The sequence below is a fragment of the Paenibacillus sp. FSL H7-0943 genome (assembly GCF_037963265.1).
In the GTDB taxonomy this organism is placed as follows: domain Bacteria; phylum Bacillota; class Bacilli; order Paenibacillales; family Paenibacillaceae; genus Paenibacillus_AQ; species Paenibacillus_AQ odorifer.
In genome coordinates this window covers 2,018,499-2,133,841 of sequence record NZ_CP150148.1, presented here as the reverse complement: position 1 = coordinate 2,133,841, position 115,343 = coordinate 2,018,499, and the positions used below count along the sequence as shown (strand labels likewise).

General features: G+C 45.0%; 99 protein-coding genes (2 of these 99 cut by a window edge). 34 read left to right on the top strand and 65 right to left on the bottom strand.

Annotated features, from left to right (window positions below; all coding sequences use genetic code 11):
* The 3 genes in view from NSQ55_RS09140 to NSQ55_RS09130 are tightly spaced (at most 26 nt apart) and all read left to right on the top strand, a layout consistent with a single transcriptional unit that may run on beyond the window.
* Window positions 1-709 carry the 3' portion of a YheC/YheD family protein gene (locus tag NSQ55_RS09140; protein WP_339172735.1) on the top strand. Its footprint begins 404 nt before the window's first position, so only the last 709 of its 1,113 coding nucleotides appear in the window; the start codon falls outside the window, past its left edge; its stop codon occupies window positions 707-709.
* A gap of 26 nt (window positions 710-735) precedes the next feature.
* On the top strand, window positions 736-1,254 hold the full coding sequence (locus tag NSQ55_RS09135) for a GNAT family N-acetyltransferase (RefSeq protein ID WP_076124882.1): 519 nt from the start codon (window positions 736-738) through the stop codon (window positions 1,252-1,254).
* On the top strand, window positions 1,236-2,366 hold the full coding sequence (locus NSQ55_RS09130) for a YheC/YheD family protein (RefSeq protein WP_076184268.1): 1,131 nt from the start codon (window positions 1,236-1,238) through the stop codon (window positions 2,364-2,366). Before NSQ55_RS09135 ends, NSQ55_RS09130 begins: the two co-directional genes overlap by 19 nt.
* A gap of 77 nt (window positions 2,367-2,443) precedes the next feature.
* Here the strand turns inward: NSQ55_RS09130 and NSQ55_RS09125 are convergent, their stop codons facing one another.
* The 5 genes from NSQ55_RS09125 to NSQ55_RS09105 all read right to left on the bottom strand — a co-directional run bounded on the left by NSQ55_RS09125 (window position 2,444) and on the right by NSQ55_RS09105 (window position 9,167).
* Window positions 2,444-3,829, bottom strand: a complete 1,386-nt coding sequence (locus tag NSQ55_RS09125) for a sugar ABC transporter substrate-binding protein (protein WP_076124878.1) — start codon at window positions 3,827-3,829, stop codon at window positions 2,444-2,446.
* Between the two features lie 93 nt (window positions 3,830-3,922).
* A complete protein-coding gene (locus tag NSQ55_RS09120; RefSeq protein WP_339174458.1) occupies window positions 3,923-5,539 on the bottom strand; it encodes a response regulator in 1,617 nt (538 codons plus the stop codon).
* 7 nt (window positions 5,540-5,546) lie between these two features.
* Window positions 5,547-7,316, bottom strand: a complete 1,770-nt coding sequence (locus tag NSQ55_RS09115) for a sensor histidine kinase (protein WP_339172730.1) — start codon at window positions 7,314-7,316, stop codon at window positions 5,547-5,549.
* 45 nt (window positions 7,317-7,361) lie between these two features.
* Window positions 7,362-8,183 carry a carbohydrate ABC transporter permease gene (locus NSQ55_RS09110; protein ID WP_254847647.1) on the bottom strand — a complete coding sequence of 274 codons (822 nt, stop codon included), beginning with the start codon at window positions 8,181-8,183 and terminating at the stop codon, window positions 7,362-7,364.
* 87 nt (window positions 8,184-8,270) lie between these two features.
* Window positions 8,271-9,167, bottom strand: coding sequence for a sugar ABC transporter permease (locus NSQ55_RS09105; RefSeq protein WP_036683990.1), 897 nt, complete (start codon window positions 9,165-9,167; stop codon window positions 8,271-8,273).
* Window positions 9,168-9,403: 236 nt separating this feature from the next.
* On the opposite strand from NSQ55_RS09105, the gene NSQ55_RS09100 reads away from it, so the two are divergent.
* On the top strand, window positions 9,404-11,944 hold the full coding sequence (locus tag NSQ55_RS09100) for a heparinase II/III family protein (protein ID WP_339172727.1): 2,541 nt from the start codon (window positions 9,404-9,406) through the stop codon (window positions 11,942-11,944).
* Between the two features lie 26 nt (window positions 11,945-11,970).
* A complete protein-coding gene (locus NSQ55_RS09095; protein ID WP_036683993.1) occupies window positions 11,971-12,291 on the top strand; it encodes a cupin domain-containing protein in 321 nt (106 codons plus the stop codon).
* A gap of 67 nt (window positions 12,292-12,358) precedes the next feature.
* Here NSQ55_RS09095 and NSQ55_RS09090 read toward each other — a convergent pair whose 3' ends face one another.
* The 3 genes from NSQ55_RS09090 to NSQ55_RS09080 are packed head-to-tail and all read right to left on the bottom strand — an operon-like array spanning window position 12,359 to window position 15,463.
* The gene (locus tag NSQ55_RS09090) at window positions 12,359-13,486 is read right to left on the bottom strand and encodes a glycoside hydrolase family 88 protein (protein ID WP_076278570.1); all 1,128 of its coding nucleotides are present in this window, start codon (window positions 13,484-13,486) and stop codon (window positions 12,359-12,361) included.
* Between the two features lie 47 nt (window positions 13,487-13,533).
* Window positions 13,534-14,556: an alpha/beta hydrolase family protein gene (locus NSQ55_RS09085; protein WP_076191420.1), complete on the bottom strand. Its 1,023-nt coding sequence runs from the start codon at window positions 14,554-14,556 to the stop codon at window positions 13,534-13,536.
* A gap of 16 nt (window positions 14,557-14,572) precedes the next feature.
* Window positions 14,573-15,463: a pectinesterase family protein gene (locus NSQ55_RS09080; RefSeq protein ID WP_076191130.1), complete on the bottom strand. Its 891-nt coding sequence runs from the start codon at window positions 15,461-15,463 to the stop codon at window positions 14,573-14,575.
* Window positions 15,464-15,536: 73 nt separating this feature from the next.
* Here NSQ55_RS09080 and NSQ55_RS09075 point away from each other — a divergent pair, with 73 nt between their 5' ends.
* Window positions 15,537-16,418 carry an AraC family transcriptional regulator gene (locus tag NSQ55_RS09075; RefSeq protein ID WP_076179655.1) on the top strand — a complete coding sequence of 294 codons (882 nt, stop codon included), beginning with the start codon at window positions 15,537-15,539 and terminating at the stop codon, window positions 16,416-16,418.
* Between the two features lie 6 nt (window positions 16,419-16,424).
* On the opposite strand, the gene NSQ55_RS09070 is transcribed toward NSQ55_RS09075, so the two are convergent.
* Window positions 16,425-17,879 carry a glycoside hydrolase family 28 protein gene (locus tag NSQ55_RS09070; RefSeq protein ID WP_339172724.1) on the bottom strand — a complete coding sequence of 485 codons (1,455 nt, stop codon included), beginning with the start codon at window positions 17,877-17,879 and terminating at the stop codon, window positions 16,425-16,427.
* 19 nt (window positions 17,880-17,898) lie between these two features.
* Window positions 17,899-19,464 (bottom strand): glycoside hydrolase family 43 protein, encoded by a 1,566-nt coding sequence (locus NSQ55_RS09065; RefSeq protein WP_339172722.1) that lies wholly within the window; start codon window positions 19,462-19,464, stop codon window positions 17,899-17,901.
* Window positions 19,465-19,666: 202 nt separating this feature from the next.
* Between NSQ55_RS09065 and NSQ55_RS09060 the strand changes: the two genes are divergently transcribed.
* From NSQ55_RS09060 to NSQ55_RS09040, 5 genes are all read left to right on the top strand, one after another.
* Window positions 19,667-21,910, top strand: coding sequence for a helix-turn-helix domain-containing protein (locus NSQ55_RS09060; RefSeq protein WP_339172720.1), 2,244 nt, complete (start codon window positions 19,667-19,669; stop codon window positions 21,908-21,910).
* 321 nt (window positions 21,911-22,231) lie between these two features.
* Window positions 22,232-23,212: an ABC transporter permease subunit gene (locus tag NSQ55_RS09055; protein ID WP_339172717.1), complete on the top strand. Its 981-nt coding sequence runs from the start codon at window positions 22,232-22,234 to the stop codon at window positions 23,210-23,212.
* 12 nt (window positions 23,213-23,224) lie between these two features.
* Complete coding sequence (locus NSQ55_RS09050) at window positions 23,225-24,109, top strand: carbohydrate ABC transporter permease (RefSeq protein ID WP_248547635.1); 885 nt, start codon at window positions 23,225-23,227, stop codon at window positions 24,107-24,109.
* Window positions 24,110-24,250: 141 nt separating this feature from the next.
* Window positions 24,251-25,783, top strand: coding sequence for a DUF3502 domain-containing protein (locus NSQ55_RS09045; RefSeq protein WP_339172713.1), 1,533 nt, complete (start codon window positions 24,251-24,253; stop codon window positions 25,781-25,783).
* Window positions 25,784-26,170: 387 nt separating this feature from the next.
* Complete coding sequence (locus tag NSQ55_RS09040; protein WP_076308246.1) at window positions 26,171-26,722, top strand: glutathione peroxidase; 552 nt, start codon at window positions 26,171-26,173, stop codon at window positions 26,720-26,722.
* Between the two features lie 427 nt (window positions 26,723-27,149).
* On the opposite strand, the gene NSQ55_RS09035 is transcribed toward NSQ55_RS09040, so the two are convergent.
* Window positions 27,150-27,875, bottom strand: coding sequence for an HAD hydrolase-like protein (locus NSQ55_RS09035; RefSeq protein ID WP_076184256.1), 726 nt, complete (start codon window positions 27,873-27,875; stop codon window positions 27,150-27,152).
* 193 nt (window positions 27,876-28,068) lie between these two features.
* Between NSQ55_RS09035 and NSQ55_RS09030 the strand changes: the two genes are divergently transcribed.
* Together NSQ55_RS09030 and NSQ55_RS09025 are read left to right on the top strand one after the other, a co-directional pair.
* Window positions 28,069-29,232, top strand: a complete 1,164-nt coding sequence (locus tag NSQ55_RS09030; protein WP_076124849.1) for an ABC transporter permease — start codon at window positions 28,069-28,071, stop codon at window positions 29,230-29,232.
* Between the two features lie 96 nt (window positions 29,233-29,328).
* A complete protein-coding gene (locus tag NSQ55_RS09025) occupies window positions 29,329-29,838 on the top strand; it encodes a PadR family transcriptional regulator (protein ID WP_036684013.1) in 510 nt (169 codons plus the stop codon).
* 104 nt (window positions 29,839-29,942) lie between these two features.
* Here the strand turns inward: NSQ55_RS09025 and NSQ55_RS09020 are convergent, their stop codons facing one another.
* The 6 genes from NSQ55_RS09020 to NSQ55_RS08995 form a co-directional block, all read right to left on the bottom strand.
* Window positions 29,943-30,200, bottom strand: coding sequence for an AbrB/MazE/SpoVT family DNA-binding domain-containing protein (locus NSQ55_RS09020; protein WP_036684015.1), 258 nt, complete (start codon window positions 30,198-30,200; stop codon window positions 29,943-29,945).
* A 510-nt stretch (window positions 30,201-30,710) separates the two neighbouring features.
* Window positions 30,711-31,346: a DUF6033 family protein gene (locus NSQ55_RS09015; RefSeq protein ID WP_339172706.1), complete on the bottom strand. Its 636-nt coding sequence runs from the start codon at window positions 31,344-31,346 to the stop codon at window positions 30,711-30,713.
* Between the two features lie 190 nt (window positions 31,347-31,536).
* Window positions 31,537-33,618, bottom strand: coding sequence for a glycoside hydrolase family 36 protein (locus NSQ55_RS09010; protein WP_339174455.1), 2,082 nt, complete (start codon window positions 33,616-33,618; stop codon window positions 31,537-31,539).
* 131 nt (window positions 33,619-33,749) lie between these two features.
* The gene (locus NSQ55_RS09005; RefSeq protein WP_076179646.1) at window positions 33,750-35,060 is read right to left on the bottom strand and encodes an extracellular solute-binding protein; all 1,311 of its coding nucleotides are present in this window, start codon (window positions 35,058-35,060) and stop codon (window positions 33,750-33,752) included.
* A 125-nt stretch (window positions 35,061-35,185) separates the two neighbouring features.
* Entirely contained in the window at window positions 35,186-36,829 is a 1,644-nt protein-coding gene (locus NSQ55_RS09000; RefSeq protein ID WP_076179645.1) for a response regulator, read from the bottom strand.
* Window positions 36,822-38,684 carry a histidine kinase gene (locus NSQ55_RS08995; protein WP_339174453.1) on the bottom strand — a complete coding sequence of 621 codons (1,863 nt, stop codon included), beginning with the start codon at window positions 38,682-38,684 and terminating at the stop codon, window positions 36,822-36,824. Before NSQ55_RS08995 ends, NSQ55_RS09000 begins: the two co-directional genes overlap by 8 nt.
* Window positions 38,685-38,881: 197 nt before the next feature.
* On the opposite strand from NSQ55_RS08995, the gene NSQ55_RS08990 reads away from it, so the two are divergent.
* Both NSQ55_RS08990 and NSQ55_RS08985 read left to right on the top strand, forming a co-directional pair.
* On the top strand, window positions 38,882-39,772 hold the full coding sequence (locus tag NSQ55_RS08990) for a sugar ABC transporter permease (protein WP_036684044.1): 891 nt from the start codon (window positions 38,882-38,884) through the stop codon (window positions 39,770-39,772).
* Window positions 39,772-40,605 (top strand): carbohydrate ABC transporter permease, encoded by an 834-nt coding sequence (locus tag NSQ55_RS08985; protein ID WP_036684045.1) that lies wholly within the window; start codon window positions 39,772-39,774, stop codon window positions 40,603-40,605. The genes NSQ55_RS08990 and NSQ55_RS08985 overlap by 1 nt, the downstream gene beginning before the upstream one ends.
* A 1,091-nt stretch (window positions 40,606-41,696) precedes the next feature.
* On the opposite strand, the gene NSQ55_RS08980 is transcribed toward NSQ55_RS08985, so the two are convergent.
* From NSQ55_RS08980 to NSQ55_RS08960, 5 genes are all read right to left on the bottom strand, one after another.
* The gene (locus NSQ55_RS08980; protein ID WP_339172703.1) at window positions 41,697-42,749 is read right to left on the bottom strand and encodes a CapA family protein; all 1,053 of its coding nucleotides are present in this window, start codon (window positions 42,747-42,749) and stop codon (window positions 41,697-41,699) included.
* 84 nt (window positions 42,750-42,833) lie between these two features.
* Window positions 42,834-43,493, bottom strand: coding sequence for a class I SAM-dependent methyltransferase (locus NSQ55_RS08975; protein WP_076187130.1), 660 nt, complete (start codon window positions 43,491-43,493; stop codon window positions 42,834-42,836).
* A 152-nt stretch (window positions 43,494-43,645) separates the two neighbouring features.
* The gene (locus NSQ55_RS08970; protein WP_339172700.1) at window positions 43,646-44,668 is read right to left on the bottom strand and encodes an SDR family oxidoreductase; all 1,023 of its coding nucleotides are present in this window, start codon (window positions 44,666-44,668) and stop codon (window positions 43,646-43,648) included.
* Window positions 44,669-44,702: 34 nt separating this feature from the next.
* Window positions 44,703-45,551: an NAD(P)-dependent oxidoreductase gene (locus tag NSQ55_RS08965; RefSeq protein ID WP_339172697.1), complete on the bottom strand. Its 849-nt coding sequence runs from the start codon at window positions 45,549-45,551 to the stop codon at window positions 44,703-44,705.
* Between the two features lie 31 nt (window positions 45,552-45,582).
* Window positions 45,583-46,515: an aldo/keto reductase family protein gene (locus NSQ55_RS08960; protein WP_038569620.1), complete on the bottom strand. Its 933-nt coding sequence runs from the start codon at window positions 46,513-46,515 to the stop codon at window positions 45,583-45,585.
* Between the two features lie 174 nt (window positions 46,516-46,689).
* Here NSQ55_RS08960 and NSQ55_RS08955 point away from each other — a divergent pair, with 174 nt between their 5' ends.
* Window positions 46,690-47,034, top strand: a complete 345-nt coding sequence (locus NSQ55_RS08955) for a helix-turn-helix domain-containing protein (protein WP_036684053.1) — start codon at window positions 46,690-46,692, stop codon at window positions 47,032-47,034.
* Between the two features lie 693 nt (window positions 47,035-47,727).
* On the opposite strand, the gene NSQ55_RS08950 is transcribed toward NSQ55_RS08955, so the two are convergent.
* The 9 genes from NSQ55_RS08950 to NSQ55_RS08910 form a co-directional block, all read right to left on the bottom strand.
* The gene (locus NSQ55_RS08950; protein ID WP_076309816.1) at window positions 47,728-48,729 is read right to left on the bottom strand and encodes an anti sigma factor C-terminal domain-containing protein; all 1,002 of its coding nucleotides are present in this window, start codon (window positions 48,727-48,729) and stop codon (window positions 47,728-47,730) included.
* Window positions 48,726-49,217, bottom strand: coding sequence for an RNA polymerase sigma factor (locus NSQ55_RS08945; protein WP_036684055.1), 492 nt, complete (start codon window positions 49,215-49,217; stop codon window positions 48,726-48,728). Before NSQ55_RS08945 ends, NSQ55_RS08950 begins: the two co-directional genes overlap by 4 nt.
* A 143-nt stretch (window positions 49,218-49,360) precedes the next feature.
* Window positions 49,361-50,575 carry an S-layer homology domain-containing protein gene (locus tag NSQ55_RS08940; RefSeq protein ID WP_339174450.1) on the bottom strand — a complete coding sequence of 405 codons (1,215 nt, stop codon included), beginning with the start codon at window positions 50,573-50,575 and terminating at the stop codon, window positions 49,361-49,363.
* A gap of 200 nt (window positions 50,576-50,775) precedes the next feature.
* Window positions 50,776-51,912, bottom strand: coding sequence for an ABC transporter permease subunit (locus NSQ55_RS08935; protein WP_076187120.1), 1,137 nt, complete (start codon window positions 51,910-51,912; stop codon window positions 50,776-50,778).
* A 5-nt stretch (window positions 51,913-51,917) separates the two neighbouring features.
* The gene (locus tag NSQ55_RS08930) at window positions 51,918-52,781 is read right to left on the bottom strand and encodes an ABC transporter ATP-binding protein (protein ID WP_076187118.1); all 864 of its coding nucleotides are present in this window, start codon (window positions 52,779-52,781) and stop codon (window positions 51,918-51,920) included.
* On the bottom strand, window positions 52,771-53,595 hold the full coding sequence (locus NSQ55_RS08925) for a hypothetical protein (protein WP_076187116.1): 825 nt from the start codon (window positions 53,593-53,595) through the stop codon (window positions 52,771-52,773). The genes NSQ55_RS08930 and NSQ55_RS08925 overlap by 11 nt, the downstream gene beginning before the upstream one ends.
* Window positions 53,592-54,122, bottom strand: a complete 531-nt coding sequence (locus NSQ55_RS08920) for an RNA polymerase sigma factor (RefSeq protein ID WP_076187114.1) — start codon at window positions 54,120-54,122, stop codon at window positions 53,592-53,594. The genes NSQ55_RS08925 and NSQ55_RS08920 overlap by 4 nt, the downstream gene beginning before the upstream one ends.
* A 441-nt stretch (window positions 54,123-54,563) precedes the next feature.
* Window positions 54,564-55,199 carry a sigma factor-like helix-turn-helix DNA-binding protein gene (locus NSQ55_RS08915; RefSeq protein WP_076187112.1) on the bottom strand — a complete coding sequence of 212 codons (636 nt, stop codon included), beginning with the start codon at window positions 55,197-55,199 and terminating at the stop codon, window positions 54,564-54,566.
* An 83-nt stretch (window positions 55,200-55,282) separates the two neighbouring features.
* Window positions 55,283-55,444, bottom strand: a complete 162-nt coding sequence (locus NSQ55_RS08910; protein ID WP_254857120.1) for a hypothetical protein — start codon at window positions 55,442-55,444, stop codon at window positions 55,283-55,285.
* Window positions 55,445-55,699: 255 nt separating this feature from the next.
* Between NSQ55_RS08910 and NSQ55_RS08905 the strand changes: the two genes are divergently transcribed.
* The 3 genes from NSQ55_RS08905 to NSQ55_RS08895 all read left to right on the top strand — a co-directional run bounded on the left by NSQ55_RS08905 (window position 55,700) and on the right by NSQ55_RS08895 (window position 58,577).
* Window positions 55,700-56,656, top strand: coding sequence for an ROK family protein (locus tag NSQ55_RS08905; protein ID WP_081390522.1), 957 nt, complete (start codon window positions 55,700-55,702; stop codon window positions 56,654-56,656).
* Window positions 56,657-56,693: 37 nt separating this feature from the next.
* Window positions 56,694-57,311, top strand: a complete 618-nt coding sequence (locus NSQ55_RS08900; protein WP_076187110.1) for a sugar O-acetyltransferase — start codon at window positions 56,694-56,696, stop codon at window positions 57,309-57,311.
* 66 nt (window positions 57,312-57,377) lie between these two features.
* Window positions 57,378-58,577, top strand: coding sequence for an MFS transporter (locus tag NSQ55_RS08895; protein WP_339174448.1), 1,200 nt, complete (start codon window positions 57,378-57,380; stop codon window positions 58,575-58,577).
* Between the two features lie 311 nt (window positions 58,578-58,888).
* On the opposite strand, the gene NSQ55_RS08890 is transcribed toward NSQ55_RS08895, so the two are convergent.
* On the bottom strand, window positions 58,889-59,641 hold the full coding sequence (locus tag NSQ55_RS08890) for an HAD-IIB family hydrolase (RefSeq protein ID WP_339172688.1): 753 nt from the start codon (window positions 59,639-59,641) through the stop codon (window positions 58,889-58,891).
* A gap of 80 nt (window positions 59,642-59,721) precedes the next feature.
* Between NSQ55_RS08890 and NSQ55_RS08885 the strand changes: the two genes are divergently transcribed.
* A complete protein-coding gene (locus NSQ55_RS08885; RefSeq protein ID WP_076301331.1) occupies window positions 59,722-60,411 on the top strand; it encodes a Crp/Fnr family transcriptional regulator in 690 nt (229 codons plus the stop codon).
* Window positions 60,412-60,427: 16 nt separating this feature from the next.
* On the opposite strand, the gene NSQ55_RS08880 is transcribed toward NSQ55_RS08885, so the two are convergent.
* The gene (locus NSQ55_RS08880) at window positions 60,428-60,766 is read right to left on the bottom strand and encodes a hypothetical protein (RefSeq protein ID WP_339172686.1); all 339 of its coding nucleotides are present in this window, start codon (window positions 60,764-60,766) and stop codon (window positions 60,428-60,430) included.
* A 218-nt stretch (window positions 60,767-60,984) separates the two neighbouring features.
* On the opposite strand from NSQ55_RS08880, the gene NSQ55_RS08875 reads away from it, so the two are divergent.
* Window positions 60,985-61,320 carry a potassium channel family protein gene (locus NSQ55_RS08875; protein WP_076124810.1) on the top strand — a complete coding sequence of 112 codons (336 nt, stop codon included), beginning with the start codon at window positions 60,985-60,987 and terminating at the stop codon, window positions 61,318-61,320.
* A gap of 352 nt (window positions 61,321-61,672) precedes the next feature.
* A complete protein-coding gene (locus tag NSQ55_RS08870; protein ID WP_076124808.1) occupies window positions 61,673-62,302 on the top strand; it encodes a LysE family transporter in 630 nt (209 codons plus the stop codon).
* A gap of 61 nt (window positions 62,303-62,363) precedes the next feature.
* Here NSQ55_RS08870 and NSQ55_RS08865 read toward each other — a convergent pair whose 3' ends face one another.
* From NSQ55_RS08865 to NSQ55_RS08805, 13 genes are all read right to left on the bottom strand, one after another.
* On the bottom strand, window positions 62,364-62,933 hold the full coding sequence (locus NSQ55_RS08865; RefSeq protein ID WP_036684067.1) for a manganese catalase family protein: 570 nt from the start codon (window positions 62,931-62,933) through the stop codon (window positions 62,364-62,366).
* A 50-nt stretch (window positions 62,934-62,983) separates the two neighbouring features.
* Entirely contained in the window at window positions 62,984-63,250 is a 267-nt protein-coding gene (locus NSQ55_RS08860) for a spore coat protein CotJB (protein WP_036684069.1), read from the bottom strand.
* A gap of 3 nt (window positions 63,251-63,253) precedes the next feature.
* Window positions 63,254-63,472, bottom strand: coding sequence for a spore coat associated protein CotJA (locus tag NSQ55_RS08855; protein WP_036684070.1), 219 nt, complete (start codon window positions 63,470-63,472; stop codon window positions 63,254-63,256).
* A gap of 208 nt (window positions 63,473-63,680) precedes the next feature.
* On the bottom strand, window positions 63,681-64,706 hold the full coding sequence (locus NSQ55_RS08850) for an AI-2E family transporter (protein WP_339172681.1): 1,026 nt from the start codon (window positions 64,704-64,706) through the stop codon (window positions 63,681-63,683).
* Between the two features lie 47 nt (window positions 64,707-64,753).
* Window positions 64,754-65,248 carry a DedA family protein gene (locus tag NSQ55_RS08845; RefSeq protein WP_076100017.1) on the bottom strand — a complete coding sequence of 165 codons (495 nt, stop codon included), beginning with the start codon at window positions 65,246-65,248 and terminating at the stop codon, window positions 64,754-64,756.
* 7 nt (window positions 65,249-65,255) lie between these two features.
* The gene (gene pssA / locus NSQ55_RS08840; protein WP_076301334.1) at window positions 65,256-65,780 is read right to left on the bottom strand and encodes a CDP-diacylglycerol--serine O-phosphatidyltransferase; all 525 of its coding nucleotides are present in this window, start codon (window positions 65,778-65,780) and stop codon (window positions 65,256-65,258) included.
* Between the two features lie 42 nt (window positions 65,781-65,822).
* Window positions 65,823-67,577, bottom strand: a complete 1,755-nt coding sequence (locus tag NSQ55_RS08835; RefSeq protein WP_076124801.1) for a HAMP domain-containing sensor histidine kinase — start codon at window positions 67,575-67,577, stop codon at window positions 65,823-65,825.
* Window positions 67,574-68,254 carry a response regulator transcription factor gene (locus NSQ55_RS08830; protein ID WP_339172677.1) on the bottom strand — a complete coding sequence of 227 codons (681 nt, stop codon included), beginning with the start codon at window positions 68,252-68,254 and terminating at the stop codon, window positions 67,574-67,576. Before NSQ55_RS08830 ends, NSQ55_RS08835 begins: the two co-directional genes overlap by 4 nt.
* Window positions 68,255-68,418: 164 nt before the next feature.
* Window positions 68,419-69,777, bottom strand: a complete 1,359-nt coding sequence (locus tag NSQ55_RS08825) for a hemolysin family protein (RefSeq protein ID WP_076125129.1) — start codon at window positions 69,775-69,777, stop codon at window positions 68,419-68,421.
* Window positions 69,778-69,797: 20 nt separating this feature from the next.
* Window positions 69,798-70,934, bottom strand: coding sequence for a radical SAM/CxCxxxxC motif protein YfkAB (gene yfkAB, locus NSQ55_RS08820; RefSeq protein WP_076124796.1), 1,137 nt, complete (start codon window positions 70,932-70,934; stop codon window positions 69,798-69,800).
* Window positions 70,935-71,155: 221 nt separating this feature from the next.
* The gene (locus tag NSQ55_RS08815; protein WP_076187093.1) at window positions 71,156-72,268 is read right to left on the bottom strand and encodes an HD-GYP domain-containing protein; all 1,113 of its coding nucleotides are present in this window, start codon (window positions 72,266-72,268) and stop codon (window positions 71,156-71,158) included.
* A 144-nt stretch (window positions 72,269-72,412) separates the two neighbouring features.
* Complete coding sequence (locus tag NSQ55_RS08810; protein ID WP_339172674.1) at window positions 72,413-73,240, bottom strand: undecaprenyl-diphosphate phosphatase; 828 nt, start codon at window positions 73,238-73,240, stop codon at window positions 72,413-72,415.
* 73 nt (window positions 73,241-73,313) lie between these two features.
* The gene (locus tag NSQ55_RS08805) at window positions 73,314-74,753 is read right to left on the bottom strand and encodes a bifunctional UDP-sugar hydrolase/5'-nucleotidase (RefSeq protein ID WP_339172671.1); all 1,440 of its coding nucleotides are present in this window, start codon (window positions 74,751-74,753) and stop codon (window positions 73,314-73,316) included.
* Window positions 74,754-74,890: 137 nt separating this feature from the next.
* Here NSQ55_RS08805 and NSQ55_RS08800 point away from each other — a divergent pair, with 137 nt between their 5' ends.
* Complete coding sequence (locus NSQ55_RS08800) at window positions 74,891-75,604, top strand: molybdenum cofactor biosynthesis protein MoaE (RefSeq protein WP_076124787.1); 714 nt, start codon at window positions 74,891-74,893, stop codon at window positions 75,602-75,604.
* Between the two features lie 77 nt (window positions 75,605-75,681).
* Window positions 75,682-76,722: an HD-GYP domain-containing protein gene (locus NSQ55_RS08795; protein ID WP_339172668.1), complete on the top strand. Its 1,041-nt coding sequence runs from the start codon at window positions 75,682-75,684 to the stop codon at window positions 76,720-76,722.
* A gap of 37 nt (window positions 76,723-76,759) precedes the next feature.
* Here the strand turns inward: NSQ55_RS08795 and NSQ55_RS08790 are convergent, their stop codons facing one another.
* Window positions 76,760-77,146, bottom strand: coding sequence for a hypothetical protein (locus NSQ55_RS08790; protein ID WP_339172665.1), 387 nt, complete (start codon window positions 77,144-77,146; stop codon window positions 76,760-76,762).
* Window positions 77,147-77,533: 387 nt separating this feature from the next.
* Here NSQ55_RS08790 and NSQ55_RS08785 point away from each other — a divergent pair, with 387 nt between their 5' ends.
* Window positions 77,534-77,782, top strand: coding sequence for a hypothetical protein (locus tag NSQ55_RS08785; protein ID WP_339172663.1), 249 nt, complete (start codon window positions 77,534-77,536; stop codon window positions 77,780-77,782).
* Between the two features lie 26 nt (window positions 77,783-77,808).
* On the opposite strand, the gene NSQ55_RS08780 is transcribed toward NSQ55_RS08785, so the two are convergent.
* The 3 genes from NSQ55_RS08780 to NSQ55_RS08770 all read right to left on the bottom strand — a co-directional run bounded on the left by NSQ55_RS08780 (window position 77,809) and on the right by NSQ55_RS08770 (window position 81,756).
* Window positions 77,809-77,985: a hypothetical protein gene (locus NSQ55_RS08780; protein ID WP_339172660.1), complete on the bottom strand. Its 177-nt coding sequence runs from the start codon at window positions 77,983-77,985 to the stop codon at window positions 77,809-77,811.
* A 145-nt stretch (window positions 77,986-78,130) separates the two neighbouring features.
* Complete coding sequence (locus NSQ55_RS08775) at window positions 78,131-79,969, bottom strand: ABC transporter ATP-binding protein (protein WP_172628886.1); 1,839 nt, start codon at window positions 79,967-79,969, stop codon at window positions 78,131-78,133.
* A gap of 26 nt (window positions 79,970-79,995) precedes the next feature.
* Entirely contained in the window at window positions 79,996-81,756 is a 1,761-nt protein-coding gene (locus NSQ55_RS08770) for an ABC transporter ATP-binding protein (RefSeq protein WP_036684103.1), read from the bottom strand.
* A gap of 452 nt (window positions 81,757-82,208) precedes the next feature.
* Here NSQ55_RS08770 and NSQ55_RS08765 point away from each other — a divergent pair, with 452 nt between their 5' ends.
* A complete protein-coding gene (locus tag NSQ55_RS08765) occupies window positions 82,209-82,754 on the top strand; it encodes a hypothetical protein (RefSeq protein WP_339172657.1) in 546 nt (181 codons plus the stop codon).
* Window positions 82,755-82,853: 99 nt separating this feature from the next.
* Window positions 82,854-83,294 (top strand): hypothetical protein, encoded by a 441-nt coding sequence (locus NSQ55_RS08760; protein ID WP_076187081.1) that lies wholly within the window; start codon window positions 82,854-82,856, stop codon window positions 83,292-83,294.
* A 147-nt stretch (window positions 83,295-83,441) separates the two neighbouring features.
* Here NSQ55_RS08760 and sufB read toward each other — a convergent pair whose 3' ends face one another.
* The 7 genes from sufB to NSQ55_RS08725 all read right to left on the bottom strand — a co-directional run bounded on the left by sufB (window position 83,442) and on the right by NSQ55_RS08725 (window position 89,897).
* Window positions 83,442-84,839, bottom strand: a complete 1,398-nt coding sequence (gene sufB / locus NSQ55_RS08755) for a Fe-S cluster assembly protein SufB (protein ID WP_036684335.1) — start codon at window positions 84,837-84,839, stop codon at window positions 83,442-83,444.
* A gap of 24 nt (window positions 84,840-84,863) precedes the next feature.
* Window positions 84,864-85,295: a Fe-S cluster assembly sulfur transfer protein SufU gene (gene sufU, locus NSQ55_RS08750; RefSeq protein WP_036684339.1), complete on the bottom strand. Its 432-nt coding sequence runs from the start codon at window positions 85,293-85,295 to the stop codon at window positions 84,864-84,866.
* A complete protein-coding gene (locus tag NSQ55_RS08745; RefSeq protein WP_076219340.1) occupies window positions 85,282-86,508 on the bottom strand; it encodes a cysteine desulfurase in 1,227 nt (408 codons plus the stop codon). The genes sufU and NSQ55_RS08745 overlap by 14 nt, the downstream gene beginning before the upstream one ends.
* The gene (gene sufD / locus NSQ55_RS08740) at window positions 86,505-87,806 is read right to left on the bottom strand and encodes a Fe-S cluster assembly protein SufD (protein WP_036684344.1); all 1,302 of its coding nucleotides are present in this window, start codon (window positions 87,804-87,806) and stop codon (window positions 86,505-86,507) included. The genes NSQ55_RS08745 and sufD overlap by 4 nt, the downstream gene beginning before the upstream one ends.
* Window positions 87,807-87,832: 26 nt before the next feature.
* Window positions 87,833-88,615, bottom strand: coding sequence for a Fe-S cluster assembly ATPase SufC (gene sufC / locus NSQ55_RS08735; RefSeq protein WP_036684347.1), 783 nt, complete (start codon window positions 88,613-88,615; stop codon window positions 87,833-87,835).
* 279 nt (window positions 88,616-88,894) lie between these two features.
* Entirely contained in the window at window positions 88,895-89,356 is a 462-nt protein-coding gene (locus NSQ55_RS08730) for a Dps family protein (RefSeq protein ID WP_036684350.1), read from the bottom strand.
* Window positions 89,357-89,594: 238 nt separating this feature from the next.
* Window positions 89,595-89,897, bottom strand: a complete 303-nt coding sequence (locus tag NSQ55_RS08725) for a DUF1805 domain-containing protein (RefSeq protein WP_036684352.1) — start codon at window positions 89,895-89,897, stop codon at window positions 89,595-89,597.
* 214 nt (window positions 89,898-90,111) lie between these two features.
* Between NSQ55_RS08725 and NSQ55_RS08720 the strand changes: the two genes are divergently transcribed.
* A complete protein-coding gene (locus NSQ55_RS08720) occupies window positions 90,112-90,639 on the top strand; it encodes a hypothetical protein (RefSeq protein ID WP_036684355.1) in 528 nt (175 codons plus the stop codon).
* A 77-nt stretch (window positions 90,640-90,716) separates the two neighbouring features.
* On the opposite strand, the gene NSQ55_RS08715 is transcribed toward NSQ55_RS08720, so the two are convergent.
* Entirely contained in the window at window positions 90,717-91,100 is a 384-nt protein-coding gene (locus NSQ55_RS08715; RefSeq protein WP_076124773.1) for a DUF423 domain-containing protein, read from the bottom strand.
* Window positions 91,101-91,270: 170 nt separating this feature from the next.
* Between NSQ55_RS08715 and NSQ55_RS08710 the strand changes: the two genes are divergently transcribed.
* Entirely contained in the window at window positions 91,271-91,732 is a 462-nt protein-coding gene (locus NSQ55_RS08710) for a hypothetical protein (RefSeq protein WP_076124771.1), read from the top strand.
* Window positions 91,733-92,829: 1,097 nt separating this feature from the next.
* Here NSQ55_RS08710 and NSQ55_RS08705 read toward each other — a convergent pair.
* Window positions 92,830-93,318 carry a hypothetical protein gene (locus NSQ55_RS08705; RefSeq protein WP_036684361.1) on the bottom strand — a complete coding sequence of 163 codons (489 nt, stop codon included), beginning with the start codon at window positions 93,316-93,318 and terminating at the stop codon, window positions 92,830-92,832.
* Window positions 93,319-93,518: 200 nt separating this feature from the next.
* Here NSQ55_RS08705 and NSQ55_RS08700 point away from each other — a divergent pair, with 200 nt between their 5' ends.
* The 4 genes from NSQ55_RS08700 to yhbH all read left to right on the top strand — a co-directional run bounded on the left by NSQ55_RS08700 (window position 93,519) and on the right by yhbH (window position 104,039).
* Window positions 93,519-94,163, top strand: a complete 645-nt coding sequence (locus tag NSQ55_RS08700; protein WP_076126477.1) for a methyltransferase domain-containing protein — start codon at window positions 93,519-93,521, stop codon at window positions 94,161-94,163.
* 118 nt (window positions 94,164-94,281) lie between these two features.
* Window positions 94,282-101,019, top strand: coding sequence for a hypothetical protein (locus NSQ55_RS08695; RefSeq protein WP_339172644.1), 6,738 nt, complete (start codon window positions 94,282-94,284; stop codon window positions 101,017-101,019).
* A complete protein-coding gene (locus tag NSQ55_RS08690; protein ID WP_339172642.1) occupies window positions 101,016-102,701 on the top strand; it encodes a hypothetical protein in 1,686 nt (561 codons plus the stop codon). The genes NSQ55_RS08695 and NSQ55_RS08690 overlap by 4 nt, the downstream gene beginning before the upstream one ends.
* Window positions 102,702-102,875: 174 nt before the next feature.
* Window positions 102,876-104,039, top strand: coding sequence for a sporulation protein YhbH (gene yhbH / locus NSQ55_RS08685; protein ID WP_036684553.1), 1,164 nt, complete (start codon window positions 102,876-102,878; stop codon window positions 104,037-104,039).
* Window positions 104,040-105,617: 1,578 nt separating this feature from the next.
* Here yhbH and NSQ55_RS08680 read toward each other — a convergent pair.
* The 6 genes from NSQ55_RS08680 to NSQ55_RS08655 all read right to left on the bottom strand — a co-directional run bounded on the left by NSQ55_RS08680 (window position 105,618) and on the right by NSQ55_RS08655 (window position 114,070).
* Complete coding sequence (locus NSQ55_RS08680) at window positions 105,618-107,123, bottom strand: alpha-glucosidase/alpha-galactosidase (protein WP_076184661.1); 1,506 nt, start codon at window positions 107,121-107,123, stop codon at window positions 105,618-105,620.
* Window positions 107,124-107,241: 118 nt separating this feature from the next.
* Window positions 107,242-108,159, bottom strand: coding sequence for an AraC family transcriptional regulator (locus NSQ55_RS08675; RefSeq protein ID WP_076184739.1), 918 nt, complete (start codon window positions 108,157-108,159; stop codon window positions 107,242-107,244).
* A gap of 167 nt (window positions 108,160-108,326) precedes the next feature.
* The gene (locus NSQ55_RS08670) at window positions 108,327-110,381 is read right to left on the bottom strand and encodes a methyl-accepting chemotaxis protein (RefSeq protein WP_339172639.1); all 2,055 of its coding nucleotides are present in this window, start codon (window positions 110,379-110,381) and stop codon (window positions 108,327-108,329) included.
* A gap of 97 nt (window positions 110,382-110,478) precedes the next feature.
* On the bottom strand, window positions 110,479-111,321 hold the full coding sequence (locus tag NSQ55_RS08665) for a sugar ABC transporter permease (RefSeq protein WP_036684372.1): 843 nt from the start codon (window positions 111,319-111,321) through the stop codon (window positions 110,479-110,481).
* Complete coding sequence (locus NSQ55_RS08660) at window positions 111,318-112,631, bottom strand: sugar ABC transporter permease (protein ID WP_036684375.1); 1,314 nt, start codon at window positions 112,629-112,631, stop codon at window positions 111,318-111,320. The genes NSQ55_RS08665 and NSQ55_RS08660 overlap by 4 nt, the downstream gene beginning before the upstream one ends.
* A gap of 107 nt (window positions 112,632-112,738) precedes the next feature.
* Window positions 112,739-114,070 (bottom strand): maltose ABC transporter substrate-binding protein, encoded by a 1,332-nt coding sequence (locus NSQ55_RS08655; protein ID WP_076126469.1) that lies wholly within the window; start codon window positions 114,068-114,070, stop codon window positions 112,739-112,741.
* Between the two features lie 819 nt (window positions 114,071-114,889).
* On the opposite strand from NSQ55_RS08655, the gene NSQ55_RS08650 reads away from it, so the two are divergent.
* Window positions 114,890-115,343: the 5' end (the start) of an alpha-glycosidase gene (locus NSQ55_RS08650; protein WP_076126468.1), read on the top strand. Its footprint extends 1,292 nt past the window's final position; 454 of the gene's 1,746 nt are visible here — the first part of the coding sequence; the start codon lies at window positions 114,890-114,892; its stop codon lies off the right edge, out of view.

Genomic DNA, 115,343 nt, shown 5'->3' with positions numbered 1-115,343 from the left:
CTCAAAGCATGTTCCAAAAACGAGGCGTTTACGCAGTGCAAACACCCTTACTGCCATGCTGAACCAGCATACCAGCCTCTACCTTAAACCAGAGAATGGCAAAGCAGGAAAAGGAATTATGCGCCTAAAATATCGTGCAGATACCGCTTTGCCTTACCGGCTCCAAATTCAAAGCGGCAAAAAAAATGTGACGTACAAAGCAGCTTCCATGGACCGGCTCTGGGCAAGAATCGGAAAAGAAAAAGGAATCTCTCGTTATATTGTGCAGCAGGCTATTGAACTGGCGACTCATCGGGGAAGACCGTTTGATCTGCGGGTGCTGCTGCAAAAAAACAGCAGAGGCGGCTGGGGAGTCACCGGAATAGGTGCACGCCTCGCCGGTGCCCGAAGTATAACGACACATGTACCACGCGGCGGTAGTATTGAAGAGCCTGCCAGCATGCTGGAAAGTACATTTGGAACCGAAAGAGCAGCCATGATCCTGAAGAGTGTGCCTACAACCGCCCTTCTTATCGCTAGACAAATTGAAAGAGCTTCTGATTCTATGCTCGGAGAGATGTCGATGGATCTGGGTGTAGATGAGAAAGGGGGACTCTGGTTCTTTGAGGCCAACTCCCGGCCGATGAAATTTGATGAACCCGCGATCCGCAAGCTGTCCCTAGAGCGAATCTTTCACTACGGCCAGCATTTAGCGCGCCAGTTTAAATAGAAATCATTAAAAGGATGTGACACAGCATGCAGATATCCTCCATCTATGACACAAATGCCAAACAGTGGAAATCACGGCTGGCTGGACTGCTTGAGTTTATAAGAGCGCATGGGGAGAAGCGAATCACAAACCAAGCTTGCAAAGTACTGGCCCGATTAACACCGGATCAGTTGTCAGAGCCGGGTATCTCGCTGCTTGTCGCCACCGTACGCGGTCAGAATGGGCGCCAGCTCGCAGGAGTCAGCTTCGTATCCGGTTTCGGTGCAGAAGCCTGTCTTGTCGCTGTGCACCCCTTCTACCGGAATAGACATACCGGCACTGCCTTAATGGCTGCCCAGCTGAAACGCCTCGGGCATCTGCAATGCAGTGTTGCCTGCGACAATACTGCTAGCCTAAAGATGTGCTTCAATATCGGCCTTGCTGCCGACACACTTACCACTGGTCCTACCGGCAAGCCAACATTACTGCTCCGGTCACCCCATCATACCGGCAGCACTACTATTTCTCCACAAGAAGGTGAACTCCTGTGCCAGAGCCCGTCTTAGGCATTCTTACTTTATATATTAACGAAGCCAAGCAGCTTGAAGAAAAGGCCGTGTACCGGAGAATGATCGTCGAGGGCAAACGAATTGGCTTGGATGTCTTTGTGTTTACCCCCATGGATGTTCATCCCAGCAAAGAGCAGATCCATGCCCTTGTCTTTGATCCCAAGAGCGGAAAATGGTCACGCAAATGGCGTTCTTTTCCGAATATGATTTATGACCGTTGCCGTATTCAGCGCAGCTCACGCTTTCAGCAACTGCTTCGTTTCCGAGAACGCTACAATCATCTGTTATTTCTGAATCGTCCACTGCGCAACAAATGGACCATTCACCAAACATTTTCACAAAAAAGCCGTTTCCGGCAGCATATGCCAGAAACATTACTCTATCAGTCCTCTGCCGACCTGCGCCGGATGCTGAAAACCAATTCAGTAGTCTATATCAAGCCGGCAAACGGCACAGGCGGACGTGGCATCCTCAGAATTGAGAGAATGAAGGATGGGCGAGGGGTATATGATATTCAAGGCCGTCGTCAGGATCGCCGAATCATTCCCACCCGTAAAGTCTCTTCTACTCGGCTGGATTCCATCGTACGGCAATGGTGCATCGGCGGGCGTTTCCTTATCCAACAGGGGATTCCATTACGTCTGCCGGGCGGACGTTTCCATGATTACCGGATGCTCGTTCAAAAGAACGGGCAAGGTGTCTGGGAACTGACAGGTATGGCTGCACGTGTCGGTGCAGCGCGGAGTGTAACCTCCAATCTTCATGGCGGTGGTCATGCCGTTCGAGCGGAAACGCTGCTGAAGGAATGGCTGGGCAGTCAGGATAAAACCGATAAGGTCATGAAGACTGCCGAGAGGTTGGGCCTTGATGCCGCAGCCTTCTTGGAAGAAAGTTACGGAGCCTTATGTGAGCTTGCATTGGACCTCGCCATTGATCGCGAAGGTAAAATTTACGTGCTGGAGGTTAATCCCAAGCCCGCCCGTGAAGTGTTCGCAAGATCAGGTGACGGAACCACATACCGCAAAGCCCTGATTCGCCCTCTGGAATACGCGCTGTGGCTCTACAATAACAAAGGAACCCCGAGCACAGCTAAAACGACTGAGGAATAAAAATTATCATAGTAGTCATCAAAAAAAGACGCCACTAGCTCGTATTAATACGGAGCCTAAGAGGCGTCTTTTTCGATTTATTTGGCCAATGATCCCTGCAGGGAACCTGCATCGAAGTCCGGCTGTGCTTCGATATCGGTGTCACCTGCGGCTTTGGCTTTTTCAAGTGCCGCATTATAGCGAGTATTCAAGTCCTGAAGCTCTTTATCTAAATCTCCACCACCAAAAATGTATCTATTGAAGACATCAACCTTCTTTAGTCCTTCCAGACGTCCCTCACTGATAACCATCGGAGTCGCTGGATAAATCCCGTCTAACTTCGTAGGCAGAAAATCTTCAATTCCTGCAATGTCTGGTGCCTTGGCAACAGTAGCAACCGATGGGATAACCGAAACCCCATACCCTGCTTCCTGGTAAGCAATCTGCACATCATCACTGTACATCCATTCAATAAACTTCCAAGCTTCTTCCTTATGCTTCGAATCCTTGCTCATAGCCAAATAACTTCCTGCAATAACTTGGCTGACACCCTTCTGCTCCCCGTCAATGGTTGGAGGAATCGCAGCTGCCCAGCGAATTTCAGTTGGGAATTGGGTTTTGTAGACCGTCGGCTCAACGGAATGGTTGAAATACATACCGATCTTGCCTTGAGCAAATTGCGCACGCAGCGGGTCGATATCAAGCGATTCCGATCCTGGCATCATGCTTCCATCCACCTTAATCTGCCGCAGCGCCTCAGCAACCTCTTTATATACGCTAAAATCAAATTGCCCGGTCTGGAAGTCGAAGCCCTCTGTGCCCTTAGTCTTGCTAAGTGTTGTTATTGGATAAGCGATACGCTCAAATCCGCTGGTACTTTTGAAATTACCCGCGAAGCCGTAAGCGCCTATATCTTTTCCCGCTGCCGTAATTTTCTTGGCATCCTCGACCATCTCTGCGAGTGTGGTAGGCGGCTCTGTAATGCCAGCCTTCTCGAACAAATCTACGTTATAGATGAGGCGCCAGAACTGACCGATATTGGGAAGGCTATATATTTTGCCGTCAACGGTATTTTTCTCGTTGATAAGTACGTTCTCGAACCGGCTCTTCATCTCTGGTGAAATGTAGCTATCAAAAGATTCCAGATACCCTCTTTTGACCCATGTTGGCACGTTATAAGTATCCACCCGGAGAATATCAGGCGCCTGCATGCTGGAGAAGGCAATATCCACCGACTGCGTATAGTTCTCTGCCATAACCTTCATTTCAATCTCGATATTGGGATTAAGACCTTCATACTCGCTGATCTTTTGCTCAATAAAATCAGAATCATGACGATCAATGGTCCAGTAGACCAATTTTGTTTTGTCGGAGTTTGTATTGCTGCTGCTTACCTCCGTATTAGATTCGGATGATGAACAGGCGGCCAACGAGCCAGCCAGCATCAGCGAAACCCCAGCTAATATCCATTTATTTCTTTTCATCTAAAATGCCTCCCTTTTCTTTTGAAATCGCATTCATTTCTTAAGAAAATTATAATTCCACTGCCCTTTTATCAGTGAAGGAGAAAACAACTGTCAATGGGAGACGAAATCACTGTTTCCCTCCACTTTAGGCAAGCTATATTTTGCACGAAAGTCAGTCGGCGTCATTCCGGTGTATTTTTTGAACTGCTCTGTAAAATAGGGTCGATCCTCATAGCCCAAAGAGATGGCAATATCCTGAACCTGTATGCCTTCCAACACTAGCTCCTTGGCTTTGTCCATTCGTCTTCCGATAATATATTGGGCGAGTGTCATCCCCGTCTCCTTTTTAAAAAGATTGGAGAAGTAGCTAGGACTAAGATGCACCTCCCGTGCACAGTCGGCGACGGATAGATTTCGATGCAGATTTCCATTGATATGAGTGATGGCCCGATCCACAAGCATACGCGCGTCACTGCATTGGCGTTGTTGCAAATACGTACAGCCCAAACGGCAAAATTCCCGAATCTGGCGGCTAAGATCTTCAAAAGAGACTGCACTGCTCATGTCTGCAAGCTTATTTTCCAGAGTTTTAACTTCCGAATCCGTTGCTTTTTCCGAAAAAATCCGATGGATAGAATGAGCCAGTTCAAGACATAACGTCTTAACGATGGACGGGTTAGGCGTTGCCGGTGCAGTAATCCAATCATGCCAAATATGATCCAGCTGCTCCTCTGCTTTGGACAAATTCGCCGAACGCAGACAATAAAGCAATTCTTTCTCCTTGTCATATGAGTATCTGGGTAGCACGGCATTCACGACTGCATCTTCAACATAGGTGTACACGCTGTTCCCACCATTTAGAAAGGTGTTCGCAAGTGCAGACAGCGCCTGCGCATAGGAAGCAGAAAGCTGCCCTACCTCCTCCACCTCTCCACCCAGTCCAATGGATACCGTCTGGTACGTATACCGATGTACATTTTCCCGGCATTTCTCTGCAAGTTGCTCCATATTCGGTTCCGCCAGAGGGTTCATCACAATAACGAACTGATTCACATTTTCCCGGAACACAATGCCCCGAGTGTATTCGGATATTGTATTTTCCAAAATATTCTGTACGGCAAAGCGGATTAATTCCACCTCGGAAACCGTAAGTTCTGATGTACGTTCCACAAAAAAATCCACTTCCGCTACCATCACGCAAAAGTTATGGTTATTCATCTCGATATTGTAAAAATCCCACTGCTGGCTCAAGTGCTGCTGCCTAGTTCCGTAACGGATGAGCAGACGCATATATTCCTGACGCAAATAAGGTAAGCTCTCGCGCAGCTTTTGTTCCATGCCCATCATCTGCTCAGCTTGACTGCGTTCCCGCTCCAACACTTCTTTGGCCTTCAACACGGATTCAAGCACTTGAACCTTGGTATACGGTTTTACAATCAGATCAAAGGCACCCAGCTTAACTGCTTCCTGGGCATAGGTGAAATCAGAATAACCCGTCAAAAAAATCAGTTTGATGCCTGGCTGCTCGGCTTGGATGCTCCGCATCATCTCTAAACCATCCTTAAAAGGCATTCGGATATCCGTCAATACGATGTCAGGACGATGCTTGCGGATCTGCTCCAGACCTTCTTCCCCGTCTGCCGCGGTGGCCGCGATCACAATCCCATGTTCCTCCCAAGGAATCCGCTGCGACAATCCGCGGACCACTGCAGGAATATCATCAACAATACATATTTTAATTGAATGGGCGTTCAGGATTTATTCCCCCTTCCACAGGAATGGATAGAACAGCTTCGGTTTCAACACGCGGACTGCTTCGAAAGACCAATCCGGCTTCTTTGCCGTAGTACAGCTGCAGTCGGCTACATATATTAGACAGAGCATAACCTCCACTGCCGTTCGGCTCCTTCAGCCAGGCATTGAGTTTCTCCGCATTCATGCCGGTTCCGTTATCGGTAACCCGGATGAGCAGTGTGTTTTTGGCTACTTCTACAGAGATCCGGATCACTCCCCCTCCCCTTAATTCCTTAAGGCCGTGCAGGATTGAGTTCTCCACCAAGGGCTGAATAATAATTTTCAATACAGGAAGCTCCAGCAGTTCCACTCCGACATCAATTGTATAGTCAAACAACCCTTCATAACATTGCTGCTGAAGGTTTAGATACTGGCGGACATGTTCCAGTTCCTTGCCTAAGGTCGTAATTTCCTGCCCGTTGTTCAGTCCCAGCTGAAACAGTGCAGACAGCGAAATGACCATCTGTTTCACATCTTCATATTCATCCATCTCACATTTCCAGAAAATCGTGTTTAATGTGTTATATAAAAAATGAGGCTCGATCTGCGCCTGAAGCGCCTTGATCTCCGCTTTTCTCTTTTCTTTTTCTGTATCCTTGACTTCAGCAATCAACTCACCAATCCGGTCCAACATCTGGTTAAATTTGCGTCCCGCCTCCCCAATCTCATCCTGGAAAGGACTCTGGAAGCGTGCACTGAGATCCTCTTGCTCAACACGAGACATCGTCCGTTGCAGTTTCAGCAGCGGTCCCAGTAGCAAAGCGGACAGATACCTTGCAAGGAAAAGCGCGATGACGATACATGCCGCCATGATCATCAACACCAGCCATTGAATACTCCGAACAGGTTGCAGCAGTTCCTTTTTGGACAGGTAGCTGACCAACACCCAGTCTTTTGCGTACCCTGAACTGGCATAGCTGAGCAGCATTGGCCCATCCCCAGCAGAATATTCAAAATTACCCCGGTCTGCTTCCCTCAGTTTGTCCAAAAACACAGAGTCCCGAGACCATTCCGGACGTCTCCCATCTCCGAAGACGCTTGTTCCCTCTTTATTGATCAGTAAAAAACGTGCGGAGCCAAGACTCCCGCCTCCACTTACAGTATCTTCAAGAATGTCCTCTTTTACATTAACGATCAAAAATAGATCAGGGACATAATTGTCTGTAAGCGGCTGCAAGACTAGGGAAATAACATGGTGTTTCCCGGCAAATAGCTCGTCCCGATGACTCTCCACCCAATTGGTTTCAGGTTTCTCCTTAATCCGTTGATACAGCGAAGATTCTAGAAATGGGGTCAAGGTTCTGCGCTGATTGCTGGTAGAGTAGAAATCCCCGTCCGGCGTACTGATCAAGATAGATTCAATGGAGTTTTCCGTCAACTCTACCTGCGTGAAGGGCGCTTGCAGCATAGAAAAATTGGCAAAAAAACGTTCCATATTATGAGCTTTAATATCCCGGATGGTCTGCTGATAAGCTTCGCTCAACATCATCGTGGAGGAAGCCACAATGATTTGCTTTAACTTCTGGTCCAGGACATTGATTGACTGAGTCAGCACATTTTGATTTAACTCGACAGAGTTACGCTCCATCGCCCGAGAAGCGATGGAGTAAGCCAATAAACCGGTGACAGAAATACAGAATACCGTCAGTGCGGTAAAAGATAACCATATTCTTTTCTTCAAAGAGGTACGATAAACCCAGGCCTTCAGCATGTATTCACATCCTTCTTGAATAGCTGTCCGAAGCCCGCCCCGAATTTAGCCCTTTACAGAGCCAGCTGTCATCTGCATGAACGATTTATTAGCGAAAATATAGACAACAATCATTGGCAACATGGACAGACATGCACCCGCGAGCATCAATTGAGGTTGCGCCGCATCGCCGATACCATATTTTAGCCCCGCCAATCCTACGGTGAGTGTCTGTAATTTTGGCTGTGTCATGGTAAAAACCAGCGGCAGAATATATTCGTTCCATGCTCCGCGGAAGGTCCAGAGCGCCGTGACTCCAAGGGCGGGTGTCAGAAGCGGTAAGATAACTCGAAAGTATACGCTATAGAAATTACAGCCGTCAATAAAAGCAGCCTCATCCAGATCCTTCGGAATCGCTCGTACAAAACCAATCAACATAAAAAATGCCGTGGCATGCGCACTAATCAGAATAATAATGACACCCCATAACGATTTCTGTAGATTAAGCGCTACCATAAGGTCAAATTGCGGCCGAAGCACCACAGCACCGATCGAGATGAACAGCGTGCAGGACTGAATTACAACATATATACGTTTCCCGTAAAAATCGACTCTCGCTACCGCATATGCGGCCATCGTTCCAATGAATAGAGTGCCTAAGGTGGTAAAGATACTGATAAACACACTGTTCCATGTAAAGCGGGCAAAGTTAGCCGAATTCCAAGCCTGCGCGTAGTTTCCAATCTGCCATGACTTAGGCAGCAAGGTGGTTCCTGTCGTCAACTCCAGATTGGTCTTAAGGGATCCGAAAAAAGCCAGAATAATCGGAAACAACGCAAAAGCCGCCACTATAAGTAGAAAAATCCACAGCAAGGTCCGGGACAGCACCGCTCGGGTCTTGAAGGACCGGACAGGCTGGACCGAAGTGTTCTTCGTCTCCGCATGTAATGTACTCACTGTTCATTCTCCTCTCTTTTAATAGATATCATTTAGCTTTTTAGATACATAAAAGTAGACTAAGGTAATCAGACCTACAATAACTGCTGTGGCAAAACCAACCGCACTACCGTAGCCAAATTGCTGAATGCTTGTACCTCCACTGGATACAGGGAAGAACAGCTTATACAGGTACAGGTACATAACTTCCGTCTTGCCATAAGGACCGCCTTCGGTAAGCACCATAATACTCTCGTAGCCTTTTAGGGAGGCGGTAATAGCGAGCATAATGATCATTTGCAATACAGGTCCGAGCATGGGAACGGTGATGTTCCACATTTTTCTGAAAGGTCCAGCTCCATCTATAGATGCCGCCTCATAGAGATCCTCAGGAATGTTCTGTAAACCAGCGATAAAGAGCAGCATATAGTTACCGATAGCCCCCCATATCGCAATCATAATAGCGGTTAGTAAGGCATATTTCGGCCCTAACCAATCTATCGGAGCGGAAATAATTCCAGAGCCGACCAATAGCTGGTTAACCATCCCGTTGTATGAATTAAAGATAACGTAGAATACGATGGCCATAACCGAAGCACTGATTACGGTCGGCATAAAGTAAATCGCTCTTAGCAGCTGCCGCCCTTTCAAAGCACGATTGAGGACAACCGCCAGTAAAAATGATAATGGCAAGGTGATGAGCAGCTTGCCTCCAGCGTAGATAAAGGTGTTGACCACTGACTTCCAGAATTCCTTATCCCTTAATAAGCGCTCGAAATTCTCCAGTCCGATAAACAGGGGTTCGCCGAAACCCTGGTAATCATAGAACATGTACTTCAGAGCCCAAAAGATCGGATATACTCCAAAAACCAGCGTCAGAATCAAACTGGGAGCAACGAAGGTCCAGGCGTTAATTTGACGTTTTGATAAATTCATTTATTGTTCCTCCTGTCCATTGGACTAAGCTTATGTCCTTAATGATAATTCTATCCGTTCGTAACGGTTAGGGAGAAAGCGACTGCGCTTGGGGGAGAATTTCACTTTTTCAGTTGCTTTGTCCCCTTTCCTTCATTTGTTTATCTATCCCGTCCTTCGTAAAGCCACGTTTATACTAATTAAGAGAAAGCTCACCCACGAACCATGACTACTTTACAAGGAGGTTAGAACTACCGATGATTTCAGCATATGGTGGCGGTACACGCCCCTTCGGATGTTATACCGAAGGAGAGCTTGAGGGCATACGCCTTAGAATCGAACAGCTTCCCAAGGTCCGGCAAGAGTACGAAAGACAACAACAGCTGTCTGAACAATTTGCCAGCCGAGAAGCTGCTGCGCCCCTCCATAAACTCGGGGTGTTCCGGGTAGAACCCTTTGTTTTTAAAACCCCTCCCAGAACGGCCTTCCTCAAGCTTTCTGTACAGATTCGGGGAAAGGGCACGGCGCGCATCGGGGGCTTGCGTCTGACTCATTCGCAGCTTGGCTTGCCGGTTGAACTAGCGAATGGCGGTCTAGAATCTGGGATGCTGGGGTGGAGTCAAGACCGAGAAAACGGAAGCACAGTATATCTAGAGAAATTGGCCAGCTGGCAGCAAGGTCTCCAGCCATCTGGTGTAACCCCATCTGGCGCTAGTCTGGCAGACGATTTGCAATGTATCTGCATCAGTAATGAGGAAGTGAAAGGATTGACAATCCTTCATTATGGAGAGACCATACCTGTATATGAAGGTGATCATTACAGCGTGCAGACGGCGCTCAGTCTGGAAGCTCCTCTAGGCGAAGGAATCTGCATCGGGGTCCATTTTCTAAATGCTGCGGGGCAGCCGTTAGGAACTGAGCTGCTCTCCCCGCTTTTTAATCGGCCGACACTTACCAATTGGGCCTACCTGCTGGAGGCTACGGGAGCGGACGCCAATATGTATATGATCACGGGTGAAAGTGAATTTGCGGTTCGAGCCAAGCAAAAGCTCCAGTACATGCTTGCCGATATGCGGGTAGGCATGGATATTTTCCGTAGAGACGGCTGGCATGACGATGATACTTACGGCGCGGTGCATATCGGGAGGGGGCTCGCTGCTGCTTCGGTAATCTACGATCAGATTGCTGGCAGCAGTGTATTCCTCACTGGAGAAGAAACCGAACTTCTCGCTCATTTCCGCTATATCGCAGACATGATGATGGATACCCACTACTACCGGTTTGATCTAGAGACCTTCCCAGATGAAAAGGGAGGAAAACGCAGTAATTGGAATGCCGACCGGGCAACCGGACTGGGTGTATATGCCCTCCTCTTTCCCAATGAAAAACAAAGTGAGGCATATCTTGATCATGCCCTCTCTGTCATCAACTGGCAGCTGGCAGAAGTGGTTGATTCAGACGGCGCATGGCCAGAAAATATTCGCTACCATGGCGCAGTATTGCATCGCTATTTTCTCTTCTTCGTCCTATTAAAGCGTTTGAAGGGCATTGATTATTTCAAGCATGAGAAGGTAAAGGGCATGTACCGTTTCCTAATCGGAACAGTGACTGCACCAGATATTATTCAAGGCGGCTCTTCTGGCTCCCCCATCCTGCTTACACCAGCCGTCGGCGATGCCAATGTGCAGGAAAAATGGTTTCGCCTGCTTGGATATGCGGCCCCATTCTATATGGACGAAGACCCCCAGCTTGCCGGGGAAATGCTCTGGACGTGGAAGCACGGCGGAGAACCGATTGAGGATAGTGGCGCATTTCCTCTGCCTCTGGTCGCGCTGTTATATCCACAGCCCGATTTAGCAGAACAAAGGCCTGCACTCGACTCCGTACATTATCCCGATATCGGTTATGTCATCTTCCGCAACGGAGAACAGAACCTTCAGCATTATGCAATCTACGAGGCGTCTCCGCTGACTTATCACGCTCATCATGATGAAGGGCACTTCTCCATCTGGGCAGATGGTGTTCCAGTAACCCTTGATTCTGGAACGGGAGGTTATTATAACGGGGATCGGCATTGGTATGTGTCCAGCGCAGCTCATAATGTTGTTCAATTTACCGATTCATTCGGAAATTTTGCCAATGGGCCACTGCAAAGCACATGCAAGGAAGTACGCTTTTCAGAAGAGTTAGATCATGCCAGCAGTCTTATTCCAGAGGCTAACGCCAGGGAATATGAGCGGAATTTCTTGTTCATTAAAGCAGGCTTTAACGTCTACTTGATATGGGATCGAATTGAGGGAGCATCGAACAGCGTCTGGAATCTGCATACACTCAGTACTGATGCAAGTATAATGGAGCAATCCATTGATGCAGCTTGCCTGAACGGCAAGCACCTAAGCGCTTATATCGCCGAACCAGAACTTCCAGTGATTACAATGGGAGAAGGCGCTGTAGCCGGGAATTATCCGCTGGCAGAGCAGCAACATTTTCGTGTTTATGGTGGTAAAAGCGATTACGTCATTCTGCTTCATCCCCGGACAGAAGATGCTTCTTCACTACAGCTTGAACAGCTTGATTTTGAAGAGGCTATCGAAGGAGTACGCTTGTACAGAATATCCCGTACGGATGGGAAATGGTTTATCGCCGCCATCAACGGCACCAAGGAGGAACACCTTGTTACTGTTCCGGGTCTCGGACCGCTTAGGCTGTTCGGAGAACCTGAGTCAACATCCGGGCAACCTGAAGCAACCCAATTAAGAATTGAGGCAGGCAGAATTCACATCGCCATGCCCCGATAACTATATACAAGGAGGAAGATTAGAACATGAGCAATCTTGGAGTATGGGAACCAGCAGAACCGGGAGTTAAACGCTGTATCTTGAACGCTGCAGCCAGTCTGATGATGATGGAGGTTCATTTCGAAAAGGGAGCCGAGGGCTATGAGCATAGCCATCCTCACGAGCAGATGAGCTACTGTCTGCGTGGAAGCTTTGAATTTCGTATTGACGGCGAGAAGCATAAGGTAACCGCGGGGCAAAGTATTGCCATACCGCCAGATGCAAAGCACGGTGTAACCGCATTGGAAGCAGATTCTGCGCTGCTCGATGTCTTCACACCTATCCGCGAGGATCTGCTGAAACGCTAATAAATATATATCTGGCAGCAAAAAAAGGCCCAATCATTCCATTTCAGAGGGAATGATTGGGCTTCTGTTATTTTTCAGCTTGGTACCGTTCCACCTCAAGTGATGCTAATAACAATGGAGCGACGCCCATAGGCACATCCGACAATACGTCCTCAGAGATATAGTAATCGTATGAGCCATTACGGTCTTTGCTCAGACCCGCTCCATGACAGATCTGGTGCAAGTGCACACCTTGTTCATCCTCTTCAGTCAAATGCGTCAAAATGCCTTCATACCCTTGCAACATCGCCTCTATAAAAGAGGATTCCAGATAACCTAATCTTAGTCCCTTAGCCATCGCATAAACAAACATGCACGAGCCGGAAGCTTCAAGATAATTGCCTTTTCTCCCCGCTTGATCTAACACCTGGTACCAGAGGCCAGTCTCCTTGTCTTGAACCTCCAGAAGCGCGCCGCACATCCGCTGGAAAATGCCAATGATCGTCCCCCGCTGCGGATGAGTGAGCGGAAAATGCTCCAGGCAATCAACCACAGCCATCGCATACCAGCCCATCGCCCGGCTCCAAAAATGAGAGGACAATCCGGTAGAAGAGTCAGCCCATTCCTGCTCTTTGGATTCATCCCAGCCATGATAGAGCAAACCGGTCCGTGGATCACGGGTCCGCCGCTCAACCAGCAGCAGCTGATGCGCCGCTTCGTCAATCAGTTCAGGTCGTTGAAAAACCTTGCCGTATTCCGCTAGGAATGGCGATGCCATGTACAGCCCGTCCAGCCACATCTGGAAAGGGTATACCTTCTTATGCCAGAATCCCCCTTCGGAGGTGCGGGGATGTCCAATAAGCTGTGCGGCCAGCAAATGGGCTGCTTCAGCATACCGTTCTTCTCCGGTTTTCTGGTATAGCAAGAACAGGTTTTTCCCCTCGTTAATCTGGTCCAGATTGTATTCTTCCAGCCTGTAGGTACGGATGGAACCATCCTCTCCAATAAATGTGTCCATATGCCGCTCCATAAAGGAGACATACTCAGGCTGGTCGAGCTGAACACCCGCCCGGGCCATTGCCATCAGCAGCATGCCCGGAACATAAGCCCATCTTTCCAGCACATATTCATGCTCTCCCTGCTTGTTGCACCCTCCAAGAATCGTACTCGCGATTTTACTGGACAAGCGAACGGTTGTTGCTTCAGTTATAGACATCCTTATTCCTCCTTCGTTTGTCATCCATATGAAGTCTAATCTTATGCTCAAGTGAGCTGCTTGCGCAGCCAGGCAAAGGCTGGTTCACCATGAATCTCATGACCTCCGGTGAAGAAGTCCGCTTCTACCTGTCCGATATGATTCGCCGACCTGTAAATCGTCTGCAACTGGGTTAAAGCTAATTTTGTTCCGCGCGGGCCAAACAGATGATCGGCATCTCCCGATTCGAGGAACAGGCCACGAGGGGCAATGAGGCCCAGTAGGTCAGGCATCTCCGCTTCCAGCAAAATCCCTGGAATATAATTATCAAGGCAATGATTGCGTGTCAGAATACTGTCTGCGAAAGTATTGGCATACCCGCTTACGACCGCACAAGCGATTCGTTCGTCAAGTGCAGCTGTGAAGCCAGCCACCAGTCCCCCGCCGGAAATACCCATAATTCCAATTCGTTCATCCTTAACTTCTTTTCTTGTCTGCAAATAATCCAGTGCCCGCATGGTTTCGTAGATACGGTAGCCGGCCATTGTCTTCCCAACCATCAACAATGCGGATGACAGGCGGAAGCAGGAATTACGTCCAGGCTCCCCGCTTGTTAGGTCTTCTTCCAATCGTCTGTCCCCAAAGCCGAGCAGCTCCGGGGCTGCCACTACAAAGCCCTGTTTTACCAGTGAAACAGCGAAGTCTTTGTGCAGCCCGGGATCTCCCTGCCGATCCGATCCGTCCGGGTTCAAGCCTACGATCTCCCGGCTTCCATAGCCATGTCCATGAATGGCAAGAACGGCAGGAACAGGGGTAGAGAACGGCTGATCCGGGATCAAAAGATACAGCGGCATGCGCAACCCTTCATAGGTAGTTATCTCTATACGTTCACGGGTATACCCGGAGCAGACGGTTCGTTCCAGCAGAACCGGTTGCAGCTCCTCAGCTATTTCTGGAAAGCCACCTAACCGCTTCGTAAATGCTGCGCTAAGCTCATCACGCCATTGCTGAAAGGGTATGTCTTTGCTGAAAGCCGAGTTACGTTGTGCTGAACCAGCTAGTTCTTTCATGTATTGTTCCAGAGGCTCCATTCGAAGTGCTCCTTCCTTAATATCCTTCAGGATGCCAGCCATCAAGCACGGTCAGCACCCTATACTCCGCAGCTTCCTGTGGAATCAGCTGCCGCGACCATGCAGCTCTGGCTTCGGGATTGGCTCCCGGTCCACTGCTGCCATATTCTTCATAGCGGCTAGTTTCCTCCCTGTCCGGCTGCCCCCAATTATGCCAGCCTTCGCCGATAATCGAACTGTCTATGACCGTGCGGATAAAAGCCACATGTGCATAAGGGCGCCAAGGTCGGCCAAGATACACTTCACTTACACCTTGACCGCCAGTAATTTCACAATCGAGGAATACATAACCAAACGGTGCGCCTTCAGGCGTTGATGCGGCTGTTATATATCCTCTGGAACGTTTGTTATGCAGCCGGCAACGTTCAAACAAAGCCGTAGCCGCGCCAAAAATATAATCCACATCGCCTTCAATGTAACATTCGTTATAATATTGCTTTCCTTGCCCTGTATACAAAGTATCCTGATCACCCAGCAGGCGTACACGCCGGAATACAGCATGACCAGCATCAACAAAAGCAGCCACCGCCTGACCAGTGCCGGGACCTGATGCATTTCGAATGGTCAGATTTTCAGCGGTGAAATGCTCAGCGAATACATTCAGGGTACCGGATTTGAACGTGCCAATCGGCTCTCCGTCCGGACCTAAAGTGTGCGCGTTGTCTGACCAGGTAATGATGGTGGAATTCGTGTCTTCCCCCAGTAGCAGAACCGGAGGCGTTCCCTGTTTCACTGTAATTTTTTCCTCGTAAATGCCGGGTTTAATACGAATCGTCACTTCTTCCTTGTGTTCCTGTGGAATTGAATCCAACGCTGCCTGTAGACTACTGAATCCTTCGTCGACACTCTTAGAGACTGTAATTAACATCTGCGGCTCCTTTCCTATCAACCTGAGTTTATTCTATAATAACCGTAACGCTTCGTAAGAGAAGAGGAGAATTATGACTAGCCTGACTAGCCCCAATCACAAATATCATATTGAAGAAGACCGCTACAGCATCCAGCATATGAAACGTAAAGGCATCACTGCTATGCCACGTCCCCACAGCCATGACTTAGCCGAGCTGTACTATCTGATACAAGGGGAGCGGGTATACTTTGTGGACGACCGAGTCATTACGGTTCATAAGGGTGAGCTTATTCTTATTTCCGGCCGGGAGCTTCATTCCACAGCAAGCTCGGAAGTAGCCGAGTTCGAGCGGATTCTCATCAACTATGATCCTGCTCTTCTACCGCCATCCCTGCAGAATGAAGCCATCTGGTTTCATGACCGCGGGTACCGCTTGTTCAAGCTGACCCTGCGCGAGCAGGACGAAGCGGAAATCCTAATGAACCGGATGCTGGAAGAATGTCGGTTGCAGCGCCCGTATTACGAAACCAGCGTAATCGCTTTATTCTCCGAGCTGATGATTCTCCTCCAGCGTTCAGAGAGTATCTCACAAGCTGGAGGGACGAAACATCCGCTCCATCATCTAGTAACGGATGTAGCCACCTATATCCGTGATCACTACCGTGAGGCCCTTACTCTGGAAGAGACTGCGAGTAATTTTTACATTAGTCCTTCATACTTGAGCCGGGTATTTCACCGATTGACGGGTTTTCACTTTCGGGAATACATCGTTCATGTCCGCGTAAGGGAAGCCGAACGGCTGCTTGTCGGATCTACAGGCAAAATCCAGGAGATCGCCTCCGCTGTCGGATTTGAACATCTTTCCCATTTCAATAAAACATTCAAAAAATCAACCGGTCTGACCCCGCTCCAATACCGAAAAGAAGCAAGGTCACACCCACGGAAGTTCAAGACGGATTTCCATCATCCATAGAATTTTTTATCTATCTGTAATCGTCAAATCTTCGGAATGAGTGAGCGTGACGTGGCTGCATCTATGCGCTGTTATCTTCGGCATTTGCGAAGTCTGCAACCGGATACGATCCAGCGTGAGCCCCGTGGCATGCCGCAGCACAATTCCCCGATCACTCACTGCGTGGAATTTTTCGATGGTTAGATCAGCAAGCGGCATCTCCGGCAGCCCGTTAACCAGTAGAGCGGTTGCCGCACCATGGCACACAATATTCTTCAGGGTAATCTTCCGAAATTGCGGAGTCTCCTCTGTAACCGAAAATAACTGCTCGTCATACCCTTCCGATCCTTCAACCCCTGCATAGAACATATGAAAGGATACAGCTTCATGGATGATGCCAGTCATGTTGATATTCTCCATTAAAATATCCTCCACCACACCGCCTCTTCCCCGGGTGCTTTTGAACCGCAGGCCAATGTCCGTGCCGATGAACAGGCAGTCGCTAACTCGAACTGCATGGACACCTCCGGACATCTCGCTGCCGATCACAACGCCTCCATGTCCGTGATATACCGTGCAATTCCGGATGGTAATATACTGGCAGGGCATTCCCCACTTACGGCCTTCCTCATCCTTGCCTGACTTGAGACAGATGGCGTCATCACCCACATCAAAGCTGCTGTGCTCAACTAGAGCATGCGTGCAGGATTCCAAATCAAGGCCATCCCCGTTCTGCGAATACCAAGGATTACGTACCTGAATATTTCGTACGGTAATCTGCTCGCAACCAATGGGATGAAGACACCAAGCAGGTGAATTCTGGAAGCTCGGCCCTTCCAGCAGCACCCGCCGGCAATTGCGCAGGCTAAGCAACGTCGGACGAAGATACGTACGAGCAGGCAGATAAGCCTCCATACTAGTTTCTCCCTTGTCCCACAGCTTCCGGCAGAAGTCCTCACCTTCCATGGCTTCCCGGGAAGGCCACCATACTTCGCCCTGCGGATCAAGCACTCCTCCAGATTCGATCAAACGCTCCCATTGCTTCTCGGTCATCTTAAACCGCTTCACTGGGCGCCAACCTTCGCCACTGCCGTCGAATATTCCCTCACCGGTTATTGCCACATCGCTTAAACCTTCTCCATCGAGCGGAGCCTGACAGCGCCAGCCGGCATTCCCCTCATAATGGGAAGAAAGTAACGGATACAAGGTATGATCAGGGTCAAACTGCACCAATGCTCCCTTGTCTACATACAGATTAATTCGACTATGCAAAGTAAGGGGTCCTGTACGCCAGATGCCAGCTGGAATAACAACTTTTCCGCCTCCCGCCGCAGCGCAGGCATCCAGTGCAGCCTGAATAGCAGAGGTACATAGCGTTAATCCCCCCTCTTCTGCCCCATAATCCGTGATTGCAAAAGTCCGTTCGGGAATCTGGGGAAGCTCGGGAATCGGATACGTGTTAGTTACAAGATTGCTGCTCATTGAATTTCACCTCCTCCTATTACTCAAGTCCTTCATAGCTAAACCAGTCGAAATCGGCATAACTTTCGCTCTTTGCGCCTTGAGAGCTTGTGTACATCCCGAGGTATGCTCCTGTGAATCCTCCGGCCAGATCGGTGCTGAGCACTCTGCCATCCGTCCGTTCACAGAAGGCTGTCCACTTGGCGGCTTCAGAAGCTCTGTAATAGAAGCTATACTCTTGTCCTCTGGCTTCCACCTTAAGTTGTACCTGATCCTGTAGATAGGGCACTGACGCCAGCAGCTGCTCGCTGCCACCCATCCGATGAATCAGCTGTAATACACGTTCGCCTGCCTCTAGCCCCAGTTCATAACGGAAGTGGTGATCCGCATTTTGGAGGAGAACAAGACCAGCTACTTCCCCTTCTGCAGCGGGATTAAACGTCATGTCAGTTGCCGCTCTGAAGCTCAAATGCTGCTGGCGTCTACCGATATAAGATGGATTGGCAATCTCCGAGAGCCGTTCTGGCTTCAGGCGAAGCCGCAGAACTCCAGGCTTGTCGGTAAGACTCCAGAATTCACCCCGCGGTGTCCGCAGGAAATTCCAGATCGGTGCCAGCTCATTACCTATAAACTCATCGCGCGCAGGCAATTCCGGCCATTTTGTCTCTGGCAAATCCGGAGCCTCCGTCTCAAATTCCAGCACTCCTTTGCCAGGATTGACCACAGGCCATTCATTCTCCCAGATTACCGGTGTCAGGAAGGTTTCACGTCCCAGATTGCGGTAATAACCACCGCTGGTTCGTGAAGCCAAGCAGAACATCCACCAGTCACCATGCTGAGTCTCCACAAGCTCTCCATGACCCACATTAACAATAGGATACGCTCTGCCAAGATGGCGATGCGTCAGAATCGGATTGGCTTTATGGCCCTCATAAGGACCGGTCACACTCTTGCTTCTGGCAATCGTAATCGCATGAGTATGCCCGGTTCCGCCCTCGGCAATCAGCACGTAATACCAAGCGCCGATCTTATAAATATGCGGTCCCTCTTGCGCATGAGCTACCTTGAGTGCGCCTTGCCAAATACTATGCTTCGGACCGATTAGCTTCCCTTGGCTGAGATCAATCTCCTGCAGCCAGATATCCATATGCTTCGGATAAGCCTGCCCTTCCGGCGGAACACGGTTGCCGGTATAATACACCTTGCCGTCTTCATCGAAGAACAAAGAGGAGTCAATACCGGGTGCATCCTCCAGCCATACAGGGTCAGACCAGTCTCCGGCCGGATCGGTTGTTGTTACATAAAAATTATGCTGGTTCTTGTCATTGTCAATAAAAGTGGTAATCATATAGAAAACTCCCTCATGATAGCGGAGCGTCGGTGCCCAAATACCCATGGAGGGAATCGAGTGATCCAGATTGAGCTGGGACGGGCGGTCCAGTACATGGCCAAGCTGGCGCCAATTGACCAGATCCTTGCTGTGGAAGATAGGAACGCCTGGGAAAAATTCAAAGCTTGAAGTCACAAGATAATAATCTTCACCAACACGGATAGCGGAAGGGTCAGGATAAAATCCCGGCAGCACTGGATTGCGGAATGTTCTCATTAAAAGTAATCCTCCTCAAAACAATTCAAATGTAAGCACCACCAATTATAGTTCGTATAAGTTTAACTTTCTTGTATTTTCTATGTTCTATTTCTTCATTTTTATACTTTCATGCTATATTGCCCATATTTCACTCCTTGTCAGCGAATAGCCTTTCCCTCTAGAATGGGTGTAATAGGATTTACCTGAAGGGGTGAGCAGCTTGGGAAAAAGAAAGAAATTGTACTCCCGCTTTTTTATGAGCCTAACCGCGATTTCAGTTTGCTGTATTCTAGTACTGGCTGTAGTGATCTTTTATTGGTACCGGAATATTACGATAGATAATGTCAACAAGGCGAACCAAAATGTACTGGTGAATACTGAAACCGTTTTTACAAACTATGAAGAGATCGTCCAGAACTACGCTATGGACTTCTATAGGAATCCAAACATCAACGCGCTCATGATGAATGGCGATACCAGCTGGAGCGACCAGTTGTACAGTGCCTTAAGCCAAATCCGCGGAGCATTGGTTGTGAACCAATATATGGAGAACGCCTACATCATGGGAGTGGATGAGCCTGTTGCCATGTTCGAAAACCTTCCGCTAAGCCCTGAATCCAAGCTGGAGCTATTCTCGAGAATGCGGGATAACATCATTGTTGAATCACCGTTTCTGTGGGAGGCAACCTTGAATAACGGTACCCCCATTACCCTGCTCACCGTGTTTTATAATGACCGGGCGTTTGCGGATAGCGAATATAATGGTGCGGTAGCACTGACCGTCAATTTGGGAAAGCTGCAGAATAATCTGTTTACGCAAAAAGAAGGCGAAGCCACCCGTTACGCTGTGCTTGACGGAAAAGCATCTGTGCTCATGCACAGTGCATTATCTGACATCCCTCTGGAAGAGGGCATGTTAAAGCAGGTGGTGTCCTCCACCTCAGAAAGAGGCTCTTTTGTCTATAAGGGAGGTGAAGAGCCACAGCTGATTACCTATGTATATTCTGCAGCGGACAAGCTGTGGTTTGTGTCGGAGACTTCCTACAAGGATAGCATCCGTGATATCTCCAATGCCCGTAATCTGATGACTGGCCTGTGCTTGGCCTTGATTGCCGCCGCATCTATAACCGCCAACCTGATCTCGCGGCGGATGTATAAGCCAATCGGCCGGCTCTTCGGCAATATCGCTCATCTATCTGGCAATGAAGAAGCGCTGAAAACCGGTGGCGATTTCGATACCGTAAGCCAGGAGCTCGAACAGATTGGCGTTAAGCTGGAGCAGCTAAAAAAAGAAAGCGATGATAGCGCCTTGATGCGGTGGCTGCTTTCCCCGCAGAGAACACCAGAGAACAGCGGGACACCCCTGATGAGCATAGCCGCTTCTGGGGGAGCATATTGTGTATGCGTACTGACCACTCTGGAGCCCGAACAACCTGAAGACTCCGACTTCCGGCATACTTTTGAGGAAAACATACAACAGATTGAACATGCCTTCTGTGAACTTGCAGCCATTCAATCCTTCCGCCCACATCAAGGCACTGCTGTACTTATTCTGAGCGAGCTTCACAGCGGCAGCTTCGGCGATTACGCTTTGTACCGCGGTAAATGGGAAGAAACCGCCGCTCAGCTACAGCTTTCCGGAGCCTGCTGCGCCTTCGGAATCAGCGGGCTGACGGATGATTTAAACCTACTGAGGGCTAAATACAATGAGGCTGCGGACAGTCTGCAATATATTAAATTTCATGTGCAGCAGAACATCATCTTTGCTGATGATACGATCCACCTGAACAGCAGCCCAATGCCCGACAGTGCCCTTGAACCGGTACTGCAAGCCGTTAAGCAGACGGAACTCTCGAACCATATTCCGCAGGCAGTGGAGAGATTGCTGGCAGTAGCCTGCAGTTACCGCGTCGAGCCTGCCACCATCGCTTTATCGAGACTGGTCTTTGAACTCAGTCGCACGGCTGAGCTTAATGCAGACGTCCAGCATTCCGGCTTTCTAGATAATTACCAGCATATCTGGCAGATCCAAAGCTATGACAAGCTATGGAATTGGATTGTAGACAGCTGTTATACCGCCCACGAGCGTATTGCCAGCATGAGCGCTGTACAGACCAAGAGCATTGCTGGTGAAGCCATTTGTTATATCAGAGATCATTATGATGACTCCAGGCTCTCCCTTAATGCCCTTGCTGACAAGCTATCGCTAAGTCCCGCTTATCTCAGTAGACTTATTGCCGACGAAGTAAACTGCAGCTTTCCCGATTTCGTTAACCTGCTGCGTCTGGAGCAGGCGCAGATGTTATTAGTCACTGAGCTTGGCTTGGATATCCGGGAAATTGCCGAGAAAGTGGGCTACAACAGCAGCACCTATTTTACAACCCAGTTCAAAAAGCGTTATGGGGTTACACCTTCTAAATGGAGAATGAATCATATTTTGCAGAAACAGAATCTTCCTGATTGACCCGCTAAAAGTAAGGAACAAAGGGGATGTCCCGGCAGCATTTTCATAGCCGGAGACATCCCCTTTTTGACTTTCAATGAATAACCCTCGCGCCGGCCTATACTATGAAATCCCCCTTTAAATCAGGCTTTTGAGCACCCTAAAAACAAAAAAGTTCTGTCTTTTTCGTTTTTTTAAGCTGCCCTTTTCCGCTTTTTTTAACTTTTTTTCGTTTATTATGATAGCGTTTACATTCCGGGCGGATTTATGATTTTCATGTAAAGCGTTCTCCTAAAACAAGGGACGGAAATGACAACGCTAGTATAAAGGAGTGAACTGTTAATGATGCAAGAGGCTACATCGAAGACACAAGGAATGCCAAGTCCGGGAATCAGGACGGCCAAAGCCAAGAGCTTCCGTAAATCCCTAAGGAAGGACAGCTCGCTTTATTTGCTCGCTCTTCCGGGAATCATCATTCTAATTCTTTTTGCTTATCTGCCGATGAGTGGTCTGATTCTCGTCTTTAAAAATTACAACTTCAACGACGGAATCTTCGGCAGCCCGTGGGCCGGCTTCTCTAATTTCGAGTTTTTCTTCTCTAGTATGGAAGATTCTCTTAGGGCTACACGTAACACGGTGATGTTAAATGCGCTGTATATGCTAACCGGCACGTTTTTTTCAGTGGCCATCGCCATTATTCTAAATGAGCTGCGCAGCAAATGGTTTATCAAAATCACGCAGAGCGTCATGTTTTTCCCGTATTTTATTTCCTGGATTATTATCGGAGCCATTCTGTTCTCCCTGCTGGATTACGACAAAGGCATTATGAACCAGTTGCTCCAGACATTCGGCTTCTCCCAGGTTGACTGGTATTCCAGCCCTTGGCTGTTCGTAATCATTCTCGTGCTAGCGAATATCTGGAAAAGCGCTGGTTACGGTGCCATCATCTATTATGCGGTGCTGCAAGGCATCGACACTTCCTATTATGAAGCTGCAAGAATCGATGGTGCCTCCAGATGGCAGATTATCACCAAAATTACGGTGCCCATGCTGATTCCGTCGATCATTCTGATGACGCTGCTGGGCATCGGGGGCATGCTGAAAGGCGATCTCAGTATGATTATGGGGGTAACGTTCCTGAATCCGTTGCTTCTGCCGACTACCGACATTATCGATGTGTATGTATACCGCACAGCCATCCGTTCCGGAGAATTCGGCTTTGCTTCAGCCATCACGCTCTATCAATCCGTCTTTGGTTTCATTCTGGTGCTGGTGGCCAACAAATTAGCCGGCTGGTATGACAAAGACAGCAAACTATTTTAGGAGACTGATAAGATGCAATCTACCGAAAACAAAGGCCTGCTCATTTTCTTTTACATCTGTATTGCCGTATTTTCCGTAATCTGTCTAGCACCGTTTATTCTGGCAGTATCCGGCTCATTATCTACCGAATCCAGAATCGCCGCGGAAGGCTATTCGTTCTGGCCCAGAGGCTTTACCTTTGAAACCTATGAATTCCTGTTTGGCTCGAAGGCACAGCAGATTCTGCGGGCGTATTCCATGTCGGTGATCGTTACGGTGCTGGGTACCGTGTCGGCCGTATTGGTGACCACCGCTTACGCTTATGTCATTTCCGTTAAAAGCTTCCGGCTCAAAAATTTCTTCGCCTTCTTCGCCTATTTTACAATGCTGTTCAGCGGAGGAACGCTGCCTTGGTATCTGCTTAGCACCAAATACTATCATTTGGGCGATACGCTCATCGGCCTGTTCATCCCTTATGTGCTAAGCGTCTTTCTGATGTTTCTCATGGCTAACTATTTCCGCAGCATCCCGCATGAAATCGTGGAATCTGCGCAAATCGATGGTGCCGGACATCTGCGGATCTTCTTTAGCATTATGATTCCGCTGGGCCGCGTCGGACTGGTCACCATTTCGCTCTTTTACGCACTGCAATTCTGGAATGACTTCTATTTGCCACTAATGCTGGTAACCGATCAGGATCTCTATACGATCCAATATTTGATGTACAACATGATGGCGAACATTCAGTTCCTGGCTTCCGGCAATGCTGCTCAAGTTGGTGGAGCTATCATTGCACCGCCACTGGAGACAGCCAAAATGGCAATGACCTGTCTGACCGTTTTGCCAATCGCCATATTATATCCTTTTCTCCAGCGCTTTTTTGTCAAAGGCATTATCGTAGGTTCAGTCAAAGGCTAATTTCCAGCAAGGATGCCATATTATGTTCGGTTGCACCGGGTTTATGCTCCCCTACTTCTTGATGTACAATGGGACTTAAGGGAGCACGGCCTTTGCAATAGATGCCTCAAACATTATGATTCTATTTCAGGAGGGTTCATCATGAAAAAGAAAAAAGGTTGGTTAAGTTTGCTCCTCGCTGCGGTGTTCTTGGTAAGTGGCTGTGCTCAGGGCAACAATGAAAGCGCTCCCCCTAGTTCTGGAACTGGAAATGAAGGTACCTCTTCCTCTACGGATAGCGGTAGTAAAGACGGCAGCGCCTTGGCTCCTGCCAAATTGAAAATTGTGCTGTACGGGGATGAGTCCAACCGGATGAAGGAACTAGCGAAGACATCGTTCTACGACACTATTAAGAAAGAAATCAATGCTGAGGTTGAATTCCAGTTTCTTCCTTGGACCGAATATGGCGGCGGTAAAACTGATTTAATGCTGTCTACGGGAGAAGACTTCGCAACTTATACAGATGCCAATTACATGGTAAAATCTGTGGCAAAGGGGCTTTATGCCGACCTCACTCCGTATGCCGATGCAGCCGCTGATTTGAGTAAAAATGTGGACGAGGCCTCCTTCAAAGCCTTTCAGCTGGAAGGCAAGCAGTATGCGATCCCCGTCGGCAACAAACCGAATTCTGCGGAATTCTACAGTGCGCTAGTTAGACAGGATTTGCTTGAAGAAGCCGGCATGACACAGGTCACTTCACTGGGAGAACTAGAGCAGTTCTATGATAAGGTCCATGCCATTCATCCCGAACTGATCGGGTACGCTAACACCGATGCACGCAGACTCCTACAATATAATTACACGGACAAAAACCTCTATTGGCAAAATGATTTTATTGCCCTGGATGAGTCTGTGAAGGATGATCAAATTATTAGCTGGTTTGAAACCGAAGAGTTCAAGAGTTATGCGAACCTTATGCACGGCTGGTATGAAAAAGGAATCATTCCAAAATATGCCGCCACCAATGTCCCACAGCTGCAGTCTGACTGGAACTCCGGAAAAGCGATGTTCTGGGCCGGAACAGCAGCACGCCCATTCGAAGGTGCGGCAACCATCTCACAAGCAGTGCCTGATGCCAAACTGGTCAACTATTTCCTCGGCAGCGGCCGTCCAAAAATCAGCCGCGGCACTTACAGCACCGCCTTTTTTGTCTCCACCGCAGCTAAAGACCCTGAACGTTATATTATGTTCTTCAATCTGCTGCAAAAAAACCAGGAGCTGTACGACTTGTTCGCCTACGGGATAGAAGGAACTGACTATACGCTGGATGAAAAAGGGCGTTTGACCAAAATAACCACTGATTCGCTGATTCCTGACTGGCTGCTGATGAACAAAAACTTCATGCGTTTCGATAACATGGTACCGGATGAGTTTATTGCAGAATATAAAGCTTGGGACGATGGAGCCATCATTTCCAAAGGTGCCGGCTTCAACTTTGACAATACACCCGTCAAGAATGAAGAAACGAAGCTGAACGGTGTATTCACTGAATACCTCGCTCCGATCGGCAGTGGCTTCAGTGATTATGACACCGCCTTTCCCAAAGCGCTAGACAGACTAAAAGCAGCGGGAATAGACAAATATATCGCTGAATACCAAAAACAATTTTCCGAATGGTACGCTAAGCAGCAGTAAGCACCGCCGCGGCAATTATCATACAGCTCAAGAAGCGTGTCTCCATTAAGGAGCACGCTTTTTGGCCTTCGAACGCCGTGGTGAAAGCGGTATAATGGCCAACCTTGAATCAATACGACGGCGAGCAGGATAATTCAATCAAAATGATTACGTTTGGGGAATTTTCGTTGCTGATACTCTTAGAATTATTTTCAAAGTAACTTGAAGGATAAGAGGGAAACTGCTCATTGGTTAAAAGCGCAAAAATAAAATTTAAGCGGCATTTTATACTGGAGATATACTCGTTATAGTTTAATACTATAAACATTATTCTTATTATATATTAGACCAATAAACGCCAATAGCGCTATTATGTGATTTATAATAATAACGTGGAGGGATGGTCTGATGTCTATTTATGATTTTCAAGCAAAGTCAATTCATGATGAGCCTGTTGAATTGTCCATTTATCGCGGGAAAGTTCTGCTTATTCTGAACACTGCCAGTAGGTGCAGCTATTCTCGCCAATTACCTGATCTCCAAAAAATTTACGAAATTCACCATGAGCAAGGGTTTGAAATACTTGGTTTTCCTTGTAACCAATTCAACGAGAAAGAGCCAGAAAGCAACTCGGAAGTACATAAATATTGTGAGAGCAACTTTGGAGTTAAGTTTCCATTATTTGAGAAAGCTGAGGTTAGGGGACCGTCTGCCCATCCTTTATTTCAATATCTAACACAGCAAGCACCATTTCAAGGATTCGATACTGAGACATCAGGCGGTAAATGGATGCAGGATTTTCTGCAGGAAAAGTATCCGGACATATATGCCGGAGATGGGGTTAAGTGGAATTTTTCAAAGTTTTTAATCGATAGAAACGGTCATGTATACGGTAGATACGAAACAACGACTGAACCCTTTGACATAGAGCCATTTATTGAATCACTTCTTTTAAAGTAAATGAATCCGATTGGTAATTTAACCAACAGAGAACGATAGTTTAACATAAAGGGTTTACATATTAGGCATGCAAAACATTTAGAACCCTTTATATTATTTAAATTTCATTTCTTACTTTGATTAAATAATATAAAGTCAGAATAAATTGTATTAATAAGATAAGATATAAGCCAATAACCAGTAGTACATAAAGAATTGCCTGTCCTCCACCAATAGAAAAGACTATACCTATAACTAAAAACATGTTTTATCGGATTACTCCCTTTATTTATGTATATATCTTTGCTGCCTGACGACGATACCGATTTCTTTCAACTGAAGCACCATCTTTTTGACTTCAATAAAAAGACAACCTTCTTCAAGAAGGTTGTCTCTTATGTGATCAAGCGCTTGCTTGTAAGCTAAGCAAACTCCCCATCGTAAGTTCTTATTCACTAATCGCTGCGTTATCGTATAAGTCAACCAATTCGTCGAAGGAGGTAATAATGACATCAGAGCCCTTCAGCTCATCCTGACGTCCGAAGCCTGCATAGGCGCAGCCGATTACGGTCTGGCCATTTCCTTTACCTGCCTGAACATCAGAAGAACGATCCCCAACCATCCAGGCACTGCTGATACCATGATTATCCAAAAGAATACGTAGCAGCTCGGTCTTAGTCGCAGTGCCTTGACCTCCCGCACTATACAAGCCTTCGAACAACGCCTTAAGCTCATGCACCACAACGATGCTATGAATGTAATCCTCCAGCCCGTTGCTAGCCACAAACAGCTTCACTCCGCGCTCTTTAAGCGCTGTCAGTGTCTCAACCACCTGTGGATACAGTAGTGTGCCTCCGGCTTCAAGCCCTTCAATCTCCAGCTGCAGGAGCAATTCATCCGCCCGGCGGTGCACGGCTTCATCTGCTTCAGGCATAACATTCTTCCAAATGTCTGCCAGCAACATCCCTAAGCAGCCTAGAATACGTTCTTCTGGTGGTGTAGGTCCTACGTATAGTCCCTCTTCCCGCAAAATATCGAACATTTTATGATATGCAGGCAATAAAAGACTTTCAGTCTGGAACAATGTTCCATCCATATCAAATACAATCGCTTCTGGCTTGTTCAATTTCGCATGAACCACGTTTTGTTCCGTTCCATGTACTTCGTTACTCATCTGTTGTTCCTCCCCATTCTGTTCTGCTTCAGGTAAGACATTCATCTGTGCGATATTTCCAGTACAAGCCCTATGATATATGAAATCGCTTTGTAATGTCCATGCTCTTAACTTTTTCTGTTGCAGTTTATATTTCGTTATGCTATATTTCAATCTGTAATATTACAACTTGAAATATAAAGGAGAAATAACCATGTCAAATCAATTAATCATGCGCTTCCTCAAGCAGCCTGCTACCATCATTGGAATTATAACTGCACTGTTGTTCCAAGTTTTTTTCAGCTTAATTTGGATTACAGGGTACGATCATGTAACGGATCGGGTAGATCAGCTGCCCATTGCTATTGTTAATGAGGATGGTACAAATGCCCAGCCTATAGTCGATGGGATTGCAGGATCACTTCAGTTCGTAACCAGACAGGATCTCCAACTAGAAAATGCAAAAGAAGCACTTGAGCATAGAGAAATCCGCATGATTATCAATATTCCCCAAGGGTTCACTGGACAGATCAGTAATCCATCTGCAAAGACTGAACTCCACTACTTCTTAAATGAATCTAATCCGCAGATGGTCAGCAATGTGATGCAGTCGGTAGCACTTAAAGTCACGGCTGCAATGAACACTCAAAGCAGTAATTCAGCACTAAGCCACACCTTGGATGCTATGAATCTGCCGCAGGCACAAGCGGAGATCATCAAAAGTGCTGCAAGCAGCCGCATTTCCGCCAACGTCGAAATCATTAACCCTACAACTAATTTTGCACAAACTATGGTACCCTTAATGATCGTTACCGCCTCATTTACCGGTGCTATGTTACTCGCGATGAATCTCCATAAAGCTTCCTCCAACTTGTCTGGACAATTCAGTAAATGGAATCGCTTTGCAGCCCGATTTGTCATAATGGGTGGAACGGCTGTGCTTATCTCACTAGTGGGAACTATCATGGTTAACTCACTCGGTATCCACTCTAATCGTGGCTTTCTGCTTATGTGGCTGTTCGAGTTCACGGTAATTCTCTCCTGTATGATCCTTGCTCAGTTTAGTCTGCTGCTCCTAGGGGATGCTGGCGGCTGGCTAAATATTGCGCTTCTCTCCATGCAAATGTTAGCGTCCGGAGCAACTATTCCACGCGATGTGCTTTCACCTTTTTATAACTGGATCGGTCCCTTTTCGCCCGCTTACTATGCAGTTAATGGTATGCTCGACCTGGTTATCGGGGGTAACGGGGTATGGAAGGATATGTTCTATTTACTCTGTATTGGGGCAACAATTGCTGTATTAAGCGTACTTGTCACTTTCCTCCGTAAAGAAACTCGGATCTCACGAGAACAAGAGCCCGTGCCAGTAAATGCGTAATTATACAGTTTGCCACTCCGGCTATGCCATTTCAAATTGAGAGCGATATGCAGTTGTGATATGGTAGGAAGTGAAAGAAAGGAGCGGCAATGATTTATGAACATACAAGATGTTATTCTGGGGATTTTAAGCGAAAAACCTCATTCTGGTTACGAGATAAAACGACATTTCGAGGAATACTTCTCATTTTTCTTCGATGCCAGCTATGGCACGATCTATCCTACCCTAAGCAAGATGGAAAAGCTGAATCTGATCACTAAAGAATCTGTGCGACAGGAAGGCAAACCCGACAAAAATGTATTCACCATTACCTCTGCCGGCTTGGATCAGTTCCACGCTTATCTACAATCACCAGCCGAAAAAGATGTTCTGCGTTCTGACTTTTTTATGCACCTGTATTTTGGGGAAAAGACGGACAAAGAGAACATAGATAATCTGCTTCGGCAAGCATTGATAGAAAAGCAGGCAATGTACGACGATCTGGAACAGAAGTTGAACCAGCTAGATTACAAGTTATCTTCCTACCAGAAGTTGTGCATGGAGCTAGGCCTCGTACAATATGATGCTTTTATCAAAAAAATCCAAAGTGTGCTAGAGTCTAAATAAAACCCGCTTTCCAAAGTACACCATAAAAAAAGAACCAGTATTACATGCACATCTTGTGCTTGTAATACCGGTTCTTTTTTTTGAAATCATATGTGGTATATGGATTATGCTCTATCAAAGCTTGCAATAAGTTCATCAAGAACATCTTTGCTTACCATTTTACCTTTGAAATTGATCAGGTTTTCTGAGCTTCCGGAGAAGATACAAGTTGGCTCATATTTTCTAAGGATAATCTTTTCAGCGTCTACAAAAATCTCGAGCGGGTCTTTTATGTCGATTCCCATTGTTCTACGCAGTTCAATAGGAATTACGATACGTCCCAATTCATCCACTTTTCTTACTATGCCTGTTGCTTTCATCATCGTACATCCTCCCTTGAAGTCACATTTATAATCATTCTTGCTAAAAGCTATGTACGCTTCTATATGATAGTAATGATTACGCTACTACCTAATTCTAAAGTTCTATTCATTTCCTGTCAATTATTTTTCTACATTATATGATATTATTCGACAAAATTTCGACAATGTATGATATCTGTTGAGCACCAAGATTTGAAGCCATGTCAGAACACAAAAAAATAGGGGCTTCTCTGGAATGTCGAAATTCACCCAGAATGTAACCCTACTTGATGACAATTCTACCCTAAAATACCTTCGTTAATCTATTTGTAAATCTTGTCACTCCGCTTATCTGCAATCACAGTAAGTAGGAAATTGTCGAAAACTAGCAAGAACGCTACTCCGTCATTTACCCAGATGTTTAGTAAGTCAAACTTAAATGTGGACTTTTGGTGAAAAAAAACAAAACCGCCTAAGAGGTCACAAACGCATTGACCCAGGCGGTAATTATGATAAAAAGTTCTTAATCATTTAATTAACAGTTTTTTTTCGCAGCATTGAATCTAGACTAGCTTGACGGATACTATTTAAATTCATGCTATCTTCTTCTTCGCTGCCACTGGATATTTCTGTGGGTAACCCAAATTGTGATATGGGATCATTACTGCTTACTTTATTTAACGAGTCCAATTGGTCTGCACGCTTCTTTTTGTCTGCCTCTACTTCTTTTTGAATCTTTTCCCGCTCGGCAGGTGTCAAGTAATCACCAATCACCCAAAATGTAGCTGTTCCATCCGGATGTATAACGACACCACTGACATCACCGGGTTTATCATTAGCACTGGAAGTAAAATGATCCTGTATGATCGCTTCTACTTTGTTTTGCAGTTGTGGATCTGTTGCCGACTGATTCAGTATATTTGGAGCAATGGTTACATTTCCTTTGCCTGCACAATTGGAGTAAACACCCTTTACCGCTTCTTTGCTCTTGGGTATAGCTTGCACGTTGATCTTAATGTCGAATTTTTCTTCCAAATGTGTCAAAACCGCTTCTGCATGGGTTGTCGATAAGACATCTTGAAAAGAAATCTCTGAATTCTGATTTTTTGGGCTTACTTTTGTTGTTTCCACACGATTCAGGCTACTGAGTGAAGCTACATTCAACAACTTAAACCAACTCCCTTCTTCTTTTTTCCTGTAGAATGCGGCAAATTGTATTAGTTCGATCTAGGCGGTTGAAGCATCCATTTAATATATCGGATTCCTGAATTTGTATTTACAGTGTTTTCTCCAATTGAAATACAAAGAAGCCCGCTCCCAAGTATTAGATACTAGGAGAGCAGGCCCGCCGCAAGCTTTACGAAGTAATCTCAAACAATCTCGCTGTTTTTCCTGGTGGGAGCGCCACCGTCAAAACCCCTGCCGATTTATCCCAATTCCAGGTTGAGCTATGCTGCTGAGGATAGGCACAGGTGATCGCCGGATCAAGTCCCTTCAGCTCTACCATCGGCAATTGGACATTCGCAGCTTCTCCGGCAATCCGCCATACCGCGACATACCGTCGTTCGCCGCGCCGCAGGCCAAGGCTGACCCATTCGCCCTCACTGTCCGGCAGGCCGAGTGGCCAGAAAGGTGTGGCGTGTGGGATATCACTGCGAATGGTTTTGTAATAATCCAGCGCTTCTTTAACTAGACTTCTGCGGTGGGGTTCAAGCTCCACCAAATGACCGCTCTGGTGTACACGAAGCAACAGCGCATTAACCATATTGAAGATGACTTCCTCATCGTCCCCCTCGCGCAGCGGATAAGACCAAACTGCGGACTGCTCCGGTGTCAGTGCTGCCGGAGAACCTGCGGCAATGGCCGCATACTGTACATAATCCTCCTGGTCGCTAGTAGACTGGATGCTGTGTCGGCTGAGCATCGCATAATCCATGCGCATTCCCCCGCTGGAACAGTTCTCGATAACAAGCTTCGGATAACGAACAAAGATACTGTCCAACCAAGCCAGATAAGCGCGGTTATGCTGTAGCAGCCCATCTCCGAAGCTGTCCGCATTCGTTTCTGTCCCAATGCCTGCATTGATGTTGTAATCCATTTTAATGTATCCTACACCGTACTGCTCAACCAGACGCGCAATAACACCGTTTGCATGATCAATGACTTTCGGGTTGCGGTAATCTAGCTGATAGCGGCTACGGTCCTTAACCCTTTTACCATGCCGCATGAAAAACCAGCTGTCATCAGTCTCCGCAAGCTTCGGGCTGTTGATGCCCATAACCTCCAGCTCAAGCCATAGTCCGGGAATCATCCCTTTGCTGCGGATATAGTCGAGCACATATTTAATTCCTTCCGGAAACCGTTCGCTGGAAGGCTCCCACTGGCCTACACCATCCCACCACTCTCCGGGTGCATACCAGCCAGCATCAATACAGAAATATTCACAACCTACTTCTGCGGCAGCATCAATTAAAGGCAGTAGCTTCTCAGTCGTTGGGCTTCCCCATAGGCAATTCATATAGTCATTAAAAATAATCCGCAACAGCTCATTATCCTCATTAGGTCTGCGGATCATCCGGCGATATGACGTAAGCTGTTCAGCCGCGCCCTGGAATCCTCCCTGCACAGCACCCACGGCTACCGGCACCGAGGTAAACTCTTCACCGGGAGCTAGCTTCAGCCACCAATGGTTATCATGTTCTGTAGGTCCGCTGACCAGCAGGGTAAGCTGATCGTATTGATCCGTCAGCTCCCAATGCCAAGAGCCGTTATGCTCAATCTGCCAGAACAAGCTTGTCCCGCTCTCCTTATTATGCAAAACTGCCATCGGCAGAAGTTCCGCTGCTGACCAAGAGCCTGTATTGCTTGCGGCAATTCGTTTGGAGCCACGGTCTGCCAAATGATACATCCCAAGCTCAGGCAGGCGGTAGGTACGCCACTGAAGTTCACTCTGCCATCCGCTGTGAGCAAGGGTTACTTCAATCTTATCATTGCGCTCCCCGCCCCCCTCTTTGTCTACACCTGTAAGAGCAAAGGAGGAGATGTATTCCACTGCCACCTCAGCTTCTCCAGCATTCTTTAGCACTGTCCAGCTTCGAACGATTTGCACACCCTTGTAGAACTGAAAATGCTGCACTGCCTGGATTCCCGAAATCGGATCAGCCAAGCTAAACTCCAGTTTACGTCCGAGCACATTCACTGTATCGCTGTGCCCCGCATATACCATCCGAAGACCCGGATAGGATGCTCGGTGTGTACGCCCGTGATATTCGGCGCGGTCTTCACCCGATAATTGCAGCTCCAGCAGCCGGAAGCCTTGCTTGTTCTTATCCGCTATGACTGCTTCCAAAGGTGCCGCTCCAAAATGCAATAGCCGAACATCCTGATCTTCCGTAACTTCAATCGTAAGATATAGTCCATTTTCAATGATTTCAATCATTTTGCTATTCACAATAATGTACCTCCTGACTTTGTCTCAGTATCTTCTTATGATTATATAACATATAAAAAAGGGACGGTTCTCCAGTAAGTGAATCTTACCTTGGAGCCCGCCCCCTGATCTGAACCTAGTTATTCTGCCGATCCGAATTGAATCCAAGCTTTTTGAATTTCATCGATGGCTTGATCCTTAGTTTTGCTGCCGCCGATGTAAGCCTGCATGAGCTCACCAAATTTTTGGTGGAAGGTATCCAGAGAATAGTTCACGGACAGGTCGCCGGATTTCTCTGTTTTGAGGATTTCTTCCATTTCTTTTGGCATTTGCAGGTCAGGCATAGGAGCATCCTTAATTGGAGGAATAACCTTAGCTACTGTAGAGAACCAGTTCTTACCGTATTCAGAAGTATACAGCCAGTTGAAGAATTCAATAGTCTCACCAGCTACAGCAGAATCCTTATTGATACGCAGGGCTTGATCCGCACCAGTAATAATCTGGGACTGTTCAGCCTTGTCGCTGACTGGGTAACCCATAATGCCCAGGTCGAAGTCCGGTGTGATTTTCTTAATGGCTTCTTCATCCCATGCGCCTTTACCCGTCATGAACGCTGTTTTGCCGGATGCAAAGTCGCTGACTTCAGCATTGCTGTCCCGTTCAAGCGGTTTGTCTGTGCCATGTTTAACAGTAGTATCAACGAAGCTGAAGAAGTTATTGTACAGCACCGGGTGATCCTTGATCGTGGTTTTTCCGGCAATAAAATCATTTACTAGTGTCTTAGCATCCGTACCTGCATCTTGGGCTGCCGCATCTACGAAGTGTTGGAAGATATGTTTCCATACCCACCACTCTTTATAGGCGTTGGCAAAAGGAGTAATGCCTTTAGCTTCAAGCTTAGTAATCGCATCGTCCATTTGGGCTGTTGTCTTAGGAACTTCTGTAATCCCAGCATCAGCCAACAGTTTCTTATTGTACATCAGGACGAATAGATTTCCTTTTACCGGAAGACCGAGCACTTTACCGTCCGAAGAACTCATGTTAGAACGCACTGCATCGGTCATCGCCGCAGCCAGTGGCTCATTAGTTAGGTCAGCACTATACTCCGCAAAGGTATCAATATCTCCGCCCGCTGTGGTCTGGAATACGTCAGGTGTACTTCCCGCAGCAATCTTCGATTTGAGCACCGTATTGTAGTCAGCCTGCATAATCTCCAGATTAATCGTCACATTCGGTTTAACTTTCTTGTACTCGGCAATATAAGCGTTAAAAGCATCAGTGTACTCGGGTGATGCGGTGAACATATTAATCGTGACCGGCTTGCCAGAATCTGTGGCAGGAGTATTCCCTGTTCCGCTATTGTTAGCGGCATTGTTGTTTCCGCCGCAACCCGCCAGTAATCCGCCGACGAGCAGCAGACTCGCAGATAAAGCCATAAATCTTTTTAACATGATGTTGCCCCCTTTTCCTCATGCATCTAGTGGTCTTGAGACAATTCTAAAGAAAAAGAAAAAGGATAAGAATGTACATAAGTGAACTTATTAGGGTAAAAAAGTGTGTTCATGTAACCGCTTCACTACTCCCCGTTCAATAGCAGAACCCGATATTCAGAAGGTGAACAGTCATAATAATTACGGAACGCCTTGCTGAAATAATTTTTGTCCTTGTACCCCAACATCTCGGAAATGTCTTGGATTTTCAAATCGGGGGTGGATAGCAGCTCCTTTGCCTTGTCCATTCTTACCTTTTGTACATACTCATGTATGCCATAACCATATTGCCCTTTAAAAAGTTTCATCAAGTATTCTCTGCTCAGGAAATATTTATCCGTGAACATCGATATTTTAATATTCTCAAAATAGTGATTATCAATGTATGCTTTAATATTTTCCAGTACGCTGGGGCGATTGCCAGCAAGGCTTTTGCTGATTTCATTGCCATAGCAATCTAGAATTCCGCTCAGCACCCGCTCAAATTCGCCAAAGGAAGCAAAATCGCTTCCGATGCCTAGCCCACGCAATCCTTTATCTTTACCGCCGCGAATACGTTCGGGGATCGCATCCAGCTCCGTGGCAATATCGTTCAGCAAAATAATAAACTCCTCTATCTGCCGGTCAGCCTCGCCCAGATTAAAACGTCCGGAAGCCTCCCATTTCTTCGTGAATTCGCTTAAAATACTTTTGGCATGATTGATGTTCCCGCTCTCCAGTGCGTTGCGAATCAAGGGCATACGTCCCGTCAAGGAAGGATTATCTTTCCCCTGGGAAGTATCGTTGCTGCTATTTGTGACAATCGCTCCCTTCAGCGTCAGGAGGTCAATCCCGTCGAGAGAGGCTTTGGCAGTCTCATAGGATTGAGCAAGCGCCATGATGTCACCATAGGGCTGTCCGATTCCTCCGGCAACAACAATTCCGAACAGCTCTTTCAGCGTCGAGACTAACTTCTTCATATGATGTAAAGAGCGGAAAGTTGCGTCCTCCTCATAGCCGCCTTTCATCGTGAAGATGGCGATAAACTCGCGTTCTCCCTTATGGCTGGCGAAGCTGAAAGCCTGAAAATGCTCATCGCTATTCTCATTAATCACATTTGTGACGGCAAAATGCAGCAAATCCCGGTCCTCATGGAAGCGATTACGACGCACTTGTTCCAAATTGAGCACCCGCAGTACACCCGCAGCAAAATAGTTTCCGGTCGTATCGGCGCCGATCAACGGCAGAAAAGCCTCGTTGGACTGATTTTTGAAGCTGCGCTCAATGATCGACAGATAGATTTTCTCCTTTAGCTTCGGCAGAGACATGTTGAGCGTAATGTTCCTGTTGATGAACTCGCTTTCTTTCTTGCGTTTAGCCTCCAGCACATCGATAGCTTTACGTAAGGCCGCATTCAAATCCCCCCGGTTGACCGGCTTTAATAAATAATCAACTACCTTAGAACGGATAGCCTGGCGGGTATATTCAAAATCATTGTAGCCGCTGATTACAATCGTCAGCAGTTCCGGGAACTCCTTCTCCACGATCTGCAGCAGCTCACTTCCGTTCAGCTCCGGCATCTTCATGTCGACCAATACGAGATCGATCTTTTGCTCACGCAGCATGGCTAGCCCCATACTTCCATCCGTAGCCTCCAGTACCTGATCGACACCTAGTCCTTTCCAGTCTCCCAGGATGTTGATCGCCTCACGCAACGGTTCCTCATCATCTATAATCAGTACTTTATACATGGTTAATCCCTCCCCGCGGTAACCGCATGTCCATCTTTGTTCCGCCAGCATCACTGGTAATGGCCAAACCCGCAGCCTCACCATACAAAAGCTTCAGCCGCGTGTTCAAATTTTTCAGTCCAATGCTTTCCGTGTCACTTTCTACAGCGTCTTCTCCGCCCTGATCCTCCCACTGGATTTGAAGAGAATTTCTCACTTGCTCCAGCCGCTCCCCGCTAAACCCCGGTCCATCATCCGTCACTGAAATAACAGTATGGCTAGGCGTCACATGCGCTTCAATGGTAATTGTGATCGTTGTGGATACTTTTTCCAGCGCATGCTTGATGCAGTTTTCTACCAAGGTCTGAATGGACAGCTTCGGAATCTCCAGCTCCAGCAAAGGGTCTTCCCACTGGTAGGCCACCTGCATTCTATTTCCGAAACGGGCCTTCTGCAGCGCTAAATAACGTTCAATATGCTTTAATTCCTCTCTGGCATGGACCACATCTTTGCCACTAATGCAGTATCTCAGCGTCATAGCAAGATTATCGACCATATCAACAATATCATCATTGTTGTTTTTCAGCGCCTTGGTGGAAATGGCTTGCAGGGCATTATATAAGAAATGCGGATTGATCTCAGCTTCCAGTGCTTTGAGTACAGCATTTTTCTCGACAATTTTCATTTTGTACCGTTCATTGATCAGCTCATTCGTCTTTTCCACCATCTTATTGAAGTGGCGAGACAGATAGGCAATTTCATCCTTTCCTTCAACCTGTGCTTCAGCGTCAAAGCTGCCTGTACTGAACCGCTTCATCTGCAGCGACAGATTCTTTAGCGGGTTTGTTATTTTGTTCGAAATAAAGCTGACCAAGATGACCGAAACGATTAAAAATAACAGTCCTATGAAATAGTTCAATTTGCGTGTTGTTGTGGCCGCTTCATAAATTTCTTTGTAGGGAATCGGCTTAATCAGCTTCCAGCCTTCTTTTTTGCTGATGTCATAAATCACTAGATACTTCTCTTCTTTATCCGACCACGTCACGCGTCCTCCTGAGGCTGGTGTCAGCTCCTTAAGCAGTCCCGCTTGTTCGCTCTGTTGATAAAACCCGGGGTCATCCACCACAAAAGGTTCATTATCGGGACTGACGTACATTAGGTGCTGCCCTTTACTGAAGGGAATATCCTTCATAATCTCGTCCGTAACCGAAGAGTTGAAATAAAGGGAGAGCACCGCCTGCGGTTCCCTGGAGACTATGGAGCGCAGCAATCGATGGTAGCCCATGAAGCTTTTATCCTTATTTATAGGGTAGTCGGAGCTATCGATCATCGAGGATTGGTTTTTTACAAAAGACTGGTAAGAACGGTTAAACGGGCTGGCCAGCGCTTTTTTATACCAGGAAAGATTCTCAATCGACGGATGCTCGGCGACCCGCACGGTAATATTGTAGTTCTCTTTGGTGACATAATAATACTTGTGCTCCTTGATCACATACAGGTAGATAGCTTCCAGATCATTGCGGGAGAAGTACAGGTTCTTCAAGTAGTCCTCCACATACATCTTCGAGGCATAATCCTCCGATTCATGCAAAATCGCATAGGCGATCTCGTCATACGATATTTGCGGCAGGGATAATTGCTCGATACCGTCCAAATAACTCTCCAGATTCCGGCCGACAAGCAACAGATTGTTGCTCGTACTGGCGATGCTGTTATCCACCGATTCTTTTCGCAGCATGCCGTATGAAATGAACGTCAGTGAGGTCACCACCAAAATAATGATGATTGTAAACAGCAAAATAAGCTTGTTCGCCAACCTGCGTGAGACAAGCTCCAGCACGGGTTCAAACCGCTTTATGATCCACTTTTTAATAATAACCGGCAACCTCCCCCACGATTTACAGGCTTAATTATAAATATTTCAGTTCACCTTTTTACCCCTAACTGTACTCTTAAATCCATTTTTGAGTATAGGGTACTGCTCTATAATACACAATATAGACTAACCGGAATGGTTATGTGTGGCAAGCCTAGTCGATATTACCACCCAACAAATCAAGAAGAGGTGCATCCATGTTAAAATCACTCGGCAAAAGATGGCGCGAGAAAACAGAATTCGGATTATTCACTCTCCCAGTCCTCATCTGTATCGCTGTAGCATTCTACATTCCGTTTGCCATGACTATCCGCTATTCGATGACCAAATGGAACGGAATTTCGAAACACCCTAAGTTTGTCGGACTAGATAATTTCAAACAAATCTTTATGGGCGACACCAACTTCGCCAATTCAGCCTGGTTCACCATAAAGTATGCGATTCTGTACATTGTTCTCGTTAACGTGCTGGCCATTCTGCTCGCACTGGTTCTGGACATGAAGCTGAAGAGCACCCCTTGGCTGAGAGCCGCTTTCTTTATTCCTTATATCCTCAGTCTTGTCATTGTCGGTTTTATCTGGAAATTTATCTTTATGCAAGGTTTCAACTCACTCGGAGAAAGTACAGGCTGGTCCATATTTGGTCTAAGCTGGCTAGGGACGCCGGGACTTGCTTTCGTCTCCATACTGGCCGTCTCCATCTGGCAGTCGATTGGTTTTTATCTGGTCATTTATATTGCCGGTCTGCAATCTGTACCTGAGGATCTCAAAGAAGCAGCCACAGTTGACGGCGCTGGTCCCATGAGAAAATTCTTCAGTATTACACTGCCGCTGCTCGCTCCATCCATTACGATTTCTGTGTTCATGGCACTGACCAATTCGATCAAGGTGTTCGATGTCATCCTGTCATTAACCGGGGGCGGACCTGGCGGAACTACCTACAGTATCGCTTACGATATCTACCGGGATACCTTCCAGAACAATCTGTATGGATACGGTACAGCGAAAGCGCTTATCCTGTTCCTAGCCGTCTTGGTGGTAACCATTCTCCAGTTAGCATTCTTCAAACGAAGAGAGGTTGAGGCATAATGAATACAAACCGCAAAGCAGGCCGAATCATTCTAGAGGTTGTTATGGTCATCCTCTCTCTTCTATTTCTATATCCGCTATTTCTGACGATTATCAACTCGTTAAAAAGCTTTAGCGAAGTCATGACGGATGTCATCGCCCTGCCGAAACATCTGGTCTTCGGCAACTATTCCTACGTGTGGAAGTTTATCAACTATCCGAAGCTGTTCCTGAACAACTTTGTCATTACCGGTGTAGGTCTTCTGGGTATTGTGTTCATTTCATCCATAGCAGCCTACAAGCTGGCACGGACGAAATCCAGACTGAGCGGGGTGATTTATTTCCTCTGCATTATGCCGATGCTGATTCCGTTCCAATCGATCATGCTGACCGTTCTGCAAACGGCTAAGACTTTAAATCTCTCTGAGAGTACTTGGGGACTTGGGTTGTTATATTGGGGTTTCGGTGCTCCACTCGCCGTGTTTATCTACCATGGATTCGTCAAGGGTATTCCGGTTGAAATTGATGAGAGTGCCACGATTGATGGAGCATCCGGCTTCCGCCTGTTCTTCAGTGTCATCTTCCCACTCCTGAAATCAGTCACAACAACCATTGTCATTATCGACGTAATGTGGATCTGGAATGACTTCCTGCTCCCGCTGCTCATGGTCAACGGCTCCCCAGATACCAAAACGCTGACACTGGCTGCCTACACCTTCGTGGGCCAATATACCTCAGATTGGCAATATGCGATGACAGCTATGGTCATGGCGGTGCTGCCATCAATCGTAGTATTCATCTTCTTGCAAAAGTATATCGTTAAGGGTGTTGTTGCGGGGGCGGTGAAGGGCTGATTATCTGATTCCCAACCTTAGCTTCTGCATAAAAAGGGGGAGATCCATATGGATCTCCCCCTTTTTGCAAACGTTCCAATACTCTACATACTGCTGCAGTCAGCTTTTGATGCAGACGCTCCAATACTCTACATACTGCTGCAGTCTGCTTTTGATGCAGACATTCCAATACTTTGCATACTGCTGCGGTCAGCTTTTGATGCAGACGTTCCAATACTAACTAGTAGTTTAACTGTATTTTGTACAACTATAATTCTGCAACTCGCTCGGCCGATGGATATAGCTGTATTTCGTGCAACTATTCTGTTGATTTATTGCCCTCTAGGTCGATTCTCTAGTTTTTAGTTGTATAGAATACACTTAAAAGCAGTATGGTCCGTTTTACATATAAAATAGGTGTATAGAATACAGTTATTTCACAAACACAACGGTGATACTTTATAGGCACTCCATACGGACTCCATTGGTACTCCATTGGTACTCCATTGGTACTCTCTGCATACTGCTACAGTCAGCTTTTGATGCAGACGCTCCAATACTCTACATACTGCTGCAGTCTGCTTTTGATGCAGACGTTCCAATACTCTACATACTGCTGCGGTCAGCTTTTGATGCAGACATTCCAATACTAACTAGTAGTTTAACTGTATTTTGTACAACTATAACCCTGCAACTCGCTCGGCTGATGGATATAGCTGTATTTCGTGCAACTATTTTGTTGGTTTATTGCCCTCTAGGTCGATTCTCTAGTTTTTAGTTGCATAGAATACACTTAAAAGCAGAATGGTCCGTTTTACATATAAAATAGGTGTATAGAATACAGTTATTTCACAAACACAACGGTGATACTTTATAGGCACTCCATAGGTATTCCATACGCCACATCATACGTACTCCATACGTACTCCTTACATACTCCATACATACTCCATACGTACTCCATACATACTCCATACATACTCCATACATACTCCATACGTGCTCCATACATACTTATGCCACCCCATACGGACTCCACAGTTACTCCACACATTTCGTATTCTAACGAGATCGAGCGCGATCCGTGAATAGCTAATCAGAGTTTGTATTTATTAAAGCTCTTTCTCCGTGACCCTGCCGTTAGCATCTATGTTGGCATTAAAAGATAGGGTGTTCAGGAGCTTAATCGTTTTCCTATTGTAGGAATCATCCATAAAATTGGGCTGTCCGCCAATGATTTTGACAGGGGTAATCTTGCTGGTCATCTTGGAGTCCTTAATCTCAACGTTCAATAGCATAGAATTAAGTGTTTTTTCCCCACCACGTGTGGAGCGATTAAACACAAAATTCCCAAGTGAATAATAAATGGGCTTGTGCTTATAGTATTCGATGCCCATAAGGCAGTGACTGTGTGCGCCAAGGATTAAATCCGCCCCGCTATCAATCATCTGTTTAGCTAGTGTGCGAGCGTACTTTTCAGGGAAATCCTTAAACTCTTCATTCCAGTGAATATATACGATCGTGAAATCATTCTCCTTGGACATCTTCTGAATGGCGCTAAGCATAGGCTGCGAGGTGTAAGCTGAAGCGGCTCCCGGTTTGTTTTTGCCGGCATACCATGAAGGATTTGAAAGCACACGGCTAACACCAAGGATGGCGATCTTTTTCCCTTTTACCGTCTTAGTATAAGGCTTGAACGCTTCGTCTTCATCTTTGCCAGCGCCTGTATGGCCAATCTTGTTTCGATCCAAATGGATCAGCGTGTCGAGCATAGCGTCTTTTCCATAATCCAAAATATGATTATTCGCCAAGGACACTCCATCAATCCCTGCATAGGTTAAGCCGCCCAACGTTGCTGGTTTGGATCTGAAGGCAAAGGTTTTCTCTGCCGCTTTCCCTCGGATAGACACAGGCGTCTCCAGATTGGCGAAGGCGATGTCAGCCTTTTGCAGCGTAGGTGCGACCTTTACAAACGGAAAATCCACCCCATATTTAGCAATCTGATCGCCAACAAAACCGTCCAAAAGGATATCACCCGCAAAAGCAAGCTTTATAGGATCTGAAGATAGTGAAGCTGCACTGGAAGCAGATGTCACAGGAACTATTAGTGATAACATAAGTGTAATGAATGCTATTCTACGCAAAACCTTCGATCCTAATCTCAAAAAATACAGCCTCCTCTCATCTTTTGTTAGCTATGATCCTAGCATACTGGAAAGAGGTTACTAAATTAAGAGTAGAAAGACCTGTTATTCCTTTGCTTTTTTCAGAACGGCTCTAAAACAATTTAATCCACCCCATGCATCCGTATGCACAGCATCCGCAGGCAATTCAAAATCTGTCTCCCCCCAATACTGAAATCCAGTTTGTAGCAGCAGGTCATTCATAAGACTCAGATTTACCGTTGGATAATCAAATGTCAATACCAATAATCCTTCTTCGTTCAACGTCCGGTGAAATTCCCGTAAAGTACCGACCGTATCCTCAAAGCTCAAATGCTCCAATACCGATATGCAAAAAACAGTGTCAAAGCTTTCATCCTCATAAGGCAGATCCGTCAGATTAGCTTGAGCGAAATGCAGGTTGTTTGTTCTTCTAGCGATAACCTGCTTCGCCGCTTTTTCCCCAATCTCACTCTCAATACATTCTTGGATAGCTTTTGGGTAAATAACCCTACTGTCCATATCGCAGGCATAGACCTCTGCACAAACCCCTGCCAAATAAAACTTCAAGGGATGAGGAATCCCACAGGCTGCATCCAGCACAACACCATGCGGAGAAATAAAGTTAATACACCACTCATATTCAAAGGGACGGCTCCACCATGATTCCGGCAGATCATAAATTAACTTCTCACGACGTGCATCTGAATTTACGAAAAAACGCGAGACAAAGGGATGGGTTGGCATGGCCAGGACTCCTTTTTCAACGGAATTTTAGGTAGTGAGAGTATATTCATGATTTGCTGATTCATTCCATAACCTTACATTGAACGAGACAAACCTAAAAAAACGGCTGCTCCCTTAGGAACAGACCGTCTTTAAATATAACTGTATAAACCTTATGCGTAGAATGAGAGAGGTTTGGCCTCAATTCCATGTCTCTCGATCAACTTATCAAGTAACGCAGACCATTCTGCATCGACCGTACATTGCTCAGGATGAGCCTCGAACCAAGCAACCGACTGCTTGATCCCTTCGGAGAAAGGCACAGTAGCCTGGAAGTCAGGCACGAAACGTTTGATTTTGCTATTATCAAAAACACTGCTTACCGCTTGATCACCGACCAAACCATCCGCTGTCCCTGGAGGGGAAAAGGCTGTGATAAAGTCTGTGGAGATATGCACCACTTTAGGTTCCACACCTGCCGCTTGTCCGATGGCCGCGTAAATCTGATTCCAATTTAATACCTCGTCGGAAGTTATATGAATGGCCTCGCCTATCGCTTCCGGATGTCCAAGCAATCCAACGAAACCTTTGGCAAAATCCGAATTATGTGTCAGTGTCCACAAAGAGGTTCCATCTCCATGTATGACTAAAGGTAAGCCACGGCGGATACGATCGATCAGTGACCAAGGATGCTGGCCACTCGTGAGTGCCGCAGGGATGGCTGTATTTCCATAGGTATGGGAAGGACGAACAATCGTAACCGGGAATCCGTTCGCCTTGTAAGCTTCCATCAACAGCTGCTCACACGCAATTTTATTCCTCGAGTACTCCCAATAAGGATTCTCCAGCGGTGTCTCTTCTGTGATTACATAATTACGCTGCGGTTTCTGATAAGCAGAGGCTGAGCTGATAAAAATGTACTGCTTCGTTTTACCTGTGAACAGGTCAATGTCTGCCTGCACATGTTCCGGTGTAAAAGCAATCCAGTCTACCACTACATCAAATTCGTAATCTCGTAATACTAATGCGGCTTCTGCCGGATTACGAATGTCTCCTTTAATTACTTTTGCACCTTCTGGAACGAATTCATCCCGCTGTCCTCTGTTGAACAAATACAGCTCGATTCCTTGATCTACAGCCAACGGGGATACAGCCTGACTAATTAATCCCGTACCTCCGATAAATAAGACCTTCATTTTGCACGCTCCTTATAGTGAATCCGCTCGTTATTTACTGGTTAACAAAATTTCGCCATACGTGCTTCGGCTGCCAATTTAGCAGCTTTTTGGCCTTCTCATTACTGAGTAGCGACTCGTGACCCTCCAGTGGCTGGCGGAAATCCGTCACCTCTGGATAACGTGCGGCCATTAGCTCTCTGCTAGGAACAGCCATGCTGGTCTCATCTGCACATATATTAAGAGCAACCGCTCCCAATCCATCCGTTTCGATTGCCAATTGGCAAGCTGTTGCTACATCCCGTGTATCTATATAACTCCATAGAATCCGATCGCGCTGCGCTGGATCATGAATGAAGGAAGGGAAACGTTCATACGCCGATGGATCAATAACATTTCCGATTCGTAGGGAAACGACCTGTATACCCTTTCTGCGATAGAACATCTCAGCGGTTTGCTCATTCACAACCTTAGACAGACCGTAGCTGTCTTCAGGTAACTGTGGATGCTCCTCATCCATAGGCACATACTTCGGCCCCAAAGGATTAACCGCAAAACAGATTCCGTAAGAGGATTCACTGGAAGCAATCACTGCTTTCCGAATCCCGAGACCCGCTGCAGCCTCCAAAATGTTATAGGTAGATACTACATTATTTTGAAAGGTAACCTCACTTGTCTTTATATTTGCAGCTGGGATCGCAGCCAAATGTACAACTGCATCAGCGCCTGCAAGCACACCATATACTTCACCCAAATTATTCAAATCAGCAATCATCGTTGGGCACAAAGAATCTGCGGATTTTTGCGTATCTACATTCACAACCTCATACCCTTGCTCTACAAAATGCCGGACCACCCATCTGCCCAACATCCCACTGCCGCCTGTAACAACTACTTTCGCCATGAGTGTGTCTCCTTTTTTATGAAGCTAACAACTACTCCAGAATCTCCTCAATCTGCTTCAAAATCTCTTCCGAAAGCTCAATACCTGAAGCCTTAACATTCTCTTCGACCTGCTGCGGACGGCTGGCACCCACCAGCGCACTAGCTACATTAGGTTGACGCAAAATCCAAGCCAAAGCCAAATTCCCAACAGAAATATTCAGCTCCGTGGCTATCCCACTCAATTGGCGGACTTTTTCAATCTTTTCTTCTGTAATCGAATCTTTTAATCGATCCAGCTTAGCAGCACGGCTATCCTCAGGGATGTCCGTGTTATACTTTCCAGTTAACAGCCCTTGAGCCAGTGGAGAAAATACCACCTGTCCAATCCCACGGCGCTCGCCGAGCGGAATAATCTCTTTCTCAATATAACGGTTAAACATATTATAAATCGGCTGATTAACAACAATATGATCTAGCAAATAGCGGTCTGCTACAGCTAACGCATCGGTCATTTGCGCCGCCGTCCACTCACTAACACCGACATAATATACCTTGCCTTGCCGAACCAGATCATCTAGCGCACGTAAGGTCTCTTCAATTGGAGTTTCCGGATCAAAACGGTGGCAATACATAATATCCACGTATTCTACTCCGAGACGTTTCAAGCTAGCATGACACTGTTCCGTGATATGTTTGCGGGATAGTCCACGGTCGTTAGGTCCCGAGCCCATTTCCCCGTATACTTTAGTAGCTAATACATAGGACTCACGAGAGTAGTTACGTAAAGTCTCACCTAGTACTTTCTCGGCAGCACCTTTTTCATAAACATTTGCAGTATCAAAAAAATTTACGCCTAAGTCGTAAGCGGTTTCAATGGCATTAACAGCATTATCTCTTTCCACATAGCCTCCGTATGTCAGCCAGCTTCCCAAACTAATCTCACTGACTTTTAAACCGGTTCCACCTAATCTGCGATATTTCATAATAACTGCTCCTCTCCATAGTTCCGTGTTTGATTTTGGCAGGTTGCTTAGCACTCATATTCATTCTAGAATAGTTTGTATATAATAGAAAGAAGTGAAAATTAGTTTATTATATGATCTCTAGTGTAGTTACTATACTAGAGTATAGTAGCTTCACAAACAGGAGGAGATACCTTGAAGACAGCTAAATCTACTAATAATTATATCCCCAAAACCCCTGTTACTATTGAATGTAATGTTGAAAAAACACTTGAAGTATTAGGTGGAAAATGGGCCTTTCTTGTCCTCAGAGAGCTATTCGACGGCACGCAGCGTTTTGGTGCACTGCAACGAAAAATCACTAATGTTTCTCCCCGCGCACTAACCACTACGTTGCGCCATCTGGAGGAGCATGGTGTGCTTGAACGTCACGTATTTCCGACTGTTCCTGTTACGGTAGAATATTCGCTTACTCCCAAAGGTGAGGATTTACATCAAATTTTGAAGGAAATGAAGCTGTGGTCCGCGAAATGGACTTAGCTTGAGCAGATTGTGACCGATGAAAAAAGAAGCTGTCCAAAAAGTAGAGAATTCTACTTATAGGGCAGCTTCTTTTTTATAAATAGGCTATACAATGGATGGATTCTTACTTAACCCATGGGATATGTGCGGCGTGCGGCGTGCGGTGTGCGATGTGCGGTGTGCGATGTGCGATGTGCGGTGTGCGATGTGCGATGTGCGATGTATGAATTGGGGAAATACTCCCTAAAAATAGCCGAAATTCGCTAAAAAAGAGCATAATGAGGGGATTTCTCCCTAAAAATCGAGGTGATTCCTTTATTTTTCACCAAATCAGGTAAATTACAGGGAGGTTTTCCCTAATTATAAGTTAGATGACCATATATCTAAGAATTATAGGGAGAAATCCCCTAATTATAGAGTCGGAAGCGTATTTGGACAACTGAAAACAACCGGAGATACCAGCGATTTCTGCGATTTCTGCGATCGCGTCATAGACAAATTACCACTTGAGGTCAGCAGGCTTTGCCTTGCCTTCAATCTACTACTGAAGCAGATCGCGGATAATCAAAAACGCAGAGCAGCGAAGATCCAATAGGAGGATGAATCGCTGCTCTTTTGACCCTTGCATTTTTGAAAATGAAGGAGAGATCGTCTCTTTTCGTAGAAAATCCACATATAGAATAACCCCTCCAGCATTTTTACTATATTGATCTAATATTTATCCACAATCGCGCCGAGAACTGCCGTATTTACATAGGGTTTTCCTTTGAGGCTTTGCAGCTCTTTCGCAGTTCCAGTAACGACAACTCCCAATAGCTGTACATCACTGGCGTCCGGCGCCGCTTTATCCTTTTTCAAGTAATTCGAGATTCGCTCAAACTCTCCGTAATGCTTGCCCTTCATCTGAAGCCCATAGGTTAAGGATTGTAAAAAATCCTCTGGTTTCGGCTTAAATAACCCTTCCCATTCCCCACCGTAGCCATATACTTGTCTAGCAGATTCCGGTAAGGCATATTTATTCGGGCTGCTGTCATTCCTAATAAACTCAAGGTTCTTTTTATTGTCATACGTATCTACCCAATACCAAGTCTGTGTCAAACCCGCCGGCAGCATCTTCTCTACCTCTACCTGAGTGTAGCTTTTATCAAAAGAAACAGCCATTTCTACGAGCTTGCCAGGTTCCATTTGTTCGAGTGAAGGCAGGTCATTCAGCACTTTTTCGTTATAATTCACTCCAGGCACATAAAACATCATTTCCCGCTGACCATTTTGACTGTTATATCCTCGGTAGTATTCATAATTTTGCTGTGTCATTACCGGGTCAGGAACATTTATACTAGAGTATCCCCTATTAAGCAGAGAAAACCGGCTGCCCATATCGAAATACAGTTTTTTAGTATCCCATACGATGGGCACACCCTCAACAACTTTGTAAGTGCTCAGTTCAACTTTACCCGATAGAAACCCTAAATCAAGCTCAGTTCTCAACTCCTGAAGGTTAGGACTGCTAATCTTCATCATGATCCTCTCTTCATCCAAACCACGCATCGCCAACCAGCTTGTCAGATGGGCGTTACCCAGCATCCCGCCGAATAATACTATAACCGTCACCACTAGAGAAATGATTGTGTTTCGAATCATTGTTTTTCGTTTTGCCTTCTTAATTACTTTTGAAAGGTTCTGATCATCCTTTTGTTCCCATGGAGCTGTCATTCCGCTTCACCTCTATACTTTTTTTGAAATTGCTTGCGGGCACGAAACAATGCCGATTTGACTGTATCTGTCGTAATTCCCAGAAGCTCAGCTATCTCCTGATAGGACAGCTCCAGCTCATACTTCATAATAATGAGTTGTTTATGGAGCGGTAGAAGCTCATCCAACACTCTTTCGATGTCTTCCCGTTTCTCTTTTAACAGCACATGATCCTCTGGCAATTCCATATCCGGCACATCTACATAGTCAATAGGAATGACTATCCGCTTGCGGCGGCGGCACAGATCATAGTAGCGATTGATCGCTACTTTATATAACCATGCACTGAATTTGTTCTCATCAATGGAATCAATATACAAAAGAGCCTTATACACCGTATCCTGTACGATATCTTCAGCGTCGGCTGCAGGTGCCCCGAGACGAATCAAGTATTTTTGAATTTCTAACATTTTAGGTTGAAGTATCTGATGTAGCTGCCCGGGCTTCATCCTGCACCTCCCTTCGTATGTATAACGATAAAGTTCTCGGAATGTTAGCTTATGAGGTGAAAAAAATTATAAAACAAAAGACGGCTGCCTCAGAAAGACATGCCGTCACATTTTAAAGAATGAATAAGGTTCCAGTACAATTCCTATATATCCGTAGGATTCATTGCCTGCTGAGCTGTAGATATGAGTATGGTTTGAACTTTCAGAGATTGTTTGTCAATAATGAAGCCTATATAGAACCCACCCTCCATATTATCCATTTCAAAAGGTGACAATCGGGGCTCATACACTCCACCCTTGTTCTCAAACCAGTAACTCACTATAATCCCGTATTCGTTATCCACTGCAACGTATGTACCGTATGCCTTTAGCACATCTTCCAATGTACTTATCCCAGGTCGAATATTGTTCAATGTACCTATGTGGATTGGATCAATGCGCTCATTATCTTTGTCTATTTTCCAAGCGTTCAGCCGACCTTCGGTATCATAATGTACAGATACTTCTTTATACATTTCATTATTGAATACATCTTGACCTGTTGAATCCCCGTAATGTTCCTCTACTAACATTCTTGAACTCCCAAAATCAATAAAAAGATTACGTCCACTATCCGCTATTCCGAAATCACGATCGGTAACCGGAACCGCTATAAAATCCTTCAAGCCTGTACCCTGTTCCGGTAATGACGGTAATAGACTCCGATCCGATCGTTCTTCTGGACGAGAAATTACAGTATATATTCCCTTAAGCTTGAGCATTCTCATCCATTGTATAGCCTCTGCTCTTGTAAGCGGGAGATTTCCTTTGAAACCTACTAGCGTTGGCTCTCCGGGAAGTGGAAGTAGAGAGTTACCCAGCAAATAAACCACGGAATCCGTGTCGTTGTAATTCATCCCTAGACCAGATACAACTAACCTTGCGGCGGCCATTCTGGTGATTGGAGCCGATCTTGCCACTGGATATTGTAGTCCAGTAACTGGATGATTCCACCACTTAGCCATTCTATACGGTGCTGCTGTCCATTCTTCGCCTATGCTAGTAGCCTTTGGATAGCCGAAAGAAAGATAAAATAATTTCAAAAATTCTGCTTCCGTAATCGACTGATCCGGTCGAAAGCTCCCATCATCATAACCAACCATCAATTGGTTGCCCAACGCCCAGCGCACCCAAGGCTCGGACCAGTGACCTTGAATGTCAGTGAACAGTGAATATGCCGGATCCTCCTCACCGTCCTCTTCCACTTCTTCATATGTCCCTGTATTCTCGTACGTTGTCGTGTCAGCATGAACTCTATAACTCACGTTGCCGCATGTTACAATTGTCCCTGAGATAAGACCTAGTACCAATAGCTTCATTATCTTCAATTTAATAATCCCTTTCGTTCTTATCGGTAAGGGGTTCCTGCTCTCTTTGTCAGGTTTATCGTGATTAACCCTTTATCTTAACTATCGGGTAAAAAGTCTGATTCGTAAATATACTGCTCTCCTTTTTCACAAGAAAAGCCAAAAAAGATCGCTCCCCTTCATAGCGGGAACGATCTTAACCTACCTACTACTTAGACCTTTAATCGACGTTCGAAAGCTTTGGGGATAAGCATTATAGCAATTATACCTATAATTATCACCGAAAGGATTGACAAGGGTAGATGTAATATAGGGATGCCAAAAATGTTATAGGATACATATTTTTCGATTAAGGATCTGCTAACCATTACACCTGACGGCAAAAAAGAGATTATTTTGCCCAACATTCCAGGCAAAGAGAAAAGGGGAAGAATAACTAAGAATGCTGCCAGTCCAAGACTGCTTAAGCTACTCCGACACAAAGCGGATATCAGCGCTGTCAATAACAAAAGACCACATGCAGCCAGCAAGGTTACAGCATATTTCACGGCAAATCCCTGCAGCTGGGTTAAGGCATATGGAGTCTCATCAAAATAAAAGTAACTATTCAGCGGGGCATTCCAGCCCACGAAGCCGAACGGTAAACAGGCCAGCAATGTGCAAATCCCGTAAAAAAGAGTAACCCAGACAAACGTAACTATAAATCCAGCTAATAGTTTTGCCGCAACAATCTTCAACCTTCCGTATTTACTAGATAGAATAAGTGCATCCATTCTATAGTTTTCCTCGCCGGAGAACAGGGAGGCCAGTGCAAATACTAGAATAAGACCGATCAAAAGATCCCCGACGCCAGGCGAGCTCGAAAAAAATATATGTAATAAGTCCCAGTCCTCAGTTACATAAAACCCCCGTGGTTTTCCCTCCTCCAGCATGGAGAGCTTTTTAGTAACATCTCTTAGCGCATAAGATCCTGGTTCTTGCCTCTCCATTAAAACCTTCTGCTCTCTCAGCTCTGTTAAATTTCTGTTGAATTGATCTACCATATAAGCTGTACCAGCATAGTGTTGCTCCAGAATTCGTTTCATCTTCTCCTCTTTGGGCCAAGCGCTGTCTTCAGCATATTCTTCTTTGAGTCTAGGTGCGTATTTCAAAGCTAAATCTGGTTGAATCGGTCCTAGATGAGCGGCGATAGCTTCAGGCTTTTCCTTGTTTACAACCAATAGACTATCCGTACCGGATGGGTAGAAACTAACAAAACAAAAAATGGCTAATGCAATACTTCCAGCTATAGAAATCCAGACTCTGGGAATCATAATTTTACGTAATTCAAACATCACCAGACGTTTCATGTGTGTCATCCCCTCCGAAAATAATGCATATATACATCTTCTAATGAAGGATTCACCATCAGTGCATTCTCAACTGGCAAAGTCTTGCTGACTACCCGAACCACTAGTCCAGTATCTGTCTGCTGCACATTCACTACAGTTCCATTCTCTTCGATTTGAGCCAGCAACCGCCCGGGGACATGTGCCTCCCAAACCTCTCCTTGCAATTCATTGGTCAACTCCTTAATTGTTCCTTGACGAAGTAACTCTCCTCGCCCCATCAGTAGCACCTGTTTAGCTATATGGTCAACATCAGAAACGATATGAGTAGACAAAATAACGATGCGCTCATTTGATATTTCAGAAATTAAATTTCGAAATCTTACGCGTTCCGAGGGGTCAAGTCCTGCTGTGGGCTCATCCAGAATGAGGATGCCCGGATTATTAAGCAATGCTTGAGCGATACCGAGTCTACGTTTCATTCCGCCGGAATACTTACCACATTTTTTATCCATTTCTCCGGATAGATTAACCATTTGAGCAAGAACCTCTATACGATCACTCGCCTCCTTCTTGGTCAACCCCTTTAGGGCAGCAACATAATACAAGAAATCGCGAGCTGAAAAATGATTGTACATCCCCAGTTCCTGCGGTAAATAACCTATCTGAGCCCGGTACTGATCCCCCATATCATCCTTGTTTTGTCCATCTAAAAGTACATTTCCACGAGTCGGATACAGAATATCTGCAACTATACGCATCAATGTCGTTTTTCCTGTTCCGTTAGGTCCTAGAAGACCATACACACCAGGTGACATAGAAAGGTTGATCGTATTTAAAATTCGCTTTTTGCCGAAATCATGTACAATATTACATAGTTTAAGCTCCAATCAGAAACCCTCCCCTGCTCAATATTCTGGATTGAAACCTCATGGCTAGGCTAAATACCACTGCCGACAGAACGCCCAGTCCCATTAACCAAAATAACTCGACCGACATCGTCCATCTCACTGCAAATTCTCCGGAAAATAAAATCATCCAAAAGAGAGGCAACATGAAGAGTACGGTCGTTAATTGTCTAAAATTACGTATCAGCGTGGATAATACTAACGCTACCGCCGCATTGTTTAGGATCGGGATGCACCATAGCAGGGTCATACGCAGCATAAACTCCGTTCCCCCTACCGGGGTTACCATAGCAGTTACACTAACGTTAATCAGTAGTGAGATCACCCCTGCCATAAGGAACCGAGCTTGCACATACCGATGCAACGGAATTCTAAAACTACGTGCGAGTTCTCCCATTCCACAGAGCGTATTCCGAGCCGTATGAGAGACGACCACCAGTAAAGGAATACAACCCACGATGGACAGAATGAACATAGGGCTAACAATCTCCATAACACTCAGCACCAAATATCCTACTACAAACAAGATCACACCAAGCACAACCTCTTTCCACCATCCCTGTGAAAAAAGAATCCTCAGCTGTTGCCGTGCAAATAGAGGAACGGGTGGTACTGGCGCAGGTAAAGCCCGCTTGGATTTTCTCCACCTGCTCATGGCTTCTTCTGCAAAACCGTCAAGGCGTGGCGGTTCAGGAATGCACCTGATATAATTCACGATCTCCTCTACAGACTCTGCTGTCATCTCATCCTGTAAATTCAGATTGAGGTAATCTTGATGGTTACGTTTAACCCTCATTTTCCTGCTCCTTTCTTTAGGGGTTGGGATATGTCCTCTTGCTTGGAATAGCTTAGTAAATCACGTAATTTAATCAGCGATCGGCTTACCCTTGACTTCACAGTAGATTCAGGTTCATCAGTTACGGCAGCTATTTCTGTAAACGTAAATTCATATTTATACCTTAACAAGAGCGCATCCCTCTGTTCCTCTGGCAGTGAGTAAATCGCGGCGTATACCTGCTTAACCTCTTCACGAATTAATATTCCTTCAAGAAAATCTCCTTCGACTGTGATTTCATCAGATAAGCTTTGATTCAACTCTGCTTGCCGAGCACCTTTGCTGCGAAAATAGTCAATGCAGACATTTTGCGCGATCGCCATCAACCAAGCTCGAAAACTCCCCTGTTTATTTTGATAGCTGTCAAGCTTGGCCCATGCTTTTTCATACACCGTCTGTGCAAGATCCCAGGCCAATTCGTCATTATGTATTTTCCATCTGATGAATCGATAAATATCACTATAGGTATGCCGAATTAATAATTCCACCGCTGCCTCATTGCCCTGCTGCGCTTCTGTGACCCATTTGTCCTCCCCGATTTAATTCCCCTCCAATCTACCAATCTACCAATCTACCAATCTACTAAATATAACGAAATCGCCTACGAAGTAGACGCATCACATTAAAAAGACCAACCAGAAGGTTCTGGCTGGCCGAATATAAATTTTCCCTAGATTATGTCCCCGGTTCAAATTGTGAGTGAACATTTTTAGCTTGTATCTTAGTGAATTATATAACATTGATTCTATTAATTTCCATGGTGCACACTCATTACAAGTGGTCTTTTTGTGAAAATCTTCGTAAATGGTGGATTATTGTTCGATGAAACAAATGATGCTGTATATTCTTTTAATAGTTTCTAGCCCGACAATTAAGAGGGTCACAATAGCCTCAAATACATGGTAAATGTGACCCTTTTATAATAAAAACTATAATTCAACGATTAAATAAGAGAACTGAAAGCCATTCATCGTTTCGAAATCCCAACCCTCGGAATTTAATTCTTGAAAAGTAGGAATAACAAGATTATGAATTTGCTCTGAAGTCGAATTTTTAATGAACTCATCAGGCATTTGTTTTACTTCGTATCCTGCAATCCCTTGACATAGCCATTTAGGAGCAAGTGGATTAATGTCACCGATTAACCACATTGTAAACAAGTGCAGCGTGGATTTAAGAATAGTTTCATACGTATGCTTTGGCCCTGGATCTAAAGGAGAAACAATTTTCAATTTGTTTCCCTCAAAAGTGCCAATGAACCAATTAGGAGCGTCTACTTCACCAACAGCTTGATGAAAAGTTGGGAGATCATTAAATAAGTCACGGTGTACCTTCTCCATACTATCATTCGTGACGATCGTATCGCTTTTGCTAACAATAGATATCCTATCTTGAATAGACATAATTGTAATGTCACCCCATTCTTTAAGTTCACTTCTTAATTTCTCTAATGCTCGGTACAATCGTTTCTTAACCGCACTTTCTCGCATTCCAACAATCTTAGAGATCTCTAACAAGGTGCAGTCTACAAAAAAGCGCAATGAAATAAAAGCCCCAATATTCATTTTTCACAATATTCTGTGCGATTTTGAAGATCCAAGTGAATAAGCTCGAATTCCTTTAAATGTATGAATTTTTTCCAAGGCCTTTAAGAAAACTGTTGCGTTAAGTCTTCCGTGCTACCCGAATTTACTTTCAACGAAAGATATTTATGGATTCTTTCGCGATATTGATTATAAGTGATTTCAAAGCTTTGCTTGTCTCCCTGTTCATCCGGATAAACAGTGGATTTGTCATGAGCTCCAGACATTGTAAGAACCTCCTCTTGACCTTACATTTAATTAGACACCGCAGGTTGATTAAAAGCCACATGTCCGTTCAAAAAAATCCATAATAAAAAACTGTCGATTGCTAGACAATTATATAGAGCCAAGTTATAGTATTGATAATACTTTTAATAACCATTTTCAAAAGTCTAGAGGTGAATAAAATAAACCAAATCGCAAACAATTCTATTCGTGTTAAAAAGATAAATCAGGAGCTTATCAAGCAGGCCTTGAAATCGATGAAGGAAGGAACCAAATCCACGATTGCAAGTGCCACCGGATTAAGTATTGCTACCTGCGGAAATATCCTGAATGAACTTCTGGAGACTGGTGAAGTCATTGAGACTGAACTGGAGGCTTCAAATGGAGGCCGACCGGCCAGACGATTTATCTATAACGCTGATTTCTCCTATATTGCATGTATCTATGCCAAAATTGAGGATGGCCAGAAATCCATAACCTATGCGGTGACCAATTCAGTTGGTGATCGTGTGGATCATGGATGGATGGAATTAGAGTACGTAGATGCTGCAGCCATCGACCATCTGCTGGATACGCTTATCCAACAATATAACAACATCAAGGCAGTAGGGATTGGGATTCCCGGCCTTGCTCACCAAGGTGTCATTAATATCTGTGACATTAAAGAGTTAATTAATGCTCCCTTAGAATCACTACTCAGAGAAAAATACGAGCTTGAAGTCACGATTGAAAATGATATGAATCTGACCGTTTACGGGTTCTATAAACAGCAGGATTATGAAGAGGATAAAACTATTGTCGTGGTGACCTTTATCAAAGGAGCGTTTCCAGGCGCCGGGATGATGATCGACGGGCATATCCACAAAGGTAATACCAGATTTGCTGGTGAAGTCTCTTTTTTACCGTTTGGAATCTCGCGTGAACAGCAATTGAGTAGCTTGGACCACACGGATACCTTCATCCCTTTGGCGGCTCACACTATATCGTCCCTGATTGCAATTATTAATCCAGAGACCATAGCTCTCACAGGAGAGCAAGTCAAACAAGAGAATGTGCGGCCGATTTATCAACGTTGTCTGGAAGTGATTCCAGAGGAGCATATGCCTCACTTAATTGTGCTGGATCAACCTGATGATCATTACATGAACGGATTAATTGCGATCACACTGGAAAGCTTAACCTACTCGTTGCAGCTGGTTGAGAAGCGCCGGTAAAACATAAAACTAACATACACTTCAGGAGGAACTACGAATGGCAACAAACAAAGAAAACATGATTGCAGGAAAGCTATATATGGCAGGCGGTGAAGAATTAGCAAAGGATAACAAAAGATCCAGAATGCTCACTCGTTTATTTAACAATACGACGGAAGAACAAGGTGAATATAGAGTAGAACTACTCAAGCAATTATTTGAGTCTACAGGAGAGTCATTATATGTTGAACCTCCTTTCCGTTGTGATTACGGCAGTAATATTACCGTTGGCAATAACTTCTACGCTAATTTTGACTGCATTATCCTTGATGTAGCTAAAGTAACGATTGGTAACAATGTTCTCTTTGGACCTAGGGTAGGCGTATATACTGCTGGTCACCCCATAGATGCGGACGTGCGTATTAGTATGCTTGAATTCGGTACACCGATTACCATCGGAAACAACGTGTGGGTTGGTGGAAACGCAGTAATTAATCCTGGGGTAAAAATCGGCAACAATGTAATCATCGGTGCAGGTTCAGTCGTGACTAAGGATATCCCTGACAATGTAATTGCGGTGGGGAACCCATGCAAGGTATTAAGAGCAATCACCGACGACGATAAGCAACACTGGGAAAAACTTAAAGAAGAGTATTACAGAGACATTGAGCAATAAAGTAACCCGTTCTGGGAGGATCTCAATTTGAAAAAGCGCTTCGGGGGATTTAACAAGATTTACGCCATGCAATTGGCAACCATCTTTTTAGGATTTATAGTGTTTGGCATATCGGAAAATATTAAAGGACCTGCCATTCCGCGAATCCAATTCGACTTTAATCTGGACGAGAAACAGCTCGGCACCCTTTTATCCCTAAATGCATTAGGTTATTTGATCGCCTGCTCCTTTACAGCTGTATTGGTTCGGAAGTGGGGGATCAAGGTTGTCAGTATCATTGCTTTTGCATCCATGATATTCTCAGGAGTGTTAATCTATATCTCCCACAGCTATCCCTTCTTCTCAGCTTCTTATTTCCTGATGTACATCGGAAACGGAATGCTGGAGATTGGTCTTGCCATTTTGGGAGCACGCATCTTCGTAAAAAATACCGGGACGATGATGAACTTATCCCATTTTTTCTACGGATTTAGTTCAACCTTAGCTCCACTGCTGGCAACAGGACTCATGTCGGTAAGTATATTTGGCCATCCACTCGACTGGCGCGGAATGTATCTGATTATGCTAAGCTTATCTTTACTGCCTATTCTATCTGCCTTGCGCAGTACATTTCCGGGTGACGATCTTCCGCAAGAGGACCGGATCTCTTTAAAAACGTTGGTCCGCGATCCCGCTTTATGGCTGATGGTGCTTATTCTTTCTTTCGGTGTAGTGTCAGAGCTTGCAGTAGGTGGATGGCTAGTGAATTTTTTGGAAAAAGCATACTTGTGGGATACAGTTACAGCTTCTGGTATGTTGTCCACCTTTTTTCTCTGCTTCTCGCTAGCAAGGCTCCTGCTGGGGCCGGTTACAGATAAGATTGGTTTCAATCTATCGCTTATCATCTTTTCAGCCTTCTCTGCCTTATGTACGTTTGCTGCTATTTTGGGTGGGGAACAGCTCGCGTTTCTATTCGCAGCAGCAGGCATAGGTATCGCTATGATTTATCCGACCGTTATGGCGTTTATCGCAAAAAGGTATCCGCATGGCAGTGACACTGCCATCACCTTTACAGTTACACTAATGGGAGTCGGTAGCGTGATTGGCAACTATGCCATAGGTGCAGTAATCGAAGGTGTAAAGAGGCTTTACGGAGCAGAAACACAAACTGGCTTGCTACGTGGTCTTCAAGCTGGGTATGGTTTTATCGGCTTATGTGCAGCTATATGCGCGATATCCGGTTGTGTTTTATATCGTTATTTAAATCACCGCCAAGAACTTATCTAGAATAGTTATCACACTTATTTCTGCTCATCCATGCAAAAAACCTGCTGATTTTTTGGCAGGTTTTTTGTTGCAAATAGCGACCAACCTCCTACCATCGGACTCAAATGTCCTTATTGGCTTCGAAATAGACAGAAATGAGGTTATTCGGACCCCAGAGTCGTTATTGAGTTGTTTGTGTGCAAAAACCGCTGTCTTCTGACTAGATAACGCCTCCTGAGTCCGAACACTCCGCCTAATGAAGCTAAATCCTGAAATAGCGACTATACAGTCCGCAATAATGACCTCTGAGCTGGTGATCACCATCCCAACAATTATCTTAGTCCTTCCGCCAGCTCCATTATTTTTCTAACAATCTGCTCTTCACCACTACTAACCTTTTCCGTTGCAACTTCTCCCAAAGATATATGATCGCCAACACAAACCGAATGTGCGGAATGTCTAAACATTTCTATATCATTAGCATCGTTACCAAATGCAATAAATTGCTGCGGTTCTATGCCTAACCTCTTTAGTCCTGTCCATTTGTTCACACCTTGTGGACTTATATCCATAATATCTTCTTGTCCATGCTGGTAGATCACAATCGGCAGATTTTGCAGCTTATGTATAAGTTGTTCCCCGTTCAGACTGCTCAAAATAACTACCTTCACAATCTCATCCAGCTCTGATGGAGTTACATTTTTGGCGCGTTGTTCTGGATCTACATTTCTCCGGATGGGATGGTCTGCAGAACCCGAATATGCATAGTCCCAGTGACTATCAATCAAATAAGTTGCATCAAATTCTTCAATCAAATTCAGGAGGTTGTCCGCAGTCTGTGGGTCAAAATGTATCGTCGAAATAACCTCCCCACCCTTTGCAATAAACGCGCCATTCCCGCCAACCATAGAAAAATGATGCATATGAGCAGGCAACACAGGCAATAAATCACGAATAGGCCGGGCTGACGCAAAAATAACCTCATGTCCTTTTTCAATTAGAGAATCCAAGGCTTGTACAATAAATCCACTCAAAGGTTTGCCGCTAAAACAAATCGTCCCATCTAAATCAAAAATAAATTTCACAGTTAATAACCTCCCCTTTTTCTCTATATTAACGAGTTCAGATATAATGGAAAGGACCGATGTCCAAAAAGGAGTAAACGATGAAATCTATTCACGATCCAAATCTGATATCACATTACATTACACAATTTAATCTAGACCAAGTATTCACAACGTCAACACATGCTTTAATCCAGTTACTTGTCTATGAGCAGGATGAAATCATTTTGCGTGAGGGGGATGAGCTGGACGGAATTTATTTTCAAGTGGAGGGGCGTACCAAGGTTTCTTCTAGTGTGGGGACGGGAAAATCCTTGTTATTACGTTTCTGCTCACCCTTGTCATTATTCGGGGATATTGAATACGTGCAGGAAGTTGTGATCCAATCCCAAGTTGAAGCGGTACAACAAACCAGCCTCTTATTTATCCCGAAACAAAAGGTTGAGTCTGACCTAATGGATAACCACAGGTTTAAAGACTTGTTGCTGAAACATCTCTCCTACAAGCTTCTAACCTGCACATCCGCATCCCGAACGAACTTGCTGGGCTCTGTAGAGGAAAGGTTTGCAAGTTATTTATTGACCATTCAACTCCAACGTGAGTTTGGAAAAGAAATTCAGACACCCTATATCCCAGATATAGCCTCTTTGATTGGGACTACTCCCCGCCATTTAAACCGTGTCATTCAGCGGCTCACCGACATGGAAATTTTATATAAAGTTAAGCAAGAAATTGTTGTACTCGACTGGGAGCGTCTGGATGAATTATCTAACGGAATAAGATTTGAATAGCCTAAAAACCCCTCATTTAATTGAGGATAAAATGATCGATGTCATCATAACGGATATCGATCTTTTCTCCGTTTCTTTTGATAAGATTTATATACAGAGGAGCTGCATCAACACTTCCGCCACCCACCAGCACATGGTAGTTTTCATTAATTTCATATTTACGGATGTACAAACCTGAACCAACGTCTTCAAAGGGATGACCTTCAAAATCCTTCCACGACAACGCCTCGCCTTGCTGAGCTAGATCTCGTATTTCATCCATGGATAATATCGCAGCTTTTTTATCATTACATCCTGAAAGTATAATCGTCAAAGCAAACAATAACAGCATTATCAAGTTACGCTTACTTTTCATTCTTAAACCTCCAAACTCTATAATTTGTTATTTATAGGAAAATATAAGGTAATAATAACATAGCTTAGACTAGCTTTGAATGGAGTGTGACCAGTTTCAGCTCTGAATGCTAGAAATTTAAGTTCCCCACAACCTCCTCAGTTTCTTCCTGCAAATCTATTTTAAATTTGACGTTAATTTGTTATGTATGCTCTAATATAAATGAAGGGTGGAGCTGCATGTTATCATTTTTACTAACTTTAAAACGTTTATTCTCGGGCTTATGGAAAGCGCTCAAACGTAAAAATTTCCAAGCATTATTCTTATTAGTTTTGATGACGCTGTTGTCCGGAACCATTTTTTATGTCAAACAGGAAGGTTTGTCTGTCCTGGATGCTATTTATTTCTGCGTTGCAACGCTTAGTACATTAGGTCATCCAACATTTGTTCCCCAGACAGCACTCGGAAAAATATTTACGATCGTTTACATTATTGCAGGCACAGGGTTGTTCTTGGGAATGATCGGGTATATCGCTTATGAACTGATCAAGCAAACCGATAAAGATAACAATTAAATAATGGAATCCAAAACTTGTAACAGTATTAAGAGCCTTGTTAGCCGAAGCTAATGAGGCTTTTTTTTCAAATAATCGCTTATATACTAACTTTCACCTAACTAAATCACATTTTTCATCTCATGTCACCCTTTAATTTTCGAGCAATAATTCATCGGTAAAGAAAATCGAGACCATTAATATTCATCTCTGACGATCCTCAAATAAATAAAAAAGACCGTCTCTATTAGAGCGGTCGAAAATTTTAGAGCAAATTTGTAATAGATAAATTCACTCAAAAGAATTGCCCCCTATTACTTCATGGTGTAAAATATACTTTCGTTTAATTTGATAAAGGGGGCTTTTAATTTTAATGGCTTTATTTCTTACATACGTTTTGCTCGGCTTTTCCATCGCTCTCCCCGTAGGTACCATTACCATTGAAATGACCAAACAAGGCTTGAAAAATGGCTTTATGCATGGTTGGATTGTTGGCCTCGGGGGAATGACTATCGACCTCTTCCTAATTCTAGGCTTATACTTGGGTCTAGCTTCTATTCTTTCCATGCCTATCATACAAGTAATCATGTGGTTAGTTGGGGCTCTCTTCCTATGCTACGTTGGATATGACAGCATCAAGAATGCAGATCATGATATTTCCCTTGGAGGAGAGAAGACGTCCAAATCGCTGTTCTCTTCTTACAAAAATGGTTTGCTAGTGGCGATCTCACCAGGAAACCTGGTATTTTGGGTTAGTGTCTTTGGTACCGTATTGTCCGACTCCTTTGACCGTACTAATACGGGCAGCTTTTTGCTCGTAGGATTAGGTATCCTGATTGGTATCCTGCTCCATGATATTGGCCTGATGACGATTGTATCCACCACACGAAAAGCAATGAACCGGACGGCTATTAAATGGGTGACTATCAGCGCAGGTGTTGTATTAATCGGCTTTGGCGGGTATTTCTTCTATCAATTCCTGCGGAGCCTCCATATTTTTTAACGTAAAAAAGCCGTTCTCTTTTAAAAGAGAACGGCTTTAAATGTCTTTTTCACAGAAATCCTTAGAACACCCGCTTCTGATTCCGATCATCAATAATAATCTGCACCGCTTCCTTAAACCGTAATGCATGCACAATCTCCCGCTCCCGCAGGAACTTAAGGCTATCCTGCAGATCCACGTCATCCGTCATGTCAATCAGCCACTGATATGTAGCCCGGGCTTTTTCCTCAGCCGCAATGTCTTCATAAAGGTCTGCCAGCGGATCACCCTTAGCTTGAATATAGGCTGCGGTGAATGGAACTCCGCTAGCATCCGTGTAGAACAAGGCATGATCATGCGCTACAAAATGTGGCCCTAATCCCGCTTCCTCTAATTCACATACCGAAGCATCCTTCGTCAGCTTGTAGATCATCGTGGCAATCATCTCAAGGTGAGCGAATTCCTCAGTAGAAATATCGTTCAACACGCCAATAACTTTATCTGGAATCGTGTATCTTTGATTCATATAGCGTAGTGCAGCGGCGAGCTCGCCATCTGCGCCTCCGTATTGCTCACTCAAATAACGCGCCATCCGGACATCACATTTACCCACCCGTACCGGATATTGCAGTTTTTTTTCGTATATCCACATTCGGGAACTTCCCTCCTCTAGAAAAATAGTTCCTTACGGTTATACTCCTCTTACACCTGCCAAGGCCAAGGGGGTTGATTCCATTCCCATGGACATTTAGAATAAGCGCGGCCAAAATTCTGCAGCGGACCATATAACTCCTGAAAATGATTCGCTAGCTTAGTTCGTTCCAGCGTAAGCTGATTAAATTGTTCAATACTTCTCAGATCGTCAGGATGCGTATTTAGATATAAGTTCAACTCCACTAAGGCAAAATCAAGGGTCTGCAACTGTTCAAGCAATTCATAATAACGTTGGTCGCAAGGATTTGCCTCCATAGTCTATTTTCCTCCTCCTTTGCACTTGGATTCATACGGACTAAATAGTGCTGGCCAGAGCGTTCCATACTTCAGAGCCTCCTGCAAACTAAACTGTGGCAAATCGGGCGGCTGAAAGGTGATAAATTGATTGGGTGGAACTACATACGTCTTGAACGGCACCGGTGGGCAAGGATCAAACGGGCCCCTAAAGGGGGTATACCTCCGCAGCTGTGATTCCATCTTTTTTGTACCTCCTTTGTTCCTGTTCCTTCTTTAAAGACTCTGAACATTACTCCCTTAGCTAACTTATGACAGCAGGACACAATATAAAACGTTATTCACAAAAAAAGCCCATTAGCAATTTTTTTTGTGCAATGTGCATGACAAATAAGCTGTCTCCGGAAAAGTACCGAAAACAGCTTATAACTTGGGTTTTTTAGTATTCAGCTTAGGGCTTCGCTCTTTTGAACGAATCTTCGTGGGTAATCTCAAGGATATCCAACATAAATACAAAGATAGGAATACCAAGAATAAGTCCCCAGACACCCATATAATGCTCAGAGAACAACAACACGCTAAAGGTGAAAAACATCGGCAAATTCATTTTTGTGGACATCAACTTAGGATTCAAGAAATAGCCTTCGATAAAATGCAACACCGCAATAATCGCCAGCACATAAGTAACTGTTATCAGACCGCCGATGTTGTAACCAATTATTAAAAGCGGAATGAGCGAAATCAAAAAACCAACTACCGGAATGAGACTGAGCAGAAAAATCAAAATCGCTAGGGCAAATAAATACGGGAAGTTAAGCAACCACAAGCCAATAACAGTAAGACAGGTATTGAACATGGCAATGAGAATTTGCGCTTCAATTACTTTCCCAAAGGAAACGATGAATTTTCGGCTGAAATACTCCAGATCTATATAAAACCAGGCAATCCTGCTCTCTCTCATCCTAGAAGTGAAACTGACGACCCGGTTCTTCTCCAGAATAAACACAAAGCTTAAAATGGTTGATAGAACGAAAGTTGCACCCCAGTTGCTAACCTGCAGCACATAATCGATGCCTCTTTTGATATAGGACTGATAGTTAAGGTCCCTGAGCATATCATACAAATATAATGTAATCTTGTTCTGCGGAAGATCCTCTGATTTGAGATTGGTGAGGAAGATAGCTAATTGCTTAATCTGCTCCAATACTTTAGGAAGATATCTTGCAAGGGCCAGTACAATCAATGCGATTAAAGCAAGGTATAAAATGACAATAATCACCTTACTGTTAACCTTCATGAATTTACCAATTCGTTTACTGAGCACAATCTGAAAGCTGTTCATGACAAAAGCAATCAGAAACGTCAGCAACACCAGATTAAGCATCCCTCGAACCATGTACAGCAGCAACCCGATAAGTGCGAGAATAAAAAAGCGTCTGGAAGTACTATTCGCGTAGAATCGCTTGAATACATTCATTGATCTTGCTCCATTCAATTGCGATTAATAATGTTAAACTTCAATGGCTATAAAAAGGAAAACTTAGCCCCCACAAAAAAGCCGATGGAAACAAAAAGGAGTGACCAGGTTAGCGCTCCTGCAGTCGTTATGAGTATATACTTTTTGAAAGACATAGCACTGATTCCAGAGATATAGCTCGATACATGCCTCAGACCTGGAATAAAATAAGCAATGAAAATCGCCCAGTTTCCGAACCGCAAAAACCATCTTTTCATACTGGCAAAACGCTTGGGTGTAAGGCCAACCCACTTGCCGAATTTAGCTACCACAGGTTGTCCTAGCCTTAAACCAATGGTATAGCTGATAAGCATTCCTGTGATGGATCCCATAAAACAAACCAATACGGAAAGTGAAAAATCCAAAACCATAACGGAGGATAAATAGCCTACAAACAGCATTAACACCTCATCAGGCACAGGAAGTCCGATAATCCCAAGTGCCATAAGGCCAAATATGGCTAAATATCCGTATTGTGAAATGAACTCTATAATCCAAGGCATGGGTGTATCACTTCCTGTTGAAGGATTTTTTAAGGGACGGAAATGGGATACGGCTGATCATCATTACGGACAGCAATGCCATTAATCCGATGACCAGTCCTGGTTTCATCCGTTCATCTAGTAAAGAAATCATCGACAGAATGACTCCAGCAGCAGTAATGGGCATCCCCACGAACCCTTTGGAAGGCGCCGACAGATTAAATCTGGCCAAACGAAGTGCGCCACAGATCAAAAAGAAAACTGCAGCTGCAGGTCCAATCCAGTCGGCATCTTCTAACCTATACAACAAGATAAGGAAGGTAGGCGCTAAACCAAATGATATAATATCCGCCAATGAGTCCAATTGTTTACCGAATTCACTAGTACATTGCAATATTCTTGCCAGTAATCCATCCAGTACATCGCATATTGCCGCGAGCAATATCATTAATAAAGCTAGGCTATATCGTTCTTGAATCGTAAAATACAAGGATAGTGATCCTAGTCCCAAGTTTCCGAGTGTGCACGTTGAAGGCAACCAGTTCAATTTCATACAATTTCACCCCTTTCATAGCAGTATTTCTGTTGATTCGGTTTAACCTTCAAAGGTCACAGTAAAGCTGACACCGTTCTCCGTATTTTTCACTGTATAAAGACAAGCGTGCATATCTAGTATTCGCTTTGCAATGGAAAGCCCCAGACCCGTACCGCCTGTCATTCGACTGCGGGATGGCTCCGACCGATAGAACCGTTCCCAGATCTGCTCCAGCTGATCTTCAGGGATTGATTCTCCTATATTTTGAATAGTGAATACAATAGTCTGGGCATGACTCTCAATATTGACAGTGATAGAACTTCTTTCTTCCGCATGCCTGATAGCATTGGTCATAAAATTTAGCATAACTTGTTCGATCCAGTTCACATCCGCATAGACCGGTAATTCATTCGCAGGAATAATGATGACCTCCAAATGTTTTTCACTCAGCAAGTGGACCAGCTTGTCTGTCACCTTTTCCGTCAGTTCACTTAACATAAAGGAAGATTTCCGTAGTTTAATCGTGCCCGACTCCAACCGCGCTAGATCTAGCATATTTTTAACAAGAAACTCCATTTTATCGGCTTCCTCAATAATCACCTTAATGTAGTGATCCTGCTTGCCGGCACTAACGCCGTCTTCCAAACCTTCAGCAAACCCTTTGATAATACTGAGGGGTGTCTTCAATTCATGGGAGGCGTTGGCAAAAAAGTCCTGCTGCATGATCTCCATTCTTTGCTTCTGCTCCATATCCTCAACTAGCTGCTGATTGGCCTCTCTTAACTCCCCTAAAGCAGAGTCCAGACTTAGTGATAAGGTGAACATGCTGTTAGAAAGGCTGCCTAGCTCATCCTTCTGCCGAATCGATGTGTCCCCTGTAAAGTCCAGAGAAACCATCCGTTTTGCTATCTTGTTTAACTTAATTAGCGGACGCGTTACCATTTTCGAGAAAAAGAGAGAAAGCACCAGAATCAGGACAAAGCCACCCATTCCCAGATATAAAAAGAACCAACGTAAGGCATCGTTCGAATCCTTAACTTCCTGTAATGAAGTGACTGTGAATAGTAATTCAATTTCTCCGTTACTTTGCTTCAGGGGCAGAATAACCACAGAATTGCGACTCCCACTCCAGGGAGCAACCCAGTCTTGCTTCTGTATTTTCAAATTTTTAAAGTCTTCTATCTGCGCTGGTGTCAAAGGAAACCATTCCTCAAGAGCCTCAAACAATATTCCCTGGCGGGGATTCCATATTTTTAAATCAGGCAGTACAACTTCTGCAACAGTACCAGATGCATGAATCGTCCCAGTCTCTCCCGTCTCCCCTATGGTTCCGCCCCCTTTTTTTGTAATGCTTATGGGGTAGAGTATAACGGGTGAAGCACTGTCTTCATCCAGAAGTTCGCCTTCCACGCTCAACTGATCATCTACTTTAATGTTTGCTGCTCTCAGTGAATCTCCGTACTGATTCATGAATAGGGATAAAGAAACAACCATACTCTTCCCGTCATCATCGATTAGCTTTATATGAAATGGATCTTCTGAATTCATCCTTCCATCCAGCTTCAAAATAACCATTTGTGTTTTATTCCGCAGCATAAACCGGACAAGCTCCTGAGAGGTTCTAGTGCTTCCCCATGGTTCGCTAATATATCTTGCCGCAAAACTCTTAAGGTGTTTCTCCACACGGTGCTCTTTTTGCTTCTGATAGAAATTGTCAAACAACAGCAATTGGCTTAGAATCACCATGCCATAGAAGCAAAGGAAAAAGATAACGGTCATCACAAACAGTTTAAAAGTAATTCCCCGTCTTCTCATGCCTCTTCCTCAAACATGTATCCTGTGCCAATTACCGTACGAATAAAACGTGATTCATAACCCAATTTACTTCGCAGCTTTTTGATATGACTGTCCACAACTCTGGAATCTCCTTCAAATTCAATTCCCCAGATCCGACTGAGGATCGTATCCCTTGAAATAACAATCCCTTTATTTCGTATTAAAAGCCATAAAAGATCATATTCCTTAGGGGTAAGCTCCACTTCCGCATCTTCTACCTCCAACCGATGAGCCAAGGGATTGAACATCGCGGAACCAAATTTTATTATGCTAGACTCAGGCTGATGGGTGCCTTCAACCCGTTTCATAAGTGCATTTGCCCGGGCTACTAGCACCTTTGGACTAAATGGTTTTGTAACATAATCATCGGCTCCTAATTCAAAACCGTAGATTTTGTCGTCATCTGTGGACTTGGCTGTTAACAAAATGATGGGTACCGCTGATTTTTCACGAACTTCACGGCACACTTCAAAGCCATTCATAGCAGGCATCATGATATCCAAAATCAGCAGATCCGGCAGCAGTGAATCAAACCAAACCAATGCATCTCTTCCATTATCCGCCTCAAGTACCTCCCAATCATTCTGTAAGAAATAATCAGATACCAGTTCACGAATACGAATTTCATCCTCAACGAGAAGAAGTTTCTTTTTCAATCTAGACCCCGCTTTCAAACAATTAATAAACATTAGCATAGACGAGCGTTATGTCCTTTATGTGTCCACAAAAAACTCCTCCTGTCATGAGCCATACAGCTCTTGCAGGAGGAGTTCATTATATCCCTGATCAACCGGAACAATACGTTATAATTTTCAATAGGTTATTCTTTATCCTCATTCAGTTCTGCTGAGGTTTCTTCGTCCTCGACTCGTGGTTCCCGGTGGATATTAATTCTAGTGATACGCAATCTTGTTGATTCCTCGACTTCAAAAATAACATCTTCTACTTTGACACGTTTTCCTTTGGTTGGATTACCCTCCAGCTCCTTAAACAACCAGCCGCCGATGGAATCCACCTCATCGTCTTCAATCACAACACCCGTAAGATCGTTGACATCCTCAATCAGCATCCGGCCCTCAACAGAGATGTACTCCCCGTTATGTTCCACACTTGGACGCTCATCTTCGAACTCGTCATGCAGATCGCCTACGATTTCTTCCAGAATCTCTTCTGCTGTCAGCAAACCTGCTGTGCCGCCATATTCATCGACAACTAACGTCAGCTGAGCCTTATTCTTCTGCATAAAACGAAGAGTATGGCTGATTTCCATCGATTCCGGAACGTTAAGGATAGGCCGAACCAGAGTTGTAAGATCATTCTGTTGCTCCGGTGGAGCAAACAACAGGTCGGTAATATGAATAAAACCGATAATACGGTCCTTATCTTCCAGAGCAACCGGATAACGCGAATGTCTCGTTTCGGTAATAATCTTCATATTTTCTTCTAACGAAAGATTGCTGTAAAGCACATCCATATCTGTACGAGGCAGCATGACTTCACGTGCAAGCAGATCTGAGAATTCAAAGATATTATCCATTAGTTTCATTTCATCTTTGTCAATGACACCACTCTTGGCGCTCTGATTCATCAGAATACGTATTTCCTCTTCCGAGTGTGCTGCTTCACTTTCATTTGCAGGCTCCACACCGACTAACCGAAGCAACGCGTTGGCTGAAGCGTTCAGCACCCAGATAAAAGGCATGAACACATTATAGAAGAACATCAGGGGTGCAGATAACAACAGTGCCGAACCTTCTGTTCTTTGAATCGCGAGCGATTTAGGAGCAAGCTCCCCAAGTACAATATGTAAAAATGTAATGATCGAAAATCCAATAATCACAGATACGGTAGAAATCAGGGTATGATCGGTGATCCCCATCTGGTACATTAAAGGTTCGACCAACAGCTCAGAAATCGCGGGCTCTCCAACCCAACCTAAGCCCAGCGACGCAAGTGTTATCCCAAACTGAGTGGCGGATAAATAGGAATCCAGTCTCTTATTTACTTTCAGAGCATATCCAGCCATTTTATTACCTTCACTGACAAGTTGGGTCAGGCGGGACTGCCTGACCTTAACTAATGAAAATTCCGCTGCTACAAAAATACCGTTCAATAATACGAGCACCAGAACCAGCAAAAGATTAAGCAATAATCTCCCTACTTCAAATTCCGTATGCACCACTTAACAACGCCTCATTTCTACAGATTGATCGCTTTTCTAGTTTTGAAGTCAACTTCCGGATAATACATATCAGCCACTAACAGATTAGGTCCGCAGCAGCCTGCTGCATCGCAGTGGCAGTTCACCTTTTGGTTCAGCGGGTGTTTAGTCTGCCAATCGATAAATATATCATCCAGCTTTTGGTTCTCGATGTTGCCAAAGGCTGCGATATCAGCGAAATCTGTAACAAAAACATCGCCAGTAAACATGTTTACGTTCACTCGGTTCCGGCCATCCGGATCATTGCGAAGGGTAACATTCTTCTCGCCGCGCATTCTGCTTATCAGCTTCTGATCTTCTTCCAGGAAGCTGCAAGCAAAAAACGGAAGGGTCCCAAACAGCATCCAAATCTCCGGATCACGGGTATCCAGTAGTTTATGGATTGCCGTCCGCATTTCATTCAAGGACAACACTGGCAAAGCCGAAGCAAAACTGGAGTTGTACATAGGATGTACCTCATGCCGTTTGGCGCCCATATCGAGAATCAACTTATGAATTTCAGGCAGCTTAGTATGTGTACGGTAATTAATCATAGTTTCCGCAGAAATTAGCATACCATCCTCACTTAGCCGTCGAGAATTCTCAATCATTGCATTATATAACCGATATGCACTTTCTTTTGAAACTGCATGCCCGCTGTTGGCAAAACCAACTTCATGAAAATCGTCTCCGTTCACATAATTAAAAGAAATATGCATAACGTCCAAATACGGAAGCAGCTTTTCATATCGAGCATACGGCATCGTCAGATTAGAATTAATTTGCGATCTAATCCCCCGCTCTTTGGCATACTTTAAGAGCGGCACTATGATATTATCCACCGTTCCAGCCAAGAACATAGGCTCTCCGCCGGTAATACTAATCGTCTCCAGATGCTCTACTTCATCTAAACGGTCCAACATATTTTTAAGCGGCAGCATATCCCCTTCTCTAGAGGTTAAACTATCACCTACCGCACAGTGTTCACACCGCATATTACATAAATTGGTTACTGTGAATTCCACACTCGTTAGCACATGGCGTCCATGCTTACGTAAAGAAGTAATGGGATCCCACGGATCGTAGCTTGGCGACAGCTCCTTCGGTGAAGATGTTAATGGTCTTAAAACATTCATTTGTACTAGCTCCTTTAAATCTTATTCCTATTATTAACCCATAATCATGAAGATTGAACGGTGTCTTATCCTATATCATACCACGTTAGTCAGAAAAACTGCACTTCGGATGTCTTTCAGACTGACCTTACAAGCTTTTTCACTGTAAAAAATAATAGCAGCGAGACGAAAAATAGGCTTCCGCGAGTTATGCGGACAAGCCTAATCTTCTCTCTTCGCTGCTATGATAAATATTTTGGCGTTCCCACAGAATCGCCTTGATCTGCGACGTCAACGATAACAACGGAGAGGGCTTTTCCTAGATCCCTTTCGAACGGTACGACTTTCTCTCCTTCAGGCCCTGTAAGCACACGTACAATCGGTCTGTGAGGCGTACTTGGGTCTATTTTGACAACAACTCCACTTTCACCCGTACTGAGCTTCACCGTAAGACCAAGAGGATAGATAGCCACACGATCTCTAAATAACTCTAGCTGCTTCTGCTCATACAATGTACCAGAACCTACATAAAGCGCCTCAACGGCTTGATGTGGCAGCATAGCCTTTTTGTAGACCCGGTTGGAGGTCATGGCATCGTAGGAATCAGCCACGCCCAACCATTTGGCATATTCATGAATTTGAGGCCCTTTTAATCCCCGCGGATATCCGGATCCGTCAATGCGTTCATGATGCTGAAGCGCACAATGAGCCGCGAGCAGCGGGATATTCGGTTCTTCCTTGAGAATCTGATACCCGATCTCGGTGTGTGCCTGCATATGGCGAAATTCATCTTCACTGAGCTTACCGGGTTTTTGAATGATTTTTATCGGGACTTGGGTCTTGCCAATATCATGCAGCAGCGCACCCAGACCAATCACTCGAAGCTCCTCTTTGCTGTACCCATGCGCAATGCCAAGCACCAAAGTGTACAAGCAGACATTCAGGGAATGGACGTACAAGTAGTTATCAGCGGTGTGCATATCAAGCAGCATGATCATCGGATCTTCTTGTAAAGACAAATCATCCAGGATGCTATCCATGATCTTTGAGAATTTTTTATCCAGATGGTAGAATCCCTTACTTATTCCTGAAGCGCCTGTCATTTGCTGAAACTGATTACGAATCACCTTCAGTGCCTGATTACGTGTCTCATCTTGAAGCATACCTATAATTTCAACATCGTCCGTGACAGAGTCCTCTATGTAAATATAACCGATGTCAATTCTTGAAAGCCTTTTGATCAATGCATCAGTAAGCTCCACCCCATCCGCGAGGAGAGTTAGACCTTCATCATTATATATTTTTTTACCTAATTTCATGCCTGCTTGAAGCTGATTCACGGATACTAAACGCACTTAGCTCACTCCTGCCTTTAACGGTAAAATGCTATTCTGTTTTGAAATCCTTGGGTCACACGCTTTGTCTATACCGTTTATGTAGAGATCAGACAGGTGCACCATGAAGAACATCGGGTGTGTCTAGGTCTTTGCCTATGGGCATTAACGCATAATAAACAACCAGAATATAGCAGCAAGAATAAATCTGTAGATCGCGAAATGCGTCAATCTAATCTTTTGAATCAATTTCATAAACAAAATAACCACTACATAAGCCACTACAAAAGAAATCAGAAATCCAATTACAAAATAGCCAATCGTCTCACTAGTGAAGTTCTTATAAGAATCCAACATTTCATATCCGGAAGCCGCACACATAATAGGAATGGCTATAAGGAAGGAGAAATCCGCAGACGCTTTATAACTAACCCCACTTAACATCCCTCCGGAGATCGTAGATCCCGAACGGGAAAATCCTGGCCACAGCACTGAAATAATCTGATACATCCCGATAGCCAGCGCCTGTCCGTAAGAAAGATCGTCCAGCTCATGCGCTGTAATTCTAATTTTGCGTCTGTTTACCCATTCTGCGATAATCATTAGAATCCCGCCGGCGACAAGCGCCCAAAGAACAGTCGTGGCTCCAAAGAGACTTTTTATAAAATCGCGGGCAAAAAATGCCACAGCTAGTGCTGGGGCAATCCCAAATATTACATGGATTAAGTTCAAACGAGACGCCGGCATCACACCGCCTCTTCCTGAGTTCTTACGCCCAATGCCCAGCAAATTAAGCACACGCTCGCGGTAAACAAGCGCAATCGCCAATATTGCCCCTAGCTGAATAACGATTTCATAAGTCTTCATAATCGAATCCTGCTCATCAAAGCCCAGAAGCTTCGAGGTCAAGATCATGTGTCCTGTAGAAGAAACAGGAATAAATTCAGTGATCCCTTCGACAATTGCTAAAATAATAGCTGTAATCGTGTCCATAATCTCCTCCTATTTTTCGGGAATCTAGCACTGTTTAAATGGAATCAAAAAGTATATCTTGTGAGCTGCAGGTTTACTCAGACTTGATCTCCCACCGAGTGAGCATGCATTCATCAAGACTGTCCGGACGCTGCAATTCCATCCCAAGCAGGTCGCGTAAAAAATGAGGCAGCAAAAATACAGGATCCTTCCCATTGGCGATCGTCTCATAGCCTGCACGGAAAGTAAACATGTCCAGCGTACCAACATTATACTCTTTATCATCCTCCAGCGGGTTTCCTTCGACAAAAACTGCAATATTGTTATCATACGGTATCTTCTGCGGATCGTACAAGATTTTTATCCCATCTACTGCTAAGCTGCCCAGATAATTCCCGCGAAAGCCATACCCAAAAATCACCTTATTATAAAATTCTTCAGTAAGACTCTGCTCCAAAGCTATGCGAATATCTAGGCCTTTCAGCTTGATTACGCAGGTGTTAATGGGAGAAGGACATAGGGCGTGCAGCATTCCCGCTGTAACCTCCCCTTCAGGCAAAGGTCCTAGAAGCTGGCCTGTGTTAACTATCGACAAACTAGTGCCTGTAAATCTACGTACAGCTTGGGCTAAAAGATTGCCGAAAGGGGATTCTCCCTGCAAATTCAAAGGAAGCTCACGATCTGTGATCGCAACGGTCTGCTGAAGAGCCTCACGACCACGCTCCAAATGAATAGTAGCGGCAGGACCTACAATCTCTTCCTTCAGTCCTGGGTCAATCGGAATACATTCACCCGCCACCAGGCTAAATCCAGGTTGTCCCTCTCTCCGCTCAAATTGAAGCCGCCCGAGGTAACGCCCGAATTTCCCGGCTCCACATACAGCTGTTCCGTTAATCATGAGCGGTTCTTCCAGCATATGATGTGTATGTCCACCTAGAATAGCATGCACACCTTCCAGCCGCTCTGCCAGAATTCGATCTGCGGGAAGCCCCAAATGAGAAAGGATGATTAGAATGTCCACCTGAGGAGCTAGAAGAAGGCATTGTTCCCGAAGGGTTGTCTCGGGATCCAGAGCATCCCAGCCCAGCAAGGAATAAAACGAAGTAAATGCCGCTGTCGCTCCAGTCACTCCTATTCTGATTCCGTCCTTCTCCAAGATGGCATGACGCTTCATCCAGTGGGGAGGTTCCCCTGTTGCAGTCTCCACAAAATTACAGCATACCACTGGACACTGTAACCCGGAGAAAATAGAGGATAACATCTCCTGTGAGAATGTTAACCCCTCATTATTACCGATGGTTACAGCATCATATCCTGTTAAATTAAGTACATCAATGTTAGCCTGACCCATAGTTCCTTCTGTCTCGACGGCTGCACGATCCATATGATCGCCAATATCCAGCAGCAGCACAGGCTCTTCTCCCGCTGCAGCTCTTTGTCTCTCGATTTCTGCTGCCAATGGACTCACCATTTCGAAATGGCTATGTATATCATTGGTATGAAGTATGGTCAGTCTTTGCGGCACATGCCCCATTAGCAACATTCCTCCTACCTGTTGAGCCGCTCTTTAATGAAGCAGCCGATGCATGATCTTATAGAGCCTAGCATAACATTTTCAGGCTCATTATGGTATATTGTAGACATTACAACATATTTCAGAGGTGAATAAGTATGCATATCACAATCCGCCTGTTCGCGGGTTTGGCTGAGATTATCGGTTCATCTTCTCTGACCTTTCATGCGACGGAGAATCCCTTAACCGCTGGGAAGTTAAAAGAACTCCTTTCAACCTCTTATCCGGATGCAGCATCCCTAATTGGAACTTCTTTGGTCGCTATTGACCGGGAATATGCACCTGATGAAGACCTCATCACCGAGTCTGCCGAAGTTGCATTAATCCCTCCCGTTTCCGGGGGAGAGAATGGTTCTTTATATGAGAGCACTCCTGACGGTCTCTATAGCATAACGGATCTGCCTTTAAATGCTGAGAAGCTTCTGGATGCCGTCCTCGATGCCAATCATGGAGCATCCCTATTATTTGTAGGAACTACACGCGAAATGACCGGAGAACAACGCACAACAGCATTAGACTATGAAGCCTATATTCCTATGGCCTTAAATAAGCTGAAAGAAATTGGTGACGAGGTACAGAATCGCTGGAATGCACGCTGCGCGATTTCCCACCGTATTGGGCTTGTTGGTCTTAAGGAAGCAAGCGTTATCATTGCTGTCTCTACCCCTCATCGCGATACCTGTTACGAGGCTAGTCGTCTGGCCATTGAACTGCTGAAACAGACCGTCCCTATCTGGAAAAAAGACATCAATGAATCAGGCCAGCACTGGGTAGGCTCTGAACAAAAGGCTGCCGATTCCCTCCACAATTAATCTTCACTCCTTTTTCATTGAAAAATCTGCACTTTGTTGATATTCTGGATAAAATCGGATAAAAGGTGGCATAGGCATTGAGAGTACACGTCTCGGATCTAAAACCTGGTAATCACCTCAACTCAGACGCTTATAGTTCAAGAGGTCTGCATGTATTACCAAAGGGATCGCTGCTCCAGATAGATGATATCGCCAAGCTGATGCAGCATGGAGTTGATTATGTTGATATCCAGACGTTAGTGGAAGCACCTGCCCCATTAAGCAGACCTTCAATTATTCAGACGGTGACCACTAGTTTTGATACCATGATTGACGGCTTTGAGAATCTTTATATGGAAGCACTATTAAAAGGAAGCTTTAACCAATCCGTGGTTAACGACATTCTTCAGCCTTCGCTTCAATCGTTGGACAAGCAAAAGGATGTAGTCTCCCTCCTGCTTCTGCTCGATCGCGAAGATAATTATACCTACAATCACTCTTTGCAGGTAGGTATGCTCTCTTATTATATTGCAATCTGGCTTGGGTATTCCAAACAAGAATGCTATGAGATTGGACGAGCTGGATATTTAATTGATATTGGAAAATGTAGAATCTCACCTGCTCTATTAAATAAGCCTGGAAAATTAACCGCGGAAGAATTCGAAGAAGTTAAACTACATACTAAGTACGGCTACGAAATTATCCGCAATTCGATGGATGACTCACATACAGCCTTGGCAGCCCTACAGCATCATGAACGTGAGGACGGCTCTGGCTATCCTAGTAATCTAACCAAATCCGAGATTCATCCTTATGCGCAAATTGCTGCTGTAGCTGACATCTATAGTGCGATGACTTCCAAACGCGTCTATCAGTCCAAGCAAGAGCTTATTTCTGTCCTACGTGAACTAAATGACCTCAGCTTTGGTAAGCTGAACGGCAGAACGGTTCAAGCCTTTATACAACATTTAATGCCCAACTTTATCGGCAAGCGAGTATTACTGAACACGGGTGATACAGGTGTGATTATCATGAACAATCCAGTTGATATTTTCCGTCCGCTGGTAAAGATCGATGGATTATTTGTCGATCTAGCCCGCGAACGTAACGTTACGATTGTGGAAATCTACATGGACTAGGGCGTTTCTTGAGGTCCTGCGTTGCTTAGCAGAAGGTTCAGAGCTGCTGTTTGTACACTAAATCCCCCGGTTTAACTACGGGGGATTTTTCAGTTGTATTTTGTGCAACAGAATCCACGTCTACCGAGCTGAATTGTGATTTAGTTGTACTTTGTGCAACTAAATCCACGTCTAGCGAGCCGATTTCTGATTTTGTTGTATTTTGTGCAACAAAATCCACGTCTTGCGAGCTGAATTCTGATTTAGTTGTACTTTGTGCAACTAAATCCACGTCTAGCAAGCCAAATTCTGATTTAGTTGTACTTTGTGTAACAAAACCCACGTCTAGCGAGCCGATTTCTGATTTTGTTATATTTTGTGCAACAGAATCCACGTCTACCAGGCTGACTTCTGATTTAGTTGTACTTTGTGCAACTAAATCCACGTCTAGCAAGCCAAATTCTGATTTAGTTGTACTTTGTGCAACTAGAATTAAGGAAAATGCTCTTTATAAGCACATTTCTCGAAAATAGCTGCACAAAGTGCAATTAACAGTATTTTTATAACGAGAATGATGGTTTCTATTGTACAAACTGCAACTAAAGATTGGTTTCCAGATTACTCCTAAACATTCCTCGATTTTCACCTCTCTCACCTCTCTCACCTCTCTCACCTCTCTCACCTCTATTGTTTCCTTCTGACTTCGAAGATAGTTCCTCCTACCCTCAACATAGTAAGGCCCCTCAATTTAATTATCTGACGTAACGTTTGAATTCCTCTTCTAATGGCGAGACTAATATGTGGTTTTAAATTGCTATAGGAGGAAAAAAGCATGCTTCCTGTCCATGAACGCCTTGCCGAGTTGTTCACTCTGAGCCGTAGACGGCAGCTTACTGCTGCTGAGGAAACGGAGCAACAGCAGTGCCTGCAAATTAACGCTACCTACTGCTATGAGATGGCCCGATTGCAAAATGAATTCCTATTAGCGGAACAGACAGCTGATCTACAATGGCATCAAGATATTTGTGCACAAATGTTTGAGCTGCGTGTGACGGGCAGGGTATCCAAACGCCCCAAGTAACTGAATAGAAATATTACCCTGCTATATTATTTTCTGCCGTCCTGCTGTTCTGCCGTTCTGCTGTTCTTCCATTCTTCCGTTCTGCCATTCTGCCATTCTGCTGTTCTGCCATTCTGCTGTTCTGCCGTTCTGCCGTTCTGCTGTTCTTCCGTTCTTCCGTTCTTCCGTTCTTCGGTTGCCTTGTCCCGTAATACCTCTGCCATATTCCACTCTACTCTGATCCACCAAGCCCCGGCCACCTTAATCACTATATCCCTATAAAAAACAGCCCACCCCGCATTTGCCTAAGCAACTGGAATGAGCTGTTGTTCTGTTGTGTTCTGTTGTGTTCTGTTCCGTTCTGTCGGTCTATAGGAAGCGGAATTGCGCTTCGATCAGACCGTTGTATACCCCATCACGGGATGTCAACTCATGATGGTTTCCTTCTTCTTTAATCTCTCCGTGATCGAGGACGACTATTTTATCCGCATGACGGATGGTAGAGAGTCTGTGCGCTACGATAAAGGAGGTTCGGCCTTGAAGCAGGATTTTGAGTGCCTCCTGAATCTTCAGCTCCGTCTCCGTATCAATGCTGGCAGTTGCCTCATCCAGGATTAGTATCCGCGGATTTGCCAAAAGCGCCCGGGCGAAGGAGAGCAGCTGACGTTGTCCCATCGACAATGCGCTACCGCGCTCTTCCACCTCAGTCTCATACCCTCCGGGCAGCTTCATAATAAAGTCATGGGCATCCACGGCTTTTGCGGCATTTTCCACTTCTTCATCTGTAGCCTCCAGACGGCCAAAACGGATATTATCCCGAATCGTTCCCGAGAAAATAAAGGTATCTTGCAGCACGATTCCGATCTGCCTTCGCAGGCTGTCTAACGTAACCCCGCGGATATCTTCACCGTCTATCGTGATTCGGCCGCTCTTAATATCATAGAACCGGCCAATCAGGTTAATTATCGTACTTTTACCAGAACCTGTATGACCTACGAGCGCGATCGACTGTCCTGCTTGAACATCCAGATCAATACCTTTTAGTGCAGCCCGGCCTTTTTCATATTCAAAAATGACCTTTTCAAAGTTAATATCCCCACGAATCGTTCCCATTGGCTTAGCACCAGGATTATCTTGCACCGCCGGTTGCTCATCCAAATATTCAAAGATCCGTTCCGAGGAAGCCATTGCCACAAGCAGCTGATTGTACATCTGCCCAAGGCGATTAATCGGGTCCCAGAAATTGCTGACATAAGAACTGAATGCTACCAGCATACCTACTGTGAGTTCTCCAGATTGGATCAGATAAGCCCCCAGCCAAAAGAGGATCATTGTTCCAAAACCACCTGTGACCTCAATAATCGGACCGAACGCCTGGTTCATCGCAGAGGCTTTGTTCCAGGATTTTTTGCTGTCGGTATTCATAACATCAAAATAATTCATGTTTTCTTGTTCTTGAGTGTAGGCTTGTGTGACTCTGATTCCTTGAATCGATTCATTTAAATGAGAATTAATTCTGGAGTTCTTCATCCGCACGTCCTGCCAAGCGATCCGAATCTTTTGGCGCAGCTTAGTTGAAACAAAGAACATAATCGGAACCGTGACCATTACTGCAAGACCTAGCTTCCAGTTGATCACTAGCAGAATAATGGTAATCCCCATAAGCTGCACGCAGTCAATCATCAGATTGACAACCCCGTTTGTGAACAGATCCTGCAGAGAGTTGATATCATTGGTTACCCGTACTAATACCGAACCTGCCGGTCGTTTATCAAAGAAGTTAAAGGAGAGCTTCTGAATATGCTTGAACAAATCTGAGCGCAAATCATAAATCACTCTTTGGCCTATGATGTTCGTATATTTAATCCGGTACACTCCCGCAATCCATTGAATCAGATATAAGACGATTACCCCAGCTGTAAGCGAATAAAGCAGTGATAAGCTGGGATTCCCTACCTTTGGCGCAATCGCACGGTCAATGGCTAAACTTGTTAGGAACGGGACGGTCAACTTCGTGATGGTTCCCAGAATCATCATGATGGACACCAATGGAAGCATCTGCTTTGCATAAGGCTTCATGTACCCGAACAGTCTGGTGAATTGCTTCCAGTCAAAAGCCTTATCGATGACATCATCATCTTTATATACAAAACGTTCATCCAGTTCTTGCTGCTCGGCTGCTTTATTTTTTGCTCCCGTAGCGGTCATTGGTTTGGCTTCAAGTTTCATATGCCTCACTCCTCCCCTCTTCCGGTCGCTCTGGCCAGATAATCAGCATACTGTATCCGGTATACATCCTGATAAGGACCCGGCACTTCAATTAGCTCTTTATGGGTACCACGCTGCTGCACATGACCTTCGTTCATGACGATAATCTGATCCGCATGGCGCAAGGAGGAGATCCGATGGGCAATAATAAGTGTAGTGCGCCCCTTCATGACCTCTTGGAATCCGGCTTGAATCTCGTGCTCCGTCTCCATATCGACTGCACTGGTCGCATCATCGAGGATAAGAATCCGCGGATTCTTAAGCAGGGCTCTAGCGATGGCAATCCGTTGCTTTTGTCCACCGGAAAGACCCATTCCGCGCTCACCCACCACAGTGTCATAACCGTCTTCCATCTCCATGATGAAATCATGGGCTTTGGCAAGTTGTGCAGCTCGGATAATTTCTTCCATGCTTACATTCTTCAACCCATAGGAGATGTTGTTGCGAATTGAGGAGGAGAACAGGAAGGTCTCCTGAAAGACCGTCGCGATCTGTGAACGCAAGCTGCGAACATTGTATTCTCTGATGTCCATCCCATCCAGTGTGATGCTGCCTTCATTAACGTCATAAGCACGCATCATCAGCTGTGTAATGGTCGATTTACCAGAGCCCGTACCTCCAAGGAACCCTATAACCGCACCAGATTTGGCCTCAAAATCAATGTCTGTAACCGCAGGCATTTTGTTCCCATAAGCAAATGTGACGTGATTAAACGCTACATCTCCCTTAACCTCAGAAGGTACCAGTTCACGGGCGTTCTCTTTATCCTTCACATCAATATTCTGATTAAGTACTTCCAATACACGTTCTCCCGATGCTTTGGACTGTGTATAGTTATTAATATGGAATCCAAGACCCCAAATCGGTCCAATGATGTACCAAATTAAGCTGAAAAAAGCAACCAGTTCGCCTAGTGACATTTTCCCCTTAATAACTAACGTTCCACCTACTCCAAGCAGAATAGCTGCACTGATCGATGCTAAAAACTCCATCGCCGGAAAAAACTTACTCCAGAGCTCAGCGGCAAAAATCTGGTTATTCTTATAACGTTCGTTGCGGTGTGAGAATTTCTCTACTTCATGAGCCTCTCTCGCAAATGATTTGACGGTGCGCACACCCGTGATATTCTCCTGTACAGCCGTTGTCAGAGAACTGAGTGCAAGACGCATCTCTTGAAAGGCCGGGTGAATCTTAGACTCGAATTTTAGCGCAATAAACGCCAGGATGGGCATCGTAATCAAAGTTACTAGAGTAAGCTGCCAATTGAGTGAGAACATCATAATCGAACCAAAAATGACCATAAAAAAGACATTCAGCAACTGAGCAAAACCGAAACCGATAAAGTTACGAATCGCTTCCAAATCTCCGGTTAGCCGGGACATCAAATCTCCCGTTTTCGCGGTATCATAATAACGGAAAGATAGGAATTGCAGCTTCTCATAACAAGCATTACGCAGCCGGTATGCAAGAAAGTTACCTAGCCGTCCTCCAAAAAATCCATGTGCAAACTGCAGGCATGCTTTTACTATTACTACAGCTAACACGCTCAATGCGAGCACTGGCACCTCTGTAAACTTAAGTGGCACAATAACATCATCGATCAGCTTTCTTAACAAATTGGGGGTAATCAGCCCCACTGCAGTTGCAGCGGCCAAACATATAATCGAAAGAATCAGAAAATGCAGCTTCTCCCGATAATAACCGCGCAGTTGCCTGAGAACATCCATATCTCTCCTCCTTAAGGCTTACTTAGTAAGCAATTTTTTGTATAAAGCAAATGTTACATCGTAAGCTAGCTTTTTTTAGCGCTTACAATTTAGTGACTTTAAGCAGTGTATCATCCATAATTTAATGCGGCAAAGGGGAGAATTGCGCGTTTTTGCGGTTATTTCGGAAAAAAGCAGCATCTACATGATATAAAGGACCCTCGTTATCTTAAAATGCTCGTGTTTCCTCCTTAATCCTGATGAATTAAGAATCTACATGATTATTGTAATCATCGTGTAATATTAGGAGGACCTTTATTCGGTTTTTTGCATAATTATTGGAATTTTTTCCGGGATACGAAGAGTTCACTTTTTCGCCGTCTTAAATTTGCTTCAGATGTAAAACTTTTACCACAATTTACCGTAATATAGTAATACAACACTTTTTACTTATATTATGGAGGGGAACTATATTGAAAAAGCAGCTTGTTTTATCTTGTATTATCGCCATTATCCTTCTTTCAGGGTGTAGCAATACAAATAACAATAACCCTACGGACGCAAACACAGCGATCAACGAATCTAAAAACTTGTTTAATTTCGGGGAAATCTCCTCAAAAACTGATACAGCACCCTCACCTGAAAAAATACTAAGAGAAATAAGCAATTTTGTTATTGCTGACATTTGGAATGTGGGGTTTGTAGATGTTATCTCATACACTAGAAGTGGTACAAGCAGTACAAGAGCGAGCATGGACATTGACTTTACGATCGAACAGCTTGGCAAAGCCATAGAAGAGAAAAAAGAATACGATACATATATGAATGAGTTAGATACAAAGTATGATTCTATAAAAAAAATATGGTCCAAGCTTTCCCCAGAAATTGATCTTTTATATAAACAGATCCAGGAGACACCTCCAAAAGCAAACGATAACAGCTTAAAACTTGATGCAGGTAAATTCAATCAATATTCAGAGGCTTTTAGTAAAGAAGTGAATGATCTGGTAAAACAGTAGCCTTTACTATATATATAAAAAAACCGCCAATGATTTGGCGCCATTCTATTCTTTCTCTCATAAAATGTAAAATCAACAATGAGAGGTTAGGTGAATTGGATGAGTATACAGTTTCTTGATATGCGGATTTCACAGGACAGTACTATGGATTCACAAAGTCTTAATTTAGTTCGTTCAAGTGCAATTTTCGGTGACATTGGACTTCAGACAGTAAATGTTACCCCTGCCAATGCAGGTTTAGTGAGAGTCACATTGAATGCTTTTGCCAGACTTAGTGTTGATGTCAGCATTATAGTTCAGAATGATGTTACTTTTAGTATTTACCGCAATAATATATTAATTTTTAGTACAACCTACCCCGGAAACATTAATAATACAATGACCCAATATGAAATGGTTGGAATAACCGCTGTCGACTATCCGCCTTCGACCGATGTGCTTACCGGCCAGATCCAATACACCATTGTAGCATCAGCGATTAGAACGGCATCTCTGGGAGCCAGATCCTTCAGTGGAATTGCCGTTGCCGGAAATGGATAATTAAAAATATTAAAGGTGTGTCCCCGGAGCATTCGGGGATTTTTTCAATTGTGCCAATAAAAAAGCATCCGCAGAAAAATATCTACGGATGCTTTGAAGAAATATATAAGCGTTAGGAGGACGGGCCTCCATTCATAAGCGCTCTTATTAACCGATTGAACCTTCCATTTCGAACTTGATCAGACGGTTCATTTCGACCGCATATTCCATCGGCAGTTCTTTTGTGAACGGCTCGATGAAGCCCATGATGATCATTTGAGTCGCTTCTGCTTCTGTGAGGCCACGGCTCATCAGGTAGAACAGTTGCTCCTCAGAAACTTTAGACACGGTTGCTTCATGCTCAAGAACGATGTTATCGTTCATGATTTCATTGTAAGGAATAGTATCCGAAGTGGACTCATTATCCAAAATCAGCGTATCACATTTAATGTTCGATTTCGCACCTTCTGCTTGACGGCCGAAGGAAGCTAGACCACGGTAAGTTACTTTACCGCCATGTTTACTGATGGATTTCGATACAATGGTGGATGTTGTATCTGGAGCCAAATGGATCATCTTGGCACCCGCATCCTGATGCTGGTCTTTACCTGCTACCGCGATGGATAGTACTGAACCTTTAGCACCACGGCCTTTAAGAACAACCGCAGGATATTTCATGGTCAGCTTGGAACCGATGTTACCATCGACCCATTCCATGGTAGCATTCTCTTCTGCAACCGCACGTTTCGTAACGAGGTTGTAGATGTTTGGAGCCCAGTTCTGGATTGTGGTATAACGAACGCGGGCGTTCTTCATACACAAGATTTCAACAACCGCACTGTGCAGAGAGTTCGTGCTATAGATTGGAGCAGTACATCCTTCTACGTAGTGCACGAAGCTGTCTTCATCAGCAAGGATCAAAGTACGTTCGAATTGTCCCATGTTCTCAGAGTTAATACGGAAGTAAGCCTGCAAAGGAACTTCACATTTCACACCTTTAGGAACATAGATGAAGCTGCCGCCTGACCAAACTGCACTGTTAAGTGCGGCAAACTTATTATCGGTTGGAGGGATGATCGTCCCGAAATATTTTTTCAGAAGCTCTGGGTGCTCACGCAATGCAGTGTCGGTATCTGTAAAAATAACCCCTTGATCTTCAAGGCTCTTCTGCATGCTGTGATAGACTACCTCAGATTCATATTGTGCCGATACGCCGGCGAGGAACTTCTGTTCCGCTTCCGGAATTCCCAGCTTATCAAAGGTTTCTTTGATTTCGGAAGGAACTTCTTCCCAAGTCTTCCCTTGCTTCTCTGAAGGTCTTACATAGTATTGAATATCCTCGAAGTCCAAATCATCCATATTGCCGCCCCATGTAGGCATTGGCATTTTACGGAACTGCTCCAAAGATTTCAAGCGGAAGTCAAGCATCCACTGTGGTTCATTTTTGATTGCTGAAATTTCTTTAACAATTTCGGCCGTCAAACCTTTACCAGACTGGAATATCGACTTATGCTCATCACGGAACCCGTACTGGTATTCTTCCATATCAGGCGCTTTCTTAGCCATGGTGTCAGCCTCCTTGTTCTACTGTTATTTATGTTGCTCTTCTTCGTCAATTCCTTTACGAAGTGCGTTCCAAGCCAGTGTTGCGCATTTGATCCGCGCAGGGAATTTATTCACACCCGAAAGGGCTTCAATGTCTTCGTAATCTCCAAAATCCACGTCTTCACCCTTCATCAGTAAGGAGAAGTTATCAGCTAGTTCAAGTGCACGTTCAACCGTTTGTCCTTTGATCGCCTCAGTCATCATCGAAGCCGACGACATACTGATCGAACAGCCTTCACCATTATAACGGGCATCCTTTACGATTCCATCCTCTACCTTAAGCTGAAGAGTAATACGGTCACCACAGGTTGGGTTATTCAGTTCAATTTTTAGAGCATCATCTTCAAATGAACCGCGATTTCGAGGACTTTTATAATGATCCATAATTACGCGTCTGTATAAGTCATCCAAGTTCATAGCTGAAGTACTCCTTTGTCTTGATTAAAGCGTCCACCAGTCGATCTACATCCTGCTCGTTATTATACAGATAAAAGCTTGCACGTGCTGTAGAGCTGGCTTCCAGCCAGCGCATCAGCGGCTGACAGCAGTGATGCCCGGCGCGGATGGCAATCCCTTCCGCATCTAGCACTGTAGCGACATCATGCGGGTGAACGTCACCCAGATTAAAGGTGACAACGCCGACTTCTCGATTTCGAGGGCCATAAATGTTCAGACCCTCGATCTCTGACAGACGTTGCTCTGCATACGCTGCAAGAGCTTTCTCATGGCGGTGTATCTCATCCAAACCGATTTCTTGTAAGAAATCAATGGCTGCACCTAGACCAACAGCACCAGCTATGATCGGCGTACCGCCTTCAAACTTCCAAGGCAGTTCTTTCCATGTGGATTCATAAAGACCCACATCATCGATCATCTCGCCACCGAATTCGACGGGCTCCATGGCTTCGAGAAGTGCTCTCTTGCCATACAAAGCGCCAATTCCGGTTGGTGCGAGCATTTTATGACCAGATAGTGCATAGAAATCACAATCCAGATCCTGCACATCGACCTTCATATGTGGTGTGCTTTGTGCACCATCTACGACAATTACTGCACCATGACGATGAGCAATAGCCGCAAGCTCTTTAATAGGATGAGTTACTCCCATAACGTTGGATACATAAGCGATAGCAACGATTTTGGTTTTATCCGTAATCGTCTGCTCGGCAGCTTCCAACGTAACCGTTCCATCAGGTTGCAACGGTATATATTTTAATGTAGCACCTGTCTTCTTAGCGAGCTGCTGCCATGGAATCAGATTACTATGATGCTCCATTAAGGTGATGACGATTTCGTCGCCTTCACCCACAGCAGAGGGTCCGTAAGAAGAGGCCACAAGATTTAAGGCTGTAGTTGTTCCGCGTGTAAAGATAATTTCTTTAGTGCTGCGGGCGTTAATAAACTTAGCTAGCTTCTCCCGGGCTCCCTCGTAGGCATCGGTTGCTCGGCTGCCTAAAGTATGGACGCCACGGTGTACGTTGGCGTTATCCCACTCATAATACGACTTGACCGCCTCAATTACTTTCCGAGGCTTCTGTGAAGTAGCAGCACTGTCCAGATAGACCAGTGGATGTCCGTTCACATTTTGGTTCAGTATGGGAAATTGCTCCCGGATGGCGTTGCTAATCATTGCACTAACTTCCTTTCCACAAGAGATTGGAGCTGATTGCGCAGTCCCTCCAGTGGAATTTGTGACACAACAGGAGCCAAGAAGCCGTAGATGATCAGAGTCTCTGCATCATGCCGTGTAATTCCGCGGGACATTAGGTAAAAGACTTGCTCGTGATTGACCTGACCTACGGAAGCGGCATGGCCGGCTGTAACATCATCTTCATCAATAAGCAGGATCGGATTGGCGTCACCACGGGCTTTTGGACTCAGCATCAATACTTTTTCCGTTTGCTGGCCGTCCGCTCTAGTAGCACCTTTCTCAATCTTGGTGATTCCGTTGATGATAGAAGTAGCAGAATCACGCATAACTGCACGAGTGATCATGTCACTTGGTGTGCTTTTGCCAAAATGCTGAGCTTGAGTGGTGTAATTCAGTTTCTGTGATCCCGTACCTACTGCAATTACTTTAGCATCGGAGCTAGAACCGTTGCCTTTAAGCACAGACTTGGTATCACTCGCAGTATCTCCGTAGTTCATCTCACCAACGATCCATTCGATGACTCCGTCATTCTCAACAACAGCCCGGCGATAAGTTACATCTGTAGTATCTACACCAAGCTGATGCACTGTAGCATAACGAACTTTAGCGCCAGCGCCCACGAATACCTCTACCGCACCATTGTGTAGTCCAGCTTCTTCTTTATCCGATACGTAGTTGTCTACATAGGTTACGGAACTGTTAGTATCAGCTACGACCAGAATGTGTGGAACAAAAGTAGCTTCCGCATCATCCGTTAACAGCACTGCTTGAAGCGGAGTTTCAATAACAACATTCTTAGGAACATAGAGGAATACTCCACCATTCCACAATGCAGCATGAAGCGCTGCGATAGAATGTTCGTCTGGCTGAATGGCTTTATGCAAGTAACGTTGAACCAAATCTCCGTGTTCTTTAACAGCTGTCTGTAGATCAGTAAAAATAACACCCTGTTCTGCAAGCTCAGGAGCGATACGTGTATATACTGCACCAGAGTTGCGTTGAATAATCAGGCTGCCTTCCTCCTGATCCTTGATCAAGGAAGAAATAGATGCAGGTGCATCACTTAGCGAAGCAAAAGGTTCACTTGCTTTATAGCTACCATAATTATTGACATTCCAACGATCAATCCGTGTCTTCTCTAATTTAGGCAGTGTCAGAGTAGCTGCCAATTCTAGTGCCTTCAAGCGGCTTTCTTTCAGCCAACCCGGTTCGCCGCTGCTGTGCGATAATTCGCTCAAGCGTTCGGCATCCACCGGAAGAATGGTCTGTGTCGTCATAGTGGTCTCCTCCTTCCTGGCGTTTCTTACGCTTCTTGCCCTACAGTTTCATCTTCAATTCCGAGTTCTTCTTTAATCCATTCATAACCCTCTGCTTCCAGACGCTGTGCAAGCTCTGGACCACCGGATTTCACGATTCTACCTTGCATCATAACGTGAACATAATCAGGTTTGATGTAGTTCAAAAGACGTTGATAGTGGGTAATAACTAAGAAGCCGCGTTCTTCGCTCCGCATGGAGTTTACGCCTTCAGCTACAATTTTCAAAGCATCAATATCAAGACCGGAGTCAATTTCGTCCAAGATCACGATTTTTGGATCCAGCATCATCATTTGTAGAATTTCATTACGTTTCTTCTCACCACCGGAGAAGCCTTCGTTCAAGTAACGGTGTAAAAACTCAGGGTTCATATCTAGTTCTTTCATCTTTGCTTCCATTTGGCGAATAAAACGAATCAACGAGATTTCGCTTCCCTCTTCACGACGGGAATTAATGGCAGAACGCAAGAAGTCGGAGTTAGTTACTCCAGAGATTTCGCTTGGATATTGCATTGCAAGGAAAAGACCTGCACGTGCGCGTTCATCAACAGCCATCTCCAGAAGATCTTCACCATCAAGAGTTGCAGTTCCATCAGTTACTTCATATTTAGGATGACCCATTAGCGCCGAAGCCAAAGTACTTTTACCTGTACCGTTTGGTCCCATGATGGCGTGAATTTCGCCACCTTTCATTTGAAGGTTAATCCCCTTCAAAATTTCTTTTCCCTCAATCGTCGCTTTAAGACCCTCAATGACAAATTCTGCTGCCATAATATTATTCCCTCCATTGATCGATTTGCGAAATCAAAAGTTGTATTGAAACAGGATAATCCTGATTCCCAGCACAATTAGATTTTCTATCACATTATAATTATTATAAATTGAATCACAATGATTATCAATGATTCTCACTAATTTTATATCAAACCTTGTTTTTTTACAAATTTCTCTTTAGCTAATCACTTGTGACTCAGAGAAGATTTTCATTAAACATAAGACTACGCAAAAATAAGACTTCCCGCAGGAAGCCTTATTCAAACAGCTTAATGATTAGCTAAGAAACGAACGTAGCATCCATTGGTGTTTCTCCAGATCACTACGGATTTTAATGAACATATCTGAGGTTGGCTGATCCTTGGTTTCTTCGGCAAGCTCGATGCCTTCTGTCAGCTCTTCAGAGATGGTGGCGAAGTCTTCAATCAGAGACTGAACCATTCCCCGTGTATCTTCCTTACCTGTAGCTTCTTGAATTGTAGCTAATTCCAAATATTCTTTCAATGTTGCTGCCGGACTGCCTTTGATGGTTAGCAAGCGTTCTGCTACTTCATCCATGTGAAGGGTTACTTCATTATATAATTCCTCAAATTTCACATGAAGGGAGAAGAACTGTTCTCCTTTGACATACCAATGAAAGTTATGAATTTTTACGTACAGGACATTTAAGTTAGCAACCTGACGATTCATGATCTGTTCCAGTGAAGTTGTATTTACTTTATTCGATGCTTTAGCCATGAGATGATCCCTACCTTATCCATTATATTTACCGGTTACTATTTCCTTCGTCCGGTAGTAACTTGTCTATTCTTAATTTACCCTTTTACCTGTAATACGAAACAAGGAGAAGCCTTCCATAACACCTTTATTTGTACTAGCATGAGCAAAGACGCACCCGATTATGCTTAAATGTGAATACTTGCACACAAACAAAAAGGGCCTAAGCCCCGTTTGTTTGGAATTGTTAAATTTCCGGTCAGACCATAAGAAGTAACGCTTCCGCACCCGTCATACCTGGTACGATGCCAAGACTCTCTGCTTCTATCGTTACAGACTCCAACGGGGCAGCTAAAAGCTGGGCAAGTGTCCGTACACCCACCGCACGAGCCGCGATGATATGCCGATCACTAAGTGTTTCATTAAGGAGACCGACATCCAGTGCACCGCACATAATATAACCTCGGTTCGTGCTGATGGAGAGCAGTGTAGTTTTGGGAAGCTTAACCTCTACCCCGATCAGCGTATGTTCACCTACTGTAATAGGCTCCATAGTAACCAATAGCAGCACCTCCTTTTTTTCACTATCCACGTTGTATATGTATGCTAATTTTCCTGTGGGTGTGCTGACGGTAGTCCTATGCCTAGTATAAAATGCAGTATAATAGTCCCTATTCCAGTAGTCCTGGGTATATGAATATTGCATGTTTAATGTTATAGTTAATTACATTCCTGTAACCATTCAGAGATGTTCTAAACGAAAAGCTGGGGGATTTATGGACGAGAAACTACAACGCACAGACGGCAATTATTTATTTAACGTCGACATCCTGATTAATGCCCGTACCAACCCGCTTGCACTGCAATTTCTGCTCGAAATGTTGAACAATAATGACCATATCACAGATTTCAACATTAACTCCGGTCTTGAATTAGGGAGAACCATTGACAGCTTGCTACGCTCCGCTAAACTAGCTTTGAATCAAAACTCTGCTCCTCCCATTTCATTAAAGCTGCCTCCAAAATCTACGAAGAAGCAGCTGGATACACCGATAAAAAAACAGGCAGAAACGCCTGCACAGCAAACGGCCATTGAGACGCCAGCTGATGCATACGGGAAGATTCGTCAGTATATTCAGAATAATCAATTGGTACGTTTACGAGCGAACCGGTACGGGAAACAAGTGTCCATGCCCTGTCGTATTTTAAACTTTGATGAAGCAGCCAACTCTATAAGTGTCTACCATGTGGATGAGAAGCAGGTGTACAGCTTTAATCTAAATGAAATCGACGAGTTTCTGTAAGCGCATGCGTTACAAGCCAATAAGCACCCTCCCTCTTTGGGGAACAGGTGCTTATTGGTCTTTCTTTTTTTTAACAACTAAGACGACGTTTTACGTGAAAATCCCTCTATCGCAAGGCATAACCAGCCAATTATAAAGCATACCCCACCGATAGGTGTAATCGCTCCTAGCACCTTAATTCCGGAGATACTCAGAACATACAAACTGCCAGAGAACAAAATGGTACCTGCAATTAACAATCGGCCCGCCCAACGTAATCGGACACTTTCGCCCCATTGGCCCACAGCCAGTGCGATGAGAATTACCCCCAGCGCATGTACCAAGTGATACTGCACACCAGTCTCATATACCTTCATATAGTCTTCACTGATCACTGGTTTTAGTAGATGGGCACCGAAAGCACCAATTCCTACTGCCAGCATTGCTAGCACAGCCCCCCAGGCCATAAATTTCCGTTGCAAATGATTACACCCCCTTAATTTTAGACTCATTCTATCATAACGTAATGCCCGTTCCTATTTCCAGCAGTCATTTTTTATTTTGCCTCATTCAGGGGTTGCTTTTTTAGCATCAATATGAAAAAGTGGATATTAACAACATTTTCATTCTAATCTCTCAAGGAGTGCAAACCATGGACTTAAATTCTCTGTCAAAATCAGACGTACCTGCGGCAGAGGTGGGAAATCCCAACCCTCATCCGGATTACCCAAGCGCTGATTTATCATCTACGCATCAAAAAGTAGAACATGATCTTCAACATTCTGGACCTGGTATTGCTTCATTCATTATCTGTCTCGTGTCGATCATCGGCTATGCAGCCATCTTTATCTCTATTATAATGAAGTCTTCTTCATTGGTTAATGAGAATTCCGAACTATTAAGCCAGTCCTCGCAATTCATAATGCTTCTAGGATTAACGGTTATTATTCTGGCTGCTCTTAATGTAATCGGTGTAGTCATCGGCATCATTGGGCTTTCCATTCGGAAACGCCGCAAGGTGTTTGGCATTATTGGCACGATAGTCAATGGTGTTATTATCTTACTCTTTATGCTGCTTATTACAACCTTCCTAGTCAATGCTGGAACGCTTTAAGCTTCTTTTAAACATGCTAACTTCATTAAAAAGGGTATCCCAACAACTTTGAGCGAGTTGTGGGGATACCCTCATTTTTATGTATGAAGCTAAAATCTGCATCAGGGAGTCCTCATCGTCATCCGCGGCTCACGGACTCAGATGACGTTATTTACGTTTTTTTCGCCTTTGGAGCACAGTTTCGGACCCCAGTGTCGCTATTGCATCGAAATAGGATCCTATTGAGCGGTTTTTATGGCAATAGCTGCGATGGGGTCCGATAGCGAATCAAATGTGGGGAAAAGCTGCGTTTAAGGGCTGCTGAGTCCGATAATGCTGATTCCGATGATGCTAATTCCGATAATCTGGATCCTATCCCTCATCCGCGGCTTGCGGACTCAGGAGACGTTATTTACGTTTTTTTCGCCTTTGGAGCATAGTTTCGGACCCCAGTGTCGCTATTGCATCGAAAAAGGATCCTATTGGGCTCTTTTTATGGCAATAGCTGCGATGGGGTCCGATAGCGAATTAAATGTAGGGAAAAGCTGCGTTTAAGGGCTGCTGGGTCCGATAATGCTGAGTCCAATATAGGGGTTACTAGATCCGTTAGTGGGGCTGCTAGATCCATAGTGGTGCTGCTAGTTCCATTAGTGTGCTGCTAGATCCAATAGTGTGCTGCTAGATCCAATAGTGGGGTCACTAGATCCGTTAGTGGGGCTACTAGATCCATAGTGGTGCTGCTAGTTCCATTAGTGTGCTGCTAGATCCATAGTGGGGCTACTAGTTCCGTTAGTGTGCTGCTAGATCCAATAGTGGGGCTGCTAGATCCGTTAGTGTGCTGCTAGATCCAATAGTGGGGCTGCTAGATCCGTTAGTGGGGCTACTAGATCCATAGTGGGGCTGCTAGTTCCGTTAGTGGTGCTACTAGTTCCGTTAGTGGTGCTGCTAGTTCCAATAGTGTGGCTCCTAATCCATAATGGTGCTAGGTATGCGGACTGTGATCGATCAAACAAAGTTTAGTGTTTTGAGCAAGAACTATGCTTAAAAAATACGAGGGTGTCCCAGCAACCACTATATGATTGCTGAGACACCCTCTATTTACAAATCAATACCTTCAATTATTTTGCTAGAGCCAGCTTTGTTAGCACACGTTGCTTGACGGACGGATCGCCCTCCACTGCTTTTTCCACGTATTCAATAACTACGGAATCATCTGAATTCAAAGTATCAAGTATACTCTCCATTCCAGCTGAAATCTCAAAAGCGGTTGGGCCTTCTTTTGTCGCAATCTCAACGGAATGACTATCTATTTGTCCGATATAAACGGCCGTCATTTTTATTGTTTTACCTTCTGCTTTTGGAGTAGAACTAGGTTTAGCTGTGCTCGGATTTTCGGTTGGTGTGGCTGTACTTGGGTTCTCAGTGGGTACGGGAGTGCTTGGAGCTTCAGTAGGCTCAGCAGTGCTTGCGCTCTCGGTTGGTGTTGGAGAAGGTGTTGCAGTCGGTTCTCCTGAAGTCTGTGCCGAATTATTCCCACCGCAAGCGGTTAAGGCAAATGTTAAGGCAGCAATCGCTGCTATGGCGGGTAATGAACGTTGTTTTTTCATGTTGAGTGCCTCCTCTATGTGGCGATTATTTTCAAAGTCATTTTCATAAGTATACTCTTATAACGTTAACCACTCTATGAAAGTTTCATATGAAGTAATTTTAGATAACTTCCAGCCTCTATTAGGCATCCGTCGGATGCAGGCTACAGCGTTATTAATACAATAGTGTGAGCCTGATTTATCCCAAAGGAGTGAGCCCCTTGAAAATCGATATCGGCTGTGGATCTAATAAGGAAGCAGGTTATCTCGGGATCGATCGGATCGCGGGTCCTGTTGTAGATATTGTCTGTGATATTTGCCAAGAGATTCCTCTCCCTGACAATAGTGCTGAATTTGTTATGGCTAGCCGTGTCCTGCCTTATGTGGACAATTTATTCGCAGCCATGGCGGAAATTCACAGAATTAGCATCCATAAAGCAGTTGTTTGCATTCTAGCACCCTATGCCCACAGCTTTGCCCATATGTCCAATCCTTCCTTTAAGCAGAAGTTTGACGAATATACCCCCCGGCATTTTACGGGATCCTTCTTCCAACCCCCATCCGGTCCAGTATGCCCAGCTATTCCAGACTACCCTGTACCCGCACCACCCTTCGATTATCGGTTGCTGCGGATGGAGTTATTCTATCAACACCCTTATGAAGATCCGCTTTACGAAACTGAAGAACTAGAAATACTAAAGACCCTTCAAGCAAATGTAGTGCATGAAATCATGTACCATTTTGTCGTAGTCAAGCACAATATCACTGATCAGGAGCTGGAGCTGATGAGCAGAAGTCATTATCCTGAACCTCATGTTCTTGTCGAACGAAGACTTAAATCACAAAACAGACATTTTTTTCTATAATTTTAAGATGGGACATACACTAATACCCATTTTGTATCATAGGCTAACATACAGGTATTAACTGTGCCGTCCTAACTATAGGACGGTTCACTTTTGGCCAAAATCAACCTCGAAGGAGGTGAGAATCATTCCACTAGTCGTACGGGCAACGATCAATGCGACCGGTGCTATCACATTTACCGGCAACACGCTTGGACTTAGCCGCTCCGATACGATCGGAGTGCCAGGGACATTAGACAGCATCGGTGGCTTTACTACTGTTAATACTTCATCGACATTTGGTTCCTATCCTAGCGGAACTACTAGTCTTTATACAAGCAACAGTTCAGCAGCCATACTAGTCCTACCATCTGGCAGCACAGTGCTGTATGCAGAACTGATATGGGGCGGTACCTATATTAACGGAACCGTTAACCTCAGTTCGGCCATTAACAACCCTGTCTCCTTCATAACTCCTGCTGGCACTACATTCAGCGTTACTCCCGATTCAGCAACGAGCAACGTAGTCGATTTGGGAGGTGGTGCATCAGCATATGTTCGTTCCGCCAACGTGACCAGCATTATCCAACAAGGCGGCGCCGGCACCTACACCACTGGCGGTGTAGTGGGTACGATTGTTATCCCTAGTGATTCCACGGCCAACCATGCTGGCTGGACATTAGGCGTAATCTACCAAAATACAGCCTTACCTTTTCGCAATATGTCCCTACGGGCAGGTGCAATACTTGTACAGGCAAACTCAGCCCCAGTTTCAACTACGATCACAGGCTTCGCAACACCAATTACAGGTGCGCTTGGCGGCAGAGCGTTATTCAGCGCACAGGAGGGGGATGCCAACCGTTCGGGGGATCAAGCGTTATTTGGTCCAACCTCAGCTACACTTGTTGCTTTATCGGGACCTAATAACTTTGCCAACAACTTTTTTGCGTCACAGATTAACAATGATGCAGGTAATCTAAACACAACAGGTACCTTTGGAAACCGCAATCAAATAAATGGAAACCCAGGGACCAACATTATCGGTGGCCGTCAAGGCTGGGACATTACCAATGTTGACGTCTCCGCACGGCTGATAAACAATCAATCTTCAGCCGTATTACAATTAACCACCTCAGGCGATGCTTATGTACTCAACGGTAATGCCATACAGGTTGATATCAATGCTCCTAAAATAAACCTCACTAAAAGCGCTAATGTAGCCGGCCCCATAGTCGGTGATACGGTAACTTATACGGTGACTGTCAGTAATACAGGAACAGCGGGAGCAGCAAGTGTCGTTTTATCAGATGCGCTGCCGGCAGGATCCACTTTTGTAACTGGAAGCGTAGTCGTTGCTGGCGTCGTAAGGCCTACTTTTGATATTACAGCAGGAATCCCATTAGGCTCATTAGCTTTAAGCAGTTCAATAACGGTTACATATCAAGCCAAAGTCACTTCATTGCCGCCAAGTCCACAAAATATCGCAAATACTGCCAACGCTGCCTTTACGTTTCAAAGTGTAGCCGGAGGCCCTATCATGACGGGGGTCATTCCATCTAATACAGTAACCTTACCTGTATATTCACCCGTCCTTAACATTGTGAAATCAGCCAATACCACCAATGCTACGGTTGGAGATCAAATTACCTATACTCTTCAAATCACGAACACAGGAAATATCGGCGCGGTAACAACACTTACGGATAATATTCCTTCAGGCAGCTCTTATGTCGCAGGCAGCTTCACCGTCAATGGAAATCCTGTCGCTGGTAACCCTGCCACAGGGATTGCTATCGGTACGGTTGCCGCCGGTGGCAGTTCTACTGTTCAATTTCGGGTCATCGTGAATAGTCTTCCCTCACCGCCGCAGTTGGTTGACCAAGCAAGCGCCGCTTATACGTTTCAAGTTCCAGATGGGCGAACGGTAGCTGGTTCGGCCTCGTCCAACACTTTGTCTATTCCCGTTACAACACCCAATGTTACCGTAGTCAAAAGCGCTGGATTCACCGACGTAACTGTCGGAGATATACTGCTCTACACCTCAGTAATCAGTAACAACGGAATTGCAGCAGTTACCAACGTTTCACTCTCAGATACCATACCTGCGGGTACATCGCTGGTTCCCGGAAGTGTCACCGTCGCCGGTGTATCACAACCCTCAGCTAATCCTGGAACAGGGATTGCTGTCGGTACCATCGCTCCCGGAAGCTCCGTCGCCGTCACTTTTCAAGTCAACGTTATCTCATTACCAAATCCCGCTCAGCTATTGAATAAATCTAGTGCCTCTTTTAGCTCGGGTGCTTTTACTGGCATTTCAGTCTCAAACACGACTACAACTCCCGTGTATCAGCCTGTAATCCAAATTGCAAAAAGCTCGAACGTATCCAGTGCAACTGTAGGGAGCAATATTCTTTATACGTTAAATGTTCAGAATTCTGGAAATATCGGGGCGGCTGTAACCCTGAGCGACAATATTCCTTCAGGAAGCGCCTTTGTCTCGGGAAGTGTAACTGTTAACGGTGTTGCTAGACCTGCTGACTCTCCACTTACAGGAATTAACTTAGGCACTTTAGCTTCAGGGGCAGCTGTTCCTGTGACCTTTCTTGTCTCTGTACAATCTCTGCCTGCTCCACCTGTTCTGAATAATCAAGGCAGTAGCAATTACACCTACCAACTGCCAAGTGGAAGATCATTCTCCGGGACCAGTCTATCCAATACCCTAACCATTCCGGTCTCCGCTCCAAACATTACACTAACCAAAACTGCAAATCTAACTAATGTAGCGGTTGGAGAAAATCTTACTTATTCAGTCATAGTGTCCAACCCAAGCAGCGTCACTGTCACTAATGTTGTTGTCTCTGACCCTATTCCTACGGGGGGAGCTTTTGTAGCAGGCAGTGTGACTGTCAACGGTTCGACGGTTGCAGCGGCTAACCCAAGTACAGGGATAGCAATCGGAAGTATCGCCGCGGGCAGCTCTGTCACGGTGTCTTTTAGAGTGAATGTTGCTTCCTTGCCAAGTCCAGCACAGTTTACAAACAGAGCCAGTGCCTCCTTCACCTCTGGGGCGTTCACCGGTTCTTCGCTCTCAAACACGATAGTAACACCTGTATTTCAGCCCATCCTTAATATGGTCAAAAGCGCCAATGCAGCACAGGCATCTGTAGGGGGATCTCTCTCATACTCCATCCTGATCAGCAACACCGGGAATATTGCAGCTACTCTATTAGTAACTGATATCCTGCCACCCCAAGCCGTGTTTGACACGAATAGTGTCATTATTGGAGGAACACCTTTGCCCGGATATAATCCGGCAACTGGCATTCCAGTTGGACCGCTCGCTCCTGGTGATAGTGTCACCGTAAGTTTTCTGGTCACAATCACAGCCCTACCTCCATCACAAGTATTGCTAAACTCTGCTTCAGCGACATATAGCTTTACTCTTCCAGACGGGCGTCAGCTCGGAGGAAATGTAGTGTCCAATACGCTCTCTGTCCCAGTATCTGCCCCTAACGTCAGTGTTGTAAAAAGCGTAAACGCTGCTACTGCTGTTACTGGTGATATCCTTACCTTTACCTCTGTATTGACCAACAATAGTATTGCAACAGTAAGCAATATCATTCTCAGTGATCCTCTGCCTGAGAATGTCGCTTTTATTCCCGGAACCGTAATTGTAAGTGGCACTCCCCTGCCGCTAGCAGTTCCGTTCGCCGGCATTCCAATCGGTAGTTTGAGCCCTGGCGCCACAGCTACCGTAACATTCGAGGTGAGGATAACGATGCCGATACCATCACAGATTAACAATCAGTCATCTGTCAGTTTTACATCCGGTGTATTCTCCGGTTCTTCTTCATCTAATATCACAACTACACCAGTTATTCAGCCCCAAATCTCCTTAGTAAAAAGTGCCGCTGATGGAGACGGCGATTTCGATGCTTTAGTCGTCGGTGATTCTGTCATCTACACAGTGATTGTTAGCAACACAGGTAATCTGGCTGCAAATCTTACGCTAACTGATAACATTCCAGCAGGTACAGTTTTTGTTCCTAATAGTGTCATTGTAGGTGGTATGCCTCAACCCGGATCAGCCCCAGATACAGGGATAGCTGTAGGAAATGTGGCTCCTGGTGCCAGTATTGCAGTCAGCTTCACCGTTGATATCATCTCCCTGCCAACACCGCAGCAGATTAGTAATCAGGCTTCTGCAAGCTTTACCTTTACTCCGCCTGACGGTAGACCGTTATCTGGGACTGCTGTGTCTAACACTGTCACACTGCAAGTCTCTGCTCCTAACATTGTCGCTACCAAGAGCACTACTTCAACATCAGTTGCTGTTGGTGAAACAGTCACATACACCGTCAATATAACTAATAATGGTATAGAATCTGTTACTAGCGTCTTGCTCAATGATCCTACACCGGTAGGAAGTACTTTTGTAACAGGCAGCGTGTCTGTCAACGGAGTCCCATTCCCGAATTCGAACCCCGCTTCGGGGATATCTATCGGCACTCTAGCAGCTGGTGCATCAGCGCTGGTTACTTACAGTGTTACTGTTACCTCCGTCCCTCCTACAGCTTCACTCATCAATCAGGCATCCGTTACCTTCACTTCAGGCGTTATTTCAAGCTCCACTTTTTCTAATACCGTTACAGTCCCTGTGTTCCAGCCGAACATTGCCGTAGTCAAGAGTGCTAGTACAGCCAATGCCACGGTTGGCGATTCCGTTAGCTACACACTGACAGTGAGTAACACAGGAAACTATGCTGCTAATTTAATACTGACGGATAATATTCCCGCAGGTACGGCTTTCGTTCCGAATAGTGTGCTCATCAACGGCCTCCCTTTAGCGCAAGCGGATCCTTCCACCGGAATTGCAGCTGGATTAATACAGCCTGGAGGAACGACCGTAGTCATTTTCACGGTTGACATCACTTCATTGCCTAGTCCTCAGCAACTGGTCAATCAAGGAACCGCAGCATATAGCTTCACTTTACCCGACGGACGTACACTTAATGGGTCTGCACTCTCTAACACCGTCACTATTCCGGTCTCCTCACCTAATATTGCTGTAGTTAAAACTACAACCACAACATCAACTACAGTCGGTGACACGATCACTTATTCCATAGCTTTAACTAATAACGGGATTGCCACTGTAAATAATGTGGTCTTCACAGACGCCCTTCCTGCCGGTACCACCTTTGTGACAGGCAGCGTGCTTGTGGACGGTGTGCCTCGTACAGGAGTCAGCCCAGCTACTGGAGTAACCCTAGGCAGCATAGCACCTGGTGTAACCGTAACTGTTGCTTTTACCGTAAATGTAGTTTCACTGCCGCCTACCGGATTGTTAAATAATCAGTCAACAGTCAGCTTCACCTCAGGTGTTGTCTCAAATGTAGCCTTCTCAAATATCGTCACGACGGCTGTCTATCTGCCTATTCTTGCAGCAGCAAAAAGCTCTAATTCAGTCAATGCTACCGTTGGGGATACGATTACTTATACTATAAATGTGACCAACACAGGTAACTACGGAGCTTTAGCAACCCTGAGTGATACCATTCCAGCGGGTACAACGTTTATTCCAAATAGTGTACTCATTCAAGGCGCTCCTGCTCCAGGAGCAGACCCAGCTGCCGGGATCCCACTGGGGGTAATCTCCGCGAATGGAAGCCTATCTGTAATGTTCTCAGTGCTTATCACAACATTGCCGGCAAGCCAACAGCTGCTCAATCAAGCTTCCGTCGCGTTTGCATACACACTTCCAGATGGACGGACATTTAACAATTCGATCAATTCCAATACAACAACAATCTCAGTATCCTCACCGAACGTTATCGTCACTAAATCTTCGACAGCTACCGATGCCGTTGTTGGCGATACCATCACTTATAACCTCACTGTTACCAATAGTGGAATAGCAAATATCAGTAACGTTAACCTCAGTGATCCAATACCTGCGGGCTCTAGCTTTGTCGCAGGCAGCGTGACCGTAGATGGCACTCCACGCCCTAGCGCCAACCCAGCGAACGGGATCTCGCTCGGTACTCTTGCACCGGGAGCATCTTTCCAAGTCTCGTTCAACACGATTGTCAATGTGCTGCCTAATCCTGCAACACTTAGTAATCAAGCTTCCGTCAGTTTCACCTCCGGCGCATTCTCAGGATCTTCATTCTCAAATACACTTGTTATTCCGGTATATCAACCTATCATTGTAGTTGTCAAAGGGGCGGACAGAACCGCCGCAACTGTCGGAGATACGATTACTTACTCCTTAAATGTGACAAATACTGGTAACCTCATAGCAAATGTAGTTATTACCGATACCATTCCGAACGGAGCTGTCTTTGTTCCAAACAGCGTGCTCGTGAATGGGGTACCACAACCAGGATCAGATCCGGCTACTGGCTTAAGTATTGGGTCGGTAGCTCCGGGAAGTACAGTAACAGTAACCATTACGTTGCAGGTTACTATTGCTTCCCTCCCTTCGCCACAACAGTTAGTCAATCAAGCTACAGCAAATTTCACATTCACACCACCAGATGGACGTTCACTCACGGGATCCTCTGTCTCAAACGTCCTAATTATCCCTGTATCTTCACCAGACGTAAGTGTGGTTAAGAGCACTACTTCTATTGATGCGGTTGTGGGCGATATCATCACCTATACGATTGTTGTCACCAACTTAGGGATTTCACCAGTTAATAATGTCATCATGGTTGACCCTATTCCAGCTGGCAGCCAGTTCGTAACGGGAAGCATTACCGTAGATGGAGCCCCACGTCCTAGTGGCAGTCCGGCTTCGGGAATCGCAATTGGTACAATTGCTGCAGGTGCTTCTTCAACCATTACCTTCCAGGTTCAGGTAGTAGCGTTATGATTCCCGGCTCACGTACCCAACCTGTCGTAACCAATCAGTCCATGGTACTCTTCAACTCGGCAGCGGGTGTTGACGGAATTGTCTATTCCAATACCGTTAACACCCCGGTCGTGGGCCCCGTGCTTTCATTGCTGAAGAGTACAGATAAACTCCACGCCTCTTTAGGCGACACTTTGGTGTATACCTTTAAAGCCAGTAATAATGGAAATACAGATGCTTTTTTGACGGTGTTTGACATTCTTCCAGAAGGTGTATCCTTTATTTCCAACAGTGTGCTCAGAGACGGTGTGCCTCTTCCGGGGGCTACACCGTCTTCAGGCATCCCCCTTGGTTCTATTGCACCGCAGAGTCAAGTGAGCATCGCCTTTCAAGTCGTCATCATTTCCCTGCCGTCTTCCCTAGTGCTGCAAAATAAAGCGCTGGGCCGTTTTTCTTTTTCCACACCGGAGGGAAGAATCGTTAAAGGAGATCTATTTTCAAATTCCGTACAGGTTTCTTTACGCTCCTACCAGCTCTCGACCTCTTTGTCTGCAAGTACTCCGACTTCTTTTATAGGGGATGTAGTCACTTACACCTTGCGGCTTACAAATGAAGGCAACAGCCTTTTAACTCAAATCAACGCAATAATTTCTATTCCGGACGGGGCGGTGTTTATACCGGGGAGTGTCATTGCAGGTGGGATTTATTACCCAGAATCGGACCCGGCGCAGGGGATATTACTCGGTTCGCTGGACACAGACCTAAGCGTTGATATTACTTTTCGTGTCCGAGTAACAGAGTTTTCTCCCTCTTTGGCCTTAACCAACAGCGCGGTTGTCACCTATACAGTCGATGAGCATACAATTACGACCGAAAGTAACACTGCGGTCGTCTCACTTGTCCAAGCGGGGGTCACCATTAGCAAAAAAGTAGATCATGTTACAGCAGCTCCGGGCGATAATTTGAGATATGAGCTTACGGTAACGAACAACGGGAATCTGGCTGTAAATGCAGTCCTAACAGATGCCATACCTTCAGGTACTCTTTTCGTATGGGATAGTGTTCTCTTAAATGGTGTGTTGCAGAAAGGCGCACGACCAGCGGAAGGCATTCAGTTAGGTACTTTAAGAGGCGGAACTACAGCAGTTGTAGTTTTTCAAGTGAGTATACCTGCAGCCATTAACATTCATGAAATCGCAGCCGTACAAAACCATGGTAGTGTTCAGTATACCTTTGTGCTTCCAGACGGACGGACCGTACGACAAACCTCTCGTTCCAATACAGTTACCACCCTAGTAGTCACACCTGTCATTTCACTCGTAGTCCATGCAAAACCAACTATCGTAGAAGCAGGAGAGCGAGTTCAATGCTGGATCTCACTAACCAATAGCGGAAATTGGCCTGCGGAAATATCTCTGAATCGGCTAACCCCGGAAAAATGTTTTCTTGATCCCAACAGCATTGTGATTGATGGAGTTCCGAATCCACAATCTTCATTTGCCGGCACCTTGCCGCTGGGGGTAGTTAATGCTGCATCTATGGTTAACATTCATTATTTTGTCCAGGTGAGTGAACAGGTAATGGGTCGTTTCCTTAAGGGCTCCGTAAATGCTCAATACTCTTTCAATATGGATGGACGTAACTACTCTGGCGAAAGCCAATCTAACAGCTATGTGCTGACCGTAGATGAGATCAGTGAATAAGAAATCACATATCCCTCATCCCCATGAATATACTTTAGTTACAACCCCAAAACATCCCCACAAAGTGAGGCTTTGCTTTCTATGCGTACTCAGGTGCTTTGCGGGGGATCCAAATATATACTTTGCAAAAAATTGCCTCAATCAACATTTCATATTCCATGGGAGGTGGTCATCCTGTCGCAATCATCCGGTCCCTTTTCCTTCGTAGTCTCAAAAGAAGACTGGTCCCTTCATCGTAAAGGTCATCAGGATCAGGAACGCCATCAGCAAAAGGTCAGAGAAGCCATCAAGGATAATTTGCCTGACCTCGTTACCGAAGAAAATATTATTTTGTCAGGCGGTAAGCAGATTGTGAAGGTTCCGATTCGCAGTCTGGATGAATACCGGATTATTTATAACTTCCGTAAACAGAAGCATGTAGGACAGGGCGACGGGGAAAGTCAGGTTGGCGATGTGCTTGGGCGCGATTCACAATCGGCACAGCCCGGTAAAGGAGAAAAAGCAGGCGATCAGCCGGGCCAAGATACCGTGGAAGCAGAGGTCAATCTGGAAGATCTGGAGGACATTCTGTTTCAGGATATGGAATTGCCACATCTGAAGCCTAAGAATAAAGAAGAGATCGAGGTCAAATCCATAATTTTTAACGATATTCGTAAAAAAGGGATGATGTCCAACATCGATAAAAAACGTACGCTGCTGGAAAATCTTCGACGCAATGCAAGCAGCGGAAATCCCGGCATTCACAGTATCAGCCCAGATGATCTGCGCTACAAAACATGGGATGATATTAGAACACCTCATTCCAATGCGGTCATTATTGCGATGATGGATACGTCAGGTTCGATGGGTTCATTTGAAAAATACTGCGCCCGCAGCTTCTTCTTCTGGATGACCCGTTTTCTGCGCCGCCAGTATGAGAAGGTAGAGATTGTTTTTCTCGCCCACCATACGGAGGCTAAGGAAGTCAGTGAGCATGATTTCTTCACCCGTGGCGAAAGCGGGGGAACGATTTGTTCCTCGGCATATCAGCGAGCGATTGAAATTATCGATAGCCGCTACCCGCCTGCGCAGTACAATATTTATCCATTTCACTTCTCCGATGGTGATAATCTCACCTCCGACAACGAACGTTGCGTGAAGCTGATCGGAGAACTGCTGAAACGAAGCAATATGTTCGGCTACGGTGAGGTGAACCAATACAATCGAAGCAGTACCTTGATGTCAGCTTATCGCCATCTGAAACATGAACAATTCATGCATTACGTCATTAAAGACAAAAAAGAAGTGTATCAGGCGCTGAAGACTTTCTTTAGTCCAAAGGGTACGGTTAATTCTTAATCCCCCACTCCAAAACGCGGATGTCCCAAAAGCCAAAAATGGCTGATGGGACATCCGCGTTTTTGGTGTTGCTCCTTCTTGAACAAAACAACAAACTTCGTAAATTGCGTCATCTAAGTTCGCAAGTATCGGGGGATGGGCGAATCGCTTCATCTGGGTCCGTAAGAACAGGGGATGGACGAGTAGCGTCATCTGGGTCCGCAAGTATCGGGGGATGGGCAAAAAGCGTCACCTGGGTCCGTAAGTATCGGGGATGCGTCAGGATAGTATGTAGGGCAACTGTGGGATTCTGGGGTTAGGCGCTTTCGGACACAGATGACCTTATACGTAGCTTTATCGCATATTTGACTTGCTATCGGACCCCATAGCCGCTATAGGCATGAAAAACACCAAAAACGAGCCTCATTCTGAGCAATAGCTGCACTGGAGTCCGATAATATGCTCCAATGGCGATAAATTTGCAAATAGGGTCATCTGGGTCCGTAAGATCGAGGGATGGGCGAATAGCATCATCTGGGTCCGTAAGTATCGGGGATGCGTCAGAATAGTATGTAGGGCAACTGTAGGATTACTGGGGGGGCGGCGCTTTCGGACACAGATGACCTTATACGTAGCTTTAGCGCATATTTGGCTTGCTATCGGACCCCATAGCTACTATTAGCACGAAAAACACCAAAAAAGAGCCTCTTTCTGAGCAATAGCTGCACTGGAGTCCGATAATACGCTCCAATGGCGATAAATTTGCAAATAGGGTCATCTGGGTCCGCAAGATCAGGGGATGGGCGAATAGCGTCATCTGGGTCCGAAAGTATCGGGGGATGGGCGAATAGCGTCATCTAGGTCCGCAAGTATCGGGGAATAAACGAATAGTGTCACCTAGGTCCGTAAGTATCAGGGAATGCGCTGGAAATCCAATTAGGGCAACTGAGGGATTACTGGGGGATCGGCGCTTTCGGACACAGATGACCTTATACGTAGCTTTATCGCATATTTGGCTTGCTATCGGACCCCATAGCCGCTATAGGCATGAAAAACACCAAAAAAGAGCCTCTTTCTGAGCAATAGCTGCACTGGAGTCCGATAATACGCTCCAAAGGCGATAAATTGCTAAATAGCGTCATCTGGGTCCGTAAGATCGAGGGATGGACGAATAGCGTCATCTGGGTCCGAAATACCGGGGGATGGGCGAATAGCGTCATATGGGACCACAAGTATCGGGGATGGGCAAATTGCTCATCTGAGTCCGTAAGTATCGAGGAATGCGTCAGTATAGTATGTAGGGCAACTGTGTGGGATTACTGTAGCCCTCGGCGCTACGGTATAGATAAAAAAATAAGCCAGTGAAATTAAACTAACTTTCTTTTTTCAGTTACATAATAACTCCTACTATAAACCTAATTTCACAATTTGGATCGGTACCGATAAACTTGTACTCCCCACCCATGTCAGCTTGTTTTCGTAAGCTATGACTGCTGTTTTGTTTTTCCCCCTCTTAGACTTCCATCCTAAAAAAACCTCCAATCCCAAACTCTGGAATGTGGAGGTTATTTATAGTTAAAAAGCTTTCAATGCTACACCTTATTGAACCTTCTCTCTATCCTTGCCTTTATCAGACTCACCAGCATTTTTGTTCGCTGCTTCCCGGTCCTGCATCATCTCATCCACCGACTTCACCTTCAGGCGAGCAGCGCCCTCGTTGTTAGCGTTCGTTGGGATAAGCTCTCCTGAAGCCAAACGTTCCTTGGCTTTAGCAATAGCTTCGCTGTATTGAGGCAGCCACTGTTCCCCTGCGACGAGCATCTCATCGACCATCTGCCAGATTTCTTTTGGATTGCATACGGCACCAACGAGTGGGTCCATCATAAATGCCTGACGTAACAGCTTATCATCGCCGTGTACAGCTGCTTCAACCGCCAGACGTTGCACTGAAATGCTCACGTTACATACGGCGACAGGTCCAAGCGGCAATTCACCTACCAATGGCATGGAGATCCCGTTCCGGTCTACATATCCCGGTGCTTCGATAATGGCGTCCTCTGGTAAATTAGAGATTACGCCATTGTTCACTGTATTAAAGTGCCCCCGGTACACTCGTCCCGTTTCCAACCCTTCTATAATATAAGAGCCGTGCTCTTCCCCGCGATTCTCCTTCGTATACTCCAGTGCCGGGTCTTTCATCCAGTTTGGAAAATCGGTCTCGAACCAATTTCGACCTTCCGTGCAGACACGCAGATAACCGCCTGTTTCTCCGTTAATCCAGCTCCCCAGATCGATCCAATCCATAATTTCATCACTGCGTTTACGGTACCATGGCACGTACTCACTTAAGTGTCCATTGGATTCTGTACTATAGTAGCCAAAGCGACGAAGCATATCGATGCGCACTTTTTCCGTACGGCTGAATTCCGGATGTTTCTCAAAAGCCTCTAAAAGACCTTCGGTCAGATCCTTCCCCTCATGACTTGCTGAAATATACCAGGTCTGGTGATTGATGCCCGCACAGATAATATCAACTTCGGATTTCTTAAGACCATACACATCTGCAATTTGCTGGTGCCCATGCTGTACACCATGACATAGACCGATGGTCCGAACACCACCATATTTATTGCAGGCCCAGGTCAGCATAGCCATCGGATTCGAATAGTTAAGCAAAAGTACATCCGGTGCTGCCATCTCCCTAATATCACGGCAAATATTCAGCATCTCCGCAATTCCGCGTTGCCCGTACATGATGCCACCCGCACACAGAGTATCTCCCACACACTGATCGACTCCGTATTTTAAGGGAATGTCCACATCCGTAGCAAAGGCTTCAAGCCCACCCATCCGAATAGTACAAAATACGTACTTAGCATCCTTCAGTGCATCTCTGCGATCCGTTGTCGCCTGAATTTGTATATTTAAACCATTCTCCTTAATATCACGCTGGCATAGCTCCGTGACCATCTCCAGATTGTGGCTGTTAATATCCATAAATGAGACTTCGATATTTTTAAATTCCGGTACAGTTAGTAAGTCCCGCAACAATCCACGGGTAAATCCAATGCTGCCTGCCCCTATAAAAGACACTTTAAATGACATGGTTATCATCCTCCGGTAATGAATTGGTTGTTCCTGTCCATTGTAGCAAGGGACCTAAGGAAAGCGTAACCAATATCATGACCTCTTTTGAAAGAAGGTGTCAAAAATCCTAACCTATCTACTGAAAATCATACTCTTCATAACTCCAGGCGTGACGCTCAATGGAATTGCGGAATTCTACAGGCGTGCAATCGGCGTATTTTTTAAAAAGAAGGTGAAAATATTGCCTGCTGCTAATTCCTACGTAATCTGCAATTTCAGCAATCGGGATGTCGCTCTGCCCAAGCAGCATCTTCGCTTTCTCCATTCGCAGCATATTCAAGTAATCGCTGAGCGTCCGACCCGTATGGCTCTTAAAAATTCGATGCAAATATCCGGGATGCAGATTAACTGCGGCAGCGATGTCCTTAACCTGAATGTTCTGGTCATAGTTCTGATGCAGGAATTCAATGCTCCGGCGCACATAAAGCTGCGAGGGCTGTTGGCTGGTATGAAGCTGCTCTTGCCGAAGTCTGGATAACCGCAACAGAAGCTCACAAAATAATAAATCAACCATACTTCCACCCTTTCCGCCGCTCTGATCAAGCTCTAACACAAGTCCCTTTAGAACATGATAGATTTCCTCCGGATCAGGCATTACTAAACTGGAAAAAGGAAGCTGCAGCATTTCTGCGAGCGCCGTTTCTTTACGGGCTAGCTTGCCAACAGAGGGTGCAACCCCTCTATATTCCATGAAGCCAAATTCCACATTTAGCATCCGACAAGGTGCCCCCTCTTCAACAATCAGCCTATGCGGAACATTCGCGTCTAAAATGATCAATTCTCCCCGCTTCAGCCGAACTCTCTCTTCTCCTCCTGAGCTTGGACGGACATCCACGATACAACTTCCTGAGATCAAATACATGATTTCCGTTGAATTATGCTGATGGTAAGACATATTGTAGTTATTCCACTGTTTATAATAGTAAGCAAAAAAATGAGGACTATAATCTCCCTCGATTAAAACCTGCTGAAAAAGACTCCCGCTGGGGCTCAGATTTAAGTTCGTCAATGGATCACTACTTTCTTCATTTATTACTTAATACAAGTGTATCTCTTTAGCCACTTCGAAGACAAGATAACGTCCGATAGCAATCAAATCAACAAAAACGAGCAACTCTCCATTATATTGGAAAATTGCCCGTCTCTATTAGAATAATATTGTCATACTTGAAAAGAAACCAAAGAGTGCTTAAGATCGGCTGCCAAGCCCTCCAGCTTTTCCGATAGGGCAACCAATTCCTCACTAACCGTGAATTGCTGAGATGACATAGAAGCTACCTCCTCCGTCGAAGCAGTGGTTTGCTGGACGATGGAGCTTACGCTGGCCATGGATTCACCGAGTTGACGCTGGAACTCAATCAGTTCGAGGACAGAAGCAGAAGATTCACTAATATGTTTCATGAAATGTTCCATTTCCTCTTTGACACTCGCGAATATCGTTGACGACTCTCTTACAGAAGAGATTTGTTCACGGAACTTAGGAGCGGCTTCATTGATATCCTTAACGGTGTTCTCGATATGTAGACCAATCTCTTCCGTGATCTTGGAGACCGATTGAATCGATTCATTCGACTGGTTAGCGAGCTGCCTGATTTCATCAGCAATCACTATGAACCCTCTACCTGCCGCACCTGCTCTAACTGCTTCTATGGTAGCATTTAGTGCCAAAATATTGGTCTGCTTATTCACAGCAATCATAGGGCTGAGTATACTGCGAATTAATTGAGTGCTTTCTCTGAGCTTAGTAGAATTATCTTGAATTCGATTGATCACCTCTACCGTAGACTCACTCTGCTCTACCAGCAGCTTCATCAGCTCTGTACCTTGATTGCTAACCTCAATGACCCGTTCTGCTGAATGGTCCATCACTGTATTTATTTCCGTCACTTCACTCATTTTGTTGCCGATAATCTCAACATTGTGATAACTGCGTTCGGCTTCAACAGCGAGGCTGGCTGACCCCGCTGCAATCTCACCGGTAGCGGTCGCAACCTCTCTGGCATGGAGGGAGATTGTACTTGATGCTTGTACTAATTGTTCCGAAGTAAGGAGGACCTCATCTGCCGAATTCCCGCTCTGCCTTGCAAGTAAGGAGATCTGCTCCATCATTTTGTTGAAGCTTTGACCCAAGCGGCCAATCTCATCTTTGCCCTTGAAATTGGTTCGTACCTGTAGGTTCCCACGCTCTCCTTCCTCCATCAAGATTGCCAGCTTACCCAGCGGGCGCCCTACCAATCGAACAAGAATATAACCAATTAGTAGTGCTATTAAGGCTGCCGCCAGCACCACAGAAAATGTGATATATAAAAGCTTGTCCGCAGACTTAGTAAAATCACTGACAGGAGCATACCCCATAAGCATCCACTTGGCAGTCGCCAGGGGTTGGTATACAACAAGCTGAGAACTTCCGTTCTCATCCTCCGCTGTAAATGAATGATTTTGCTCTTTCCCTTGTTCTTCTGAAACTTTTATGTAAGAGGGTTGACCCAGCTTGGCATGATCCGCACCATACACAATGCTGCCATCCGCACTCAAGATACGAATTTCACCGGTCATCCCAATCTGAAGGTTAGACAGCATTTCAGTCATGGCCTTCCCTTTCACTTCGATTAGCATGTAATACTCCGCTTCGGGATGTAAAAGATTACGTAGCAATCTCCCCATAGTTAAGGAGGGCTCAGTATAAGCATCAAAAAAGCCTTTCTCACGAACGGGAAACCAGACTGGCTCTCCTTTAGCTGCGGCAATTTGCTCTAATCTTGCGGAAATGCCTTCATCACTACGAATCCCACTTATGCCAGCAGACTTATAAGATTCTGAGTCTACCAAGCTCTTGGATACCAGCCTGACGCCATACATCCGCTCATCAGAGCCTTTTACCAAGTCCAGCTTTCTGCGAATCCGATCTTCAGCACCGGCTTTGGCCACAGTTGTAAGCTCGCCGCTATTTATTTTTTCTAAATCACCCTTTAACACAGAGTCGAGTGCAAACTGCCTTGATAGTGCCTCATACTCTGCCAGCACAAAATCCAGCTTGTCCGCTGCCTGAACTACAGATTGTGTGGAGGCTGCAGCAACCTCATTCGTAATGATATTTTTAGCGGCAAAATAGGAAGTCAATCCTAGCACGGAGGATAAGAGAACTATAGAACTAAATAAAATAACGAACAGTTTAACTCCAACAGATTTAAAATATAGAGTCCAGGACTTTTTCATTAAGTTCACTCCCCATGACGAAATAAGGGTACAGCCCTCCATTTCTGTATAAAGGCTGTACCCTGATCATTTATTAGCATGAAGCGAGCGAATGGGTTTACCCCTTACTAGCTCCTGCTGTCAAGCCATCTACTAGCAGACGTTGCAAGAATACAAACAAAATCATAATTGGAATGGAGATCAAAACCGCACCCGCAGAGAACAAGGTAAAGTTAGTGTTTTGATTGGTGTTAACCATATCCCACATCCCCACTGCAACTGTCCAGTTCTCCTTAGTCCGCAGAATGAGTCTCGCAAAAATGAAGTCCACCCATGGTCCAACAAACTGAGTCAGCGCCATATATGTGATCATAGGACGTGACAAAGGTAAGATGATTCGCATAAATATTCCGAAATTGCTCGCCCCGTCAATACGAGCGGCCTCATCCAAGGAACGAGGAATCGTATCGAGGAACCCTTTGGCGATAAAGGTCCCCCCCAGCGGCGCCCCAGCCGCATAAACGATAATTAACGCAATATGTGTATCCAGCAAATTAAACTCTTTAAGCAGCATATAAATAGCGATCATACTCATAAAACCAGGGAACATACCAAGAATCAATACGGTGGATAACGCTGTTTTACGCGCTTTAAACCGGAATCTGGATACGGCATAACTGGTTAACAAAGTAAGAACTACCCCGATAAGCATCGAGAACACAGCTATTTTCAAGGTATTGGCATACCAAGTCCCAAACATATAGCTGGGTGATGTGAACAATTCTCTGTAATGTGATAAAGTGAATTGCTCGGGAATAAACGTTTTGCTGTACAATGATTTACCAGGTCGGAAAGAAGCTAAAAGAATCCAAAGGGCAGGATAGAGTGCAGCTATCGACAAAGCAATCAAGATAATATAACTACCTGCTAAGCGAATAATGTTCGCGACTTTTCTGCTCATTGGATCATATCCTCCTCTTTAAATGACTTTGTCCGGCGGTAATTGTACAGGGAGAATGAAGCGACAATGATAAAGATAATAATCCCTATTGCCGAAGCCATGTTGTTTTTATTCTGATCTAGCGTTAATTTGTATAACCAGGTTACTAGCAAGTCCGTAGAACCGGCATATTGATAGTCACCATTTACCGGACTACCACCAGTTAATAGGAAGATCGCGTTAAAGTTGTTGATGTTACCTGCAAACTGCGTGATCAAGGTTGGTGCTGTAGAGAACAATACCATCGGCAACGTTACGATACGGAACTTCTGATAACCCGAGGCTCCATCCACCTCAGCAGCTTCATACATATCCCGTGGGATAGTAGTCAGAACGCCCATGATAAGCAGCATAGAAACAGGAATACCTACCCACATATTAACGATAATTACGGTAACCTTAGCCCAGAATGGGTCAGTCAGCCACGGTAATCCATCCAATCCAAAATACCCCATGTATTGATTGATAGGCCCGAATTGACCGTTAAATAAGTTGCGCATGAGCAGAAGCGAGATTAACTGTGGCACCGCGTAAGGCACAATCAGAATTACCCTCCACATTCCTTTGAAGCGAATGCCCTTCTGACTCACCAGCAAAGCGACCAACAGTCCTCCGAAGTATGTAGTAATGGTTGAAAGAACTGCCCATATAATTGTCCATGTTAATACACCATAAAAAGTGTGGCTCCATGTTTTAAGGACCAATAAATTACGAAAGGTCTGAAATCCAACCCAGTCCACCAATTTGGCGGGTGGAAGATGATCAGGTGCGGAATAGTTCGTAAAGGCCAACAGGATCATAAAGATAATTGGCATAATCGTAAAGAATAGAACACCAATGCCCGGCAAGACTAGAAACGCTTGAGCAAACTTGTAATCCAGGATATAACGAACACTTTGTTTAAAAGTGTTTGCCTGAAGACCGTTATCACGTTTTTCTCCAATCTTGTAAGCATCTCTGATATTCAAATACCAGGCGATAATCAATAGAATAAGAATAAGGATGGTGATCAAGCTTTGGATCATGATATAAATCGAGTGATCACCGGTAACCATCTTGGCGATCCCCTTCACTTTAACCAGACGACTCGGATTCTCTCCTAGTGTTACGATGCCCCATAAAGAGTTGGCAAGGTTCTCAATAAAATAAAAAACGGCTACAGCTTCTACGGCTAAATATAATATTCCTTTAACGAATTGGCGGTTATATATTTGTCCCAATCCCATAAAAATCGTCGACAGTATTGCGGCCCTCGTGCGATGTCGTTGCATTTCGCTTCCGTTCTCCTCTCCGAGTGAAAATAAGAAGCTGCCAGCCGCTAAACATGCGGCGGGCAGCTTGATTCACTGTATGCTGTTAAGACAGTGAATTATGATCCTTATTGGGATGCACTGTTATTCAAATCTTTGATTTGTTGTACAGCTTTGTCCATTGCTGCTTTTGGATCCCCATTTTTATCCCAAATTTCTGGAAGGGCAGCATTCACTGGGCTCCATACGTTACCCATTTCAGGAATAGAAGGCATCGGTTGGGAGTTCTTAGCTTGTTCTGCAAAAACAGAGACATATGGATCGCTAGAGATCTGTGGATCAAGAAGCGCCTCGTTGTTTGTAGGAACCGAACCAATCGTTTTGTTCAGTAACAGCTGAGCGTCTTTGCTTGAAGCAAAATTCGCATACAATTTAGCAGCATTCGGATATTGAGTAAACGAGTTAACTGCGAAAATTTTAATACCAGAGAATGTAATTGCTGTTTTGCCATTCACTGTAGGGATTGGAGCAATACCAAGGTTGTCACCAAGAGCTTCTTTGTATCCTCCAAGCTCCCATGGACCTGTGATATCCATAGCTACATCACCAGAGTTGAACAAGCTGCGTTTGATATCACTGTTGATATCACCACTCTTAATTGGCAATGCTTCCTTCAGTTTCACAAATTCTTTAAGTCCTGCAATTGCGCCATCGTTAGCAAGACCGATATCATCTTTATCCGTACCATCCTTACCGAAGAGGTATCCGCCATCGGAAGCGATAAACATGTAGTTGAAGTACAAGTTTCCTACTTCCCACATAATCCCATATCTATTTTTCGATTTATCCGTGAATGTTTTGCTGAATGCAAGAACATCATCAAATGATTTAGGTGCTTCTTTAACAAGCGATTTATTGTAGAACAATGCATAAGTTTCTGCTGCTCTTGGGTAACCATACAATTCGCCTTCGTACGAAGATCCGATAATCGAAGCTTCAGTATTGTTAGCTTTTGTTTCTTCACCGAAGACATCGTTAGGAAGAACCAAGCTCGCGCTTGCCGCTTTACCTAAGTTATCGTGAGGGATAAGAATAACGTCTGCCGCTAATCCTGAAGGACCATCTTGAGTAAGTTTAGTTACTTGATCTGGTGGTGCCAATTCTTCAACCTTGACTGGAACGTTATATTTTGCTGTGAACTGTTTAGCAATCTCATCTGCAAAAGGTCTTTCTTCTTTACTTTCCCATACCACTAGAGTTGCGCCATCTTCAGGTACAATTTCATCTGTTGCTGCTGCATCTGTGCTCTCTGGCGCTGCAGTCTCTGTAGTAGCATTATTAGTAGCTTTTGCTGCGTTGTTGCCCCCGTTATTCGTACTGTTGTTGTTGGAACCGCATGCTGTAACGGACAGAGCCATTGAGAAAGCTGCGGTGATAACCATCATTTTTTTCAATTTCATTACTTTAACCCCTCCCAATTTTTAAAAACGTAAGATGGAAAATAGTAGTGCTGCAATCTGCGCAAACGATTTCAGAAAGGCTAAAAAAAAAGTTCTTCTTTTAGCTTGCTCCTTCTGTATCTGCATTTCACAGGTAAGAAAGCGCTTCATTCATGAGTACATCATACAACAGTAACGATTGTTTTTAAAAACGTTTGCATATACTGTATTGGGTCATTTTCCATTATTTGATATACATTATAGGCATATATCTCCATTTTTCACATGATATCTTTTAATTAGTCGATAATTCATGTGTTTATTATTGGAATATCTATTTTATTTGCCCCTAATATGCCACATTTTCTCTATTTCAAGAGATTTCTCATAAATTGCCCTTCACAATGCTCGTTTACTTTAGTGAAATTTAGTGCAATGGTTTGAACAAGAGTATTGAAAGCCCTTTTATTCCATGCTATAATCCAAAACGTTAAGAGGCTGTCCAGCATGAAGCACAACATCCCTTGTCTGCCTCCTGTTCTATATAATTAAAAGGCAATGTTACTTATCAAAGGTACAACCTCGGGCAAGCTACTTCGCGGTGGTTGTGCCTCTTTGTTATGTGCTACTCTGCTACTGATTTAGTGCATGTTGCATAAAAAACTGTGCAACCAATAACAATAGCGACATTCTACATTCCACGCGCTCTGTGGAGTATCGTCCGGGAATAGTTTATGCTTTCGAGGAAGTAACGCTAACAAAACTTAGCCTATGCTTTCGATGTGGTTTTGCCGAAGTGTTCGAGGAAGTAACGCTAACAAAACTTTAGGAGGATTTATCATGTTACTGGAAGCAGTGTATCATCGTCCGCGGTTAAATTGGTCTTATGCCTATAATGAAAGTACGATTCACCTGCGTCTACGCGCTAAAAAAGGGGATTTAACCGAAGTGTTCGCCTTTGCTGGAGATAAATATGCTTGGGATACCACAAAAGAGCTAATTCCCATGACCCTCTTCACCTCCGATGCTATGTTTGACTATTGGGAATGTGCTTCAGTACCTCTCTACCGCCGCTTGAAATACGGCTTCTTACTTCAAAAAGATAACGAACGAATTTGGATGACCGAAAGTGACTTTCAAACGGTGCGGCCGGAAAACCCAAACAAGCTGTTCGAATTCCCCTTCATTAACCGCGTTGATGTATTTGCTCCGCCTGCCTGGGTAAAGGACGCTGTTTTTTATCAGATCTTCCCAGAACGCTTTGCAAATGGTGACCCGAGCCTTGATCCGGAAA

Coding starts and splice junctions, on each gene's coding strand:
- NSQ55_RS08940 (WP_339174450.1), bottom strand. CDS start 50,575: ATGAAGCTATTGGTACTAGGTCTTATCTCAGGGACAATTGTAACATGC.
- NSQ55_RS09080 (WP_076191130.1), bottom strand. CDS start 15,463: ATGTTAATTACAGTCTCTAAGAGTGTCGACGAAGGATTCAGTAGTCTA.
- NSQ55_RS09030 (WP_076124849.1), top strand. CDS start 28,069: ATGTCAAATCAATTAATCATGCGCTTCCTCAAGCAGCCTGCTACCATC.
- yfkAB (WP_076124796.1), bottom strand. CDS start 70,934: ATGAATGTTTTAAGACCATTAACATCTTCACCGAAGGAGCTGTCGCCA.
- NSQ55_RS08865 (WP_036684067.1), bottom strand. CDS start 62,933: ATGTGGATATACGAAAAAAAACTGCAATATCCGGTACGGGTGGGTAAA.
- NSQ55_RS08690 (WP_339172642.1), top strand. CDS start 101,016: ATGATTCCCGGCTCACGTACCCAACCTGTCGTAACCAATCAGTCCATG.
- NSQ55_RS08730 (WP_036684350.1), bottom strand. CDS start 89,356: ATGGCTAAAGCATCGAATAAAGTAAATACAACTTCACTGGAACAGATC.
- NSQ55_RS08705 (WP_036684361.1), bottom strand. CDS start 93,318: ATGAAAAAACAACGTTCATTACCCGCCATAGCAGCGATTGCTGCCTTA.
- NSQ55_RS08760 (WP_076187081.1), top strand. CDS start 82,854: ATGAGTATACAGTTTCTTGATATGCGGATTTCACAGGACAGTACTATG.
- NSQ55_RS09010 (WP_339174455.1), bottom strand. CDS start 33,618: ATGATTGAAATCATTGAAAATGGACTATATCTTACGATTGAAGTTACG.
- NSQ55_RS08970 (WP_339172700.1), bottom strand. CDS start 44,668: ATGAAGGTCTTATTTATCGGAGGTACGGGATTAATTAGTCAGGCTGTA.
- NSQ55_RS09025 (WP_036684013.1), top strand. CDS start 29,329: ATGAACATACAAGATGTTATTCTGGGGATTTTAAGCGAAAAACCTCAT.
- NSQ55_RS09050 (WP_248547635.1), top strand. CDS start 23,225: ATGCAATCTACCGAAAACAAAGGCCTGCTCATTTTCTTTTACATCTGT.
- NSQ55_RS08720 (WP_036684355.1), top strand. CDS start 90,112: ATGGACGAGAAACTACAACGCACAGACGGCAATTATTTATTTAACGTC.
- NSQ55_RS08985 (WP_036684045.1), top strand. CDS start 39,772: ATGAATACAAACCGCAAAGCAGGCCGAATCATTCTAGAGGTTGTTATG.
- NSQ55_RS08785 (WP_339172663.1), top strand. CDS start 77,534: ATGCTTCCTGTCCATGAACGCCTTGCCGAGTTGTTCACTCTGAGCCGT.
- NSQ55_RS09040 (WP_076308246.1), top strand. CDS start 26,171: ATGTCTATTTATGATTTTCAAGCAAAGTCAATTCATGATGAGCCTGTT.
- NSQ55_RS08925 (WP_076187116.1), bottom strand. CDS start 53,595: ATGAGGGTTAAACGTAACCATCAAGATTACCTCAATCTGAATTTACAG.
- NSQ55_RS08915 (WP_076187112.1), bottom strand. CDS start 55,199: ATGAATATTGGGGCTTTTATTTCATTGCGCTTTTTTGTAGACTGCACC.
- sufB (WP_036684335.1), bottom strand. CDS start 84,839: ATGGCTAAGAAAGCGCCTGATATGGAAGAATACCAGTACGGGTTCCGT.
- NSQ55_RS09105 (WP_036683990.1), bottom strand. CDS start 9,167: ATGAATTTATCAAAACGTCAAATTAACGCCTGGACCTTCGTTGCTCCC.
- NSQ55_RS08835 (WP_076124801.1), bottom strand. CDS start 67,577: ATGAGAAGACGGGGAATTACTTTTAAACTGTTTGTGATGACCGTTATC.
- NSQ55_RS08990 (WP_036684044.1), top strand. CDS start 38,882: ATGTTAAAATCACTCGGCAAAAGATGGCGCGAGAAAACAGAATTCGGA.
- NSQ55_RS09085 (WP_076191420.1), bottom strand. CDS start 14,556: ATGGAGCCTCTGGAACAATACATGAAAGAACTAGCTGGTTCAGCACAA.
- NSQ55_RS08655 (WP_076126469.1), bottom strand. CDS start 114,070: ATGAAATTGAAAAAAATGATGGTTATCACCGCAGCTTTCTCAATGGCT.
- NSQ55_RS08845 (WP_076100017.1), bottom strand. CDS start 65,248: ATGCCTTGGATTATAGAGTTCATTTCACAATACGGATATTTAGCCATA.
- NSQ55_RS08905 (WP_081390522.1), top strand. CDS start 55,700: ATGAAGGAAGGAACCAAATCCACGATTGCAAGTGCCACCGGATTAAGT.
- pssA (WP_076301334.1), bottom strand. CDS start 65,780: ATGAAATTGAACTGGTTGCCTTCAACGTGCACACTCGGAAACTTGGGA.
- NSQ55_RS08875 (WP_076124810.1), top strand. CDS start 60,985: ATGTTATCATTTTTACTAACTTTAAAACGTTTATTCTCGGGCTTATGG.
- NSQ55_RS09095 (WP_036683993.1), top strand. CDS start 11,971: ATGAGCAATCTTGGAGTATGGGAACCAGCAGAACCGGGAGTTAAACGC.
- NSQ55_RS09035 (WP_076184256.1), bottom strand. CDS start 27,875: ATGAGTAACGAAGTACATGGAACGGAACAAAACGTGGTTCATGCGAAA.
- NSQ55_RS08960 (WP_038569620.1), bottom strand. CDS start 46,515: ATGAAATATCGCAGATTAGGTGGAACCGGTTTAAAAGTCAGTGAGATT.
- NSQ55_RS09125 (WP_076124878.1), bottom strand. CDS start 3,829: ATGAAAAGAAATAAATGGATATTAGCTGGGGTTTCGCTGATGCTGGCT.
- NSQ55_RS09090 (WP_076278570.1), bottom strand. CDS start 13,486: ATGTCTATAACTGAAGCAACAACCGTTCGCTTGTCCAGTAAAATCGCG.
- NSQ55_RS08745 (WP_076219340.1), bottom strand. CDS start 86,508: ATGATTAGCAACGCCATCCGGGAGCAATTTCCCATACTGAACCAAAAT.
- NSQ55_RS08680 (WP_076184661.1), bottom strand. CDS start 107,123: ATGTCATTTAAAGTGTCTTTTATAGGGGCAGGCAGCATTGGATTTACC.
- NSQ55_RS08945 (WP_036684055.1), bottom strand. CDS start 49,217: ATGAAGCCCGGGCAGCTACATCAGATACTTCAACCTAAAATGTTAGAA.
- NSQ55_RS08975 (WP_076187130.1), bottom strand. CDS start 43,493: ATGCCAACCCATCCCTTTGTCTCGCGTTTTTTCGTAAATTCAGATGCA.
- NSQ55_RS08775 (WP_172628886.1), bottom strand. CDS start 79,969: ATGACCGCTACGGGAGCAAAAAATAAAGCAGCCGAGCAGCAAGAACTG.
- NSQ55_RS09075 (WP_076179655.1), top strand. CDS start 15,537: ATGACTAGCCTGACTAGCCCCAATCACAAATATCATATTGAAGAAGAC.
- NSQ55_RS09005 (WP_076179646.1), bottom strand. CDS start 35,060: ATGTTAAAAAGATTTATGGCTTTATCTGCGAGTCTGCTGCTCGTCGGC.
- NSQ55_RS09020 (WP_036684015.1), bottom strand. CDS start 30,200: ATGATGAAAGCAACAGGCATAGTAAGAAAAGTGGATGAATTGGGACGT.
- NSQ55_RS08895 (WP_339174448.1), top strand. CDS start 57,378: ATGCAATTGGCAACCATCTTTTTAGGATTTATAGTGTTTGGCATATCG.
- NSQ55_RS08855 (WP_036684070.1), bottom strand. CDS start 63,472: ATGGAATCACAGCTGCGGAGGTATACCCCCTTTAGGGGCCCGTTTGAT.
- NSQ55_RS08965 (WP_339172697.1), bottom strand. CDS start 45,551: ATGGCGAAAGTAGTTGTTACAGGCGGCAGTGGGATGTTGGGCAGATGG.
- NSQ55_RS08910 (WP_254857120.1), bottom strand. CDS start 55,444: ATGTCTGGAGCTCATGACAAATCCACTGTTTATCCGGATGAACAGGGA.
- NSQ55_RS08810 (WP_339172674.1), bottom strand. CDS start 73,240: ATGGACACGATTACAGCTATTATTTTAGCAATTGTCGAAGGGATCACT.
- NSQ55_RS08660 (WP_036684375.1), bottom strand. CDS start 112,631: ATGCAACGACATCGCACGAGGGCCGCAATACTGTCGACGATTTTTATG.
- sufD (WP_036684344.1), bottom strand. CDS start 87,806: ATGACGACACAGACCATTCTTCCGGTGGATGCCGAACGCTTGAGCGAA.
- NSQ55_RS09135 (WP_076124882.1), top strand. CDS start 736: ATGCAGATATCCTCCATCTATGACACAAATGCCAAACAGTGGAAATCA.
- NSQ55_RS09055 (WP_339172717.1), top strand. CDS start 22,232: ATGATGCAAGAGGCTACATCGAAGACACAAGGAATGCCAAGTCCGGGA.
- NSQ55_RS09115 (WP_339172730.1), bottom strand. CDS start 7,316: ATGCTGAAGGCCTGGGTTTATCGTACCTCTTTGAAGAAAAGAATATGG.
- NSQ55_RS08800 (WP_076124787.1), top strand. CDS start 74,891: ATGCATATCACAATCCGCCTGTTCGCGGGTTTGGCTGAGATTATCGGT.
- NSQ55_RS08665 (WP_036684372.1), bottom strand. CDS start 111,321: ATGAGCAGAAAAGTCGCGAACATTATTCGCTTAGCAGGTAGTTATATT.
- sufC (WP_036684347.1), bottom strand. CDS start 88,615: ATGGCAGCAGAATTTGTCATTGAGGGTCTTAAAGCGACGATTGAGGGA.
- NSQ55_RS08780 (WP_339172660.1), bottom strand. CDS start 77,985: ATGGCAGAGGTATTACGGGACAAGGCAACCGAAGAACGGAAGAACGGA.
- NSQ55_RS08770 (WP_036684103.1), bottom strand. CDS start 81,756: ATGGATGTTCTCAGGCAACTGCGCGGTTATTATCGGGAGAAGCTGCAT.
- NSQ55_RS08850 (WP_339172681.1), bottom strand. CDS start 64,706: ATGAATGTATTCAAGCGATTCTACGCGAATAGTACTTCCAGACGCTTT.
- NSQ55_RS08870 (WP_076124808.1), top strand. CDS start 61,673: ATGGCTTTATTTCTTACATACGTTTTGCTCGGCTTTTCCATCGCTCTC.
- NSQ55_RS09065 (WP_339172722.1), bottom strand. CDS start 19,464: ATGAGAACATTCCGCAATCCAGTGCTGCCGGGATTTTATCCTGACCCT.
- NSQ55_RS09000 (WP_076179645.1), bottom strand. CDS start 36,829: ATGTATAAAGTACTGATTATAGATGATGAGGAACCGTTGCGTGAGGCG.
- NSQ55_RS09100 (WP_339172727.1), top strand. CDS start 9,404: ATGATTTCAGCATATGGTGGCGGTACACGCCCCTTCGGATGTTATACC.
- NSQ55_RS08670 (WP_339172639.1), bottom strand. CDS start 110,381: ATGAAAAAGTCCTGGACTCTATATTTTAAATCTGTTGGAGTTAAACTG.
- NSQ55_RS09045 (WP_339172713.1), top strand. CDS start 24,251: ATGAAAAAGAAAAAAGGTTGGTTAAGTTTGCTCCTCGCTGCGGTGTTC.
- NSQ55_RS08950 (WP_076309816.1), bottom strand. CDS start 48,729: ATGACAGCTCCATGGGAACAAAAGGATGATCAGAACCTTTCAAAAGTA.
- NSQ55_RS08710 (WP_076124771.1), top strand. CDS start 91,271: ATGGACTTAAATTCTCTGTCAAAATCAGACGTACCTGCGGCAGAGGTG.
- NSQ55_RS08860 (WP_036684069.1), bottom strand. CDS start 63,250: ATGGAGGCAAATCCTTGCGACCAACGTTATTATGAATTGCTTGAACAG.
- NSQ55_RS08805 (WP_339172671.1), bottom strand. CDS start 74,753: ATGGGGCATGTGCCGCAAAGACTGACCATACTTCATACCAATGATATA.
- NSQ55_RS08900 (WP_076187110.1), top strand. CDS start 56,694: ATGGCAACAAACAAAGAAAACATGATTGCAGGAAAGCTATATATGGCA.
- NSQ55_RS08880 (WP_339172686.1), bottom strand. CDS start 60,766: ATGAAAAGTAAGCGTAACTTGATAATGCTGTTATTGTTTGCTTTGACG.
- NSQ55_RS08935 (WP_076187120.1), bottom strand. CDS start 51,912: ATGAAACGTCTGGTGATGTTTGAATTACGTAAAATTATGATTCCCAGA.
- sufU (WP_036684339.1), bottom strand. CDS start 85,295: ATGAACTTGGATGACTTATACAGACGCGTAATTATGGATCATTATAAA.
- NSQ55_RS09070 (WP_339172724.1), bottom strand. CDS start 17,879: ATGAGCAGCAATCTTGTAACTAACACGTATCCGATTCCCGAGCTTCCC.
- NSQ55_RS08885 (WP_076301331.1), top strand. CDS start 59,722: ATGAAATCTATTCACGATCCAAATCTGATATCACATTACATTACACAA.